Raw genomic sequence first — 113355 nt, 5'->3', positions numbered from 1 at the left:
CAGGGCAGACGACATGGACGGTATGACCCACGGCGTGCATGGCCTGTTCAAAGACGAAAATCTCGTACTCCTCGCTGAACTCGCCAACGAGCATCAATATCTTCTTGCCTGCCATGCCGTTTCCTCCCTTAGCCGGCTATTTATTTCGGGGCGCAAAATAATAACCCTATCCTAAGGTGAAGACGGCAAAAGGGGAAGCGCAAATCGCCGAATTGGTCTGACCAGATGGATTCGCTCCTGCCGGCAGGCGGGCAAAGGCGACATCCTCGCGACAGAACCGAAAGGGGCTGGTCCGACCAAGATCAGCGGTCAGGCCGCGGCTCGGATCATATCCGCGGCCTTTTCGGCGATCATGATCGTCGGCGCATTGGTGTTGCCGCCGATCAGGGTCGGCATCACCGAGGCATCGACGACGCGCAAACCTTCCAGCCCGCGCACCTTGAGCTGCGGGTCGACCACGGCCATGTCGTCGACGCCCATCTTGCAGGTGCCGGCCGGGTGGTAGATCGTGTCGGCGCGCGCCCTGATATGCGCCATCAGTTCGGCATCGCTCGAAGCGCCGGCGGTGTAGATTTCCCTGGCGCGGTATTTCGCCAGAGCGGGCGCCTCCAATATGGCGCGCATCATCCGCACGCCCTTGAGCAGAAGCTCGCCGTCGCGCTCGTCCTCGAGGAAGCGCGGATCGATGCGCGGCGGCGCCAGCGGATCGGCGCTGTTCAAACCCACCTCGCCGCGCGAATAGGGCCGAAGCACACAGACATGGCAGGAAAAGCCATAGCCCAGATGCAGCTTGCGGCCGTGGTCGTCGACGATGGCGATGCAGAAATGCAGTTGCAGGTCGGGACGCTCGATCGTCGGATTGGATTTGAGGAAGGCGCCGCCCTCGGCATAGGGCGTTGCGATCATGCCGGTGCCGTCCTTGCGCCAGCGCAGCATGTGCCTGATCAGGCCCGGCATGCCACGGAGGCCGATGCCCACCAGGTCCGTGTGCCGCGACTTCCAGGCGAGGATGAAATCGAGATGGTCCTGCAGGTTCCTGCCGACGCCCGGCAATTCGTGGACGAGCGGGATGCCATGCGCCGCGAGCTCGACCGCCGGCCCGACGCCCGAGAGCAGGAGCAGCTGTGGCGAGCCGAACGCCCCGCCGCAAAGGATGACTTCGCGCCTGGCCTCCGCCACGTCTTCCCTTTTGCCGATACGATAGCGCACGCCCTTGGCGCGCTTGCCGTTGAGAACGACGCCCGTCGCATGCGCGTCGGTGATCACTGTGAGGTTCGACCGGTTCATCGCCGGATGCAGATAGGCGGCGGCGGCCGAGCAGCGCTCGCCATTGCGGCGCTCGCCCCAGAACTGCGTCACCTGATAGAGACCGGCACCTTCCTGCTCCGGCCCATTGAAATCGTCGTTCAGCCTGATCTGGTTTTCACCGCAGGCCTCGACGAAGGCCCTGGAGATCGCGCGTGGCTCCTGCTGCTCGCAGACCCTGAGCGGTCCGTCGCCCCCATGCAGCGCGTCGGCCCCGCGTTGGTTGCCTTCGGCGCGCCGGAAGTAGGGCAGCACCTCGTCCCACGACCAGCCGTCGCAGCCGAGCTCGGCCCATTCGTCATAGTCGCGACGGTTGCCTCGCGTGTAGAGCATGGCGTTGATGGCGCTTGAGCCGCCCAACGCCTTGCCGCGCGGCTGATAGCCCCTGCGGCCGTTGAGACCCTCCTGCGGTATTGTCTGGAAGCCCCAATTGTTGATCTTCGGCCGACCGGGCAGCAGCGCGATGATGCCGGCTGGCGCGCGGATCAAGAGATCCTTGCCGGCGCCGCCCGCCTCGAGCAGGCACACCGTCTTCGACGGGTCCTCGGAAAGTCTCGCGGCAAGCGTCGAGCCGGCGGAGCCGCCGCCGGCAATCACATAGTCGTAGCGCATGGTTCCCTCCCGGCGGATCTTTCCGTCCTTTGCCTGGAGAGAATGCTTGCTTGCGCTGCTTGTAAAGATGCCGCCGCGTCAGCCAAAGGCACGATCCCGAACCGAGGGTTCGGAAAAGATCATGCTCCAACAAGGACTGGATCAGGGTGACGGTCAACCAGACGTCATTCTGATCCAGCGCGCTTGCGCCGCCAGGAATATTTCGGACCTTTGGGCTCAGGCTCCACGGCCGGCTGGTAGTAGACCGGCAAGCCGCCGGTCCGCCCTTCCTCCAGCCGCTTCAGCAGCACTGGATTGGAAACCTCGAACTCGTCGAAGCCGAGCCGCAGCATATGCGGCAGCTGGTCAACGAGAACCTGGCCGGTGGCGCGCACCGCGCCCTTGAAATGATGCCGGGCGCGCAGCAATTCGCCCTTGGAGAAGGAGCGGCCGTCATTGAAGGCCGGGAAGGCGAGCGCCACCAGCGACAGCTGGTCCAGCAGGCCGGTTATCTTGTCAAGCTCGTCGCCCGGCTGCAGCAACACCCCGAGGCGTTCCTTGGCTGACTTGCGGACTTCTCCATCCAGCCCGAGAAAAGCCTGCAGCGGCAGGATGAAACGGCCGTTGCCGGCAAGCGCCTCGGCGCTTTCGGCGTGCGTCCACTCGTCCTCGCGAAAACCGTCCGGGGTCCAGAGGCGGGTCCCCGCTGTCGTCGATCCAGTCATCAAAAATCCCAAAAAGCTCAAACGCAGCAAGCCGCCCTTTCGCGGACCGGCGCCACGTGAATAGCGATATACCCTAAAGCGAGGCGTCGGTCAGCGACTTCTCCAGTCCGGAGAGATGGATGCCGCACTCGGTCTTGGCGTGGCCGGCCCAGCGGCCGCTGCGCGCATCCTCGCCGGGCTGCACCGGCTGGGTGCAGGGGAAGCAGCCGATCGAGAGGTAGCCATAGGCGACCAGCGGATTTTCGCGCAGCGCATGCGCGCGCATATAGTCGGCCTGATCCGACGTCGTCCAATGCGCCAGCGGGTTGATGCGGATGCGCGAGCCGACCGCCTCGAAGACGGGCAGAGCCGCGCGCGTCGAAGCCTGGAAGCGCTTGCGCCCGGTGAACCAGGCACGGAACGGCTCGACGCCGCGCGCCAAGGGCTCCACCTTGCGCACATTGCAGCAGGCGTCGGTATCGGTCTCGTTGAGCTGGCCGGTCGGGTCGACGCGTTCGAGCGCCGCCTCGTCCGGCTTGATCACCCTTATATCCGTCAGGCCGAAATCGGCGACCAGAGCGTCGCGATAGCCAAGCGTCTCCTCGAAATGCTTGCCGGTGTCGAGGAAGATCACCGGCATTGAGCGGTCGATCTCCGAGATCATGTGCAGTAGCACAGCCGAATCCGCGCCGAAGGAGGACACGGCTGCGATCTCGCCGCGGAAGGATTCGCGCGCCGCGCGCTGGATGATCTCGATCGGCTTCAGATGGCCGAGCAGCGCGTCGAGCCCCGCCGCTTCGGCGGCGATGCCGGCCTCGACGTCGACAATACGGTCAAGCGGCCTTGGTTTCGCCAGCATAGAGCGCCTCCTTGAACGGCGCGGGACCGACTCTGCGGTAGGCGTCGATAAAACGTTCGTCGGGACTGAGCCGAAGGCCGAGATAGGTATCGACGATCTGCTCGATGGCATCGGTGATCTCTTCCGAGGAGAAGCCGCGGCCGATGATCTCGCCCACGGACGTGTTCTCGTCGGCCGAGCCGCCGAGCGTCACCTGGTAGAGCTCGGAGCCCTTCTTCTCGACGCCGAGAATGCCGATATGGCCGACATGGTGGTGGCCGCAAGCGTTGATGCAGCCGGAGATCTTCAGCTTCAATTCGCCGATCTCACGCTGCCGCTCCAGCGAGGCGAAGCGCTGCGAGATTTCCTGCGCGATCGGAATGGATCGGGCCGTGGCCAGCGCGCAATAGTCGAGGCCAGGGCAGGAGATGATGTCGCTGATCAGGTTGGAATTGGCGGTCGCGAGACCGATCTCCACCAGCGCGTCATAGACCGCCTTGAGGTCGGCGCGCGCCACATGCGGCAGGATCAGGTTCTGCTCATGGCTGACCCGCAACTCGTCGAAGGCGTATTTCTCGGCGATGTCGGCCACCGCCTCCATCTGGCTGTCGGTGGCATCGCCCGGCACCTCGCCGATGCCCTTGAGCGAGATCGTCACCGCCGCATAGTCGGGGTGGCGATGCGTCACGACATTCTGGTCGAGCCATTCCGAGAAGCTCTTGGAATCGAGCCGCGCCTGCTTCACCAGCGCATCGCCTTCCGGCCGGGCGGTCAGCGCAGGCGGCGCGAAATAGGCGTTGATGGCCTGGATATCCGCTTCCGGCAGCTTCAGCTCGGCATCCTTCAGCTCCTGCCATTCGGCTTCGATCTGGCGGGTGATCTCCTCGACGCCCGTCTCGTGCACCAGGATCTTGATGCGCGCCTTGTACTTGTTGTCGCGGCGGCCATAGAGGTTGTAAACGCGCAGGATCGCCGTGCAGTAGGACAGAAGATCGGCCTCCGGCAGGAAGTCGCGGATCTTCTTGGCCACCATCGGCGTGCGGCCCTGGCCGCCGCCGACATAAACGGCAAAGCCCAGTTCGCCGGCCGCGTTCTTCTTCAGGTGCAGGCCGATGTCATGCGTCTGGATGGCGGCGCGATCGCGCTCCGCACCCGTCACCGCAATCTTGAACTTGCGCGGCAGGAACGAGAACTCCGGATGGACCGAAGACCATTGACGCAGGATTTCCGCATAGGGGCGCGGATCGGCGACCTCGTCGGCGGCGGCACCCGCGAAATGATCGGCGGTGACGTTGCGGATGCAATTGCCGCTGGTCTGGATGGCGTGCATCTCCACGCTGGCGAGATCGGCAAGGATCGCCGGAATGTCCGACAGCGCCGGCCAGTTGAACTGGATGTTCTGGCGCGTGGTGAAGTGACCGTAGCCCTTGTCGTATTTGCGCGCGATGTGGCCGAGCATGCGCAATTGCCTGCTGTTCAGCGTGCCGTAGGGCACGGCGATGCGCAGCATATAGGCATGCAGCTGCAGATAGACGCCGTTCATCAGCCGGAGCGGCCGGAACTGGTCCTCTGTGATCTCGCCGGCAAGCCGGCGCTGCACCTGGTCGCTGAACTCGGCGACACGGGCGTGCACGAAATCCTGGTCGAACTCATCGTAACGGTACATGCTTCGTCTTTCCGGACGCGTCCGCCCGCTCTTTACTTCAAATCTTAAGCCGCCTGGGTCGCTTCCAGGCTTGCCTGCTTGCCGAGATCGGTGCGGATGGTCGGACCCGCGGCGCGGATCTTTTCGCGCAGCCGCACCGGCTCGACCAGACCATCGACCACTTCCACATCGATCAGATTGACGTCGACCACCTCATTGTTGGCGTAGGCTGCGGCGCCGATCGCTTCCAACCGGTCCTCCGCCGCCTTGTCATGCGCGATCTCCGCATGGCCGACCGTCTCCGCCCAGCCGCCATCGGCGTACCAGACGGCGATGCCGTCGGAGAGCCTGTTCGCGGTCAGAACCTTCATGGTTGAACTCCTTCGGCGACGGCCGAAGCCGCGCCCTCATGCTTATGTGCCGCGAGCGGCTCGGATCGTTCAAAATTGGCGCCCGCGACCGCATCGCCGATGATCGTCATCACCGGACCGGTGAGGTCGGCGCGCTGCTCCAGCGACGGCAGGTCGGCGAGCGTGCCGTGGAAACGGCGGCGATTGCCAAGGCTGGCATTCTCAACGACGGCGACGGCCGTGTCCGGCGACAACCCTGCTTCAATCAGCCTGCCGGCGACCTCCGCCGCGACCGAGCGGCCCATATAGACAGCGACCGTGGCGCCGGAAATGGCGAGCTTGGCCCAGTCGGGCAGCGAGTTGCCCTTGAGATCGTGGCCGGTGGTGAACACCATCGAGGACGAAACGCCGCGCAGCGTCAGCGGCAGCTCGAAATCGGCGGCGGCGGCGAAGGCGGCGGTAACGCCCGGAACCACCTCATAGGCGATCCCTGCGTCACGCAGCGCAGCCATCTCTTCGCCGGCGCGGCCGAACACAAGCGGATCGCCGGACTTCAGCCGCACCACGCGCTTGCCGGCACGGCCGAGTTCGATGAGTAGCGCATTGATCTCTTCCTGGCTCTTGGAATGGCAGCCCTTGCGCTTGCCGACCGGCAGGCGTTCGGCATCCCGGCGGCCCATGGCGACGATCGCCTCCGGCACCAGCGCGTCGTAGACAACGGCGTCGGCTTCCATCAGCAGGCGGTGCGCGCGCAAAGTCAAAAGGTCTTCCGCGCCCGGACCAGCGCCAACCAGCGCGATGTGTCCGCCGACCGGAGCGTCCTGAGCCAAAAGCTCGACCGCCGCGCCATGCGCTTGGGCAAACTCGCCGGCTTCGATGGCCTTGGCCGGCGCGCCGGCGAAGAAATCGCTCCAGAAGCGGCGGCGGCAATTGCCCTTCGGCAGCTTCTCGGCCGCGACCCGGAACGAGGCGGCAAGTGCCGCCAGCCGGCCGAGCGACGGCGACAGCATGCGGTCGATGCGCCCACGCAGCATCTGCGCCAAAACCGGTCCGGCGCCTTCGGTGCCGATGGCGATCGCCACCGGCGCGCGGTTGACCAGCGCCGGAGTGAAGAAATCGCACATTTCCGGCTGGTCTACCGCATTGACCGGAATGCCCAACCGGCGCGCGTCGTCAACGACGCGGCGATCGAGGGCCTCGTCACCGCTCGCAGCGAACACCAGGGCAGCACCCTGCAGATGCGCGGCCTCATAGGCTGCGTTGATGTGAACGGCGCCGGTCGATGCGATGAAATCCAGCAACCCGCCACTGGCATTGTCGGCGACGATGCGCAGCACGGCGCTCGACTGCGAAACCAGCCTGGCCTTGGCAAGCGCTTCCTCGCCATTGCCGACGATGGCTACGGCTTGGCCGTCGACCCGCACGAACACGGGAAAGGCATTGAGTTTGACGTTGGCTGGCGACATGGCGACGAGCAATATTGAAACAGTTTGGCAGTTTTACGCGGGCTGCCCAAAAACCAGAAGGCAAGCACTCGCGCATCGCCGAACGGCAGGCAATCGCTTTTTCGCAGCCGCGAAGAGCAAGAGAAAAAAATTCTACTTTGAGAATGAGACGGCCAGAACGGCGTGAGAAACCACCTTGATCCGCCGCGATTTTTAGCACCGGCTCGGGAAAGCGGCAAAACAGTTTTTTCTAAATTCTACTAACTTAGTAGATTAAAGCCGACCTCACCGGATCGGCGCTCGGCCCTGATCTGCGGCGAGCGATCTAGGCATCGCCATCAAGCGGAACAATCCTGCTTCGCGGCTCGTTTGGCTAGCATCCATTCTGTCGATCTGGGCTCGACCGGTCGGCAACCCGCAAGCAAAGGAGGAACGCCATGAACATCAAGCTGAAGCACGGATTGTGGGTCGTCGTGGCCGATGGTGAAAAGGCGCTCTTCCTGCGCAACCAGGGCGACAGCAAGTTCCCGAATCTGGAGGTGGTGCAGGAGATGGAACAGGAGAATCCCGCGACGCGCGAGCAAGGCACGGACAAGCCGGGCCGGTATGGCAACGAGGGACCTCGCAGCGCCGTCGAGGAGACCGATTGGCACCGCCTGAACAAGGAACGCTTCGCCATCGACATTGCCGACCGGCTCTACAAGCTCGCGCATCGTGGCGCGTTCGACGCGGTCGTGCTGATCGCGCCGCCGCAGGTGCTTGGCGAGATGCGCCAGAAACTGCACAAGGAAGTCAGCGAGAAGGTGCAGGCCGAAATCCCGAAGACGCTGACCAACCATACGATTTCGGATATCGAGAGCCTGCTGCAGGCCGCATAAAGCGGCCGAAGACAACGGGTTCAAGGCCGAAAAGGGCCTAGAAGCCGCCTCTTTGACGGCGCGGCGCTGATTTTGCGCGGCGCGCCCTGCCTCGGCGTCGATTTCCGCCCGGCGGCGGTTGCGTCATCGCCGCTCCGTCCACCATATTGCCGAAGGCGGCAGCCTCGGCGGGCGCCCATCCGACATCGTGATTTTCGAAAGGCGCGCGAAAGACAATGCCGCATGACACGCCCCTTATCGCCACCATCGTCGCCGGTCTGGGGCTGGCTTTCGTCTTCGGGGCCTTAGCCAACCGTTTCCGTATTCCGCCGCTTGTCGGCTATCTCGTCGCCGGCGTCCTGGTCGGGCCGAACACGCCAGGCTTCGTCGCCGACGCCAGCCTGGCCAACGAGCTCGCTGAGATCGGCGTCATCCTTTTGATGTTCGGCGTCGGCCTGCATTTTTCGCTGAAGGACCTTCTGTCCGTCCGCGCCATCGCCGTGCCGGGCGCCATCGTGCAGATCGGCTTTGCCACCTTGCTTGGCGTCGGGCTTGCCTGGCTGCTCGGCTGGTCGCTCGGTGCCGGTCTCGTCTTCGGCCTGGCGCTTTCCGTTGCCTCGACCGTGGTGCTTTTGCGCGCGCTGCAGGAGCGGCGGCTGATCGAGACCGAGCGTGGCCGCATCGCCGTCGGCTGGCTGATCGTCGAGGACCTCGCCATGGTGCTGGCGCTGGTGCTTTTGCCGGCGCTGGCCGGCGTGCTTGGCGGCCAGCCGCAGGTCGATGATCATACGAGCCTGCTCTCGCTGCCCGCCAGCTACGGCATATGGGGCGTGGTCGGCATCACGCTGGCCAAGGTCGCCGCCTTCGTCGTCGTCATGCTGGTGGTCGGCCGCAGGGTCATCCCGTGGATCCTGCACTACGTCGCCCATACCGGCTCGCGCGAACTGTTCCGGCTCTCGGTGCTGGCGATTGCGCTCGGCGTCGCCTTCGGCGCGGCGAAGCTGTTCGGCGTCTCGCTGGCGCTCGGCGCCTTCTTCGCCGGCATGATCATGAGCGAGTCCGAGCTCAGCCACCGAGCGGCGGAAGAATCGCTGCCGCTGCGCGACGCCTTCTCGGTGCTGTTCTTCGTCTCGGTCGGCATGCTGTTCGACCCGCTCAGCCTGATCAGCAACGGCCTGCCGATCCTCGCCACCTTGGCCATCATCGTCGTCGGCAAGTCGCTCGCCGCTTTCGTCATCGTCATCGCCTTCCGCTATCCGATCGCGACCGCGCTGATGATTTCGGCGAGCCTTGCCCAGATCGGCGAATTTTCCTTCATCCTGGCCGAGCTCGGAGTCGGTCTGAAACTGCTGCCCGAACAGGGCCGCGACCTGATCCTGGCGGGCGCCATCCTATCGATCCTGCTCAATCCGCTGATGTTCCTCCTTGTCGACTGGATGAAGCCGTGGCTGGAAAAGCGGGCCGGCAAGACGGCCACTCCCGAGGAAGCAAAGCCGATCGGCCCGGCGACCGAGCCCGGCCAGGTCGCTTCGGTCCAGGCAACGTCAGGAAAAGAAGACGGCCCGCCGCCCATGACCGCGCTTGCCGGCCATTCCATCCTGATCGGTTATGGCCGCGTCGGCAGCCTTGTGGGCGCGGCGCTGAAGGAAGCCGCCCTGCCCTTCCTGGTGATCGAGGACGCCGACAAGACGCTGGCCAAGCTGCGCGATGACGGCATCGAGACGGTGGCCGGCAATGCCGCCAATGCGGATGTCTTCGCGGCCGCCAATCCGGAAGGCGCGAAGCGGCTGATCCTCGCCATCCCCAATGCCTTCGAGTCCGGCCAGATCGTGCTTCGAGCCCGCGCCGCCAATCCTGCGATCAACATCATCGCCCGCGCGCACTCCGATGCGGAGGTCGAGCATCTGAAAGGCCTCGGCGCCGACACCGTGATCATGGGCGAGCGCGAGATCGCGCGGGGGATTGTCGAGGTGGTGACCGGCAAACCGACCGATCCGGCCGAGCCCGCCATGGAGATCAACCCGCGGCTTGCTTGATGCCTGTCAGGCCATGAACGCGGAACCACCATTCTGCGCGATGTCGCTGAGATATTTCGCCGGCGGCTTGCCCAGCGCCTTCTTGAACATGGTGATGAAGGCGGTGACGGATTGATAGCCGAGATCGCCCGACACGTGCTGCACGCTGGCGCCGGCGGACAGTTCCCGCAGTGCTACGATCAGATGCAGCTGCTGGCGCCAGCGGCCGAAACTCAGGCCCGTCTCCTTCACGACGAGTCGCGCCAGACTGCTTTCGCTGAGCGCCACACGATCCGCCCACTCGGCCAGCGTGCTGCGGTCTGCAGGGTCGTCGGCCAGCGCCTCCGCGATCCGTCTTATCCGCGGCTCGGCCGAGATCGGCAAATGCAGTTGCTGCACAGGCATAAGCGGCAGTTCGGCAAGCAGGACCTTTCCGAGGAAATCGCACCGCGCATCATCCGGCGCGCATTCCGACAGCTCGATGATCAGCTCGCGCAGCAGCGGCGAGATCGAAAGCGTGCAGCAGCGGTCCGGCAGGTCGGCGGCGCCCGGTTCGATATAGACGAAGAAAATCAGTGCATTGGCCGTCGCGATGTTGCTGTGCTCCATGCGGCTCGGGACCCAGACCCCGCAATGCGGTGGCACCATCCAAAGCCCGCCGGGAACCCGGCAGGTGACACCGCCGCCGAGCGCGAAGACGAGCTGACCTTTGCGGTGCCAATGCTCGCGCACCTCGGCCCTCGTCTCGGTGACATCGACCCCAACAGCGATCGCCGGCGCGGCCACGTCATCGACGTCGAAATCCTGCCAGGGCCAGCGGAGTGGCTGTCTCATGCTTGACGTCTTTTAGCGATCATTTGGCTTTATCTCTAAATTTTTCGACCGCAAAAGTCGATAGGGTCAGCCGATATCTCGCAGTCGATCTCGTCTTCCAGACGTCATTTCAAAGGTGGCCAATGCTCGCACTCTGTATTTCTGCCGACAGTTCCAACCGGCTGAAGCTCGCCAAGGTCGACGAGCCAAACTGCAACGCGAATGAAGCATTGGTGGCTGTTCATGCAACATCGTTGAACCGTGGTGAGCTGCGCCTGCTCGGCATTCGTCCCGACGGCTGGATACCGGGCCAGGACATCGTCGGCATTGTCGAAGGCGCGGCGGTCGACGGGTCAGGCCCGGCCGCGGGCACGCGTGTTGCGGCCTTGGTCGACCAGGCCGGTTGGGCTGAACGTGTCGCCGTTCCAACCGACCGTCTCGCCGTCATACCTGACAGTGTCAGCTTCGCTTCCGCCGCCACGCTTCCGGTCGCGGGCACGACGGCGCTCCGGACCTTGCGCCATGGCGGCGATCTCGCCGGCCAGCGGGTCCTGATCACCGGCGCCAGCGGCGCGGTCGGCCGCTTCCAGATCCAGATCGCCTGCGGGCAAGGCGCTTCGGTGACGGCGGTCGCCGCCGCCAGGCATGCCGAGGATCTTCGCGAGCTTGGAGCCGAGCAGGTCGTCGGGTCGATCGAGCAGGCCGAGGGGCTGTTTTCGCTGATCACTGAATCCGTGGGCGGCGAAAGCCTGACGCATGCCATTGAACGCGTCGCTCCAGGCGGCACGATCGTCATGTTCGGCTCGAGCAGCGGCGAGCTCTCGCCGGTTGGATTCCGCCAGTTCGTTCCAGGCCACGAAGGCGCGCGGCTTCAGACCTTCGCCTATTACACATCCGGCTCAGCCATCGGCGCCGACATAGCCGCCCTGCTCGATCTCGTCGCCGCCGGCAGGCTGGAAACCCGCGTGGCCATGACCGTGCCGTGGACGGAGATCGGCCAAGCCCTGGATGCGCTGCGGCAGCGCAGCTTCAGCGGCAAGGCTGTTCTCACGGTGGCCAGGTGAACCGGCTTAAACGTGCTGGCCGCCATTGATGTGGATTTCCGAGCCGGTCACGTAGGACGACTGGCCGGAGCACAGGAAGTAGATGATATCGGCCACTTCCGAGGTGGCGCCCAGCCTTCTCAGCGGGATCGTCTCGACTATTCTGTCGGTGCCTGGCGAGAGGATCGCGGTGTCGATCTCGCCCGGCGCGATGGCGTTGACGCGGATGCCGTGCGGGCCGAAATCATGCGCCATCTCGCGCGTCAGCGAGCCGAGCGCCGCCTTCGATGTGGCATAGGCGGTGCCGGCGAACGGGTGCACCCTCGTGCCGGCAATCGAGGTGACGTTGACGATCGAGCCCTTGGCGGCGGCCAGCTCCTTGAACAGGCCTCTCGCCAGCATGATCGGCGCGAAGAAATTGACCTGGAAGACGTCGCGCCAGACATGCATCGGCGTCTCGATCGAGTTCATCCGGCTGCCGTCCTTCAGCTTCGGCGAGATGCCGGCATTGTTGACCAGCGCGTGCAGCTGCCCGCCATGCGCCTCGAGACGATGGCGTATTTCCGAGATGGCGATGCCGACGTCCTCCTGGTCGGCGAGATCGACCTTGATGTGATCCTCGGGACCGGCCGGCCAAGGGCAATCCTCGGCAAAGGCCTGGCGCGAACAGGTGATGACCCGCCAGCCTTCGCGCGAAAAGCGCTTCACCGTCGCATGGCCGATCCCCCGGCTGGCGCCGGTGAGCACGATGGTTTTTCTGCTGTCGGTGTCGGCCATGGTCTTGTCTCCGGCCGGACATGTAGCCGAAGGCGGCGGTCATTGCGAGAGGCGAAGTTGCCGCCTCAACCCCCGCCGAGGATATCGAGGATCGAGGTCTGCCGCCTTTTCTTCGGTCCGCCGACATCGCCGGGCGGCACCGGATGCTTGATCGAGGCGGTCGATCCGCTGTCGCTGGGCATGTCGAAGCCCTCGGCATCGACCGTCTGGGCTGGACGCGGCTGGCGCGCGGGCGCCTGGGCAACGGGCTGCGATTGAGCCGCAGGCTGCGACTGGCCGACAGCCGCGGGCGGCGCGGGCGGCTGCGAAGCGTCAGCCGACGGGATCTCGTCCGGCACGATCGTATCGGACGGCGTCGACTTCCAGGTGCCGGGCAGCGGCCGCACGGGCACGCCCTCATGCGCCGCCACCATGAATTCGTGCCAGGCCTGCGCCGGGAGCGCGCCGCCGGTGACCTTCTTCATCGGGCTGCCGTCGTCATTGCCGAACCACACGCCCGTGGTGAGATTGGCGGTGTAGCCGACGAACCAGGCATCGCGCGAGTTCTGGCTGGTGCCGGTCTTGCCGGCCGAGGGCCAGTTGAAAGCCGCCTTCTTGGCGGTGCCGACCTCGACCGTGCCGGTCATCATCGAGTTCATCATGCCGACAATATCGGCCTTGATGACGCGCGGCGCGCTGCCGGTGGTTCCCTCGTAGAGCACTTTGCCGTTTGCCGTCGTGATGCGCTGGATGAAGTGGATGTCCGGCTTGTAGCCGCCATTGGCGAAAGGCACATAGGCCGAGGTCAACTCCAGCGGCGTCACTTCCGAGGTGCCGAGCGCGATCGAGGTGTTGGCCTGCAGGTCCGACTGGATGCCCATGCGATGCGCGGCCTCGACCACGGCGTCGGGGCCGACTTCCATGGTGAGCTGCGCCGCCACCGAGTTGAGCGACTTGGCAAGCGCGGTCGCCAGCGTGACCTTGCCGTAATATTTGCCGCCGTAATTGTCGGGTGTCCATTTGCCGATTTTGATCGGCGCGTCGTTGCGGATGCTGTCCGGCGTGCGGCCGGCCTCCAGCGCCGCCATATAGACGAAGGGCTTGAAGGCCGAGCCTGGCTGCCGGCGCGCCTCCGAGGCGCGGTCGAACTGGCTGGTCGAATAATCATAGCCGCCGACCATGGCGCGCACCGCGCCGGAATCGTCAATCGACACCAGCGCGCCCTGGGTGACGTTGAGCTTCTTGCCGCTCTCGTCGATCAGCCGGCGGATCGACTGTTCGGCAAGCTTCTGCAGGTTGAGGTCGACGGTGGTGTCGATGACTATGTCGCCGCGCACGTCGCCGATGAGGTCCGGAAGCTCGTCCATCACCGTATCGGCGACATAGTTTTCCGAGCCGGTCCAGTAGGACGGCGCGCGCGTCGCCGGGGCGCTGAGCGCGGTCTTGTATTCCTTGTCGCTGATCTTGCCTTCCTGGCGCATGGCTGCGAGCACCAGTTGCGCCCGCTCCTCGGCCGCCTTCGGGTCGCGCGCCGGCGAAAGTTTCGACGGCGCCTTGAGCAGGCCTGCCAGCAGGGCTGCCTCCGAAAGCGACACGTCGCGCGCGCTCTTGCCGAAATAGCGCCGTGAGGCTGCCTCGACGCCATAGGCGCCCGAGCCGAAATAGACCCGGTTGAGATACATTTCGAGGATCTGGTCTTTCGTGTGCTTGTGCTCGAGCCAGAGCGCCAGCAGCACTTCCTGGACCTTGCGCTCCAACGTGCGGTCCGGTGTCAGGAACAGATTCTTCGCCAGCTGCTGCGTCAGCGTCGAGCCGCCCTGTGAGAAATGCCGGCCAAGCAGGTTGGTGACCATGGCGCGCGACAGGCCGATCGGGTCGATGCCGAAATGCGAATAGAAGCGGCGGTCTTCGATGGCGACGACGGCCTCCGGGATATAGGGCGACATCTCGTGCAGGCCGACGGCCTCGCCGCCCGACGCGCCGCGATTGGCGATAAGCTGCCCATCGACCGAGACGATCTTGATGTTCGGCGCGCGGTCCGGGACCGACCATGTCGTCGCCGCCGGCATCTTGGCGCCGTAATAGACGACGATGCCGGCCGCCGCGATACCGCCCCAGATGCAGAGCACGAAGCACCAGTAGAACAGGCGGGTAGCAATGCCGAGCAGCCCGCGCCGATTGCGGTCGCGGCCACGCCCGCGTGATTTCGCCTTGGCGGATTTGCCCTTTGCAGCGGATTTGCGGGTGCGCGGCACGACGCGATCCTCCTCGCTCACCGAAAAGCCCTCGGAGGATTTCGCGCGCGGCGATTCCTCGAAGCTCGGTTCGATGCGGCTGTCTCTGCGGTTCGCCATGCGCTCTAGCTGTCTGTCCCCGGTACCGATGGCGTTCGGGTTGAAGAGTAGATGCGGCGGTTTAAAGGCGCGTTAAGTGGGGAAAAATCGAAGCGATTGAAAATCAAATGCCCCGCGATGGCGTGATCGGGACCCGATTTCGCGTACGCATCACCACATCGTGGAATGGCAGGCGCCAAGGCTGATTGACTGATTGTCGCCGCCGGCAAATCTTGACCGGAAGGCGCTATTGCCGGCGTGTCTTGGTCAGCGAATCGTTCGAGGCACCGGAAATGAGCCAATTGCAGGTTCCAGCAGCGCCGCCAGGATGGCTGCCGGACGCGTGGCTGCGCAACGCACGACTGCTGTCGGGCCTTGTGCTTATGGCGTTCGTGACGCTGCATTTCCTGAACCATGTGTTGCTCCTGATCTCGCTTGAAGCAGCGGATAGGGGACGCGAGACGTTCCTGCTGCTCTGGCGCAACCCGGCCGGCACTCTGCTCCTTTACGGCGCAGTCGCCACGCATCTTGCTCTTTCGCTGCTAGCGCTCTACCAGCGCCGCACGCTGGCCATGCCGGTGCGGGAGTGGGCGCAGATACTGCTCGGGCTCGCCATTCCGGTGCTGATTGTGGAACACGTGGTCGGCACGCGTGCCATGCACGCCCTTTACGATGCCAACGACACTTACGAGTTCGTGGTGCGCTCGCTATGGATCCTGAGCCCACAGGTCGGGGTGCGGCAGGCGATCGCGGTGGTCGTGATCTGGGCACATGGCTGCCTCGGCCTCCACTTCTGGCTGCGCTATCGTCAGTGGTATCCTCGCACCGCTTCGGCCCTGCTGGTCCTGGCGGTGCTGGTTCCGGTCCTGGCCCTGCTCGGCTTCGCCAGCGCCGGAAAGGAGGTCTCGGCGATGGGACCGCCGCAGTCGCAGGCCATCGAGCCAACCCTTCTCGACCGGGCATTGGCAACCAAGGACCGCATCGACAACGGCATCTATGCCGGCTTTGCAGGACTGATCGTCCTGGTGCTGGCGGCGCGCATTGTTCGCGACCGCATCGAGCGGCGCAACCTGGTTGAGGTGCGCTATGCCGGCGGGCGCAAGGTGCGCGTTCCCCGCGGCTACAGCGTGCTCGATGCCAGCCGGCTGGCCGGCATCGCGCATTATGCCGTGTGCGGCGGGCGCGGGCGCTGCTCGACCTGCCGCATTCGCGTGCTTGACGGCCTTTCCGAGCAGCCGGAGCCCGGTCCGATCGAAGCGGCGACCCTGCGCCGCATCGCGGCTGACGGCGACGTGCGGCTCGCCTGCCAGCTCAGGCCGCGCGGCAATCTTCGCGTCGCGCCGCTGCTGTCGCCGCCGGTCACGGCGGAGAGTCCGCACGCCACAACCGCCAACGATCCCGGCCACGAGAAGGTCCTGGCGGTGATGTTCTGCGACATGCGCGGCTTCACCGCGATGGCCGACCAGCGTCTGCCGTTCGACGTGGTCTTCCTGCTCAACCGCTATTTCAGCGTGATCGGCCGCGCCGTCGAAAGCTCAGGCGGCCGCCTCGACAAGTTCGTCGGCGACGGCGCCATGGCGCTGTTCGGGCTGGAGACCACGCCCGGCGAGGCGTGCCGCAACGCGCTTTCCGCCGCCAGCGCCATCGTCGAGGGAGTTCGCACCCTCAGCGACGACCTCGCCGAGGAACTGCGCGCCACCATCAATGTCGCGATCGGAATCCATGTCGGCCAGGCGATCGTCGGCTCGATGGGCTACGGCGCGGCCATGAACGTGACCGCGATCGGCGACACCGTCAACATCGGCAGCCGGCTGGAGGCCGCGGCGAAGGAATTCGAGGCGGAGATCGTCGTCTCAGAAGCGGCGGTGCGGCTTTCGGGCCTGGAGCTCCCCGGCGCCGAGGCGCGCGAGATCGACATCCGCGGCCGCGCACGCCCACTCGGCGTGCTCGTCGTTCCGCGCGGCGCGGCGATGCCGATCGCCTTGCCGGCAAAATGAAAGAGGCCCGCCTCGGGGCGAAGCCTCGCCTTGCCGCTGCCTCAGTCGCACTTTCAGCCCGGCTGGGAAACCGCCGCGGCGGGCCTGGCTCTGACCGGGGTCGGATCAGCGCTCGCCAGCACGGCATAGCGAAGACGCATGCGCAGGAACGGCGCTTCGATGCAGGAATAGCTGAGATGACCGATCGGGATGGTTGCCAGGAAGCATGCCAGCGACCAGAGGCATGCGACATAGAAATTGCTGATGTCCATGATGTTGTCGTTGATGAACGCGGCCAGCTGGTGCACGAAGAACAGGTGCAGCAGGTAGATCGAATAACTGTATGATCCGGCCTTCTCCATGATCCTGAAGGGCAGGCTCGTTCGCTCCCTGGCGAAGGTCGTGTCATAGTAGGCGATCCCGAAGGCGTAGGCAGCAGCCTCCAGGGTGGGCAGGATCACCCATCTCCAGGGCGGCGCCGAGCGGGGCCCCAGATGGTAGAACCCGCCCGCCGCGTCGAACCACCAGAAGAACCCCGAAAATGACGCAAGAACGGCCAGCGCCAGCCAGTGCCTGCCCTTCGCACAGGCGCGAAAGTGGAAGGCAAGAATGCCGGCAAGGAACTGGTCCGCATGCCCTATGATTGTCCAGTACGCTGCCCACTGCACCTCGCCGAACCGCACATACAAAGCGAGCCTCAGCAAAATGGCTGCAGCAATGAACAGCAACGGGGCAAACTGGAATCGCCTGGACGCCATCAGCAGGAATGGCAGCAACAGGTAGAAATGAGCTTCGACCGTGACCGACCAGCCGCCATTGGGAAGCGTGGGGAAAATCACCCCCTTGCCGACATCGGTGAAATACGTGCCGAGGTCCTCGCCTGCCAGATATCTGCGGCAAGCCTCGATGCAAATCACGGCGAACAAAAGGGGCAGCAGCCTGAGCGCCCTGTTGGCGAAGAACGGCAGATATCTGACCTGCTTGCCGTCAAGAAGCTTGGCAAAAAGGTAGCCGGAAAGCGCCATGAACAACGAGACGCCGGTGTGCCCTTCGTCCAGGATGCTGAACAAGGGTAGAGCCGGCACGAAGCCATAGGCGACCGGCCCGTCCGGAGATGCATGGAGGAAGTGAAAGGTGAAGACCAGAAAGGCCGCCAGGCCACGGATATGATCCAGCGCTGGATAGTATTCTCCGGTCGAGGACTTCATTTCGAGATCACGCGCTCCCGCGCCTTGCCGGCCACCGATTCCGAGCGATCCCCGACCTTAAGTCGCTGCCGCATGCGCGCTCGGTGCGCCCCCGAAGCTCGGTTCGATGCGACTGTCCCTGCGGTTCGCCATGGGCTCTTGCGTGCCTGTCCGGCGCCGATGGCGTTCGGGTTGCAGAGTAGATGTGATGGCTTAAAGGCGGGTTAAGTGCGGAAAATCGATGTGATTGCCCGACTTTCCGGGCCAGGCTGCAAGCCGTTCAATTCTGCTGGATCGAAATGCCCTTGTCGTCGATCTTGAGCTCGACGCCTTTCGGCCTGGTCTGCTCGCGATAGACATAGATGCCGAGCGCGATGATCACCGCGACCAGTGCTCCGATGATGAGATAGAGCGTGTTCTGCCTCATTCGCGTCCCCTCATTGCGACAGTCACGCCTGCTTTGACATGGCAGGCCGCGGTCGCCTACTGGTCGTCGTCGTCACCCGATGCCGGACGCCAGCTGGTCGGATCGACCTTCTTTTGCGTGTTGCGGTCGGTGTAGACCCACCAGCCACCGTCGCGATACTGGCCGACGGATTCATTGACGACGCCGTCGCCGTCCCTCCACAGGATGGTGACCTTCGAGCCGTCCTTCGGGGCGCTTTCCATCGGTTTGCGCTCTGCCATCTCACTCCCTCCACGAACCGGCCCGCTCCGTGAACCGGCCGAACCGGCAAGAACGCCCGCCGACGCGCCCGGTTCCTTCAGCTATGCGCGAAGATGTCTTCCTCGGCCCAGCCCATCAGGTCGAGCTTGGCGCGCGTCGGCAGGAAACGGAAGCAGGCGTCCGCCTCCTTGGTGCGGTTTTCGCGCGCCAGGCGCGCCGCCAGCATCTCGCGCAGGCGGTGCAGGTAAAGCACGTCGGAGGCGGCATAGTCGAGTTGCTCGGGCGACAGCGTTTCCGCTGCCCAATCGGAGGATTGCTGCGCCTTGGACAGGCCGATGCCGAGCAGTTCGTTGCAGAGATCCTTCAGCCCGTGGCGGTCGGTGTAGGTGCGGACGAGCCGCGAGGCGATCTTGGTGCAGAACACCGGCTCCGCCATCACGCCGAAGGCATTGTAGAGCACGGCGATATCGAAGCGGCCGTAATGGAACAGCTTGGTGATCGCGCGGTTGCGGAGCAGACTGACGAGGTTCGGCGCCTTCTTCTGGCCGGGTGCGATCTGGATGACGTCGGCGCTGCCGTCGCCGGGCGAGATCTGCACCACGCAGAGCCGGTCGCGATGCGGGTTCAAGCCCAGCGTCTCCGTGTCGATGGCCACCGCCCCGACATTGTAGCGGGCGAGGTCGGGCAGGTCGTTCTTGTGGAAACGGATATCGGTCATTCTCTTCTCCGGATCGCACCTGCGGCGCCGCGCGTCCTTGGGATGCGCGCAGCACGCCGCGGCGCTTCGCGCCAGCTAATTCGTCCTCGCCGCGATCCGGCGAAAAATCAACAGAAAGTTGAATCTCACGTCTTTCGTGACTTTCGCCTCAGCGGGTCAGCGCATCGAGGATACGCGCCCAGGACCGCTGCCCCTTGTGGAAGGAGGTCAGCTCGTATTTCTCGTTCGGCGAGTGGATGCGGTCGTCGTCGAGGCCGAAACCGACCAGCAGCGATTCCATGCCGAGATAGGTCTGGAAGTCGCCAACCACGGGAATGGAGCCGCCGCCACCGATGGTCAGCGCCTGCTTTTCCCATTCGTCGGACAGCGCGTCCTTGGCCTTGGCCAGGAACGGCGAGTCGTAGGAAAGCTGGATCGCCGGCGAGCCGCCATGCGGATGGAATTCGACCGAGCAGTCGCCGGGGATGCGTTCGCGAACGAAAGCCTGGAAGGCGGCGCGGATTGTCTTCGGGTCCTGCTTGTGGACGAGCCGGAACGACACTTTTGCCGAGGCTTCGGCCGCGATCACCGTCTTGAATCCCTTGCCGGTGTAGCCGCCGATGATGCCGTTGAACTCGGCCGTCGGCCGCGCCCAGGTCATTTCGAGCACCGAGCGACCCTTTTCGCCGGCCGGAATGGAAAGGCCGACCGGACCGAGGAAGGTCTCGGCGGTCTCGCCGAGGCCTTCCCAGGATTTCAGCACTTGGCTGGGTGTCTCCTCGACGCCGTCATAGAAGCCCGGAATGGTGACGCGGCCATTCTCGTCATGCACGTCGGCAAGGATCTTGGCCAGGATACGGATCGGATTGGCGGCCGCGCCGCCATAGAGGCCCGAATGCAGGTCGCGGCTGGCCGCCTTGACGGTGATCTCCTCGCCGACCATGCCGCGCAGCGACACGCAGATCGACGGCGTCTCATGGTTCCACATGCTGGTGTCGCAGACCAGCGCGAAATCCGCCTTCAGCTCGGCGGCGTTGGCTTCCAGGAACGGCTTCAGCGACGGCGAGCCGGATTCCTCCTCGCCCTCGAACAGGATGGTGACGCGGCAGGGCAGATTGCCATGCACCTGCTTCCAGGCACGGCAGGCCTCGACGAAGGTCATCAACTGCCCCTTGTCATCGGCCGAGCCGCGGCCGGTGATCACCTTGCGGCCGGGTTCGATCTCCTTGATCGAAGGCGCGAACGGATCGGTTTCCCACAATTCGATCGGATCGACCGGCTGCACGTCGTAATGGCCATAGAACAAAACATGCGGCGCGCCTGCCGGTCCCTCGTGATGCGCCACCACCATCGGATGTCCGGGCGTGTCGCGCACACTCGCGTCGAAGCCGATCAGCTTGAGCTCGGCGACCAGCCATTCGGCCCCCTTGCGGCAGTCGGCGGCAAAGGCCGGATCGGTGGAGATCGACTTGATGCCGAGCAGGCCGAACAGCCGCTCCAGGCTCTGGTCGAGATTCTGGTCGAGACGTTCGAGGACGGGGGAGATTCTGGACATGCTTTTTGCCTTTCGATTTTTGGGCAGACCCTAAAGGGCCACGCCCAAAACGAAAAGGCGCGATCGTTAGACCAAGACGCAATCGTCGCCGAGGACAAAAAGAAGACCGCCGTGGTGGAGGGGGAACCACGGCGGCCTCTACTCGAAACGTTGCGGCAGCCCGGAGAGGGGGGATAGGCTGCCGCAGTTTGCCCGGAATAGGCGGGGGACGGGCCTTGCTCCGGACTTCGGCGAAAACTGCCGATGACGTGTATTTGGGTCTCTGAACATGGCGATTCAAGGGCATGAAAATTACACTTTTGTAACATGCCCGTGAGCGCCCAATTTCCGGCCGGACAGGATCTGTCAGGGGTGTTGCCCGAACCGGTGGGTTCCTCCGCCTTTGGCATGGACCGCGAAGGCTGGCCGCGCTATCCCTGCCGGCATGAAAAAAGGCGATCACCTCTTCCTCGTCGACGGCTCCGGCTACATTTTCCGCGCCTACCACGCGCTGCCGCCGCTCAACCGCAAATCCGACGGCCTGCCGACCAGTGCGGTGCTCGGCTTCTGCAACATGGTTTGGAAGCTGATGCAAGACGCCCGCAACACCAATGTAGGCATCGTGCCGACGCATTTCGCCGTCATTTTCGATTATTCCTCGAAGACGTTCCGCAGCGATCTCTACCCCGAATACAAGGCGAACCGCTCGGCGCCGCCGGAGGATCTGATCCCGCAATTCGGGCTGATCCGCCAGGCGACCGTGGCCTTCAACCTGCCCTGCATCGAGATGGAGGGTTTCGAGGCGGACGACATCATCGCCACCTATTGCCGGCTCGCTTGCGAGGTCGGCGCCGACACCACCATCATCTCCTCCGACAAGGACTTGATGCAGCTGGTCGGACCGACCGTCGGCATGTACGACCCGATGAAGGACCGCCAGATCGGCATTCCCGAGGTGATCGAGAAATGGGGGGTGCCGCCGGAAAAGATGATCGACCTGCAGGCGCTGACCGGCGACTCGGTCGACAACGTGCCGGGCGTGCCGGGCATCGGCCCGAAGACCGCGGCGCAGCTGCTGGAACAGTTCGGCGACCTTGACGGTCTGCTGGCGCGTGCTTCCGAGATCAAGCAGGACAAGCGGCGCGAGACAATCATCGCCAATGCCGACAAGGCTCGGATCTCGCGCGAGCTGGTGACGCTGAAGAACGATGTGCCGCTGAAAGAGGGGCTGGACGACCTGGTTCTGCACGCGCCGGACGGACCGAAGCTGATCGGCTTTCTGAAGACCATGGAATTCACCACGCTGACGCGACGCGTTGCCGAGGCGACCGCCACCGAGATCGGCGACGTCCAGGCTTCCGCCGTCATCGTCGAGCGGGCCGATGCCGCGCATGGCCCCGATGTCGGCGCCGGAGCGCCGCCGCGGCAGCGGGCACCTCAATCAAAGGGCGACGCAAAACCCGCCGCGCCGGTCAGGGGCGAGGATGCGCCGCCGCAGGGCGACACCCCATCGCTGCTTTCGGCGCTGCGGCTGGAACAGGCGGCGGCACGCAAGATCGACCCTTCGGCCTATGGCGCCATCCGCGACGCGGCCGCGCTGAAAGCCTGGATCGCCGAAGCCCGCGACGCAGGCATCCTCGCCTTCGACGCCGAGACCAGCTCGTCCGATCCGATGCAGGCCGATCTCATCGGCCTGTCCATGGCGATCGCGCCCGGTCGCGCCGTCTATGTGCCGCTTGCCCACGGAAACGGCAACGGCGATCTGCTTGGCGGCGGCCAGTTGGAGAACCAGATTCCGGTCCGCGAGGCGCTGGCGCTGCTCAAGCCGCTGCTCGAGGACCGGTCGGTCCTGAAAATCGTGCAGGACATGAAATACGACATCGTTGTGATGAGCCGGCACGGCATCGAGGTCGGCCCGTTCGACGACACGATGCTGATCTCCTACGTGCTCGACGCCGGCACCTCAGGCGGCCACGATCTCGCCTCGCTGTCGGAAAAGTGGCTGGGCCACGCGCCGGCGTCGAAAAAGGAACTGGCCGGCTCGGGCAAGAGCGCCATCGGCTTCGACCAGGTCGATATCGAGCGCGCGACGAAATACGCCGCCGAACAAGCCGATATCGCGCTGCAGCTTTGGCAGGTGCTGAAGCCGAGGCTAGCCGCCAAGGGCCTGGTTTCCGTCTATGAGCGGCTGGAACGGCCGCTGGTGCCGGTGCTCGCCCGCATGGAGCAGCGCGGCATCTCGGTCGACCGGCAGATCCTGTCGCGGCTCTCCGGCGAGCTGGCGCAAGGCGCTGCCCGAGCCGAGGAAGAGATTTACGGCATCGTCGGCGAGCGCATCAACATCGGCTCGCCGAAGCAGCTCGGTGACATCTTGTTCGGCAAGATGGGCCTGCCGGGCGGCTCGAAGACCAAGACCGGCCAGTGGTCGACCTCGGCGCAGCTGCTGGAAGATCTTGCCGCCGAAGGCCACGAGCTGCCGCGCAAGATCGTCGACTGGCGCCAGCTCACCAAGCTGAAATCGACCTACACCGACGCCCTGCCCGGCTTCATCAACCCCGGCACCAACCGCGTGCATACGTCCTATGCGCTTGCCGCGACCACAACCGGGCGGCTGTCGTCCTCCGATCCCAACCTGCAGAACATCCCGGTGCGCACCGCCGAGGGCCGCAAGATCAGGACCGCCTTCATCGCGGAGAAGGGCCACAAGCTGGTTTCGGCTGACTACAGCCAGATCGAGCTGCGCGTGCTTGCCCATGTCGCCGAGATCCCGCAGCTCAAGCAGGCCTTCGCCGACGGCGCCGACATCCACGCGATCACCGCGTCGGAGATGTTCAACGTGCCGGTCGAGGGCATGCCGTCGGAGGTGCGCCGGCGGGCCAAGGCGATCAATTTCGGCATCATCTACGGCATCTCGGCCTTCGGCCTCGCCAACCAGTTGTCGATCCCGCGCGACGAGGCCGGCGCCTATATCAAGCGCTATTTCGAGCGCTTCCCCGGCATCCGCGACTATATCGAGGAAACCAAGGCTTACGCGCGGGAAAACGGCTTCGTCGAGACCATCTTCGGCCGCCGCATCCACTATCCGGAGATACGATCCTCCAACCCGTCGATCCGCGCCTTCAACGAGCGCGCCTCGATCAACGCCAGGCTCCAAGGCACCGCGGCCGATATCATCCGACGCGCGATGGTGCATATGGAGGAAGCGCTGGACAAGGCGAAGCTCTCCGCCCGCATGCTGCTGCAGGTGCATGACGAGCTGATCTTCGAGACGGTGGAAGCGGAAGTCGAAGCGACGATTCCCGTCGTGCGCCGCGTGATGGAGAACGCGCCGATGCCGGCCGTCTCGATGTCGGTGCCGCTGCATGTCGACGCGCGGGCGGCCAACAATTGGGACGAGGCGCATTAGGCGGCATGCCGAGAGGCGTCGCGATCCGTCGCCGGCATCAATAGGCTAAATGGTATAGAGCTAAGCCGCCTCAGCCCTGCATTTTGCGCAAACGCCGCGAAACTCGATCACCGCCTTCTTGGCCGCGAATCCCGTCGAGCGCACCCATTCGTCCAGCCGGTGGTCAACATCATGGTCGGACATCTCGGTCACCTGGCCGCAATTGTCGCAGATGGCGAAGGCGGTCATCGAATGGCTGTGGTCGTGCGGCTCGGCGCAGGCGACGAAGGAATTGAGGCTTTCCAGCCGGTGCACGAAACCGGACTTCACCAGCGTGTCGAGCGCCCGGTAAACCTGCAGCGGGGCGCGAAAACCGCGCTCCCGCAGCTGGTCGAGCAGCGTATAGGCGCTGAGCGGCCCGCTGGATGCCTCGAGCTTCTCGAGCACGCAGAGCTGGTTCTTGGTCAGCGCATCTCTTGCCGTCATTTTGTTCGCCCAATCGACGCTTGCACGCGCGACCGCATGCCAAGGACTTCAATTTCCCCTGAGATAGCGACGAACGAGTGATTTTGCCACTGTTTCCGCAGCGCGTACCGCCTGGCGCACGCTGCGCGGCGAAGGTTGGGCGCGACCGATCGCTACTTGCGCGGCGGCCCTTTGCGTTCGGCCGAAGCAGCCCACAGGTTGATGTCGGACTCGCGCGCATAAGTATCGATCTCGGCAAGTTCGGCATCGCTGAATTCCAGCGCCTTGAGCGCACCGACGCAATCCTCGACCTGTTCCGGCCGGCTGGCGCCGATCAGCGCCGTGGTCACGCGGCCCTTGCGCAGCACCCAGGCCAGCGCCATCTGCGCCAGCGTCTGGCCGCGCTTCTTTGCGATTTCGTTGAGCGCCTTGATGTTGGCGATCGACTTGTCGTTGATGAAGGCCGGCCTGAGCGACTTGCCTTGGCTGGCGCGGCTGCCTTCGGGAATGCCGCCGAGATACTTGTCAGTCAGCATGCCTTGCGCCAGCGGCGAGAACACGATCGAGCCGATGCCCAGCCCCTCCAGCGTGTCGAGCAGCCCGTCCTCCTCGACCCAGCGGTTGAGCATCGAATAGCTCGGCTGGTGGATAAGGCAGGGCGTGCCGAGCCGCCTCAGAATATCGGCCGCCTCGCGCGTACGCTGCGAGTTGTAAGAGGAGATGCCGGCATAGAGCGCCTTGCCCGAGCGTACCGCATGGTCGAGCGCGCCCATCGTCTCTTCCAGCGGCGTCTCCGGATCGAAGCGGTGCGAATAGAAGATGTCGACATAGTCGAGCCCCATGCGCTTGAGGCTCTGGTCGAGGCTGGCCAGCACATATTTGCGGCTGCCCCATTCGCCGTAAGGACCGGCCCACATCTCGTAGCCCGCCTTGGTCGAGATGATCATCTCGTCGCGATAAGCGGCGAAATCCGTGCGCAGTATCTCGCCGAACGCGGTTTCCGCCGAGCCGGGCGGCGGGCCGTAATTGTTGGCGAGGTCGAAATGCGTGATGCCGAGGTCGAAGGCCTTGCGCACGATCGCCTGCTTGGTCCGGTGCGGCGTGTCGTTGCCGAAATTGTGCCACAGCCCGAGCGAGATCGCCGGCAGCTTCAAGCCGGACCGGCCGCAGCGGTTATAGATCATCTTCTCGTAGCGGTTTTCGGCGGCGACATAGGGCATGGGGGGAATCCTCGGGATCGAAGCGGCGCGGCGGTCGCGGCGATGAATTGAATCGATGCTTGCCCCTAACCCTTACCCTCTCCCCGCCGAAACGGGGAGAGGGGTTGCCACCTAGTTTTTCTTCGCCAGCAACGCCTTCGCGTCCTTGACGCCGAGCGCGGCCGGCCGCTCGCAGCTCGTCTGCATGGCGACATATTTGCCGCTTTCGCCGGAACGCAAGATGCCGGTCATGACATCGACGGCGTGCAGCGCCAGCTCCATCGAGCAGCGATGCGGCCGCCCTTCCGCTATCGCGATCGCCATGTCGGCGAGGCCGGCGGTGCGGTAATTGGCCATCATGCCCTGGCCGTGCATCTCGTTCGGCACGCCGAACGGATGGTTCCATTTCGGCAGTTTCTTCACCGGCTTGGCCGCGTCGGTGAAGCGCACTTCGCCGCCGAAGAAATTCGGATCCGGGACGAAGACGGTGCCCAACTCGCCATAGAGCTCCATTGGCGCGTGGCCATGGCTCCAGACGTCCCAGCTGGTGTTGAGCGTGATCACCGCGCCATTGGCGAATTCGAGCAGCGCATGGATGGTGGTCGGCGTGTTCACCGGGATCTTCTCGCCCGCCCGCGGTTTCGACGAGATCGTCCGCTCCTTGGCCGGCGTCGTCGCGAAGGCCGCCACCTGTTTCACCGGTCCGATCAGCTGGATCAGGTTGGTGACGTAGTATGGCCCGATGTCCAGCACCGGACCGGCGCCCGGCTGGAAGAAGAAGTCCGGATTGGGGTGCCAGTGCTCCATGCCGTGGCCCATCACATGGCAGGTGCCGCTGGTGATCTTGCCGAGCTTGCCGCTGTCGATCAGCTCGCGCGCCAGCTGGTGCGCGCCGCCGAGGAACGTGTCCGGCGCCGAACCGATGCGCAGGCCCTTCTTCTCGGCCCGTTTCTTGAGGTCGAGCCCTTCCTCGATCGACAGCACGAACGGCTTTTCCGAATAGACGTGCTTGCCGGCGTCGAGCACTGCTTTCGAGACTTCATAGTGCACCGCCGGGATCGTCAGATTGACGATGATGTCGATCTCGTCGTCCTTGAGAAGGTCGTCGACGGTCTCGGCGCGCAGCTTGAACTCCTTCGCCCGCGCCTTGGCGACCTCCATGTTGATATCCGCGCAGGCCCGCATCTTGATGCCGCGGAACAGCGGCGCCAGTGAGAAATACGCCTTCGATATGTTGCCGCAGCCGATGACGCCGACGCCAAGTTTGTCTGCCATTTCGATTACTCCTGCCAGCTCTTGGCTGCCGCGATCGAGCGCCGGGCATAACGCTCGATGTCGTTGGGGTTGTCTTGTTCCATGATGAAATACTGCGCCGCGCTCTTGGCGCGCAATGTCTTGAAAAGGCTCGCCCAATCGATCGTGCCGTGACCGACGTCGGACCAGCCGTCTTCGTCCAGCCCCTCGCCCGGCTTGGCGATGTCCTTGACATGGACGGCGACGATGCGCTTGCCGTATCTTTCGATCCAGGGCAGCGGATCGGCGCCGCCGCGCACCACCCAGGCGACGTCCATTTCCCAGCCGATATCGGGTGCGGCGGACAGGATGTGGTCCTGCGGCAGCGTGCCGTCGGCGAGCGCCTTGAACTCGAAATCATGGTTGTGCCAGGCAAAGCCGTAGCCGGCCTTCTTCGCCACTTCGCCGACCTTGGCGAGACGTTCGCCGAAGCCGCGCCAGCCGGTGGCGTCCGACGGGCGCTGGTCGGGCATCAGATAGGGGCAGACCAACAGCGTGATGCCGAGCGCGTCGGCGATTTTGCGCACGCCGTCGAAATCATTCTCCAGCGCATCGATCGAGAAATGCCCGGTCGGCATCGCAAGGCCGTTCTTGTCGAGCTCGGCGCGGAACGCCTTCGGGTCGTCATAGACGCCGCCGAAGCCCTCGACCTGGGCGTAGCCGAGTTCGCCGAGCATCTTCACCACGCCGTCCCATGGCTGGAAATTGCGGGCGCTGTAGAGTTGGAATGACCAGTTCATCTGTCCTGTCCGTTCTGCTTGGGGGATTTTTTCGGAGTTAGAGGCGATTGTCGGTTTGAGCGTCGAACAGCGAGGCGCGCGCCGGATCGAAACCGATGCGGATCGCATCGCCGTTGCGCAGCGTCTTATCCGCTTCGACACGGAAGGAGATGATCTGGCCGCCGAGCTTGGTCCACACCAGCGTGTCGGAGCCCATCGGATCGACGATCTCGACTGTCGACTCGGCGGTGAACGGCATTGCCTGGGCGGCGTCGCCGAAGGCGATATGCTCAGGCCGGATGCCGAAGATGCAAGGCTTGGCGGCCCGGCCACCCTCGCCGTCAAATTGATAGCGGCCGAGCGGCACCGACATGCCGTCCGCTTTGAAGACGGGGACGGCGCCCGCCTCCAACTCGCCCTTGAGGAAATTCATCGCCGGCGAACCGAGGAAGCCGGCGACGAAGCGGTTGACCGGCCGGTTGTAGATGGTCTGCGGCGCATCGAGCTGCTGGATGACACCGCCCCTCATGACGGCGATGCGATCAGCCAGCGTCATCGCCTCGATCTGGTCGTGGGTGACGTAGATCATCGTGTTCTGCAAGCGCCGGTGCAGCAGCTTGATCTCGACGCGCAATTCCGAACGCAGCTTGGCGTCGAGATTGGAGAGCGGCTCGTCGAACAGGAAGACATCGACGTCGCGTACCAGCGCTCGCCCGATCGCCACACGCTGGCGCTGGCCGCCCGAAAGCGCCGAGGGCTTCCTCTGCAAAAGCGGCTCGATCTGCAGGATCTCGGCGGCGCGCGCGATGCGCTTGGCGATCTCGTCCTTCGGCACGCCGGCGACGCGCAGGCCGAAAGAAAGGTTCTTCTCCACCGTCATCTGCGGATAGAGCGCGTAGGACTGGAACACCATGCCGATGCCGCGGTCCTTCGGCTCTTCCCAGGTGACGTTCTTGCCCTTGATGAAGATGCGGCCGTCCGAAATGTCGAGCAGGCCGGCGATGCAGTTGAGCAAGGTCGACTTGCCGCAGCCGGACGGTCCCAGCAGCACGATGAACTCGCCCTCGGCGACATCCAGGTTGAGCGTCTGCAGCACCGACACGGCGCCGAAATTGAGCGACAGATCCTGGATCGAAACGCTGGGATTGGTGATTGCTGATGCCATCATCATCCTTTCACCGCGCCGGCCGCGATGCCGCGCACGAAGAGCTTGCCGGAAACGAAGTAGACGATCAGCGGAACAAGGCCCGTCAGGATGGTCGCGGCCATGTTGACGTTGTATTCCTTCACGCCCTGGACCGAGTTGACAATGTTGTTGAGCTGCACCGTCATCGGATAGGTGTCGGGGCGGGTATAGACGACGCCGAACAGGAAGTCGTTCCAGATGCCTGTCACCTGCAGGATGATGGCGACGACGAAGATCGGCAGCGACATTGGCAGCATGATGCGCAGATAGATGCCCCAGAAGCCGGCGCCGTCGACGCGCGCGGCGCGGAACAGTTCCTCCGGCATCGAGGTGAAATAGTTGCGGAAGAGCAGCGTCAGGATCGGCATGCCGAAGATCGAGTGCACGATCACAAGGCCGGTCAGCGAGCCGTAGATGCCGATTTCGCGCAGGATGATGACGATCGGGTAGATCATCACCTGGTAGGGGATGAAGGCGCCGACGATCAGGATGATGAAGAAGGTGTCGGCACCCTTGAAGCGCCAGTTGGCCAGCGCGTAGCCGTTCACCGAGGCGATCGCGATCGAGAGCAACACCGACGGCACGGTGATGCGCACCGAATTCCAGAAGCCGCGCGAGAGCCCGTCGCAATTGAGCCCGGTGCAGGCGGTGGCCCAAGCCTTCACCCAGGGCTCGAAGGTGATCTCCATCGGCGGCGAGAAGATGTTGCCGAGGCGGATCTCGGGCATGCCCTTCAGCGAGGTGACGATCATCACGTAGAGCGGCAAAAGATAATAGAGCGCCACGACGATCAGCGTGCCGTAGAGAAAGATGTTGCGGCGCGACAGCATGTGCCGCGGCTTCGGGCCGCTGGGGCCGGTGGCACCGCGCCTGAGCGCTTCGGCGCCGGGGGATCGGGAGGCGGTGTCAGCCACGCTTCTTGCCTCCGAATTCGAGATAGGCCCACGGCACGATGACGATCACCACCGAAAGCAGCATCATGGTCGAGGCGGCGAAGCCCTGGCCGAGATTCTGGGCGAAGAACATGTAGTCATAGACATATTTCGCCGGCACTTCGGAAGCGATGCCGGGGCCGCCGCTGGTCTGCGCCACGACGAGGTCGTAGACCTTGACGATGCCGGCGGCGATGATCACCAGCGTGGTGATGAAGACCGGCCGCATCATCGGGATGATGATGAAGAGATAGGTCTTCCAGGCGGGAATGCCGTCCACCCTCGCCGCCTTCCAGATGTCTTCATCGATGCCGCGCAGGCCGGCGAGCATCAGGCACATGATCAGCCCCGTGCCCTGCCAGAGCGCCGCGATCGAAATGCCGTAGATGACGATGCTGGAATTATACAGAGGGTCGAAGCTAAAGCTCGTCCAGCCGAGGTCGCGCACGACCCGCTGCACACCGAAATCCGGATTGAGCAGCCATTGCCAGACCAGCCCGGTGACGATGAAGGACAGCGCGAAGGGATAGAGGAAGATGGTGCGGAACGTGTCCTCGAAGCGGATCTTCTGGTCAAGAAGCGCCGCCAGCAGGAAGCCGATGACCAGCGAGAACACCAGCGAGATCACGCCATAGATCAACAGGTTCTCGATCGAGACCAGCCAGCGCGATGTCGACCAGAGTCGGTGATACTGGTCGAGCCCGACGAAGTTGAGCCGCGGCAACAGCTTCGAATTGGTGAAGGAATAGAGCACCGTCCAGGCCGTGCCGCCGACGAACACCACCAGAGCCGTCAGGATCATCGGGATCGACGCGATCTTGGCGTTCAGGTTGCGGAAAAGCTGGTTGGGGCGTTCGCTGTTGCTCATCTAATCAGCCGGACAATGAGACGTCAGGCTCCCGGCCCCGGATAGGCTGGGGACGGGAGTTGGCGGGGGCGCCGTCGATCAGTCGGCCGAAGCGATGATCTCGGCGAAGCGCTTCTGCGCCTCCTCGAGCGTCATGTCGGGCTTGGCGAAGAATTCGGAAAACAGGTCTTCCTTCTGCTTCTGGCTGTCCTGCGAGAGCAACTGGTCCGTCCACGGGATGACCGCGCCCTTGGCGAGGATGGCAAGACCCTTCTTCATGCAGTCGTTCGCCGCGTTGAGGTCGACGTCGCCGCGCACCGGCAGCGAGCCCTTCTTGAGGTTGAAGGCGACCTGGGTCTTGGGATCGAGCAGCGTCTCGGCCAGCACCTCCTGCGCCTTGGACTTGTCGGCGTCCTTGAGCAGCGGGAAGTAGAAGGCGTCGCCGCCGGTGGCGATGACCTCGTTCAGGCCAAGGCCAGGCAGGCAGGCATAGTCCTTGCCGGCGGTCTTGCCGGCGACCTGGAACTCGCCCTGCGCCCAGTCGCCCATGATCTGGCCGCCGGCCTTGCCGGTGATGACCAGATTGGTGGCCTGGTTCCAGTCCTGCACGTTGGTGTTCTTGGCCATCTTGCGGGCGTCGTCCGCCGCTTTGAATACCTTGGCGATCTCGGGGCCGCCGGCGAATTTGGCGTCCTTGTCCTTGTAGACCTTGAGGAAGGCGTCGGTGCCGCCGACCGCGGCCAGCAGCACGTCGAAGGCGCCTGACGCCTGCCAGGGCTGCCCGCCGACCGCGAGCGGGATGATGCCGGCCTTCTCCAGCGCCGGAGCGGCGGCCACGAATTCATTCCAGTCCTTCGGCATCGGCACGCCGGCCTTCTGGAAGGCCTCGTTCGACAGCCATAGCCATTGCCAGGAATGGATGTTGACCGGCACGCAATAGATCTTTCCGTCGATCGTGCAGCTGTCGAGCAGGCTCTTCGGCCTCACAACCTCAGTCCATTTGTCCTTGGTGGCGATATCGGTGAGGTCGCGCATCAGCCCGGCCTGCACGAGTTCCTCTGCCTGGCGACCGTGGTTGAACTGCGTGGCGCCCATCGGGTCGCCGCCGGTGATGCGGCTGATCATGATCGGCCGCGCCGTGCCGCCGGAGCCGGCGATGGCGCCGTCGACCCAGTGATTGCCCGTAGCGTCGAATGCCTTGGCAAGCTCGGCCACCGCCGCCGCTTCGCCGCCCGAAGTCCACCAATGGGTGACCTCCAGGTCGGTCGCGGCCGCCGGACCGGCGAAGTTGAGGGCTACCGTCGCGGCAAAGGCGGCGGTCAGGAATTTATATCGCATTTCGGCTTCCTCCCAGAATCTGAAACGTTACAGATTTTCGATACGGCAAATGATCCGACTAGGCAACCCCTCGTCTCAAGCGCGTTGAGATTTTTTCGAGGCGCGAACAAAATCTTCCCGCCTGGGCTGCTGAGTTGAAACCCGAACGGTTGATCCGTGCCAAAAATGGGTCCGGGCCGACATTTCTTTGTGATTCCAGCGACTTTCACCCCAACTCCATATCGGCAAGGCAGGGTCGGCTGCCTCCGCGGTCAATCACGAATATTGGCAATCTGTAACGTTTCAGTATATTGGACCCGATCGCAGCCTGAAGTCGCGCAATCGTCAACGCTGCACGATTGCCGGTCGGCCCCTCGGCTGCTATGCGCCTGACGGGCGGGACGAATGGATAGACGGGTAACGAAGAAGGGCGACGACGCGTCGGGCAAGGAGCGGCCGACGCTGAAGACGCTTGCCTTCATGACCGGGCTTGGTGTCACGACGGTGTCGCGTGCGCTGAAGGATGCACCCGAGATCGGCGCCGAGACCAGGCGCCGCGTCCAGCTCGTCGCCAAGCAGATCGGCTATCGCCCGAACCGTGCCGGCGTGCGCCTGAGGACCGGCAAGACCAACGTCATCTCGCTTGTGCTGAACACCGAGCACGAGCTGATGAGCTTCGTGTCGGACATCATCTACGGCGTCACCGAAGTGATCGCCGACACGCCCTACCATCTGATCGTCACGCCGTATTCGCGCTCGCAGGATCCGCTCGATCCGGTGCGCTATCTGGTCGAGACGGGCTCGGCCGACGGCGTCATCATCTCGCGCACCCAGCCCAACGATCCGCGGGCGCGCTACATGCTGGAGCACGGCGTTCCCTTCGCCACGCATGGCCGCACCGACATGGGGTTGGTGCATCCCTATCACGACTTCGACAATTACGCCTTTGCCGGCGAAGCCGTCCGCGCGCTCGCCGCCAAAGGCCGCAACCGGCTTGCCCTCGTGACGCCCCCGGTCGGCCTCACCTATTTCCGCTACACGGTGAACGGCTTTGCCGATGCGCTGAGCGAGGTCGGCGCCTCAGAGGTGCCGTTCAATACCGTCTCGATCGACCATACGATCGAGCAGATCAGGATGCGCACCGCCCAGCTCATGCGCCGAGACGACCGCCCGGACGGCATCATCAGCAGCGCCGCCGCGGCAACGCTCGCGATCGTCGCCGGCATCGAGGATGCCGGCCTGAAGCTCGGCCGCGATGTCGACGTGGTGTCGAAACAGTCCTCGGAGGTGCTGCACCTGTTTCGGCGGGAGCTGCTCGTCGTCAACGAGGATTTCCGGCTGGCCGGCTCCGAGCTGGCCCGCGCCGTGCTTGGCTGGATTGCAGGCAAGGAACCCGGCTCGCTGCAGTCGCTGAGCAAGCCGAGCGAGGTTCTGCCCTATCGGGGTTAGTGCCCTGCCCCGCTGCCCCACGGTCCGTGGAAGGCGCCCTCTTCGCCGATCCGTTCAAAACCATGCGCGCCGAAGAAATCGCGCTGCGCCTGGATCAGGTTCGACGTGCCGCGTCCCTGACGGTAGCTGTCGAAATAGGCGAGCGCCGACGACAGCGCCGGCACCGGCGAGCCGGCCTCGGACGCCCGCGCCACGATGCGCCGGAGCGAGGGATGTGCCTCCTTCATCATGGCGATGAAGGCCGGCGCCATCAGAAGATTGGTCGAAGCGCTGCCCGAACCGAAGGCCTCGGCCATCGTGTCCAGCATCTGCGAGCGGATGATGCAGCCGGCGCGCCAGATCTTGGCGATGGTCGGCATCGGAAGGTTCCAGTTGAACTCCTTCGACGCGCCGCTCATCACCGCAAAGCCCTGCGCGTAAGCCGCGATCTTGCCGGCGAACAGGGCCAGCTCCAGATCCTTGAGCAGCGCGGCCTTATCGCCGGAGATCTTTTCGACGCCGATACTGCCATAGGCCTTTTCGGCCGCCTGCCGCTCGTCCTTGATCGAGGACAGTACGCGCGCCGCGACCGCCGCCTCGATGGCGGTGGCCGGGATACCGAGCTGCTGCGCCTCGATCACCGACCATTTGCCGGTGCCCTTCTGTCCGGCGCGGTCGAGAATGATGTCGACCACCGGCTTGCCGGTCTTGGGATCGTCGGCAGCCAGCACCTTGGCGGTGATCTCGATCAGGTAGGAGTTGAGGCGGCCCTTGTTCCATTCCTCGAAGACCTTGCCGATCTCCTTGGGCGCCATGCCGAGCCCGTCGCGCAGGATGCCGTAGATCTCGGCGATCATCTGCATGTCGGCATATTCGATGCCGTTGTGGATCGTTTTGACGAAATGGCCGGCGCCGTCAGTGCCGAGCCAGGCGGCGCAAGGCTCGTCCTTGAATTTGGCCGAGATCGCGGTCAGCACCTTCTCGACCCGCTTCCAGGACTCCTCGGTGCCGCCGACCATGATCGACGGCCCGTGGCGCGCGCCCTCCTCGCCGCCCGACACGCCCATGCCGATGAAGGTCAGGCCCGAGCCGGAAAGCTCGGAAAAACGGCGCATCGTGTCGCGGAAATTGGCGTTGCCGGCATCGATGACGATGTCGTTATTGGAGAGCACGCCACGCAGCGCCGCGATCTGCTCGTCGACCGGCTTGCCGGCCAGCACCATGATGATGATCGGCCGCGGCGGCCGGATCGCCGCAGCAAGCTCCTCCAGGCTGTAGCAGGGAACGACCCTGTCCTTCAGCGGACCGGCGCTCTCGACAAACGCGTCGGTGCGCGACGGCGTGCGGTTGAAGACGGCGATGCGGTGCCCGTGCTCGGCGATGTTGAGCGCCAGGTTGGAACCCATCGTGCCAAGGCCGATCAGGCCGATTTCGGCTTTTTCCATCGTTTCTTCCCTGCTTTCGCATGCTTGTTGTGGTCGCGTTTCGGGGCGGTGCCCGCCGTTTCGCAAGATGAATGACGGGCCTTGGCGGCGCCGTCAACCGCCTCGCCGCATTCTACATGGACCCGTATCTCAATCGGACCTGATCTCAATCGGCGCTTCGATCTTCACCATCTCAAAGTCGGAAACGAGAATATCAAGCCTCGCGTTCCAACGACCAGGAATTGGGATGACGAGATTGTCGACGCGCCAGGTGCCGTCGCCGGGTTTCGTCGCCGGCCGCTTGATCGGCTCGATGCCGGAATCCGGCTTCGACAGCACCAGCGTCACCTGCTTGGCATCCAACGGTCCGAAATCGCCGGTCATGATCACCATTGAAGCGGCGACCTCGCCGGCATGTCCAGGCGTGATGCTGAGATCGGCCATCGCTTCCAGCGTGTGGATGTGGATCGACACCGGCTGTGCGGCGGCGATCGCCAGCGCGCGTGGCGGCGGGGTGAAGCGCCAGCCGGCGGCGACGCCGAAGATGGCAAGCACGATCACCACCTCGATGCCGATCGAGCGCACCAGCCGTCGCTGCACCTCCGTGTCGCCCGCCTGGGCTGGCGCCGTCAGCGTCCAGCGATTGACCGCGGCAAGCGTGAACACGAAAAGCAGCAGCGCCAGCTTCAACAGCAGCAGCCGGCCATAGGACGTGTTGATCAGCGCCGCCGGCTCCTGCATCTGGATGATCGCCAGCACGATGCCGCTCGCGGCAAGCACGATGACGACCGGCAGGATCGCGCGGGAGAAGCGCCGCAGGAAGACTTTTGCTTCCGCCGGCTCTCGCCGCAAAGCCAGGCCGAGCGGCGCCAGCGAACCGGCCCAGAAGGCGATTGCCGTGCCATGCAGGAACACCAGCGGCCGCGTCAGCCATTGCGGTTCGGCGGCGCTGGCGTGGCCGCTGGCGGCAAGGGCTGCGCCGACACCAAGCAGCGCCGCACTTGCCGACAGCTTGCGAAGACCTGCCGGCCCGGCGAGCGACAGCAGAGCGATACCAAGCGCGATCAGGCCGATCAGCACTGTCCAGACGAAGCTCGTGTCAACCGCCGTCCTCCAGACGGTCGGCGATGTAAACCAGGCAAGGGGCGCGCCAAGCCCATCCAGCCCCTGCAGGCCGAGCGACACCGGCGCCGCGACGAGACCCAAAAGCAGCGCCGCCGCGACAAAGCGCTGGCCGAAGCGCCCGTCCCCGGCCAGCCAGGCGAGCGCGAACGCGCCGCCGCCGCCAAGGAAGAGGCCGGCATAGAAAAACAGCCTGGCGGCCCAGATCGCCGCGCGCAGCGTCCAGTCCACGGCTTCGCCCGCGATCGGTGCCGCACTTGGCGCACCGATCGAAAACAGCGCCGAACCACCGACCGGATGGCCGTCGACCGACACCACCCGCCAGCTCAGCACATGTGTGCCCGATTTGAGCACCTCGGGATTGTCGATCTCGACCGTCCGGTCGTTGAGGCGAAAGGATGTCAGCGCAAGCCGCGAGCCGTCCGGCCGCACAAGGGTCAGGACCAGCGGCGAGACGGGTTCGCTGAAGGTCAGCGAAAACTGCGCCGGACTTTGCGCCAGCACGGCACCGTCGGCCGGGTCGGTCGCGACCAGAGCCGCATGCGCCAAGGCGCGGCCGGGCAGGATCAGCACGGCGATCAGCACGAAAATTCCGACCAGGCCGCCCGCGAGCAGTTTGGTACGAGAGCCGTCCTGGGAAGCAGTCGACAGCAGGAGAATTGGGCTCATCCTATCACTTCGAGGGAGCGATGACGCAGTGAGCGCGCCAACGCCCGGTTCATGTCTTCAACGATGCCCGGATCACTCTGCGTGATCCATGTCCATATCGCCACTGCCCGTCTCGCCCATGCCTTCGACGGCAAACTCGACTTTGACGCTGCCGGCCTTCTCGAAGGTCAGCGTCGCCGGGAATTTCTCGCCCTGCTTCGGCTGCCGCTTCAGGCCGGTGAACATCAGGTGGTAGGCGCCAGGCTTCAGCGCGACCTTGCCGCCGGCCGGGATCTCCAACCCGCCCTCGACCGGCCGCATGGTCATGACGCCATCCTTGACGCCCATCTCATGCAGCTCGGCCTTGTCGGAGATGTCGGAGGAAATCGACAGCAGCCGGTCGGGCGCGCTGCCCTTATTGACCACGGTGAAATAGCCGCCGGCCACCTTGGCGCCTGGCGGCGTCGCCCGCGACCAGGGATGCTCGATCTCGAGATCGCCGATCTTGAATTCATGCGCGATGGCGAAGGGAACGCAGGCCAGGAGAAGAAGAAGGCTGAGCACGGCAAGGCCGACGCGCTGCTGGAAATGGAACGGCGCGCCGCGAAGGACGGAGGTTTGCGCCTTGGGAAGAAGATTGGACATGGTTGCTCCATGAATATGAGGATCACGCCGCCTTTGCGGCCGCGAACGGTCTGATCTTTGGATGAATTGGTCCGCGGAAGGTTCCGCGGATCAGACCATTGCCGGCGGCGCGCGCGGATTGGCCGGAGAACGGTCGCGGGCGAAATCCCGGTGCCGGAAGGCCGGAAGCTGGAAGGCGACCGCCTCGAAAAGTCGGGTTCCGGCCAGCGCGGCTGCGTCCGGCGGCGGCAGATGCGCCGGCGAAATCATGCTGCAGCCGAGCGAGCAGCAGGCCGGCATATGCTGCTGGTCCGGATCGCCGCCGGGTAGCTTTACGGCCCCTTCATACGTGCAGATGACGTTGCCGAAGGCATCGAGCTGCGACGGCGCGCCAAAGGCGAAGGCGCCGAGCGACGACTGAAGCAACAGGAGCAGCGCCGCGACGAACGCGGCCGGCATGCTCCATCGTCTCAGCCGGATATGCAACGGAAAGCCTCTCCCGGAAATTCGATCGACCGTAACACGGACGATAAGGCGGGAAAATCGGCAAAACCGCGCTGCGGCAACGCGGCGCCATACCCGTTCATGCCCGGACAAATGTGGCCGATAACGTGCCGGCGGGCTGCGCCTGGCGTCCTTCGGGAATCGAGCTCAGCAGCGTCTGGCGCGCCGACTTCAGGTGCTTGCGGCAGGCGGTGTCCACCTTGGCGGGATCGCGCGACTTCAACGCCGCGATATAGGCGAGATGCTCCTGGATTGCGACTTCGTTGCGCTGGCGCTCCTCGGCCTTATTCCACTGATAATGGTAGTGGAAGATCATCGCGATCACGTCATAGAAGTCGACGATGAAACGGTTGTGCGATGCGCGGTGGATCAGCCGGTGAAAACGCTCGTCTAGCTCGGAGAACTCGTTGAAGCGTGTGGCGATGTCGCTGGCGAGCTGGCGGTGTTCGACCTCCAGCCGGTCGAGATCGGCCCATACCGCGCTGTCGTGCGGCAGCGCGGCGAAGGCCGCCGCCGAGCGTAGCTCGAACATCTCGCGGATCTCGGTCAGCTCCAGCGCGAAGGCGCGCGTGAAACCCTTCAGCACCCAGTGGCTGTTGCGCCGCTTCTCGATCAGCCCGAAGCGCGAGAAGCGGATCAGGAATTCGCGCACGCTGGTGGTGCCCACCCCGATCTCGCGCGCCAGCTCCAGCTCGTTGATCTGCATGCCGGCCTCGGCGCCGCCGGCAAGCAGCCTGCGCATGAAGGAGCGCTCGATGATCTCGGCCAGCGAGTCCGTCTCTTCCTCGGGGAAGAAATCCTCCGGCCGCGGCGCCCTGAGCACCGTCTTGTTGCGCTTGTTCCAGGCGATCAGCCCGGTCTCTTCCATGCGCGAAAGGATGCTGCGCACGGTGGTGCGGCTGACACCGAGCAGCGTGCCGAGTTCCGGCTCCGACGGCAGGCTTTGGGTCTCGTCGAGCAGCCGCAGGCAGCGGTTGAACGCGTCCTTGTAGACGTTGTTGCTCTTCGACATGCCTGTATCCCCCAACGCTTGCGGCGGACGCCCGGAAGCGCGATATGATCGGTGTCTCCTAGCGCACGGCCCCGAAAAGCGGAATCGTTTTTCGCCGGCTTGCCAAACGGGCGGTCGCGCGTCGGACAAGGGGCGCCGGCCGCCGCTGATGAAAAAACAATTGACGCAAAAATGTTTTTTCACGATAAAAGACATTACCCCCAAACGGGCGCATGTCAATCCGCCCGCATTCCCAGGATGACCCAGGACAGCCGCTCGTGAACCCCGCAAACACCATTCTTCTTTCCCCCGCCGACAATGTCGCGGTCGCCAATGGCCGCATCGAGATCGGCACTGCGCTGCCGGGCGGCGCCACCGCGATCGCGATGATCGAGCCTGGGCACAAGGTTGCGATCATGCCGATCGCGGCGGGTGAAGCGGTGGTTAAATACGCGCAGGCGATCGGCCGCGCCACGCAGGATATCGCGCCAGGCGAGCACGTTCATTCGCATAATCTGGTATTCGAGAGCGGCCGCCTGCCGGTGGTGCCGCCGAGTGAGGCAGAGCATGCCACCGAGGCGGACCGCAAGCGCACCTTCATGGGCTACCGCCGCGCCGACGGGCGCGCCGGCACGCGCAACTTCATCGGCATCATCGCCAGCGTCAATTGTTCGGCCACTGTCTGCCACGCCATTGCCGACGAGGCCAACCGCACGATTCTGCCGAAATATCCCGGCATCGACGGCTTCGTTCCGATCGTCCATGGCCAGGGCTGCGGCATGAGCGGCACCGGTGACGGCATGATGGTCCTGCATCGCACGCTTGCGGGCTATGCTCGCCATCCGAATTTCGGCGGCGTGATGATGGTCGGGCTCGGCTGCGAGGTCAACCAGCTCACCCTTTACGGCCAGAAGGGCGTGGCGGCGGGAAAACGCCATTTCAACATCCAGGAGGCCGGCGGCTCGCGCAAATCGGTCGAGAAGGCGATGGGCGTGCTCACCGAGATCGCCGAGGAGGTCGGCCACCTCAAGCGCGAGCCCATCCCGGTCAGCGAGATCGTCGTCGGCCTGCAATGCGGCGGCTCGGACGGCATGTCGGGCATCACCGCCAACCCGGCATTGGGCGCCGCTGTCGACATCCTGGCCGGCGTCGGCGGCATCGGCATCCTGTCGGAAACAACCGAGATCTACGGCGCCGAGCATCTGCTCGCCTACCGCGCCGCTTCGCCCGAGATCGCCGCCAAGCTCGACGGCTTTGTGAAGTGGTGGGAGGACCATACCGCAAAGCACGGCGCCTCGATCGACAACAACCCCTCGCCCGGCAACAAGCGCGGCGGCCTGACCACGATCCTGGAAAAATCTCTGGGCGCCGTCGCCAAGGGCGGCCAGACGCCGTTGAATGGCGTCTTCGGCTATGCCGAGAAGGTTTCGGGCCACGGCCTGGTGTTCATGGACACGCCCGGCTACGACCCGGTCTCGGCCACCGGCCAGGTGGCGGGCGGCGCCAATGTCATCGTCTTCACCACCGGCCGCGGCTCCTGCTTCGGCTGCCGGCCGACGCCGTCGATCAAGGTCGCGACCAACTCGACCATGTACCACCAGATGGAGGAGGACATGGACGTCAATTGCGGCGTCATCGCCTCGGGCGAGAAGACCATCGCTGGCATGGGCCGCGAGATCTTCGAGCTGATCATCGAGACGGCGTCCGGCCGCAAGACCAAGAGCGAGGCGTTCGGCTACGGCGACAACGAATTCGTGCCCTGGCATCTCGGCGCGACGCTTTAGTCCGAAGGCCTTTGGCGGAAGCGCGACTAGACGCAGGTCTTCATTGCCGCATGACTTTATGATGGAATGAATATTCCACATTGACAGCGCAATGAAATTATCGTTCCATGCCATAGGGAGGAACGGAAGCGCCGGCATGCTTGCCAATGAGGAGCCGCAGAGCGGGGCAAATCCATCGCGCATCACACAAACGGCAACAGACACCGCTTGCATCGGCCATGGCAATGCTCTATCAAAAAAAGGCATCTGTTTTTTATTGATAAAGTTCCGTTTGGGCCCGCGCCTATCCAGATGGAGCTTCCGCAACCTTCACCAGGCGACTTAGGGAGGAACCTAATGAAATTCATGACCAGCCTTCTCAACCGCCGTGCTTTCGTGGCCTTGGCCGCTGCGTCGATGCTTGGCGGCGCGATGCATTCCGCGCCAGCCTCGGCGGCCGACGTGACCATCCCGATCATCGTCAAGGATACCACCTCCTTCTACTGGCAGATCGTGCTGGCCGGTGCCCGCAAGGCCGGCAAGGACCTCGGCATCAACGTGCCGGAGCTCGGCGCCCAGGCCGAGACCGACGTCAACGGCCAGATCTCGATCCTCGAGAACGCCGTCGCCAGCAACCCCGCCGCCGTCGTCATCTCGCCGACCGAGTTCAAGGCGCTCGGCAAGCCGATCGATGAGGCAGCTTCCAAGGTCAAGGTCATCGGTATCGACTCCGGCGCAGACTCCAAAGCCTTCACCTCCTTCCTCACCACCGACAACGTCCAGGGCGGCCGCGTCGCCGCTGACGGTCTCGCCGCCGCCATCGGCGCCGCCAATGGCGGCAAGGTGGAAGGCAAGGTCGCGCTGATCACCGCCCTTCCCGGCGCCGGCTCGCTCGAGCAGCGCAAGCAAGGCTTCATCGAACAGATCAAGGCCAAGTATCCCGGCCTCGAGCTGGTGGCTGACAAATACGCCGACGGTCAGGCCACCACCGGCCTCAACATCGCGACCGACCTGATCACCGCCAATCCGGACCTCAAGGGCATCTTCGCCTCGAACCTGATCATGGCGCAGGGCGTCGGCCAGGCGATCGCCGAGAACAACCTTGCCGGCAAGGTGGGGCTGATCGGCTTCGACAGCGACGAGAAGCTGATCAAGTTCCTCAACGACGGCGTCATCTCCGGCCTCGTCGTCCAGGATCCGTACCGGATGGGCTATGACGGCATCAAGACCGCTCTGGCCGCCTCGAAGGGCGAGAAGGTCGAAGCCAATGTCGATACCGGCGCGAACCTCGTCACCAAGGCGAACATGAAGGACCCGAAGATCGACGCGCTGCTCAATCCGAAGCTCAACTGAGCATCGTGACCCTATCCGTTTCCGGGGCGGTCTCGCCCCGGAAACATCCCCTGGGTGGGACGGCTTGGAAATTCGACGGCCCAAGCAATTCCAGGAAAAGTGCCTAGCGATTTTCCGTTCGGAATTGCCTGAACCTGCCTTACCTTGCCAATCAAGATGCGCACCTGAAGACGCATCGCCGCATACCCAATGGTTGAGACCAAACCGGGAGGATTGTCATGACGTCGACGGCGCAGGAATTGCACCCGGCCCCAACGCTGCAGCCGGGAAGGACGATCCTCGAACTCAACGGGCTGGAGAAGCGTTATCCCGGCACGCATGCGCTGAAGCCCGTGCACCTTGCCTTCAAGGCGGGTGAGATCCATGCCATCGTCGGCGAGAACGGCGCCGGCAAATCCACCCTCATCAAGCTTCTGACCGGCGTCATGCCGCGCACCTCGGGCGAGGTCATCTGGGAAGGCCAGCCCGTGGCTTTGGCTACCCCGCACGAGGCGATGGCGCTCGGCATCAACGCCGTGCACCAGGAGGTGGTGCTGTGCCGCCATCTCACCGTCGCCGCCAATATGTTCCTCGGCGAGGAGGAGTCCCGCTTCGGCCTTCTGCAGCAGCGCGCCATGGTCAAGGACGCGCAGAAGATCATCAACGGCCTCGGCTTCGACCTGCCCGCGCATGTCGTGCTCGGCGACCTCACCATCGGCCAGCAGCAGCTGATCGCCGCCGCCCGCGCCACGGTGCGCGGCACCAAATTCCTGATCTTCGACGAGCCGACCGCCTACCTCACCCGCAAGGAGGCAGACCAGCTGTTCAAGCTGATCCGCCGGCTGAAGGGCGAAGGGGTCACCATCATCTATATCAGCCACCGCATGGAGGAAGTGTTCGAGCTCGCCGACCGCGTCTCCGTGCTGCGCGACGGCACTTTGGTGGGCACCCGCAACATCGCCGAGACCAACGAGCCCGAGCTGGTCAAGCTGATGATCAACCGCTCGATCGAGCAGATCTACCACAAGGAGCATTTCACGCCTGGCGCCACCATCGTCGAGACGAAGAACCTCTCCGGCAAGGGTTTCGAGAATGTCTCGGTGACTGTCCGCGCCGGCGAGATCGTCGGCCTCTACGGCCTGATCGGCGCCGGCCGCAGCGAGTTCGTCACCACGCTCTATGGCCGCCACAAAAAATCGGCCGGCCAGATCCTGTGGCAGGGCAAGGAGGTCCAGGTCAATTCCGAGCACGACGCCATCCGCCTCGGCATGGCGCTGGCCCCGGAAAGCCGCCGCGACCAGGGCCTGTGCCTCAATCTGCCGGTCGGCATGAACCTCAATCTGCCGATCTACAAGCGCATTTCCAGCAACATGCTGATCTCCGGGGCGAAGGAAAAGGCCGAGGCCGACCGCCAGATCGCCGACCTCAGGATCAAGACGCCGACGCGCAACGCGCTCGCCTCCAGCCTGTCCGGCGGCAACCAGCAGAAGATCGTCATCGGCAAATGGCTGGCGCATGGCGCCAAGCTGTTCATCTTCGACGAGCCGACGGTCGGCGTCGACGTCGGCACCAAGGCCGAGATCTACCGCCTGTTCAGTGCGCTTCTGTCGAAGGGTGCCGGCATCATTCTGATCTCGTCCTATCTGCCGGAAGTCTACGAGCTTGCCGACACGCTGCATGTGTTCCGGCGCGGCAAGCTGGTCGCCACGCATGGCTTCCGCACCGCCGACCACGAGGAAATCCTCACGCAGGCGCTCGCCGAGAAACAAGAAAAACAGGGAGGTCAGACATGAGCACCGAGGCTATCGCCGCCGAACGGCCGAAGCGAAATTACAATGCCCTGTTCGGGCTGACGCTGCTGGCGCTGCTGGTCCTGCTGTGGGTGATCCTGTCGCTGGCGACGACGAGCTTCGCCTCGGCCAACAACATCTCGAACCTTTTGCGTCAGGGTTCGATGATCGCCATCTTGGCCGTCGGCCAGACCTTCGTCATCATCACCGGCGGCATCGATCTTTCCGTCGGCGCGGTCGTCGGCTTCTCGACGGTCATCGCAGCCATGCTGATCAATGCCGGCGTGCCGGTCTTCGCCGCCATCCTGATCACACTGCTGGTCGGTGTCGCCATCGGCCTGTTCCACGGTTTCGGCATCGTCAAGATGGGCCTGCCGCCCTTCATCATCACGCTGGCGACGCTGACATCGCTGCGCGGCATCGGCCTGCTGATGACCAACGGCAATTCGATCTCGATCAACAACGACGCCTTCCAGGAATTCTCACGCAACTCCTTCGTCGGCATCCCCAACCTGTTCTGGATGGTGATCCTGGTCGGCATCCCGGCCTACATCTTCCTGCATCACAGCCGCTGGGGCCGCTATCTGTTCTCGGTCGGCTCCAATGCCGAGGCCTCGCGCCTGTCCGGCGTCAACGTGCAGCGCACCATCTATATGGCCTATACGCTGTCCGGCCTGTGCGCGGCCTTCGTCGGCGTGCTGCTCGCCTCGCGCATAGGCATCGGCAATCCGACGCAGGCCGAGGGCTGGGAGCTCCAGGCGATCGCCTCGTCGGTGATCGGCGGCACCTCGCTGTTCGGCGCGGTGGGTTCGGTGCACGGGCCGCTGCTCGGCGCCTTCATCCTCGCCACCATCAACAACGGCGCCAACCTGCTCAACGTCAATGCCTTCTGGCAGCGCATCATCACCGGCCTGCTGATCATCGTCATCGTCTACTTCGACGGCCTGCGCCGTCGCGGCAAGTGAATCCTCCCTGACCTGACGCCGGTCCGCTCAACCGAGGGACCGGCGCCTTTTTTGAATACTGGAATTGCCCATGAAAGCCGTCGTCTGCCGCTCGCCCGGCGACCTTGTCCTCGAAGACCGCGTCGATCCAGGCGCGCCACCATCAGGTTGGGCGCGCGTCGCGGTCAGCCATGTCGGCATATGCGGCACCGACTATCACATCTTCGAAGGCAAGCATCCCTTCCTCGCCTATCCGCGCATCATGGGCCATGAGGTTTCCGGCACCATCGTCGAAAAGGGGGAAGGCGTCGATCTTGCCATCGGGGAACCGGTCATCATCAACCCGTATCTTTCATGCGGCAAATGCATCGCCTGCCGGCACGGCAAGCCGAATTGCTGCGTGAAGATCGAGGTGCTGGGCGTCCATCGCGACGGCGCCATGTGCGACGAGATCCTGGTGCCCGCGCAGAACCTTTATCCGACAGACGGCCTGTCGCCGGCCGATGCCGCGGCGGTGGAATTTTTGGCGATCGGCGCGCACGCCGTGCGCAGATCGGTTGCAACGCCCGGCCAGCGCACGCTGGTCATCGGCGCCGGCCCGATCGGGCTGGGCACGGCGATCTTCGCGCGCATCGCCGGGCTCGACGTCAGCCTGCTCGACATGAGCAGCGAGCGCCTCGGCTTCGCCGAAAAGGAACTCGGCTTTGCCCCGCTCGACACCTCGAAGGCATCGGCTGCCGAACTGGTGCGGCAGGCAACCGGCGGCGAAGGATTCGACCTCGTCTTCGACGCGACCGGCAACACGGCATCGGTGCAGTCGGCCTTCGTCCATGTCGCGCATGGCGGCACGCTGGTGCTGGTCAGCGTCGTCAAGGACGACATCACCTTCTCCGACCCCGAATTTCACAAGCGCGAGATGACGCTGGTCGGCAGCCGCAACGCGCTCAAGGCCGATTTCGAGCATGTCGCGGCCTCGATCCGCAACGGCGCCGTGCCGTTGGATAAGCTCGTCACCCACCGCACGACGCTCGCCGCAACGCCACGTGACCTCGCCAGATGGACGCATGAGAAATCGGGGCTGATCAAGGCGGTTATCGAGGTGGGATGAGCGCCGCTAATCGCCGGCCGACAGCCTCAGTTCCACCCGTTCCGCCGGGAACCTAGACTCGGCAAACTGGATCGGCTGGCCGTCGAGCGTGACGTTGACGGCGACGGTGACCAGCACGATGGCGCCGGGCTGTAGATCGAGCGCGGCCAAATCGTCGGCATCGGCGTGCCGAGCCGACAGCACAGTCGACTGCCTGAGATAATCGTTGATGCCGAAACGCTTCAGCGAAGCGGTGATCGACCCCGTTTCCGCCATTGCCATCTCTATGCCGGCGAAGCGCTTGGCGTCGAACCAGGTCGTGGCGCGTGACACCGCATGACCATCGGCCTCGCCTCGCGTCTCCAGGCGGATGACGGCCGCGCCCCTGGCAATGCCCAGCGCCTCGGCGATGCGCCGGCTGGCCGGCTCCGTCGACGACGACAGGAGCGCAATATGCCGCTCGCTCGTCTGCCCCTGCAGCCCGGTCGAGAAGCGCGTGCGTGCACCGATCGGATAGGACAGCCGCTTGCGCGACAGGACGAAGGTGCCGCGCCCCTGCTCGGGCCTGAGCACGCCTTCCTGCACAAGCGCGGCTATGGCGCTGCGCACGGTATGGCGGTTGACGCCGTAGCGCTCGGCCAGTGCTATTTCCGGCGGCAGCGCCGCATTCTCGGCAAAATCGCCGCTCGCGATCCCCTGCAGGATCCGGTCGGCGATCTGCCGCCACAGCGACACGCCGTTACGCCTTTCGATGCTGCTCGCCAGTCCGGTCACCCTTCGCCCCCAAGCATTTTTCCCGGGTTGTCATCCACCCGTCATGGACTCCCGTTACGAGATAAGTATAATTTGTATAGTTGTCTATATCAATAGACAAATTTTCTGCATGCAAGGAGCGACGCCATGCGAGGACAGGAAGCGCGCGAGCAGGCCGGGCGGAAAGCCTTGATGGCGACGCTGGCGCATGCCGCGGCCGACGAGATCTCCCGTCTGTGGAACGAAGCGGGCCTGCCTTCCGAGGCCGAGCTTTTGCGCGGACCTGAAACCGGATTGGTGACGGTGCGCGGGCGGATCGGCGGCGACGGCGCGCCCTTCAATGTCGGCGAGGCGACCGTGACCCGCGCCACGGTGCGGCTGCCCTCCGGCCAGGTCGGCCATTCCTATGCGCTCGGCCGTGACAAGGCCAAGGCAAGGCTCACGGCGATCGCCGACGCGCTCTGGCAGGACCCGGCGCACCGCGAAACGGTCGAGACGAAGCTGGTCGCGCCCTTGCGCGCGGCGCTCGATGCGGCGCGCGAAAAAAGCCGCGTCGAGACGGCGGCCACGAAAGTGGATTTCTTCACCATGGTGCGCGGAGAGGACTGATGGATATCGCCACGCAATCGATCGACGGCGGCTTCGCCGAGCCGGTCTTCAACGCCCAGGCCGTCTTTCGCGCCATGATGGACGCGATGGCGCGCCCCGGCACCGCCCAGGCCCTGCCGCAGCTCGCCCGTCCGCCGGCGCCATTGTCGGCGACGGCCGGCGCCGTGGCGCTGTCGCTCTGCGACAACGACACGCCGCTCTGGCTCGATCCGCCGCTGCAGGCGGAAGCGTCGGTCAAGGCCTGGCTGGGCTTTCACACCGGCGCGCCTTTGGCCAACACGCCGGCCGACGCGCATTTCGCCTTGATCGCCAATCCGAAGGACATGGCGGCGCTCGACGGTTTTGCGCAGGGCACGCAGGAATATCCCGACCGCTCGACGACGCTGATCCTCCTGGTCGACGACCTCGCTTCGGGCCCCTCGCTGCTGCTCGAAGGTCCGGGGATCGAAAAGACGTCAATGATCGCGCCTCCGGGCATGCCGCGCCATTTCGTCGAGCAGTGGAAGCAGAATAACCAGCGTTTCCCGCGCGGCGTCGACATCATCCTGGCAGCGCCGGGCAGCCTCGCCTGCCTGCCGCGCACCACCCGCATCAAGACGATGGAGGCGTGACATGTATGTCGCGGTGAAAGGCGGCGAAGCGGCAATCGCCAACGCCCATCGTCTGCTTGCCGACCGCCGCCGCGGCGACCGCGCGGTGCCGGCGCTGCGCCTCGACCAGATCGTCGAGCAACTGGCGCTCGGCGTCGACCGGGTGATGAGCGAAGGCTCGCTCTACGATCGCGAGCTTGCGGCTCTCGCCGTTGTCCAGGCGCGCGGCGACATGATCGAGGCGATCTTCCTGGTGCGCGCCTATCGCACCACGCTGCCGCGCTTCGGCTACACCAATCCGGTCGATACCGGCGCCATGCAGGTCGAGCGTCGTATCTCGGCCACCTACAAGGATCTGCCAGGCGGCCAGGTGCTCGGCCCGACCTTCGACTACACCCACCGCCTGCTTGATCCGGAGCTCGCCGCTGGCGCCGAGGTCGAGACGCCGGCGCAGCGTCCGGTCGATGCCGAGGCCATGCCGCGCGTCTCCGCGATCCTCGCCCATGAGGGCCTCATCGAGGCCGACGGCGAGATGCCGCTCGACCATGTGCCCGGCGACATCACGCGCGAGCCGCTGCAATTCCCGATGGCGCGCGACATCCGCCTGCAGGCGCTGTCGCGCGGCGACGAAGGTTTTCTCCTGGCCCTCGGCTATTCGACGCAGCGCGGCTATGCCCGCAACCATCCCTTCGTCGGCGAGATCCGCATCGGCGAGGTCGAGCTCGAGCTCGACGTGCCGGAACTGCCCTTCGCCGTGCCGCTCGGCTCGATCCGCGTCACCGAATGCCAGATGGTCAACCAGTTCAAGGGCTCGGCCAAGGCGCCGCCGCAGTTCACGCGCGGCTACGGCCTGGTCTTCGGCCAGAGCGAGCGCAAGGCGATGGCGATGGCGCTGTGCGACCGTGCCCTGCGCGCGAGCGAACTCGGCGAGGATGTCGTCGCCGCCGCGCAGGACGAGGAATTCGTTATCTCACATTCCGACAATGTCCAGGCGACCGGCTTCGTCGAGCATCTCAAGCTGCCGCACTATGTCGACTTCCAGGCCGAGCTCGGCCTCGTGCGCCGCATGCGCGCAGAATACGAGGCGCGGGAAAACGAGGACAGGGCCGCCGAGGAAAAGCGGGAGGCGGCGGAATGAGTTCAGTGCCCGCTACCGGAATGTCCGCCGCCGCTATCGAACGAGCCGCCGCCCGAGCCGTAACCACTGGCACCGGCAACGGTCTCGCCGTGCGGGGGCTCCTTTGGCGCAGGGAGAAACATCTTCCGCATCGCAAAGGCCGCAACGCCGGCGAACACCAGCAACAGCACGCCAAGATGCAACCAACCGGTAGAGTCCATGTGGGCCTGCTCCCGAGTCTTGGGTGCCAAACTCCTACCACAGAGTCAGCGTGATCGCCATGACCGACATAGCCACCTACAACTTCGCCTATCTCGATGAGCAGACAAAGCGGATGATCCGCCGGGCCATCCTGAAGGGCATCGCCATTCCCGGTTACCAGGTGCCGTTCGCGTCGCGCGAGATGCCGATGCCCTATGGCTGGGGCACCGGCGGCGTGCAGGTCACAGCCTCGATCATCGGTCCCGACGACGTGCTGAAAGTCATCGACCAGGGCGCCGACGACACAACCAACGCCGTCTCGATCCGCGCCTTCTTCAGGAAGGTCGCCAAGGTCGTCGTCACCACCGAGACCGCGAAGGCGACGATCATCCAGACCCGCCACCGCATCCCGGAACATCCGCTCAACGCGGGACAGGTCCTGGTCTTCCAGGTGCCGATACCCGAGCCGCTGCGCTTCCTGGAGCCGCGCGAGACCGAAACGCGCAAGATGCATGCGCTGGAGGAATACGGCCTCATGCATGTGAAGCTCTACGAGGACATCGCAAAGCACGGCCGCATCGCCACCACTTACGCCTATCCGGTCAAGGTCGAGGGCCGTTACGTGATGGACCCGTCGCCGACGCCGAAATTCGACAATCCGAAGATGCATCGTTCGCCGGCTTTGCAATTGTTCGGCGCCGGCCGCGAGAAGCGCATCTACGCGGTGCCGCCCTTCACCGACGTCGTCAGCCTCGACTTCGAGGACCATCCCTTCGAGGTGCAGACCTTCGACCAGCCATGCGCGCTCTGCGGCGCTGAGAATGTCTATCTCGACGAGGTCATCCTCGACGACCATGGCGGCCACATGTTCGTCTGCTCGGACACCGACCACTGCGAGAAGCGGCGCGCCGACCCTACCTCCCCCTCGTGGGGAGGTCGCGCCGAAGGCGCGGGTGGGGGTCTTGACCAATCCACACCTCACTCAACCCCCGCCCCGGCGCTGCGCGCCGACCCTCCCCGCAAGGGGGAGGGTAAGGAGGCAAAATGACCGACGAACCGCTGCTGCGCGTTTCAGCGCTGTCCAAATTCTACGGCTCGCGCGTCGGCTGCGAGAATGTCACCTTCGACCTCTGGCCCGGCGAGGTGCTGGCTGTGGTCGGGGAGTCCGGCTCCGGCAAGACGACGCTGCTCAACTGCCTGTCGACCCGGCTGCTGCCCTCCTCCGGCACCGCCAGCTACCGAATGCGCGACGGCCAGTGGCGCGAGCTCTACCGCATGAGCGAGGCCGAGCGCCGCTTCCTGATGCGCACCGACTGGGGTTTTGTCCATCAGAACCCGGCCGACGGCCTGCGCATGACGGTGTCGGCCGGCGCCAATGTCGGCGAAAGGCTGATGGCGGTCGGCGACCGCCATTATGGCAGGATCCGCGCCACCGCCGTCGACTGGCTGTCACGCGTCGAGATCGACGAGGACCGCATCGACGACGAGCCGCGCGCCTTTTCCGGCGGCATGCGCCAGCGCCTGCAGATCGCCCGCAACCTGGTGACCGGGCCGCGGCTCGTCTTCATGGACGAGCCTACCGGCGGTCTCGACGTCTCGGTGCAGGCGCGTCTGCTCGATCTGTTGCGCGGGCTGGTCACCGATCTCGGGCTGGCGGCGGTTGTCGTCACCCACGACCTCGCCGTGGCGCGGCTCTTGTCGCAGCGCATGATGGTGATGAAGGACGGCCGCGTCGTCGAAAGCGGTCTCACCGACCGCGTGCTCGACGACCCGCGCGCGCCCTATACGCAGTTGCTTGTTTCCTCGATTCTGCAGGTGTGATCATGGCTACGCCTCTCGTTGTCTCGGACGTCGCCAAGAGCTTTACCATGCATCTGCGCGACGGCGTCACGCTGCCGGTGGTGACTGGCGTTTCCTTCTCGATCCGCGCCGGCGAATGCGCGGTACTCGGCGGCCCATCCGGTGCGGGAAAAAGCTCGATCCTGAAGATGCTCTACGGCAACTATGCCGTCGATGAAGGCCAGATCATCGTCCAGCATGGCGGCGGGTTGATCGACCTCGCCTCCGCCAGCCCGCGCACCGTGCTTTCCGTGCGCCGCCACACCATCGGCTATGTCAGCCAGTTCCTGCGTACCGTGCCGCGCGTCTCGGCGCTCGACGTCGTCGCCGAACCGCTGGTCGAGCGCGGCGAGGATCGCGAGACCGCGCGGGCGAAGGCTCGCTCCCTGCTTGCTCAGCTCAACCTGCCCGAAAAACTCTGGGCGCTGCCGCCGGCGACCTTCTCCGGCGGCGAGCAGCAGCGCGTCAACATCGCGCGCGGCTTCATCACCGAGCATCCGATCCTTTTGCTCGACGAGCCGACCGCTTCGCTTGACGCCAGGAACCGCGATGTCGTGGTCGAGCTCATCGCAGCGAAAAAGGCGGCGGGCGTCGCCTTGCTTGGCATCTTCCATGACCTCGACGTGCGCGACGCAGTCGCCGATCGCGTCATCGACGTCACCGCCTTCGCCGCCGGAAAGATCGCCGCATGAAGAAGCTTTCGGATACGCCGCTGATCCATCCGACGGCGCAGGTCGAAAACTCGACCCTCGGCCGCTGGACCGAAATCGCCGAGCGCAGCCGTGTCGCCGAATGCGAGCTCGGCGACTACTCCTACATGATGCAGGACTGCGCCGTCTGGTGCGCCACCATCGGCAAGTTCTCCAACATCGCGGCGAGCGTGCGCATCAACGCCACGAACCACCCGGTTTCGCGTCCGACACTGCACCACTTCACCTACCGCGCCTCGGATTATTGGAACGACGCCGAGCATGAGAGCGAGTTCTTCGCTCAGCGCCGTGCCAAACGCGTCACCATCGGCCACGACACCTGGCTCGGCCACGGCTCGACCATCCTGCCAGGCGTCACCGTCGGCGACGGCGCGGCGGTCGGCGCCGGCGCGGTGGTGTCGAAGGACGTCGCGCCCTACACGATCGTCGGCGGCGTGCCGGCAAAACCGATCCGCGAGCGCTTCGACCGCCGCACCGCCGAGCGCTACCAGGCTTTAGCCTGGTGGGACTGGGACCATGCAAGGCTGCGCGCCGCCCTCGACGATTTTCGTGAGCTGTCGGCCGAGGCGTTCCTGGAGAAACACGGCGGCTGATTTCAGGGAATGGTGAATGGTCAATAGTGAATGGCAACGAAGCCCTTCTTTCTCACCATTCACCATTCACCATTCACCATTCACCATTCACCATTCACATCCTTGACACATGACTCGGACAAGAGCCGATCTCCCCCAGGAGATCGCCATGCTCGCCACAGTTAGACCCTCGCTCGCCGGATTCTTCGAAGGCTCTAATCCGAAGCCGCCGATCCATCTCGGCACTCGTTACGACGCGTCGGGCAACTTCCTCCCCGAGCCGGGCAACACCGTCGTCTGCCATCTGGTCGAAGGCTCGCCTTCGCAAGCAGCAATTGTCGAGGTGCGCGAGCGCATGCTCGCCATGCCGGATGCCGATCGCCTCGCCCTCACCCCGATCTCAAGCCTCCACATGACGCTCTTCCAGGGCATCATCGAATACCGGCGTCGCCTCCCCTATTGGCCCGCCGACGTACCGCTCGACACCGGCATCGACGACATGACCCGGCTCTATCTCGACCGCCTGCGGGGTTTCGAGGGTCGCGGCCCCTTCAAGGCCAAAATTGTCGAAGTCGTGCCGACCGGCCTGACCGTCGCCGGCGCCACCCAAGAAGATCGACAGGTCCTGAAAGCCTGGCGCGATGCGCTATCCGTGCCATTCGGCTACCGCCATCCGGATCACGACACCTATGTCTTCCACATCACCTTCGCCTACCAGCTCCGCCGCCTCGCCGACGAGCGGGCCGCGGCCTGGCAGGACCTGTTTGATGACTGCCTGTCGTTCCTCGACCGCGATGCTCCGGTGATCGAGCTGAAGGCTCCGGCCTTCTGCAGCTTCAAGGACATGAAGCATTTCGAGGAATTGCTGGTGCTTGGCTAGTGGTCTGCGCAGGGATTTTGGAGGTTGCCGCTTCGGCGGGATTTCACCGTTCGTTTCCGTGAAATCAGCGCAAACGCCGGGGATTGGCTGAAGCCCTCCAACCTCGTCATCCCTGGGCGGAGCAGCCGCGAAGCGGCGTCGCGGAGACCCTGGGATCCATTCCGTGACCCTGATCGAAGAGTGCGGCGGAGCAGAATTCTGCACCGCGGCAGCGCTCATGCGTCACGGAATGGATCCTCGGGTCTTCGCGCGTCGCTGCGCTCCTTGCTCCGCCCGTGGATGACGACGGGATGGGCCTTTTAGCCAATCTCCAAGGCATGCCACCTGCCCAACAAAAACATAGCCGGCCCGATCAAAATCCCTGTGCTGGGAATTAACCCCACAAGCCTGTGACTCGTAACAAAACTGACATCAATCCGACACCCCAGCTTCATCGGGCTGCGCTAGCGAAGGCTAACAGACCTGCAAAACCGCGACGGACTGGAGTTTTGGTATGTCAGCATCATCGGCCACGCTCGAAATCCGCGGCGTAACCCGACGATTTGGCAAGAACACCGCTGTCAGCGACATCAACATCTCGATCACGCGCGGGCAGATGGTCGGCATCATCGGCCGCTCCGGCGCCGGCAAGTCGACGTTGCTGCGCATGATCAATCGTCTCATCGATCCCAGCCAGGGGTCGATTTTTTTTGACGGCGCCGAGGTCTCCAGCCTGCAGGGATCGCCGCTGCGCCGCTGGCAGCGCGACTGCGCCATGATCTTCCAACAGTTCAACCTCGTGCCGCGCCTCGACGTCTTGACCAACGTGCTGCTCGGCCGCCTCAACCATCGCTCGACGGTTTCCAACCTGCTCGGCATGTTCACGCGCACCGAATGCGCCGAGGCGGTGGCCGCGCTCGAGCGCCTCGACATCGCCCGTACCGCGCTGCAGCCGGCCGGCACTCTGTCCGGAGGCCAGCAACAGCGTGTCGCGATCGCCCGCGCCATGATGCAGCAGCCGAAAGTGCTTCTGGCCGACGAGCCGATCGCCTCGCTCGACCCGCTCAACGCCAAGGTGGTGATGGATTCGCTGCGCGACATCAATCTGCGCGAAGGCATCACCGTCGTCACCAATCTGCACACGCTGGACACCGCGCGCGCCTATTGCAACCGCATCATCGGCATGGCCGCCGGCAAGGTCGTCTTCGACGGCGCCCCGGAAGACCTCGACCGCGACGCCGTGCGCACCGTCTATGGCGCCGATGCCAGCGGCGCCGAGATTTCCGAGGCAATCACGTCGACCAGCGTGACCGTCAGGCCGAAGATCACCGCATCCGCCGGACCGCTCGAGCCCGCCTTCCCTGGCTACTGAGTCCATCGCCCCGACCCCAGTCGGTCCCGGCAAATCGTGGATTTCGGCAGAGCAACCCGGATCGCCCGCCAGCGTCAAAGGCAAGACTTGAAAAATCAGAACGCCGCCGGCGCGCAGCCGGAACAACAGGAGAGAGAGAGAGAGAGCAAATGTTCAGGAAGATGGTTTTTGGAGCGGTTTCGCTGCTCGCCATGGCGGCCAGTGCCGCGCACGCCGCTGATATCAAGGAATTCCGCGTCGGCATCCTCGGCGGCGAGAATGAGACCGACCGTCTGCGCAACTATCAGTGCCTCGCCGATCACCTGAAGTCGGAATTCGGCTTCGAGAAGGTGTCGCTGTTCCCGGCCGCCGACTATGACGGCGTCATCCAGGGCCTGCTCGGCGGCACGCTCGACTTCGCCGAGCTCGGCGCGTCCGGCTACGCCAGCGTCTATCTGAAGGACCCGAAGGCCGTCACTCCGATCCTGACCACCCAGCAGACCGATGGCTCGACGGGCTATTATTCGGTTGGCCTGGCGCTGAAGACCTCCGGCATCACCGACATCAAGTCGGCCAAGGGCAAGAAGCTCGGCTATGCCGATCCGGACTCGACCTCGGGCTATCTGATCCCGCTGACCCAGATTCCGAAGGACACCGGCGCTTCCAACGAGACTTATTTCGCCTCGACCCAGTTCAACGGCGGCCATGAGAACAACGTGCTGGCCGTGCGCGACGGCAAAGTCGACGTTGCCGTGGACGATTCCTCGGGCATCGGCGACTTCAAGAACGGCTACACTTCCGGCACCTTCCACAAGGAAGTCGCCAAGGGCGCCGTCGACCCGAACGACTTCGTCGAAGTGTGGCGCTCGGGCCTGATCCCGAACGGTCCGCTGGTTGTCCGCACCGCGCTGGGCGACGACATGACCGCCAAGCTCACCGCCTTCTTCACCGCCCTGCCGGCCAAGGACAAGGCCTGCTTCGAAGGCGTCGAAGGCGGCGACTTCACCGGCTACGTGCCCGTGAAGCCGGACTTCTACAACGTCATCGTCGAAGCCCGCAAAGCCGCTATCGGCGGCTAAAGGCATCAGGAAAAGGGCGGCGCTCACCAAAGCGACGTGCGTCCACTTGGACGCACAAAGTACGCTTTGGCACTTTGGATTGCCGCATCGGACTCTCCGAAAATCGGACTTCGATTTTCGGGCCGATGCGTCGGCGCCGCCCTTTTTGCATGTCCCGATCATGACATCAGCGACACTTCATTCCGACGCCACCCGCCAGCAGGCCGACGCCTGGCGGCGCCAGACATCGCTGCGCCGCTTCTACACCGCGCTTGGCGTCGGCCTGCTGCTTGTCGCCATGTTCGCGACCATGTGGTTCGCCGACGAGGCCAATGCCGGCCACTTCTTCGACCGCCTGCCGCATATCCTCGATTTCCTGAGCTGGCTGATCCCGAAGGATTGGAACGATGTCTGGCGGGCGCTGTTCGACATCGCTTCGCCCAGCGACAAGGGCACGCAGGAATTCAACTTCCCGCTCGGCCGCGTCTATGTCTGGGGCGGCTTCTACATCCCCGAATATTTCGAGCTGATGCTGACCACGGTGAACGTGGCGCTGGTCTCGACCTTCATCGGCTTCGTCTTCGCCGTTCCATTCTCCTTCATCGCCGCGCGCAACCTGACGCCGAGCCCGGCCCTGCGGCTCGTCGTCAAGCGCTTCATGGAATTGCTGCGCGCCTTCCCAGAGATCGTTATTGCCGGCGTGTTCGCGGCCATCGTCTCGATCGGCCCCGTCGCCGCCATCATCGCCATCGGCCTGCATTCGATCGGCGCGCTGGGCAAGCTGTTCTATGAGATCAACGAGAACATCGACATGCGCCCGGAGGAAGGCCTGCGCGCCGTCGGCGCCAACTGGTTCGAGCGCGTGCGCTTTGCCGACCTGCCGCAGGTGCTGCCCAATTTCATGTCCTACACGCTGCTGAGAATCGAGATCAATGTGCGCATCTCGACCATCATGGGCGCGGTCGGCGGCGGCGGCATCGGCGAGGAATTGAAACTTGCCATCTCGCGCGGCTTCGGCGCCAAGACGCTGGCGCTGGTGCTCCTGCTCTTCATCACCATCATCCTCGTCGACCAGTTCTCCGCCTGGCTACGCCGCAAGCTTGTCGGCGAGCAGGCATTTCTGATGAGCGCCTGATATGGCTATGACTGTCGACGAAGTCAGCGCGATCGAAAACCGTCATCCACAGATCTTCCAGCGGCCGGCCTACAAGCGCTTCTGGCCGCTGCTGCTCATCGCCGGCACAGTGCTCTATCTTGGCTATGCCTTGTGGTTCTTCAGCCTGCCGCAGGTGCTGCGCGAGTCGCATTGGGAGCGCCTGCCGCTCTTCCTGTCGCAATGGATCAGCTACGACCTGCAGCCGGAGTTCCGTCTCGACCAGCCCGAGATCACGCCGAAATACCCGCGCTTCTCCGCGCTCGGGGAAAACCCCAACCCGGACTGGGTGATCAAGAATCCCGACGGCACTTACACCGTGCAGATCGACGGCAGCGCCAAATCCGTCACCTTCGACAAGACCAGGGCGACGATCACGGCCAACGGCGTGACCGTGCCGATATCGCTGACCGGCGGCAAGCCGGTGATCACGGGTCCGGTACCCGACTGGGTGACGGTCCATGACGACGAGGTCGTCGCCAAGCTTGGCTTTGTCGGCGAGGTGCGCGTCACAGTCGACCGCGTCAAGATCCGCAAGCGCTTTCTCGGCTGGGCCAACTTCGTCTTCGACACGCGCTCGCCTTTCTTCGGCAAATCATATGGCGAGGTCATCTCGCTGATCGTCTCCGGGCCGGAACTCAAGCCCGGCACATCGAACCTTGCTCTGGCCGCCGACAATTTCTGGAACAACGCGCAGTGGCAGCACGGCGATGTCTGGACGAAGCTGCTGCAGACCATCGTCATGGCCTTCCTCGGCACATTGCTCGGCGGCATCGTCGCCTTCCCGCTCGCCTTCTTCGCCGCCCGCAACATCACGCCGACCGGCGTTCTGAGCCAGGTGCTGAAGCGCTTCTTCGATTTCATGCGCTCGGTCGACATGCTGATCTGGGCGCTGTTCTTCACCCGCGCCTTCGGCCCCGGACCGCTGGCCGGCAGCGCTGCGATCTTCTTCACCGAGATCGGCACGCTTGGCAAAACCTATTCGGAGGCGCTTGAGAACATCGACGACAAGCCGCGCGAAGGCGTGCTCTCGACCGGCGCCAACGAGATTTTGGTGCAACGCTACGGCGTGCTGCCGGAAGTGGTGCCGGTCTTCATCAGCCAGACGCTCTACCAGTGGGAATCCAACACCCGCGGCGCCACCATCATCGGCGCCGTCGGCGCCGGCGGCATCGGCCTGAAGCTGTGGGAAGCGATGCGCACCAATTCGAACTGGGCCAACGTCTTCTACATGGTGCTCTTGACGCTGCTCGTCGTTTTCATCTTCGACAACATCTCGAACTTCCTGCGCCGAAGACTGAGCCGCACGCTGCATGATTATAATCGGCTGCAGGCCGAGCGGGGGTAGCCCTACCTTCGTCATCCTCGGGCTTGACCCGAGGATCCATTCCGTTCCCTGACCCGGAGAATGCAGCGGTGCAGAATTCTGCATCGTCGCGGAGCGTCGACGTCACGGAATGGATCCTCGGGTCTCCGCGTCCGCTTCGCTCCCGCTCCGCCCGTGGATGACGAACGGAGAGGCGCCTACGCGGCAGCCTTCCACCCGTCCCTGATATGCCTGTACCCCTCGCGGTAAACCGCCTCCGGGCTCTCCGCGAAATCGCGCCACACCTTGGTCGCCGCGGCCAGGTCCTTCAGCGAGCGGCCAAACGACTCGATCGTCAGCCAATCGTCATAGCCACTCTTGCGGATGGCGGAGAAAGTCTCCTTCCACGGAATGTTGCCGCGCCCCGGCACGCCGCGGTCGTTCTCCGAAATGTGTATATGAACGATATTCCGGCGATGCTTCGTATAGGCGCCGATCGGATCGGCCTCCTCGATATTGGCATGGAAAGTGTCGTACATCGCCTTGATGTGCGGCCGGTCGATCGCGTCGATGTGCTCCGACAGGTCGGCCATGGTGTTGACCAGATAGCATTCGAAGCGGTTGAGCGCTTCGAGCCCGATGGTCACGCCCTTCTTGCCGGCATGGTCGCCGATGGCGCGCTGCGAGGCGATCGAGCGCTTCTTCTCGGCAGCCGTCGGCCCGCTGCCGGAAAAGGCGCCGAGCGTCGAATGCAGCGGCCCGCTCAGCGTGTTGGCGCCAAGGGCAGTGCTGCAGTCGATTGCCCATTTCATGTAGTCGATGCCGGCCTTGCGCGTCGCGGCATCCGGCGAGATCAGGTTCATCGCCGGATCGCCCATCGCCGAGACCGCGGTGCGCTCCAGGCCGATGCGGTCGAGCATTTCGCCGAGTTTCTTGTAGTCGTCCGGCGAGCCCGCAAAGACCGGTATCTCGACGCCGTCGAAACCGGTCGCCTTGATGTCCTTCAACAGCGGCTCGTGCTTCTTCGAGACGCTGGTGGTCCACAAGAACATGCACATGCCGATTTTCATCGACACCCCCTCCCCACCTTGCGGCCAGCCGCTTGCGTTGGCGGGCCACCTCATCCGGCCGCTTCGCGGCCACCTTCTCCCCGAGAGGGAGAAGAGGTCGGCGCCGGCGCTTACCTGCTCCTCTCCCCTCGGGGAGAGGTCGGATTGCCCCGAATTGCCCTTCGCAATTCGGTTGGCAATCCGGGTGAGGGGGCGCCGCCGCTGACTACAGTTTCGTCCACGCCCCATTCTTCTTCGACGACTTCACGCAGGCCTCGATGAAGGCCATGCCTTCGACGCCGTCCGCGATCGTCGGGAAGACCACATCCTTCCCCGGCTTGCCACCCTTCCTGCGCGCCGCGCGGATGGCGCGGGCGGCCTCCTGATAGATGTTGGCAAAGCCTTCGAGATAGCCTTCCGGATGGCCGGACGGCACGCGGGTCACACGCGCGGCCACCGGCATCGCGCCGGCGCCAGCCCGAGTGAGCAGCTGCTTCGGCTGGCCGAACGGCGTGTACCAGAGATAGTTCGGGTCGGCCTGCACCCATTCCAACCCGCCCTTCGAGCCATAGATGCGCAGCTTCAGCCCGTTCTCATGGCCGGGCGCCACCTGGCTTGCCCAGATCATGCCCTTGGCCGGATGCTTGTTGCCGACCGGCTTGAAGCGCAGCATGACATTGACATTGTCGTCGAGCTGGCGGCCCGGCACGAAGGCGTCGAGATCGGCCGACAGCGAATCCAGCTCGAGCCCCGAGACGAAGCGGGCAAGGTTATAGGCATGCGTGCCGATGTCGCCCAGCGCGCCGCCGGCGCCGGCCTGCTTCGGATCGGAGCGCCACGAGGCCTGCTTCTGGCCGGTGGCGGCGAGGTCCTCGGTCAGCCAGTCCTGCGGATATTCCGACTGCACGATGCGGATGTCGCCGAGCTGGCCCTTGGCCACCATCTCGCGCGCCTGGCGGATCATCGGATAGGCGGTGTAATTGTGGGTAAGCACGAACACCTTGCCGGCCTTCTCGACCAGGGCGGCAAGCTTCTTCGCCTCGGCCAGCGAAGTCGCCAGCGGCTTGTCGCAGATAACGTGGATACCGGCCTCGAGGAAGGCCTTGGCCGCCGGCACATGCACGTTGTTGGGCGTGACGATGGCCACCGCCTCGATGCCGTCGGGACGCTTGGCTTCGGCCTTTGCCATCTCGGCATAGGAGCCGTAGCTGCGTGCCGGATCGAGCCCGAGTTCCTCGGCCGAGGCCTTTGCCCGTTCCGGGTTCGACGACAGCGCGCCGGCCACCAGCACGAAGTCGTTGTCCATGCGCGCCGCGATGCGATGCACCGCGCCGATGAAGGCGCCCTGCCCGCCGCCAACCATGCCGTAGCGGATCGGGCCGCCTCCCGTTTCCGACTTCGATGCGCCGACCATTTTCGTCCTCTCCTCTAGGCTCCTCACCCTCCCCCTTGCGAAGAGGGACCGACGCGCAGCGTCGGGCGGGTATCAGGGTCCGCCGCGGCCTGGAATTCAATCCCACCCGGACCCGCAGTCGAATCTTCTCAAAGAATTCGCGGTCAAATCCCCATCATCGCGCGCAGCAGCTTCTTGTCGGTCGTGCCGGCGGCGAAATCATCGAAGGCTTTCTCGGTCACCCGGATGATGTGATGCTGGATGAAGGGCGCGCCTTCGGCCGCCCCGTCCTCGGGATGCTTGAGGCAGCATTCCCACTCCAGCACCGCCCAGGAATCGTAATTGTATTGGGTGAGTTTTGAGAAGATGCCGCCGAAATCCACTTGCCCGTCGCCAAGCGAACGGAAGCGGCCCGCTCGGTTCACCCAGCCCTGATAGCCGGAATAGACGCCCTGCCGTCCGGTCGGGTTGAACTCGGCATCCTTGACGTGGAACGCCTTGATCCGCTCGTGGTAGATGTCGATGAATTCGAGATAGTCGAGCTGCTGCAGCAGGAAATGCGACGGGTCGTAATTGATGTTGCAGCGCTTGTGGCCGCCGACCGCGTCTAGGAACATCTCGAAGGTCGCGCCGTCGAACACGTCCTCTGAAGGGTGGATCTCGTAGCCGACATCGACGCCATTGTCCTCATAGACATCGAGGATCGGCTTCCAGCGCTTGCCGAGCTCGCCGAAGGCTTCCTCGATCAGTCCGGCCGGCCGCTGCGGGAAGGGATAGAGGTAGGGGAAGGCCAGCGAGCCGGTGAACGACACCGAGGCGTTCAGCCCGAGATTGCGCGACGCTTTGGCGCCGAACTTCATCTGTTCGACGGCCCATTGCTGGCGCGCCTTGGGGTTGTTATGCACCGATGGCGGCGCGAAGCCGTCCATCTGCGCGTCATAGGCGGGATGCACCGCCACCAATTGGCCCTGCAGGTGCGTCGACAATTCGGTGATCTCGACGCCGGCATCGGCGCAGATGCCTTTCACCTCGTCGCAATAGGCCTTCGACGACGCCGCCTTCTCGAGGTCGAACAGGCGGGCGTCCCAGGTCGGGATCTGCACGCCCTTGTAGCCGAGGCCGGCCGCCCATTTGGTGATCGAGGCCAGTGAATTGAACGGTGCGGCGTCGCCCGCGAACTGCGCCAGAAACAGGCCGGGACCCTTCATCGTCGTCGGCATCGGCATCCTCCCTCTCTTGTTTTCGCGACCAAAGCATAGCGCCGATTTGAGCGAGGGCCAGCCTGTTTGGTCAGTCCTGACGGCATCTAAACGCCATGCCATTCTGGTATTACCAAATCTCGTAATTCGGTCAAGCGCCCGAAAGCCTCAAATGGGCGCCAACCTTGCTGCCAACTTGGCAAAATTTTCTCGTAAAATCATAGCATTGATCAGGACGATCAGTGCCACCTGCCCGCTCCTTGCCGTATATTAAAATTTGCTGTAGAGGTCATGGAAGGCCCAATTGGTCGAACCAGTTTCGAAGAAAATGCTGGCAACGCCTTGGGGAGGAAACGTGCGGCCGCCTCTTGAGGCGTCGCGGGGTAAAAAGTGACAGGCGAATTCTGGGAAGGATAGACCATGCATCTTTCGACGCACAATTGGATGCGGGCGGAGCCGCTGGAGGTGACGCTGAAGCGCATCAAGAAGTTCGGCTACGAATCCATCGAGATTTCCGGCGAGCCCGAGCAGTACAAGACCAAGGAGACGCGCGCGCTGCTGAAGGAGCACGGCATCCGCTGCTGGGGTTCGGTGACGCTGATGCTGGGCGAACGCAACCTCGCCGCCAAGAACCAGGGCCAGCGCGAGCGGTCGGTCCAATACGTCAAGGACGTGCTCACCATGGTGAGCGAGCTCGACGGCGAGATCATCACGCTGGTCCCCGCGACCGTCGGCAAGGTGGTGCCGGACGGCACCGAGGCGGAGGAATGGGGCTGGGTGGTCGATGCCACGCGCGAATGCTTCACCCATGCCAAGAAGGTCGGCGTCCGGATCGCCATCGAGCCGCTGAACCGCTTCGAGACCTACCTCTTCAACCGCGGCGCTCAGGCGCTCGCGCTCGCCGACGCGGTGAGCCCCGAATGCGGCGTCTGCCTCGACGCCTACCACATCCACATGGAGGAATTTAACGTCTATGACGCGATCCGCCAGGTCGGAAAGCGGCTGTTCGACTTTCATGTCGCCGACAACAACCGCTTCGCCGCCGGCCTTGGCCAGATCGACTGGCCGAAGATCGTGCGCACGCTGAAGGACGTCGGCTACGACGGCGCGCTGACCAATGAATTCGTCGCGCCCGTCGACCGCACGCCGGCCGCGCCCTATCCGGAGATGGTCGAGCGCAATCCGGTCGACATCTCGCCCGAGCAGCTCAAATTCATCCAGGACCACGGCTCCAGCGTGCTTACGGAGAAATTCTACACTGACCAGATGCGCATCACAGCCGAAACGCTGCTGCCACTGATCAAGTAGACCTCCGATCAAAGCTTGTCCTTCCGCCTGGCGGGCGGAGGGGCCGAAGGGAAAACATGCGCATCAAAAGCGTCCAGGCCTGGTGGGTCCGTGTCCCGATCGAAGCCGCGAAGCAGCATCGCAGCGACTTCGGCCAGGTGACGACGTTCGACGCCGCCATTTTGCGCATCGAGACCGATGACGGCCTGGTCGGCTGGGGCGAGGGCAAGAACGCCGCCGGCAGCGCCGGCAGCTACGGCGCGCTCGTCCACATGCTCAACCACGAGATCGCCCCGCAGCTCATTGGCCGTGATCCGGCCGATATCGGCGTCATCTGGGAGATGCTCTACAACGGCGTGCGGCACGAAACGGCGGCGCATGCCGGCCATGCCATGCCGCAGCTGGCGCGGCGCGGCATGAGCGTGGCGGCGATCAGCGCCGTCGACATCGCGCTCTGGGACATCCTCGGCAAGTCGCTCGGGCAGCCGGTATGGCGGCTGCTCGGCGGTCGCAAGGTCGAGCGCATGCAGGCCTACGCCTCGGGCGGCTGGGCCTCCCCCGACGCCATCGGCGAGCAATTGAAATCCTACATCGCCAAGGGCGGCTTCAAGGCGCTGAAGATGCGCGTCGGCGCCATGGACGGCGCGCCTCATCTGTCGGCCGCGCGCGTGCGCGCCGCAAGGCAGGCGATCGGTCCCGACGTTGACCTGATGGTCGACGCGCACGGCACCTACACCGTGGCCGAGGCCAAGCGCTTCATCAGCCTCACCGCCGATCTAGACCTCGCCTGGTTCGAGGAACCGGTGATCGCCGACGACAAGCCGGGCATGGCCGAGGTGCGCGCCTCGGGCTCGACGCCGATTGCGACAGGCGAGAGCGAGGCGACGCGCTACGCCTTCCGCGACCTGGCGGTGCTGAAATCGGCCGACATCTTCCAGCCGGATCCGGCGTTTTGCGGCGGCATCAGCGAGGCCATGAGGATCGGCACCATCGCCAGCGCCTTCAACCTGCGCTTCGCGCCGCATCTATGGGCCGGCGCGCCCTGCTTCTTCGCCGGGCTGCATATCTGCGCCGCCTCGCCCGCCTCCTTCATCATCGAATATTCGCTCGGCGCCAATCCGATGATCCACGACCTGGTCGAGCAGACTGTCGAAGCGAAGGACGGTATGATAGCGATCCCTGAAATGCCTGGATTGGGATTCACCATCTCCGAGCGGTTCCTGGAGGCGCACGCGCAACGTATTTGACGATGAAAGAAAAGAACCTTCTCGCGGAACTCGCCGCCTATCTCTTCTCCAACTCGGACAAGGAGTCCGGCCGTACGCCGTCGGAACGCGAGCTGGCGGAACATTTCGGCGTCAGCCGCGGCCAGATCCGCGAGGCGCTCGCCATACTCGAAGCCATGCGCATCGTCGAGCGGCGCGCCAAGTCCGGAATCTATATCGACACCAAGCAGGCAAGCGTCGAAGCGCTGGCGCTGTTCGCCCGCGCCGGCCTGCCGCTCGATCCGGTGCAGATTTACGAGACGGTCGAGCTGCGCAAGATCCATGAGATCAAAGCGGCCGAATTGGCCTGCTCGCGCGCCACCGAGGAGAACTTCGAACGCCTGCGCGAGATCCTGAAAGCCTCCGAAGAGCGCATTGCCGCCGGCGAAGGCCTCGCCAAGGAGGACCGCGAGTTCCACCTCGAGATCGTGCGCGCGACCAAGAACAGCGTCTTCCACAACATCTGCAGTGTCTATTACCTGATGGGCGAGCAGCGCCTGCCGATCTATTTCAACGATCCCGAACGCTCAGTGCGCTCGCATGCCGAGCACATCCAGATCTACGAAGCGCTGCTGCGCCGCGACGGCAATCTCGCCCAGGCCCTGATGAACGCCCATTTGCAGGGCGCCGAGAGCTACTGGAAGGGGATCATCGAAGGCCACGGAACGGAGCCGAAAAGCGCGGCGCTCGAAAAGGCTTGAGCAATTCCAGGAAAAGTGTGAAGCGGTTTTCCGTCCGGAATTGCGTGAAACAAATGGACCCCCCATGCGCAAGATCCTGTCGACGCATCCGCTGCATCCACGCGCCACGGCCATGCTGGCCGGCGCCGGGCGGCTTGTGATCGCTTCCGCGCTCGATCCCAAGACGCTGACCAGCGAAGCCCGCGACGCCGACATCGTCATCGTGCGCGCGCAGTTGCCGCCGGAACTGTTTGCGGGTGCTTCGAACCTGCGCGCGGCGATCCGCCACGGCGCCGGGCTGGACATGATCCCGCTCGAGGCGGCGACCGCCGCCGGCGTGCTGGTCGCGAACGTGCCTGCGGTCAACGCCCGCTCGGTCGCCGAGCATGTGATGTTCGTAGCGCTTGCCCTATTGCGCCGCTTCCGCGCGATGGACCGCGACCTGCGCGCCAAGGGCTGGCTCGCCGGGCGCGAGCACGCCAATTCGACCAGCGAGCTTGCCGGCAAGACCATCGGCATCGTCGGCCTCGGCGCGGTCGGCCAGGCCGTCGGCCATATCGCCGCCCATGGCTTCGACCTCAATGTCGTGGCGACGACCCGCAGCCTGCGCCCGGCGCCCGAACGCGTCGGCTTCCTGTCGATCGACGCGCTGGTCGAGCAAAGCGACATCATCGTGCTCTGCTGCCCGCTGACGGAGGAGACGCGAGGGCTAATCAGCCGCGAGCGCATCGCCCGCATGAAGCCCAACGCGCTGCTGATCAACGTATCGCGCGGCCCGGTGGTCGATGACGAGGCGCTGATCGAAGCCTTGCGGGAAGACCGCATCGGCGGTGCGGCGCTCGATGTTTTTTCCACGCAGCCGCTGCCGCCCAACCATCCCTATTTCGACTTCGACAACGTCATCATCACCCCGCACATGGCCGGCATCACCGAGGAATCGATGATGCGCATGGGCGTCGGCGCGGCGGGCGAGGCGCTGCTGGTGCTGGCCGGCAAGCTGCCGGTCAACCTGCGCAATCCGGAAGTGATCGAGCACTACCGGCGACGCTTTCCGATGGACGTGTAGAGCATCGCCGTTTTGCCCCAATTCTCCGCGACGTTGAAAACATGTCCCGCCGTCGCTTCCCGTTACTTGCCGTCGCCGCCTCCTTGGTCGCGGCATTGCCCTCGCTTGCCACGGCCGAGAGCAACAGTTACGTCTACTGCAGCAATGGGATAGCTTGCGTGATGGCTCCCTGCCCTTCCGGCGACGCACTCGACCTCACCACCGGCGCGGTCATCAAGGGCGTGGTGATCGACACGACCCGATTGCCGCCGTTGGATAGGGCCGCGGTCGATTTCCCAGACAAGCTTTACGCCGGAAAGATCGTCGTAAGAGGGTCGATCCAGCATCGCGTCGAGGACCACAACTTGCCTTGGCTGGTCGCGACGCGCGTCGTGCGCGCCGCCAAGGACGGCGAGCGCAAGCACTGCTCGGCGCGCTGATTACCCGCGCAGCAGCGCCTCGACAGCGGCCGCAATGCGCAACAGGCGCCTGTCATCCCCATGCTTGCCCACCAGCATCAACCCGGCCGGCAGCTTGGTGCCCGGCATCGGCAGCGAGATCGCGCAGAGGTCGAACTGGTTGGCGACCTGCGTGTTGCGCAAGAGCAGGCCTTCGGTCCTGTCGCGCAACGCCTCGTCCCCGGCCATGGCGGCAATGGAAGGCGCGACCATCGGCACGGTCGGCAAGGCTAGCACGTCGACTGCGTCCAGCCGTCCCGCCATCGCCGCCACAAGCTCGCCGCGGCGGCGGATCGTGCGGATATAGGCCGAGGCGGGAACCGCCAGCGCGCGCGACAACGGCCCGGTAACATGCGGATCGACGGGCACCGAGGCTCCGCTCGCCAGCCAATCGGCATGCACTTCGGCGCCTTCCATCGACGCGATCGTGCTGCGTCTGGTGGCAGCGCGCATCTCGGCGACGAGATCGTCGATGGACACATCGGCGACGCCTGCGCCGGCCTGCCCGATCCTGTCGAGGCAGGCCTCGAAAGCTCCGGCGACCTCGGCTTGCGTCTCGCCGAACAGCACGCCGCGCGGGATGCCGATGCGCAAGGTCTCGAGCGAGCCCGGCTGAAGCGCCGCCGGCTCTTCTCCCGCCATGATCGCATCGGTGAGCGCGCAATCGGCGACGCTGCGGGCAAGCGGGCCGATCGAATCCAGCGTCATCGACAGCGGAAAGGCGCCGGTCAAAGGCACACGCCGCGCTGTCGGCTTGAAGCCGACGACGCCGTTGAGCGAGGCCGGAATGCGCACCGAGCCGCCAGTATCCGAACCGATGGAGATGTCGCTTGTACCCTCGCCGACCGCAACGCCCGCACCCGATGACGAGCCGCCCGGAATCAGCCTGGCGTCGGCAGCATTGCCGGGCGTGCCGTAACGCAGATTGTCGCCGATCGCGGTGAAGGCGAACTCGGTCATGTTGGTCTTGCCGAGGATGACGGCGCCCGCCTGTCGCAGCCTCCGCACGATCACCGCATCTCGCGCGGCAGGTGCGGCTTCGGCGCGGATCAGCGACCCGGCCGCTGTCGGCTCGCCGGCGACGTCGAACAGGTCCTTGATCGAAACGATACGCCCGTCGAGCGGGCCAAGGCTGACGCCGGCTTTGCGGCGAGCGTCGGACGCATCGGCGGCTGCCCGAGCGGCCTCGGCATAGAACTTCGTGTAGACGCGCTCATCGGCCGCGCGATTGGCAAGACGTGACAGGATGGTTTCGAGACGGTCGCGGGTGGATTGCATTTTCGATGTCGGGCCTTGCAAAATTGCAACGTCTTTTAAGCGGGCGGCCGATGTTGGGCCGGCAAAGAGATAACCCGGCAAGTGTGCCTTTGCACCCTGCCAGCGACGGGAAGATGCTGATGCTGTACAAAGGCAGCTGCCACTGCGGCAAGGTGGCGTTCGAGGTCAAAGGTGAGATCGGCGGCGCGGTGCGCTGCAACTGCTCGATCTGCGCGCGCAAGGGCGCGCTGCTGTGGGCGGTGCCGCATGGCAGCCTGCGCCTGGTCGCCTGGGGCGATGACCTCGGCAAATACACTTTTGGCAAGGGCTCGATCGCGCATCGTTTCTGCCGGACCTGCGGCATCCACCCTTTCGCCGAGGATGTCGGCGAAAGCGGCGAGCGCACGGCCTATATCAACATCAACTGTCTCGAGGACATCGATCTTGCCGTGGTGGAGGTCTTCGGCTTCGACGGCCGCGCCGCTTAGGCGTGCCCCGGTCGATCAAAAGGCCTTGATTGAAATCAAGGGCTATTCCCGATCCGCCGCTATCTTGCCTGCGAATTTGTTCGAGAGGGCACGATGAACAGGCGAACGATGCTCGTGGGCGCAGGCGCCGCGCTTGTCGCGGCCGGCTCAGGCGCCGCCGCTTGGCGATCGGCCGTCGGATCCATGGCCCAGTATGAGGCCTTCGCCGCCGGATTGCGTGACCGCCTGACGCCCGATCTTGAGGCCGTCGTCCGTTACGCAACCTTGGCGGCCAATAGCCATAATACCCAGCCCTGGCGGTTCCAGCTTGAAGAGCATGCAATCGAGATCCGGCCCGACCTTCAGAGGCGGACCCCGGTCGTCGATCCTGACGATCATCATCTCTATGTCAGCCTGGGATGCGCCGCGGCCAATCTCATGCTCGCTGCGGCGGCGACTGGCCGCACCGGCGAGGCTTCGCTTACGGCGGACGGCAACGGGATCCGTTACGATTACCTCATGGGCGAGGCGAAAGCGGATCCGCTGACCGACGCCATTCCGAAACGCCAATCGACGCGTGCCGAATATGATGGCCGTGCCACCCCTGCCGCGGATCTCGCCGAACTTGAGCGCGCAGCCGCGATACCGGGTGTGAGCCTGGCGCTTGTCACGGATCGGGCGCGGATGAAGCAGGTGCGGAATCTTGTCCTTGCGGGCAAATGAAGACCAGATGAACGACCCCGCATTCATGCATGAACTGAAGCAGTGGATACGCTTCAACCCGCGCAGCGCGATGGCTCGAGGCGATGGACTCTTCTCAGCCGCGAGCGGCAGCCCGGTGCTGCCGACCAGCCTGGGCCGGATCGCCCTGGACCGGCTGTTCAGCGTCGCCCAGGAAAATCAGAAATACGCCCGTCAGATCGACTCATCGGCAGGGGTGGCGATCTTCTTTGGCGAGCGGCCGGACCACGATCACTGGATCAGGGTCGGCCAGGCATGCCAGCGCTTCGCTTTGGCGGCGACGAGCCTGGGACTTAAGCTCGCCTTCATCAATCAGCCTGTCGAGGTCGCCCGCCTGCGCGCCGACCTGGCGGCGATTGTCGGCGAGACACGCAGGCCGGATGTCGTGATGCGCTTCGGATATGGGCCGGCCCTACCTTTTTCGCCAAGGAGGCCGGTGGCTTCGGTCATGACATGATGCTGGATGGCTGACATGGTCGGTTGACCTGTCAGCCAGGCTGCCCGCCGGCGCTCTCGGCCTGGTCGGGCGCGGCGAAATAAGGCGGCAGGCGAAGCCGCTATCCCGCGTGCCGCAGGCTCACCCCGCTGCCCTTGTCGAACATCACCACCTTGTCGGGGTTCCAGGCAAAGCGCACCGGCTGCTCGATCGCGACAGCAGTCCTGGCCGGCACAGTCGCCCGCAGCATCGTATCGCCGACCCTGAGCGTCACGATCTTCTCGACGCCGTGGTTCTCGACGTCGTGGACCTGGGCCTCCACCGGAGCGCCGCTTTCCAGATACACGTCCTCCGGACGGATACCGAAGACGAGTGGCCGACCATCGGTCGCGCCACTCGTCCTGCCCCCGCCAAAAGTCTTGCCCCCAGTTGCAAGCGGCAGTTCGAAATTCATCGGCGCCATCACCGCGCGGTCGTTGACCAGTTTGCCGTCGATCAGGTTCATCGGCGGCGAGCCGACGAAGCTCGCGACATAGGTGTCGCGCGGATTGTTGTAGATCTCCTGCGGCGTGCCGGTCTGGACAATGCGGCCATGGTTGAGCACGCCGACCTTGTCGCCCATCGACATCGCCTCGATCTGATCATGCGTGACGAACAGGAACGTGGCGCCAAGCTGCATCTGCAGGTTCTTCAGCTCCGTGCGCAGCGCCTCGCGCAGCTTGGCGTCGAGCGCCGACAGCGGCTCGTCCATCAGGAAGACGCGCGGCTTGCGCACGATGGCGCGGCCGATCGAGACGCGCTGCATCTCGCCGCCGGAAAGCCGGTCGGTCTTGCGGTCGAGAAGATGCTCGATCCTGAGCGTGCGAGCGGCGCGGGCGACACGGTCCTTGATCTCGGCATCCGGCAGCCGGCGGATCTTCGGCTTCAGTGGGAATTCGAGGTTCTCGCGCACCGTGTAGCGCGGATAGAGCGAATATTGCTGCAGCACCAGAGCCACGTCTCGCTCCGCCGCACCCCATCCGGCAACGTCGACGCCGTCGATCAGAACCTGACCCTCGGTCGGCTTGTCGAGTCCGGCGATCAGGCGCAGCGTCGTCGTTTTGCCGGCGCCGGTTTCGCCGAGCAGCACGAAGAACTCGCCGTCGGCAATGTCGAGGTTGAGGCCGGTCAGCGCGGTGTGGCCGCCGAATTTTTTGGTGATGTTCCTGAGTTCGATATGGGCCATTACAGCCTTACTCCGAGTGACTTGCCGCTTGCCGTGTCGAAGAAATGCGCCTGTTCCGGATCGATGCGGACATGAACCCTCTCGCCGGGACCCGAAACGTAACCGGCTTTGGTGCGTGCGCGCAGCATCGCGGAGCCGACCTTGAGGTCGACGATGTCGAAGGATCCCAACGGCTCGATGATGCTCGCCTCGACCGGCATGTAGCCGGGCGCCGCATCGTGCCGGACGAGCACGCCCTCCGGCCGGATGCCAAGCGTCAGGCCGCCGTTGGAATGCCCGTTGAGCTTGGACAGGAGCTGGCGCGGGAACTCGAAGCCCGCCGGCGCTTCGCCGACCGTCACGGAAGCGGCGCCGGCCTGATCCGCGACGCGGGCCTCGGCGATGTTCATCACCGGGCTGCCGACGAACTGCGCCACGAACAGATTGGCCGGGTGGGAATAAACCTCGTCCGGCGTGCCGACCTGCTGGATGAAGCCTTCGTGCATGATGACGATGCGGTCGGCGAGGCTCATCGCCTCGATCTGGTCATGGGTGACGTAGATCGTGGTCGACCCCTGCTTGACGTGCAGGCGCTTGATCTCGGCCCGCATCTCTTCGCGCAGCTTGGCGTCCAGCGCGCCGATCGGCTCGTCCATCAGCATGGCCTTCGGCCGCCGCACCAGCGCCCGGCCGATCGCCACCCGCTGCATGTCGCCGCCCGAAAGCGCCGACGGCCGCTTGTCGAGCAGGTCGGTGATACGCAGGACCCGGGCGACCTCGCGCACGGACTTGTCGACCTCGCCGCTGCTCATGCGCGTGGCGCGCAGCGGAAAGGCGACGTTCTCGAACACCGTCATATGCGGGTAGAGCGAGAAGGACTGGAACACCATGGCGATATCGCGGTCGGCGGCCTTGAGGTGCTGCACCGGCTTGCCGTCGATCAGGATGTCGCCCTTGTCGATCGTCTCCAGCCCCGCGACCGCGCGCAGCGTCGTGGTCTTACCGCAGCCGGACTGGCCAAGCAGCACGATGAACTCGTTGTCGGCGATGGCGAGGTTCAAATTGTGGATGACCTGGACGGCACCGAAGAATTTCTCGATGCCGCGAAGTTCGATCTGCGTCACTGCCGGGCTCCCTCATGCGTCACGGCGCCGGTTTCCTCGCTCTGCTCCGGCGCGATCTTGGACGTGATGTTGAAGCCGATCAGCCCGATCAGGATGATCGTCACGCCGTAGGAATGCAGGTTGAGGCTCCATGGCTGGCAGAGCGCGACGATGCCGAGCACCATCAGGATCTGCGAGGCCGGCAAAAGGTATTTCTCGTTGGCGGCTCGAAAATTCATTTGCGGATCGCTCCGAACGTCACGCCGCGAAGCAGATGGTTGCGCAGCAGGAAGGTGAAGATCGCTACCGGCAGCAGGAACAGGAAGGTGCCTGCCGCGATCGTGGTCCAGTCCGGCAGGCCGGAGCCGATCTGCGACGGGATGAAGGGCGGCGCCGTCTGGGCGCGGCGGTTGGTCATGATCAGCGCGAAGGCATATTCGTTCCAGGCGGTGATGAAGCAGAACACGGCTGTCGCCGCGATGCCCGTCGCCGCTTCCGGCAGCACGATCTTGAAGAAGGCTTGCATGCGCGTGTAGCCGTCGACGAGCGCAGCTTCCTCATATTCCTTAGGAATCTCGTCCATGAAGCCCTTCATCAGCCAGACCGAGAAGGACAGGTTGAAGGCGACGTAGAGGATGATCAGCCCGATATGCGAGTCGTTGAGGCCGACCATCCGGTACATGAGGAACATCGGGATGGCGACCACGACCGGCGGCAGCATGCGCGTCGACAGGATGAAGAACAAAAGATCCGCCTCGCCGGCGATCTTGAAGCGGGAGAAGCCATAGGCGGTGAAGGTTCCCATGCCGACCGCCAGCACCGTGCTGATGACCGCCACGATCAGGCTGTTCATGAACCGGTCGGGATATTGCGAGAGCTGCACATCCTTGCCGACCTTCAGCACCCGCTCGCCGCCGTCATAGATGCGTTTTTCCCACCACGGCGCGGCCTCGTAGACTTGCGGGTCGACGGGCTTCTGCATCTGCACGCGCTTGGTGAACAGGCGGATGAACGGCGTCACTTCCGGCTGGAACAGCACGGTTGGCGGCACGCTAACGGCGAGCTCCTTCGGCTTGAAGGCCGTCGAGGCGATCCAGTAGATCGGCGCCAGGAAGATCAGCGTCGCGATCAGCACCGCGGCAATGGCAATGCGGTTGAAAGCGACCTCGGAAGAAGTGCGGACGGCGGCCATGTCAGCGCTCCTTCACCTTGTTGAGATACTTCACGTAGAGGTTGGTGATGGCCAGCACCATGATCAGCACGATGTAGGCCAGCGCGCAGGACTTGCCCGTGTCCCACTGCTGGAAGGCCTGCTTGTAGAGCCGGATCGCGATCAGCTCGGCGGTCGGCTGGGTCGTCATCGTGTAGGCGATGTCGAAGGTCTTGAAGGCTTCCATGGTGCGGAAGATCAGCGCGATCAGAAGGATCGGCGAGACTAGCGGCAAGGTGATGCGGGTGAAGGTGTACCACCATCCGGCGCGGTCGATTGCGGCGGCCTCGTAGAGATGCTGTGGCACCGCCGACAGGCCGGCGAGCGACAACAGCATCACGAAGGGCGACCACATCCAGATGTCGGTGATCGCGACCGCGTAGAGCGCGCTGTCGGGATTGGAGAGCCAGGCGAAGTCGCCAAGGCCGAAGACGTAGTTGATCGGGCCCCAGGACGGGCTGTAGAGCAGCTGCCAGAACAGGCCGACGACCGCCGCCGACATCATCATCGGCAGCAAAAGCAGCGTGGTGATCAGGCCCTTCATCGGAAAGGAGCGGTTGAGCAGCAGCGCCAGGCCGAAGCCGACGATCATCTGCCCGGCCACCGAGACGATGACGTATTTCGCCGTGATGACGAAGTTCGACCAGATGTGGTCGTCGCTCAGCAGCTCGCGATAATTCTGCAAGCCGACGAATTGCCATGGCTCGCTGCGGTTCGCGGCGAAATTCGTGAAGGAATAGCCGAGCGAATAGATCAGCGGAAAAATGTTGAAGACGATCAGGAAAACCAGCGTCGGGATGATGAAAAGGTTGCGGATGGTCAGATCCGACCAGCCGCGCGCGGCGGCCCTGGAGGCCGGATCAAGATTGGTGAGGGCTACCGAAGCCAACGAATGTCTCCCTGAAAACAGGAATGCCGGAGGGGAAACCCTCCTCCGGCATTCTGACTGTGGTGCTTACTTGTAGCGGTTGTACTTGGTGAAGGTCGCCTTCCAGTCGGCGGCGGTCTTGTCGAGCGCCTCCTGGGCGGTGCCCTTGCCGCCGACCACGAACGGATAGATGTTCTGGTTCAGCTGATCGAGCACTTCGGCGTATTCAGGCGTTGCCCAGAAGTCCTTGACCATGAACATCGTGTCGTAGAACGCCTTGTTGTAGGGCGTCGCGTTCTGGAAGGCATCCGACTTCAGCACGGCCTGGCTGCAGGTATAGCCGCCGAGCTCGGCCCATTTCTTCTGGGTCTCGTCCTTGATGAACCACTCCAGGAACTTCATCGCCTCGTCCTTGTTCTTCGAGTACGAGACGACCGAGATTCCCTGGCCGCCGAGAGCGGCGAAGCGCTTGCCGTCCGGACCGGCCGGATTGGCGAAGAAGCCGGTGGCGTCGGCATAGGGATTGGTGGCCTTGTTCACCAGCGGCGGGAAGAAGGCGAAGAAGTTCATGCTCATCGCGGCGAGGCCGCCAGTGATCGCCTGATTGTCTTCCACGAAGAAGGTCTTGCCCCAGCCGGGAGGCGTGAACTTGTAGAGTTCCTTGTACATGTCGAGGCCGGCGGCGGCCTCTTTCGAATTGGTGATGCCGTCGACCTTGTAGGTTGCGTAGTCGCCGAGATCGCCGCCATAGCTGAAGATGGCGCTTTCGACGCCCATCGCCATCGCGTCATAGGAATTGTCGGTGTAGATGGCGACGCCGTAACGCTTCTGGTCCGGACGGTGGAAGAACTCGGCGATGTCGCGCAGCTGCGCATAGGTCGTCGGCACCGCGAGATCGTAGCCATACTTCGCCTTGAAGGCTTCCTTCTCCTTCGGGTCCTCGAACCAGTCCTTCCGGTAGGACCAGCCGATCGCGTCGCCTTCCAGCGGGATCGCCCAGTATTTGCCGGACCCGCCGGGATATTCGGCATAGTATTTGATGGTCGCCGGCGCCATCACGTCATTGAGCTTGTGCTGATTGAAGAAGTCGGTGAGGTCGACATAGTGGCCTTGCGTCGAACCGGCGCCCAGCCATTGCGAGTCGCCGACGACCATGTCGTAGGCGTCGCCATGCGCGTTGAATTCGGTGAAAGCCTTTGTCTGGAAGTCGGGCCACGGCGTGGTCTGAACCGTGACCTTCACGCCGGTCTCGGCCGTGTAGTCGTTGACGAGTTCCTGCAGGTAGTTCGCCGGATCCCATTCCGCCCAGAAGATGGTGAGTTCCTTGTCCTGCGCGCGGACGGATGTCCCGCAGGCAAGTGCCAGCCCGATACCAGCGATCACGCTGGTCACAATCTTGCGCATAGTTTTCCTCCCTTGTGCGCATTCCACCGTGTCATGCGAGCCGGCGGTGAGGCCGACCCTGGTAGTTCCTCCTGTGATGCGCCTCCCCGGTTCCGGACCCTCCTCGCCCTGCCGGAAATGGATCGCAGCCTTCACTTTTGATCCGCGCTGTCGGTCCTAATCTGGTATTACCAATTTCAGCTTGGCGTCAAGCGCTTTCTTAAGCGTCCGATAGCAGTCGAACAAGCGGAGCGTCGCGATATCTGCCTGTTTTCCCTTGTTTTTCCTACTCTGCGATATGTGGCGCCCTTGTCACGGGCCGCCCACCACAACTAACATTCGAAACTGGCTTCGCAATCTGGTCGAACCAGATTTAAGCGGCTGTCACCCTTGACGCTGCCGACATTCCTGCTCATTTCGCTCCTGATTCCGCCATCGCGGCGCGCACCAGCGCCCCCGCCGCCCATTGCGCCACCGACATCATCTCGGCGCTGTCCAGCCCCCAGATGTCCTTCAGCACCGTGACGACTTCGACGCCGAACACCAGCGACAGCGCCTGCGCCAGGCGCCTGAACTGGCGCGGCTTCAGGCGGCCCTTGAGCGGCGCGATCGCGTCCTTCAGCAGGTCGACGCGATGGCCGCGCGTGAAGGCGGGTTCCGATCCGAGCGTGCCTGCCTGGCGCCGCGCCCATTGGTCGAGGGACAACTTCAGCGCCGCCTTGAACGTTGCCTCGAAGGTTTCGATGCGAGGCATTGCGGTGGCGAACAGATCCGCCACGCGCCGCTCGGCATCATTCGACGTGGACTTCCAGGTGAGGATCGGGCCGAGCCCTTCATCGACCACGGCCTGCACCAGCGCCGCCTGGCTCGGGAAATACCGGTAGGCGGTTGCGCGCGACACCTCCGCCGCCTCCGCGACCTCGCTGACCGAGGGCGTCATGCCGGACTGCATCAGCCGCGTCGCCGTTTCCAGCATCAGCCGCCTGGTGCGGGCGCGCGCCCCCTTCTCGACGACCGGCGCCTGGGCGGCCTCATCCTTGGCGACGGCTTGTTGACGTGAGACATCCATATCAATACGATACGCGCGTCTCAAAAATTTGCAATGGCGCAACGCTGGGCAATAATGGGGTCCCCATCAGCGACGAGGCTTTTGCTGAGGAGCTTAAGGGTGGGGCAAGAAAGAATAGTCTCCACCAGCGACGAGGCTTTTTTGCCGAGAAGCTTAAGGGTGGGGCAAGAAAGAAACGGTCCCCACCAGCGACGAGGCTTTTGCCGAGGAGCTTGAGCGTGGTGCAAAAAAGGCAGGCGCGGCAAAGCCGACCCTGCCGGACGACGGGGAAACGCGCATGAAGCGCATCTATGTGGTCGGCACCGCCGACACCAAAGGTGAGGAACTTGCCTTCCTCGCCGATGCAATCACTGCTGCGGGCGGCGCGGTCGTGCGTGTCGATATCGGCACGCGCCGTGCTACCGTCCCGGTGGATATCCCGGCCAGCGAGGTCGCCGCGCATCATCCCAAGGGAGTCCACGCCGTTCTCGGCCTCGATGACCGCGGCGCCGCCGTTGCGGGCATGGGGGCCGCTTTCGCCAATTTCATCGTCTCGCGCGATGACATCGCCGGCGTGATCGGCATTGGCGGCGGCGGCGGCACCTCGATCGTCACCGCCGGCATGCGCGCGCTGCCGCTCGGCCTGCCGAAGCTCATGGTCTCGACGCTCGCTTCCGGCGACACCGCGCCTTACGTCGACGTCTCCGACATCATCATGATGCCGTCGGTGACCGACATGGCGGGACTGAACAGGCTCTCGCGTGTCGTGCTGCACAATGCCGGCCAGGCGATCGCCGGCATGGCCGCGAAACCGGCGCCGATCGCCGCCGGCAAGCCGGCGCTGGGGCTGACCATGTTCGGCGTCACGACGCCTTGCGTGACGGCGATCGTCGAGCGCTTGCGCGCCGACTACGACTGCATGGTTTTTCACGCCACCGGCACCGGCGGCCGCTCGATGGAAAAGCTCGCCGATTCCGGCCTGCTGGCTGGCGTCCTCGACATCACCACGACCGAGGTCTGCGATTTCCTGTTCGGCGGCGTGCTGCCGGCAACGGAGGACCGCTTCGGCGCCATCGCCCGCACGAAACTGCCCTATGTCGGCTCGGTCGGCGCGCTCGACATGGTGAACTTTTGGGCGCCGCCGACCATTCCGGAGCGCTACCGCGGACGGCTGTTCTACGAGCACAATCCCAATGTCACGCTGATGCGCACCACCGCCGACGAATGCCGCCGGATCGGTGAATGGATCGGCGGCCGCCTCGCCCGCTGCGACGGCCCGGTCCGTTTCCTGATCCCGGAAAAGGGCGTCTCGGCGCTCGACATAGAGGGCGGCGCTTTCTTCGACGCTGAGGCCGATCAAGCGCTGTTCGAGGCCATCGAGCGCACGATCGAGCCGACGAAGGACCGCACCGTGACGCGCCTGCCGCTGCACATCAACGATCCCGCCTTCGCCACGGCCGCGGCCGAGGCTTTTCTCGACATCGCCAGCAAGTGAGACAAAAGGCATGGCCGCCATTCCGCGCAAAAAGATCCTCGAAAAATTCCGCAAGATGATCGCCGACGGCGTGCCGATCGTCGGCGGCGGCGCCGGCACCGGCCTGTCGGCCAAGGCCGAGGAAGCCGGCGGCATCGACCTGATCATCATCTACAATTCCGGCCGCTACCGCATGGCCGGGCGCGGCTCGGCTGCCGGCCTGCTTGCCTACGGCAACGCCAACGAGATCGTCAAGGAAATGGCCTATGAGGTGCTGCCGGTGGTGAAGAAGACGCCGGTGCTGGCCGGCGTCAACGGCACCGACCCCTTCGTCATCATGCCGCTGCTGCTTTCCGAACTGAAGACGATGGGCTTTTCCGGCGTGCAGAACTTTCCGACGGTCGGCCTGTTCGACGGCACCATGCGCCAAAGCTTCGAGGAGACCGGCATGGGTTTTGGGCTCGAGGTCGACATGATCGCCGAGGCGCACAAGCTTGATCTGCTCACCACGCCCTACGTCTTCAATCCGGACGAGGCGCGCGCCATGACCAGGGCCGGCGCCGATATCGTCGTCGCCCATATGGGCGTCACCACCGGCGGCTCGATCGGCGCCACCTCGGCGAAGACGCTCGACGCCTGCGTGAAGGAGATCGAAGCCATCGCCGATGCGGCGCGTTCGGTGCGCGAGGACGTCATCCTGCTGTGCCATGGCGGGCCGATCTCGATGCCCGACGACGCGCGCTACATCCTTGAGCGCTGCGAGGGTCTGCACGGTTTCTATGGCGCAAGCTCGATGGAACGGCTGCCAGCCGAAGCCGCGATCGCCAGGCAGACGGCGGATTTCAAGGCGGTCGCGCCAGGGCATCGGACCTAAAAGTGGAAGCCGGTTCTGGGAAAATCCGATGCCCCCGATGAAAGTGAAAACGAAGGGATGAGGCAATGGCCGACAAGAGCAAAGTGTTCGTCTACCCGAAGGATGTCAGCGCCTTCGGCTTCGATTGGGGCAGACTGTCGCTGACCGTCGCGCCGGAAGTGAACGGCGCTGACCGCTTTTCCGGCGGCGTCGTCGATCTGCCGCCCGGCCAGGGCCACACCCGCCACAACCACCCCGGCGCCGAGGAGATCATCTTCGTCATCTCCGGCCATGGCGAGCAGATGGTGGAGGACGAGAAGGGCAATCCGGTTGTGGCGAAGGTCGGCCCCGGCTGCACCATCTACGTGCCGGAAAGCCGCTTCCACTCGACGCTCAACACCGGCGACCAGCCGATGCAGCTCTTCGTCGTCTATTCGCCGGCCGGCCCGGAACTGGCGCTGCGCGACCTGCCGGATTTCAGGCTGCTGCCGGTAGGCAAATAGTCTTCAGCGTCGCAGCCCCCTCATCCGGCAGCTTCGCGGCCACCTTCTCCCCGAGGAGAGAAGAGGTGGGCGCCGGCGATCTCCTCTCCCCTCGGGGAGAGGTCGGATTGCCCCGAATTGCCTTTCGCAATTCGGCTGGCAATCCGGGTGAGGGGGAGCGCCATCGAGGCTAAGCTGCCACCCCACCCCTGTTCCACCCGCGCCCGCGATCACCGAACATCACACAACCGCTGTCCGTCACCGCGACTGTATCCTCCAGCTTGATAAAACCGCGCGTCGGGTGGAGCATGGTCGTCTCGACCGACAGCACCATGTTCTTTTCCAGCGGCTTCGCCGCATAGGTGCCTTCATAAGCGACCGGATGGTTGGTCATCAGGAACGGCGCCTCATGCGTGATCAGCCCCATGCCATGGGCGAAGAAATCCGTGTAGGCCGAAACCTTGGAGGCCTTCAGCACGCTTTCCGCATGCGCGATCATGTCGCCACCCAGCGTGCCCGCCTTGACCTTGGAAAAAGCCGCCTGCTGCACAGCTTCGACTTCCGCTAACAAATCCTCCAGCTCGGCATCCGGCTCGCCGAGCACGCCCATGCGGCAGAGGTCGCCGATATAGCCGTGATAATTGCCGCCGGAATCGATCGACAGCACCTCGCCCTTCTTCCACGCCTGGCTGGACGAAGCGCGGTTGTGGCTGGAGCCCAGCGTCAGCAGGCAATATTCGAAATGCGCGCCGCGATTGGTCTCCTCGCGCCTGAGCTGCTCGATGATGTCCGTCTTAGTTGTCCCTTCGCGCGCCCAAGCGATCGTCGCCAGCATCGAGTCGGTGATCAGTTCGGAGGCGATGCGCAGTTGTTCCAGCTCCGCCTCGGTCTTGATGGCGCGCATGCTCTCAAGCATGCCGGTCGCGTCGATCAGCTTGGCATCCGGCAACGCCTTGCGGACCAGCGCATAGGCATCCGACGGCAGGAAGCCCGGCTCGATGCCGATGCGCGCCGCTGACTTGCCGATCTGCTTGAGATGCTCCACCGCCAGATTGGCGGCATCGAGCGTACCCCAGCAGGCCGCATGAAGGGTCGGCGTCCAGAACGGATGGTTCTGGTGCTCGCCGCCTTCCATCTTGTTGCCGATATAGGCCGCATGCTCCGGTCCGCCCTTCTCGTAAAGGACGATCGGCAGATAGCGGCTGTGGCCGATCGCATCCATCGCCGCGAAGAAGATAAATTTGTAGCCGCCGAGAAGATATTGCGTGTTGTGCTTGGAGGTAGCGAACAGCACGTCGATGCCGGCCTCCTCCATCAGCCGGTCCACCCGCGCCTGGTCGAAGGGAATGCTGTCGACCTCGGTCTTGCCCGGAGCGATGTTCATCTGCCTCTCCCTGTCTTCATCGGCCGCAGAAGCGCCGAACATTATGATTTATGGCTTTCAGTCAAATCTGTATCATTTTGATCACTCTGGTCCAGCCAGAATCGATCACTTTCGCGCTATAGGTGTTTATGTCCCAAATCCCGATCCCACTTCACTACAATCTGGTCCTACCAGATTAGGGGATCGGAACGCCTTCTGCCCGGATGGTCCAGCGGACGGAAATTTCAAAGCCAAGCCATGATGCGCCAAATCCGTCTCTGGCGAAACCTTTGCCAAGGGCCATAATCACCGCATTGGCGCGCCTGCCACGGTGCGAAGAGGGGAGTTTGAACGATGCCCGAATTGACGATTTCACGCCGCGGCCTGCTGGCCGGCTCGGCGCTGCTGCTGGCTTCGACGGCGTTGCCGACCATCGGTTTCGCGCAGACGCCGAAGAAGGGTGGCCGCCTGGTGCTGGCCGCCGATTCCGAACCGCGCAACCTCAACCCGGCGATCGTCGCCTCCAACGGCGTCTTCTTCATCTCCAGCAAGATCGTCGAGACGCTGGCCGAAGCCTCTTTCGACGGCAAAGACGGGCTTCAGCCGCGGCTCGCGCTTTCCTGGGAGGGTGCTGCCGACGGCCTGTCGGTGACCTTCAAATTGCGCGACGGCATCAAATGGCATGACGGCATGCCCTTCACCTCCGCCGACGTCGCCTTCTCGGCGCTGCAGATCTGGAAGCCGCTGCAGAATCTCGGCCGCACCGTGTTCAAGGACCTTGCTGCCGTCGACACGCCGGACGAGCTGACTGCGATCTTCAAATTCGCCAAGCCGACGCCGTTCCAGCTCATCCGCAACGCGCTGCCGGCGCTGTCGAGCGTCGTGCCGAAGCACCTTTATGAGGTGGGCAAGATCGAGGAGAATCCTGCCAACAACGCGCCGGTCGGCACCGGTCCGTTCAAATTCGCCGAATACAAGGCCGGGCAATATTACCGGCTGACGAGGAACGACGCCTACTGGGGCAAGGACGAGCCTTATCTGGACGAGATCGTCTACCAGGTGCTGCCGGACCGCACGTCCGCCGCGGCTGCGTTGGAGGCGGAAGAGATCCAGCTCGCCGCCTTCTCCGCCGTGCCGCTCGCCGATCTCGACCGGATCTCCAAGGTGCCGGGACTGAAGGTCATCACCAAGGGTTATGAGGGGCTGACCTATCAGCTCGTCGTCGAGATCAACCACCGCCGCAAGGAACTTGCCGATCTGAAAGTGCGGCAGGCGATCGCCCATGCCATCGATAAGGATTTCGTCGTCAAGACTGTTTTCCTTGGCTACGCCGCGACCGCGACCGGCCCGGTGCCGAAGAACGACCCGCAATTCTACACCGCCGAGGTGCCGACCTATCCTTTCGACGTCGCCAAGGCCAATGCGCTGCTGGACGAAGCCGGCTACAAGCGCGCCGACGACGGCAAGCGCTTTGCGCTGAAGCTTTTGCCGGCACCTTATTTCAACGAAACGAAGCAGTTCGGCGATTATTTGCGCCAGGCGCTGGCGGCGATCGGCATTGACGCCCAGATCGTCAACAACGACTCGGCAGCCCACATCAAGGCCGTCTACACCGACCATGCCTTCGACCTCGCCGTCGGCCCGCCGGTGTTCCGCGGCGACCCGGCGATCTCGACCACCATCCTGGTGCAGAGCGGCATCCCCGACGGCGTGCCCTTCTCCAACCAGGGCGGCTACAAGAACGCCGATCTCGATGCGCTGATCGTCAAGGCGTCGGAGACGCTCGACACATCGGCCCGCACCGGGCTCTACAAGGAGTTCCAGAAGAAGGTGGCCACCGATTTGCCGCTGATCAACGTCGCGGAGTGGAGTTTCATCAGCGTCGCGCGCGACACGGTGGGCAACATCGCCAACAACCCGCGCTGGGCGGTGTCGAACTGGGCGGACACTTATTTGGAATCGTGACACATTCGCGCGGATGAGAATTCGCGAAGAAATCGGAATTTGGCCGAAGGTCGCGTTCCGTCCTGGGCTCGGCATTTCCTATAGCCAACCTACCGCCAACCCGCCGAGGCGCGCATGACCCGCGCCCTCGTCCTCCTCCGCCGCCGTCTCGTCGGCAGCGTCTTCGTCCTCCTCATCGTCGTCATCGGCAGCTTCCTCCTTCTCGAGGCCGCGCCCGGCGATGCGGTCGACGCCTATATCGTCTCGACTGGCGGCGATGCCGGCATGATCGAATTGCTGCGCCATCGCTGGGGCCTCGACCAGTCGGAGCTCACCCGCCTCGCCAATTACCTCTGGGCATTGCTGCATCTCGATCTCGGCCAGTCGGTCACCTTCTCGCGGCCGATCCGCGAAATCATCCTTGAACGCCTGCCGACCACGCTGATCCTGATGGGCAGCGCCACCGCGCTTTCCTTCGGCCTCGGCTCGGCGCTCGGCATCTATGCCGGCGCAAGGCCCGGCAGCTTCCGCGACCGCTTCCTGTCGATCGGCTCGCTAGCGCTCTATGCCGTGCCGGGCTTCTGGCTCGGCCTCGTGCTCATCGTCGTCTTTGCCGTCGATTTGCGTTGGCTGCCGATCGGCGGCATCGAGACCATCGCCTCCGGCAAAACCGGGTTTTCCCGCGCCGCCGACATCGCCGTCCATCTCGCATTGCCGGTCTCGGCGCTCGGCTTCATCTATCTCGCGCTCTATCTGCGCATGATGCGCGCCGGCATGGCCGAGGCCTGGCGGCAGGATTTCGTGCTCGCCGCCCGAGCGCGGGGCCTACCCCGCCAGCGCATCGTGTTGGCCCATGTCGCCCGCAACGCGCTTTTGCCTCTGGTCACCATGCTTGGCCTGCAGTCGGCGCAGATGCTGGGCGGCAGCGTCGTCATCGAAAGCGTCTTTGCCGTGCCCGGCCTCGGCCGGCTGGCGCAGGAAGCCGTCGCCGGACGCGACACGCCGCTGCTGCTTGGCATCATCCTGGTCAGTTCCGTCCTCGTCATCGTCATCAATCTTGCGGTCGACCTCGCCTACGCCTTCCTCGATCCGCGCGTGGGCGCCGGCGAGGCGAGCGCATGAAGCGGCTCCCTCATTTATTCCGCTCGCCGGAAGCGATCGCCGGCGCGCTTATCCTCGCCCTGCTGGCCGCGATGGCGCTGGCGGCGCCACTGCTCTTCCCGGGCGACCCGCAGGCGATCGCCGGACCGGCGCTGCTGCCGCCATTCCAGGACTGGTCGTTGCCGCTCGGCACCGACCGGCTCGGCCGCGACGTGCTGGCCGAACTCTTTCATGGCGCTCGCACCTCGCTGGCTGTCGGCTTGGCGGCGGCTGCCGCGGCACTCCTCATCGGCGCGCTGGTCGGCACTTTAGCCGGCTTCGCCGGCGGCTTGGTCGATGAAGTGCTGATGCGCATCACCGACGCCTTCCAGACCGTGCCGAGTTTTCTGCTCGCGCTCGCCTTCGTCAGCATCGTCGGTCCGTCTCTCGGCGTGGTCGTTGCGGCCATCGCGCTCAGCGCCTGGACCGGCCCGGCGCGCGTCGCCCGCGCGGAAGTGCTATCGATCCGCGAGCGCGACTACGTTGCCGGCGCCCGCGTCATCGGCATGCATCCGCTGGAGATCGCTTTTCGCGAGGTGCTGCCCAATGCACTGCCGCCAGTGCTGGCGCTATCCTCGGTGATCGTCGCCGCCGCGATCCTCACCGAGGCGGCGCTCTCCTTCCTCGGCCTCGGCGACCCCAACCGCGTCACCTGGGGCGGCATGATCGCCGAAGGACGAACGGTGCTACGCACAGCCCCGTTCCTGTCGATCGTTCCAGGCGTGGCGCTCGTGCTGACGGTGCTCGGCGTCTACCTCGCCGGCGAGGGTGTGGTTGAGAGCACTGCCATGCGCAGGAGCCTGTCGTGACCGCGCTGCTTTCGATCCGGGATCTGAAGGTTGCCTACCGACGGGACGGCGTCGCGGTGCAGGCACTCAAGGGCGTCGGCCTGGATGTGGAGGCTGGAGAGCGCTTGGCGTTCATCGGCGAAAGCGGTTCGGGCAAGAGCACGTTGGCATTGGCGGTTGCGGGGTTGTTGGCGAAGACTGTCGAGATTGGCGGGACCATCGATTGGTCGATAGCGAAATCGCAACCGTCTCATTCCTTCGCGCCCCCCTCTGTCCTGCCGGACATCTCCCCCACAAGGGGGGAGATTGAGCCCTCATCGCCGCCTTCGCCGATCTCCAACGTTGCAGGGGGAGATCCGACAGCGGAACTGCTTATCTCCCCCCAACTGGGGGAGATGTCCGGCAGGACAGAGGGGGGCGCCGTAGAACGCCAACCTTCTCGTCCTCGCGATACCATCCCCCGCCTCGGCCGGGACATCGGCTTCGTCTTCCAGGACCCCTCCTCCAGTCTCGACCCGGTGATGCAGGTCGGCAAGCAGATCGCCGAAGTCATTCGGACCCATCTCGACGTCAGCTGGAAGGACGCCTACACGCGAGCCAAAACCCTCCTCGAACGCGTCCGCCTACCCGACCCGGACTCGGCCCTCCATGCCTACCCGCACCAACTCTCCGGTGGACAGAAGCAGCGCGTCGCCATCGCGGCAGCCATCGCGGCCGCACCAAAACTTCTGATCGCCGACGAAGCGACCAGCGCGCTCGACACCATCGTTCAGGCCGAGATCGTCGCCCTGATCCGCCGGCTGGTGGCCGAGGACGGCATGACGCTCATCGTCATCAGCCATGACATCGCGCTTGCCGCCACGCTTGCAGATCGCATTGCGGTGCTCCGCCACGGCGAATTGCTCGAGCTCGGCGAGAACCAGCAGATCATCGAGGCGCCGCGCCATGCCTATACGCGCTCCCTGCTCGACGCTCATCTCGGCCTCGACGCGAAGCCTATGCTAGACCGCCAAGGCGCTTCAGAATGAGCCTGCTTACCGTCTCCAATCTCGCCAAGCGCTACGATAGCGGCGGCAAGCCGTTCGCGGCGGTCGATGACCTATCCTTCGAAATCAACCCCGCCGAAACGCTGGCGCTCGCCGGCCCGTCCGGCAGCGGCAAATCCACCATCGCGCGGCTGGTACTGCGGCTGATCCAGCCCGATGCCGGCCGCATCGACTTCGAGGGAAGCGATTTCCTTGCCCTGACGGGCGCCGCCTTACGGGCGCGCCGCGCTCGGCTGCAAATGGTGTTCCAGGATCCACTCGCCGCCTTCAATCCGCGCGCCACGGTCGCGCGCGTGTTGGACGATCCCTTGCGCATCCATGGCATCGCCTCGCGCGCCGAGCGTCCGCGGCGTGTCGCGGCGCTGCTGGAGCGCGTCGGCCTCAACGCCGGCCTTGCCGCGCGCGCCATCCACGAGATTTCCGGCGGACAGCGCCAACGCGTGGCGATCGCCCGCGCCATCGCAACAAAACCGTCGCTGATCGTGCTCGACGAAGCCGTGTCGGCGCTCGATGTTTCGGTGCGCGGTCAGATCCTCGAACTGCTGATCGACCTGCAAAGGCAGGAACGGATCGCTTACCTGTTCATTTCGCATGACCTCGGCGTCATCCGCGCCGTCGCCCACCGCGTCGTCCTCCTCGATGCCGGCCGGATCGCCGAAAGCGGCGATGCCCGCGCCGTCATCGCCAACCCGCAATCAGCGATCGGCAAGGCGCTGGTTGCGGCGGCGCCAAGATTGACCAGGAACCGGCCATGATCCCGCAAAAAGGCAACCGATTTGCGGACAAGATCATGGTCAAACAACAAAATCAGGAAGCATCATGACCGACCCCCACGCCGCCAGAGCCGAGAAACTGTCGCGCGAGCTTGATTCCGCCTTCCGCAACCGCGCCGACCTCTATCGCCTCTTCCTCGACGAGCTGACCGCCGAGCTCGGCGCCGAGAAGGCCGAGGCGGTGATGGTGCGAACCATCGAAAAGCGCGGCCAGGAAGTCGCCGCGGCTGCTTTTGCCGATTTCGGCCCCAACGACGCGCCGGCGATCGGCGAGGCGTTCCTCTCCGTCAGCCCGGACGGCGGCCGCATGTATCCGACCGACGTCGATCGCGGGCCGGACCACATCGCCTTCAAGGTGAAGCGCTGCCCGCTGAAGGATGCCTGGGTCGAGGCCGGCGTCGGCGAGAAGAAACTTGCTATGCTCTGCCGCATCGCCGGGGCCTTTGACCGTGGCCTGTTCGAGGCGACCGGCGTGCGTTTCGACAATGTCACCTGGACGCCGGGCCACGGCTCCGGCTGCTGCCACATCGCGCTGACCAACCGCGACGCCTAGCCGGACAAATATTCAGCTCTCGGCAAAGACGTGCAGCTCGCCGCCCGCCTCGTCGATTGCGGCGCGCAGCTCCGCTGCCGGCTCGCTGTCGGTGACGATGTCCGAGATCTCGCTCAGCGCGCAGACCCGCTCCAGGCCGCTGCGGCCGAACTTGTCGTTGGTGACGACCAGCATCGTCGACAGCGACCGCCTCATCATCGTCCGCTTCACCGCCGCCGCGCCCGAGATCATGTCGCTCGGCCCTTCGGCGTTCAGCGCCGAGGCGCCGATGATGGCGACGTCGGCATTGTAGCGGCGCACGAATTCGACCGTGTCCTCGCCGAGCACCGCGGCCTCGCGGCTGTCATAGGTGCCGGGACAAAGGATGACGCGGAAGCCGGGGTTGGCGCCGGCCACCGAGGCGACGCCGATGGAGTTGGTGATGATCGTCAGGTCCCGGCCGTGTTGCGAGAGGCTGCGCGCCACCTCGTAGGTGGTTGATCCGCCATCGATCATCACGATCGAGCCTTTCTCGACCAGCCCTGCCGCGCCACGCCCGACGCGGGCCCGCTCCTCGACCATTGTCAGGCCGCGTTCGGCAATCACCGGTTCCGACGTCACCAGCGAGATGGTCGCGCCGCCATAGGTGCGGTTGATGAGCCCCGCTTCGCCGAGCTCGATGAGATCGCGGCGGATGGTCTCGCCGGCGACACCGATGCGGCGCGCAAGCTTCGAGATGCGGATTGACGCCGAGCGCCGCACCTCCGACAGGATCAGCTCATGGCGCTCTTTCTTCGTCAGTCGGCCCGGCTCGATATTCATCGCCCTTCCCTAGCTGCAACACCGAAGACTCGGCCCCGGCGCCGCCAAACATTAGCCACGCCGGGGGCAGGAAGGCCAGCCCGGGTCTGTTGAGATTCAGGTCAGGCTGAGCCGAAAATGGTGGTCTCCGAGAACAGGAGCGGAGCGTACTTGAAAGTACGTGAGCACCGGAAGCGCAGGAGACCACCATTTGCAGGCCAGCCTCACCTGAATATCAGCAGGCCCTAGTGCCGCAGCCGATCGCGCATAGCGTACCACAGCATGCCGAGCACATAGAGCGGCCCGCGCAACGCCGTGCCGCCCGGAAACGGCAGCGGCGTCAGCGTCGAGAACAGGTCGAGCTGCGACGCATCGCCGGTGATCGCGTCCGCCAGCAGTTTCCCCGACAGCGTCGACAGGATGACGCCCTTGCCGGAATAGCCATGCGCGAAATAGACCTCGCCATAGTGCCCGACATGCGGCAGGCGCGACGTGGTCACCGACACCAGCCCGCCCCAGGCGTGGTCGATGCGGCAGCCCTTTAGTTGTGGAAAGGTCTTTTCCATATGCGGCCGCACGAAGCCGGCAATGTCGGCCGGCGGCGACGGCGTGTAGCGCTCGCCGCCGCCGAACAACAGGCGTCCGTCCGCCGACATCCGGTAATAGTTGACCACGAACAGCGTGTCCGAGACCGCGACATTGGCCGGGATGACGTTGCGCTCGCCCAGCGGCTCGGTGGCGACGATATAGTTGCCGACCGGCATGATGCGGCTGTTGACACGCGGCTCGAGACCCTTGAGCAGCGCGTCACCGGCCAGCACCACATGCCTGGCGCGAACCGAGCCCCTGTCGGTGAACACCCGGATGGAAGGCTCGCGCTCCAACCGGACTGCGATCGAGTTCTCATGGATGACGACACCCGAGGCGACAGCCGCGCGCGCAAGCCCCAGCGTGTAGTTGAGCGGATGCATGTGGCCGCCGAGCCTTTCGTAGACCGCACCCTGATATGGCGTGTCGACCATCTGCCGCGCCTCGGCCGCCGACAGAATCTCGACATCGGTGAACTTCATCACCTTGGCGAGGCATTCGGCCTCCTCCTCGAAGTCGCGCATGTCGGAGCCGTTGACGGCGCCGACCAGGTGACCGTTCAGGCGCAAATCGCATTCGATGCCGTGGCGCTCGATGATGTCGAGCACCAGCCCGCGCGCCTCGAAGGCGAGGTCGAACAGTGCCTTCGCTCGCTCCGGCCCGAAGGATTTGATCAGGCCCCGGGCGCCCTTGCGCAAACCGGGGATCATCTGGCCGCCATTGCGCCCGGAGGCGCCCCAGCCGATCTTGCCGCCTTCGAGCAGTACCACTTTAAGACCACGCTCGGCCGCATGCAGCGCCGCCGAAAGGCCGGTGCAGCCGCCGCCCACCACCACCAGATCGGCCTCGACATCGCCGAATAAAGCCGGATGGTCCGGCGACGGATTGGCGGTGGCGACATAGTAGGATTTGCCGATATCGAGACCGGAATTGAAACCCGTTGAACGTGAAGCCATGGTCACACCTTGAGCAGCAGGTGGTCGCGTTCCCAGGACGTCACGACGCTCTGGAACAGGTCTAGCTCAACGCTCTTCACGCGCAGATAGGTCTGGAAGAAATCCTCGCCGAGCAGCGCCCGCACGGGCTCGCAGGCGGCGAAGCGGTCCAGCGCTTCCTCCATCGTCTTCGGCAGGGTGCTCTTGCTTTTATAGGCATTGCCGAAGGCTTCCGGCGAGCGAGCCAGCTTCTCCTCGATGCCGAGATAGCCGGCGATCAGCGAGCCGGCCATGGCAAGGTAGGGATTGGCGTCAGCGCCGGGCAGCCGGTTCTCGATGCGGCGCGCGGCGCGTCCGCCCATCGGCACGCGCAGGCCGCAGGAGCGGTTGTCATGCGACCATTCGATGTTGGCCGGCGCGCTGTGGTTCGGCCGGATGCGCCGGTAGGAATTCACGTTGGGCGCGAACAGCGGCATGATCTCCGGGACGTATTTCTGCAGGCCGCCGATGAAGTGCGCGAACATCGCGCTGTCTTCGCCGTCCTCGCCAGCAAACAAGGGCTCGCCCTTCCGGTCGACGATTGACATGTGCAGGTGCATTGAGCTGCCGGCTTGCGCCGCGATCGGCTTGGCCATGAAGGTGGCGTGCATCCCATTCGCCTGCGCCGCCTGCTTGGCTAGGCGCTTGAACAAGAGCACCTTGTCGGCAAGCGCTAGCGGATCGCCATGCAGGAAGTTGATTTCGAGCTGCGCCGTGCCGGATTCATGGATCAGTGTCTCGAGCGGCAGGCCCGCGGCCGCCGCATGCGCGTAGATGCGCTGGATGACCGGTTCGAATTCCTCCAGCGCCTGCATGTCGTAAGGATGCTGCACGCTTTCCGGCCGGCCGTTGCGGCCCACCGGCGCGGTGATCGGACGATCCGGATCGGGATTCGGCGCCGTGAGATAGAATTCGAGTTCCGGCGCCACCACCGCGCGCCAGCCGCGCTGCTCATAGAGATCGAGCACCGCCCTCAGCACATGGCGCGGCGAGGCCATCCACGGCCGGTCGTCCATGTGGAACGTGTCGGCGAAAACATAGGCTCTGCCGGCGCTGCCGGGCGCAAGGCACAGGCTGGAAACATCCGGCACCATGCGCATGTCCGGATCAGAATAGGCAAAGCCCTCGTCGATGGAGCCGGAATAGCGGCCGTCGATCGCCACCAGGAAGGCGCTGCTCGGCAGATAGAGCGCGCGGTCGTCGAGCGACTTGAGGAATTTGGCTACCGGCAGGGTCTTGCCGCGCAGCACGCCGTTGACATCCGGTACGAAGCATTCGACTTCGTTGATCGCGTGCGTCTTCAGCCAGCTTTGCGTGTCCGCGCCGGGGAATGAGATGTTCAGATTGTCAGGCATTGGTCATGTCCGTACGAAGGAGAGATCGCTTCGGCGGGCATGTCCGTTCCGGTAGGGCGTTATCTAAGCTGCGTTATCCGAGGACGGACGCCCGCCTGATGGCCGGCCGATGGGCCGGGGTCAGCGCGTCCTGCACCCCTTCGGTCCAGCCGTCGCGAACGACATGCGAGCCGACCTTGGTCTCCTCCGCGCGCTGCAGGTTCTCGTGGCGGCAGCAGCGCATGATCAGCGACAGCCTGTCGAGACGCGCTTCCTCGCGGCCGGAATGGAACCCGGCCGGGTGCGGAAGAGCGTTTTTGCAACCTGCATGACAAGCCTCATCGAGGAACCTGGCCTATGGTTTGACCGATCGTCGCGTCCGGCGCAAGTGGCGCCGGCGCGTCCATCTATCGCAAGCTGAAGATCAAGTCGCAGGCGGGTCTCTTCGCGCGCTTCGTCGAGATCATCGACGCGCGGATCGGCTGAGCCTCGACTCCATCGGATCGACGGTCGCGAACACCGCGCTCGCCTCGCTGACGATCGAAACGTGGTCCCGCGCCGCCTTGCCCGCGGCCGCTGCGTCGCCACGCATGATCGCGGTGACGATCACATCATGCTCCTGCCAGGACTTGGCCAGCCGGCCCGGCAGCATGAATTGCGCGCGCCGGAACGGCGCCAGCCGGCTGCGGGTCGCCACCGTCAGATCGTGGATATGCGTGTTGTGGGCGCCGCGATAGAGCCTGCTGTGGAACTCGGTGTTGAAATACTCGTAATCCTCCTCGGCGCCGAGCTGCACCATGCGCGCCGACGCCTGATGCTCCATCTCCAGCGAGCGGCGCTCGGCGCCGGTCATGCGCTCGGCGGAGAAGCGGGCACAGATCGCCTCCAGCTCGGCCATGCTCTCGAACATCGAGGCCAGATGCTCCTGCGTGACCACGGCGACGATGGCGCCCCGGTTGGGCCGCCTCTCGACCAGTCCAATGGCGCTCAACTGGCCGAGCGCCTCCCGGACCGGCGTGCGCGAGACGTCGAAGCGGGCGGCGAGTGAGCCCTCGTCGAGCTTTTCGCCGGGACGCAGATAGCCGGTGACGATGCGGTCCGCGATCGCCCTCACCATCTGATCCACGGTCGTGCCCGACCTGACCAAGCCGCGCTTTCCCGACACGTCTCCTCCCGCCCAGTTTATTGCGGACGGCCCGCAAGGTGGACGGCCCACGGGCTGTTTCGACTCAAGGCCGCATCCCTGTATGCCTAGATTTTGACCTCAATGTCAAATTGATCGTTTTTCAGGCAAAAAGTGCATGCACTTGCCTGCGGTTTATGCAGGCTTTCTAAATTCATCCATTGATTTTATTACAGAAAATCTGAAAAAGGAACTGGCACAGCGATTGCATGCACTTTCTTGACGAGGCGTTAACCGACCCCGCCAGGGTCCAAGAAAGGGGAGCATTCGATATGACCGGGAAATTCATGCTTAGCCGCCGCGACCTGCTCAAGACCTCCGCTGCCGGAGCGGCGTTCGGTCTGGCCTCGGCGGCCTTTCCGATCCGCGCGGCGCGCGCCGCCGCCGCGACCGTCGGCTTCATCTATGTCGGCCCGAAGGACGACTACGGCTACAACCAGGCGCATGCCGAGGGAGCTGCGGCGCTGAAGGGCGTCGAGGGCATCTCCATCGTCGAGGAAGAGAACGTCCCCGAGACGGTCGACGTCCAGAAGACGATGGAATCGATGATCAATCTCGACGGCGCCTCGCTGATCTTCCCGACCTCCTTCGGCTATTTCGATCCGCATATGCTGGCCATGTGCGCCAAGTTCCCCGACGTGCAGTTCCGCCATTGCGGCGGCATGTGGAACAAGGACAAGCATCCGATGAACGCCGGCTCCTATTTCGGCTATATCGGCATGGGCCAGTACCTGAACGGCGTCGTCGCCGGCCACACCACCAAGTCGAAGAAGCTCGGCTTCGTCGCCGCCAAGCCGATCCCGCAGGTTCTGCTCAACATCAACTCCTTCCTGCTCGGCGCGCGGTCGGTCGATCCGGCGATCACTTGCCAGGTGATCTTCACCGGCGAATGGTCGCTGGCGGTGAAGGAGGCCGAGGCCACCAATGCGCTGATCGACCAGGGCGCCGATGTCGTCACCTGCCATGTCGACAGCCCCAAGGTGGTGGTCGAGACGGCCGCCGGACGCGGCGCCTTCATCTGCGGCTACCACGCCAACCAGAGCCCGCTGGCGCCGGAAAAATACCTGACCGGCGCGGAATGGAACTGGGCCAAGGTCTACAAGATGTTCGTCGACGACCTCATCGCCGGCAAGCCACTGCCCAATTTCACGCGCGGCGGACTGGCCGACGGCTTCGTCAAGATGAGCCCGCTCGGCCCCGCCGTCGGCGAAGCGGCACGCAAGCAGTTCGACGCCACGCTGGCCGAAATGATGAAGGGCGGCTTCTCCGTCATCAAGGGACCGTTGAAGAGCAACAAGGGCGCCGTCGTCGCAACCGAGGGCCAAGCCTTCGTCGAGACCGCCATCGAGCTCGAAAGCATGGACTATCTCGTCGAGGGCGTCGTCGGCTCGACGGCTTGAGGCATTGCGTGTCGCCCAAAACTGCGCAGCGGTTTTGGGATGACGACACGCATCCGAACAAGAGCTTGAAGCACGCTTCAAGCGCGAGCCGAGGAGAGACGGGGATATGGCGGACACTGTGAGCAGCCCGGACGTGCGGACCATCCTCGATGCCAGGGGATACCGGGCGGCGCTCGAATGGATCGCCAGGCGGGCGGAGGCCTTCGTCATTCCGCTCGCGGCGCTCGTCGTCGGCATGGTGCTGTTCAGCGTGTTCATCCTGGCCGTCGGCAAGTCGCCGGTGCAGCTCTACGAGACGATGTGGCGGGGCGGCTTCGGCTCCTGGTTCTCGATCCAGAACTCGCTGTCGCGCGGCGCGCCGCTCCTGCTTGCGGCGCTCTGCGTGGCGCTGCCGGCGCGCCTTGGCCTGGTCGTCATCGGCGGCGAAGGCGCGATCGTGCTGGGCGGCGTCGCAGCGGCGGCCATCGGCGTGGCGCTGAACGGCGCTCCGTCTTTTCTCGTTATCCTTCTCATGGGCGTGGGGGGCGCAGCCGCCGGCGGCATCTGGATAGGTGTCGTCGGCGCGCTGCGCCATTATCGGGCCGTCAACGAGACCATCTCCAGCCTGCTGATGGCCTATATCGCCATCGCCCTGATGAACCATCTGGTGGAATGGCCGCTGCGTGACCCGGCCTCGCTGAACAAACCCTCGACGCAGCCGCTGGCCGACATCTACCGCATCGGCAACATCCCAGGCATGGAGGTACATTGGGGCCTGGTCGTCGGCATTCTCGCCTGCGTGCTCTCCTGGCTGCTGATCGAGAAGACCCGCTGGGGCTTTGCCGCCCGCATCGCCGGCGGCAATGTCAGGGCCGCGCAAGTCCAGGGATTGGCCGTCGGTCCGCTGATCGTCGGCTTCACGGCGCTGGCGGGCGGCTTCGCCGGGCTTGCCGGCATGATCGAGGTTGCGGCCGTGCAAGGCAGCGCCAACGGCTCGCTCGCCGCAGGCTATGGCTATACCGGCATCCTCGTCGCTTTCCTCGCCCGCCACAACCCGCTCGCCATCATTCCCGTCGCCATCCTGCTTGGCGGCATCGATGCATCCGGCGGCCTGATCCAGCGTCGCATGGACCTGCCCGACGCAACCGTGCTGGTGCTGCAGGGCATGCTCTTCATCGTCATCCTGTTCAGCGAGACCTTCTACGGCCGCTTCAAGCTCTTCAACCCGGACCTCTGGCAGAGGAGCACCTGATGGAAACGACCGACATCGGCCTGTGGGGCGTGCCGCTCGCCATGCTGGGCGGCGCCATCCGCGTCTCCACACCCTTCATCTTCGTCTCACTCGGCGAAGCCATCACCGAGCGTTCCGGCCGCATCAATCTCGGCCTCGAAGGCACGCTGGTGTTCGGCGCCATGAGCGCCTACGCGGTGGCTGTGATGACCGGCTCGCCATGGCTCGGCCTTCTGGCCGCGGCGCTCGCCGGCCTCTGCTTCGGCCTCTTCCACGGCTGGATCTGCAAGTTCCCGAAGGTCAACGACATCGCCATCGGCATCGCCCTGATGCTGTTCGGCACCGGCCTCGCCTTCTTCTTCGGCAAGCCCTTCATCCAGCCATCCGCGCCCGACCTGCCGGCGATCCCCTTCGGTGCCTGGTCCGACATCCCGCAGGTACAGGCGGCGCTCAACGTCAACGTGCTGTTCCTGATCGGTGCCGCACTTGCCGTCTTCCTCTGGTGGGCCTTCCGCAACACGCGCGTCGGCCTGATCGTGCGCGTGGTCGGCGACAGCGCCGACGCGGCGCGCGCGATGGGTCTAAACCCCAACACGGTGCGGCTGCTCGCCACCGGCGTCGGCGGCGCGCTTGCGGGCATTGGCGGCGCCTACCTGTCGCTCTACTATCCAGGCAGCTGGACCGAACGCATCTCGTCAGGCCAGGGGCTGATGGCGGTGGCGCTGGTCATCTTCGCGCGCTGGAATCCGCTCGGCTGTTTTGCGGCGGCACTCCTGTTCGGCGGCGCCGGCGCGCTCGGCCCGGCACTGCAATCGGTCGGCGTCACGCAAGGCTACTACCTCTTCTACGCCGCGCCTTACATCCTCACCCTCATCATCATGATCGCAACCTCGTCGCCAAGCCGCACGCTCGCCGGCGCGCCCGGCGAACTGTCGATCACCAAATGACCGCGCACCACGCACCGCTCGCAAGACCGGAGTTTTTGCCATGAACGCCAGAGCCGAGATCACCCAGCGCTACATCGACGCCGATCCCTATCCCTGGCCCTACAATGGCGATCTGCGGCCGGACAACACGGCGCTGATCATTATCGACATGCAGACCGACTTCTGCGGGCCTGGCGGCTATGTCGACCATATGGGGTACGACCTGTCGCTGGTCCGCGCACCGATCGAGCCGATCAAGACGGTGCTTTCCGCCATGCGGGCCAAGGGCTACACCATCATCCACACGCGCGAGGGCCATCGTCCCGACCTCGCCGACCTGCCCGCCAACAAGCGCTGGCGCTCACGCCGCATCAATGCCGGCATCGGCGATCCGGGGCCATGCGGGCGCATCCTGGTGCGCGGCGAGCCGGGCTGGGACATCATCCCCGACCTCTATCCGGCCGAGGGCGAGCCGATCATCGACAAGCCGGGCAAGGGCTCGTTCTGCGCCACCGACCTCGAGCTGATTCTCAACCAGCGCGGCATCGAAAACATCGTGCTCACGGGCATCACAACCGATGTCTGTGTGCACACCACCATGCGCGAGGCCAACGACCGCGGCTTCGAATGCGTGATGCTGGAGGATTGCTGCGGGGCGACCGACTACGGCAACCACCTGGCGGCGATCAAGATGATCAAGATGCAGGGCGGCGTGTTCGGCGCGGTGTCGAATTCGGCAGCGCTCGTCGCGCAGCTGCCATGAGGAGCCGGCGATGAGCGGAACGCATAGAAAGGCGATCGGCGTCGAGACCATCGGCATGACCATGCGCTTCGGCGCCTTCACGGCACTGGACGATGTCTCCATCAAGGTGCCAGCAGGCTCCTTCCATGCCCTGCTCGGTGAGAACGGCGCCGGCAAGTCGACGCTGGTCAAATGCATGATGGGTTTCTACCACCCGACATCGGGCGACATACTTGTCGATGGACGCCAGGTCGCGATCGCCAGCCCCAGGGATGCCTCGGCGCTCGGCCTCGGCATGGTCTACCAGCATTTCACGCTCGTGCCTTCGCTGACGGGCGCCGAGAACCTGGTCATCTCGCGCGAAAAAGTGCCGGGCGTTATCGACTGGCGCAAGGAACGCGGCGAGCTTGCCGCCTTCATGAGCGGCATGCCGTTCAAAGTGCCGCTCGACGTCAAGGTGGCTGAGCTCGCCGCTGGCGAGAAGCAGAAGCTGGAGATCATCAAGCAGCTTTATCTCGGCCGCAATTTCCTGGTGCTGGACGAGCCGACATCCGTGCTCACCCCGGGCGAGGCGCAGGAAGTGCTTGGCCTGGTGCGCGGCATGACCAAGGCCGGCGACCTCACGGTGCTGATGATCTCGCACAAATTCCACGAGGTCACCGCATTCGCCGACGACATCACGGTGCTGCGCAAGGGCAGGCTCACCGGAACCGGCAAGGTCTCCGATCTCACCCACAAGGCCATGGCCGCGATGATGATCGGCGACCAGCCGATCGCAGCGCTCGACAGCCGCGCGGCGCCGAAGCCGGACGCCGAGATCGTGCTCAAGGTGAAGGCGCTGAAGGCGCCGGACCGCACCGGCCTCAAATCGATCGACATCGCCGATCTCGGCGTCCGCTCAGGCGAGATCGTCGGCATCGCCGGCATCTCCGGCAACGGCCAGAAGGAGTTCCTGGAGGTGCTGGCCGGCCAGCGCGCCCGTGATCAGGGGGAAGTCGTGGTGCGCGGCGCCGCCTATGCGGCGACGCGTGCCGAGGCGCGCGCGTTGAATGTCCGCCTGATCCCGGAGGAGCCGCTGAAGAATGCCTGCGCGCCGAAGATGACGGTCGCCGAGAACATCGCTTTCCGCACCTTCGACGTGGACGGCAACGGCAAGCCGGTGAGTTGGATAAGCGCCGGCGCCATCAAATCCTTCAGCGCCCGCCTGGTCGAGCAATTCAAGGTCAAGACGGCATCGCTCTCCTCGCCGATCGCATCGCTGTCGGGCGGCAACGTGCAGCGCGCCGTGCTCGCCCGCGAACTGACGGGCGAGGTCGACCTTTTGATCGTCTCCAACCCCTGCTTCGGCCTCGATTTTTCCGCCGTCGCCGAAATCCGCGCCCGCATCATGAAGACGCGCAATGCGGGGGCCGCGGTGCTCCTAATGTCCGAAGACCTCGACGAACTGCTGGAGCTCTCCGACCGCATCCTCGTCATGTCCGACGGCGCGCTGGTCTATGAAACTCCGATCGCGCAGGCGAGCGTGCAGACGATCGGCGAGCATATGGCGGGGCATCACTGATGGCGGAAATCGCAGCGCAGCCCTTCGCCTTTGCGTTCAAGCCCGAGACGACGACGCTCATCGTCATCGACATGCAGCGGGACTTCGCCGAGCCGGGCGGCTTCGGCGCCAGCCTCGGCAACGACGTCAGCCGGGTCACGGCGATCGTGCCGACGGTGAAGCGGCTGATCGAGGGCTTTCGCTCCGCCGGCCTGCCGGTGATCCACACCATGGAGTGCCACAGGCCCGACCTTTCGGACCTGCCCCCCGCCAAACGCGATCGCGGCAATCCCTCGATCCGCATCGGCGATGCCGGACCGATGGGGCGGGTGCTGATCGCCGGCGAACCCGGCACCGCGATCCTCGACGAGCTCGCGCCCTTGCCAGGCGAGATCGTCATCGAGAAGCCCGGCAAGGGCGCCTTCTACGCGACCGGCCTCGGCGACGACCTCAAGCGGCTCGGCGCCCGGCAACTGGTCTTTGCCGGCGTGACGACCGAGGTCTGTGTGCAGACGACGATGCGCGAGGCCAACGACCGCGGCTACGAATGCCTGGTCGCCGAGGATGCGACGGAAAGCTACTTTCCCGAATTCAAGGCGGCCGCGCTCGCCATGATCAGGGCGCAGGGCGCGATCGTCGGCTGGACGGCGACGACCGATCAGGTGCTCGAGGGAATTGCGAATGCCTAATCTTGCCTTTGCCGGCCTCGTCGACGGCGGCTGGCGCGATCTGGCGTTCGAGCCTTTCCGCGACGGGGTCACCGCGCACTGGCTGCTCAAGGGCGGCCCGGTCGAACCGTCGGTCGCTGTCCTCAAATATCAGCCGGGCGCCGGCGTGCCGCGCCACCGCCATGCCGGCCTGGAGACCATCGTCGTGCTGGACGGCACCCAGAGCGACGAGAACGGCGACTATCCTGCGGGCAGCGTCATCCTCAATCCGGTCGGCACCGAGCATTCGGTGTGGACGAAGGACGGCTGCGTGGTGCTGATCCAGTGGGACCTGCCGGTGATGATTCTGGGGGAGACGAAATGAACGACGTCCGCTTCGACATCGCCAGCCTGCACGCGGCCTACCAAAGCGGGCTTGGCATCGCCGAGGTGATCGACGCGGTGCTGGCGCGCATCACGGCGGCGGCCGACCCCGGCATCTTCATCCACCTTGCGACGAGGGCGGAGTTGCTGTCCCAGGCCGAAGCGCTCGGTCAGTTCGATCCCGTGGCGAAGCCGCTCTGGGGCATCCCCTTCGCCGTCAAGGACAATATCGACGTCGCTGACATGCCGACCACGGCGGCCTGCGCCGAATATGCCTACACGCCGGACAAAGACGCTACCGTCGTGGCGAAGCTCAAGGCCGCGGGCGCTTTTGTCGTCGGCAAGACCAATCTCGACCAGTTCGCCACCGGCCTTGTCGGCGTGCGCACACCCTGGCCGATCCCAAGAAATGCGATCGATCCCAAGCTGGTGCCGGGCGGCTCTTCGTCGGGCTCGGCCGTTGCGACGGCGCGCGGCATTGTCTCCTTTGCGCTCGGCACCGACACCGCCGGTTCGGGGCGCATCCCGGCGGGCCTCAACAACATCGTCGGGCTGAAGCCGACGGTCGGCGCGCTGTCCACGACCGGCGTCGTGCCGGCCTGCCGGACACTCGACTGCGTCTCGGTATTCGCGCTGACGATCGACGACGCCTATGCTGTGTTCTCGGTCGCCGCGGCGCACGATGCCGCCGATCCCTATTCACGCGCCATCGCCGTCCAGCCGCTTGCCACGCGCCCGCCGGTGCTGACTATCGGCATCCCGGCAAAGGCCGACCTGAAGTTCTTCGGCGACGCGTCGATGCAGGCCGGCTTCGAGGCCTCGCTCGCCGCCCTGGAAACGCTCGGCGCCAGGCTTGTCGAAATCCCGTTCGGCGACTTTTACGCCACCGCCGACCTTCTCTATGAAGGCGCCTGGGTGGCGGAGCGCTATGCGGCGATCCGAGATTTCTTCGAGGCGCATGAAGCGGCTCTCCATCCGGTGACGCGCAAGATCATCGGCGGCGCCAGGAACCTGTCGGCCGCCGACGCTTTCCGCGGGTTCTATGCCTTGCAGGCCTACAAGGCGCGGCTTGCCCCGGTCATCGCCTCCGTCGACCTCTTCTGCCTGCCGACGGCGCCGACGCACTACAGCGTCGATGCCGTGCTTGCCGATCCGATCGTCACCAACAGCCGGCTGGGCACCTACACCAATTTCGTCAATCTGCTCGACATGTGCGGCATCGCCGTGCCGACAGGGACGCGCGACGACGGCCTGCCGATGAGCGTTACCCTGCTTGCCGCCGCAGGACGCGACGGCCTCGTCGCGGCGGTGGCGCGCGATCTCCATGCCGCGAGCGGCCTCACTCTCGGTGCGACCGGATGGCGGCAATCGGGCGCGCAGGCCGTCGACGCATCGGCCGAGGATGGCATGATCGAGCTGGTGGTGGTCGGCGCGCATCTTTCGGGAATGCCGCTCAACGGCCAATTGAAGGAGGCCGGCGCCCGTTTCTGCAGATCGGCGCGAACGACGCCGTCCTACAAGCTCTATGAGCTTGCGGGCCAGACCCCGCCCAAGCCCGGACTCGTGCGGGTCGGCCCCGGCGGCGCGGCCATCGAGATCGAGGTCTGGCGCCTTGGCGCCGACGCCTTCGGCCGTTTCGTGGCCGCCATCCCGCCGCCGCTCGGCATCGGCACCATCGAACTCGACGACGGCACCTCGGCGAAGGGTTTCCTGGCCGAGACCGCCGGCCTGGCGGCGGCGACGGACATCTCGGCCTATGGCGGCTGGCGCAGCTACATCGCCAGGACGAACGAGATTCAACGCCGATTGGAGAGCGTTCCCTCCAACTGAGCGGCGGCCCGGTTCAGCGGCGACCTCGTCGGGTCAGGCTGCCACGCCAAACGCTTCGGCGTCCGCCTCTCAGGCCAACTCGAACCGCTCCACGGCGCGCATGATGCCGCGCAGCTCGGCAAGGCCCTTGAGCCGGCCGATCAGCGAATAGCCGGGATTGATCCTGGTCTTGCCGATATCGTCGGCGAGCAGATGGCCGTGGTCCGGCCGCATCGGGATGCGCCAGTCGGAGCGCCCTTCCTTTCGCCGCCGCGCCTCTTCCTTCATGAGCGCCACGATAACCGCGGCCATGTCGGTCGAGCCTTCCAGATGCTCGGCCTCGTAGAACGAGCCATCCGCCTCGCGGGTAACGTTGCGCAGATGCGCGAAATGGATCTTCGGTCCGAACGCCTCGATCATCGCGACGAGGTCGTTGTCGGCGCGAACGCCGTAGGAGCCGGTGCAGAAGGTCAGTCCGTTCGACGGGCTGTCGACCGTTCCTACGATGAAGCGCGCGTCATCGGCGGTGGAGACGACGCGCGGCAGGCCGTAGAGCGAGAAGGGCGGATCGTCGGGATGGATGCACATGCGCGCCCCGACTTCCTCGGCGACCGGGATGATCTCCTTCAGGAACCAAGCGAGGTTGGCGCGCAGTTCGGCCGGGCCGATCGCGGCGTAATCGGCGAGCGCATCGCGCATCGTTTCGCGATTGTAGGTGCGTTCAGTGGCCGGCAGGCCAGCGATCAGGTTGCGTTCTATTCTGTCGATGTCTTCGGAGCTTAGCGTCTTCAGCCGCGCTTGCGCTTCCTGCAGCCGCGCCGGGCTGTAGCTCGCCTCGGCATTCGGCCGCTTCAGCACGAAGACGTCGTAGGCGGCGAAGTCGAGCGCATCGAAACGCAAGGCGTAGCCCGTGGTCGGCAGCCGGTACATGAGATCGGTACGCGTCCAGTCAACCACCGGCATGAAATTGTAGCAGATCGTCGAGATGCCGGCCTTGGCCAGCGCCCGGATCGTGTCCCTGTACCAGCCGGCGTAGCGCTCCCGCTCAGGCGTGCCGGTCTTGATCGAGTTGTGGACGGGAATGCTCTCCACCACCGACCATGCCAGGCCCGCCGCCTCGATAATGCGCTTGCGCTCGAGGATGGCGTCGAGCGGCCAAGCGCTGCCGTCATAGATGTTGTGCAGCGCCGTCACGATACCGGTCGCCCCGGCCTGCTTGATATGATCGAGCGTGACCGGATCGTTCGGGCCGTACCAGCGCCAGCATTGTTCCATGACTTCCTCTCAAAGCATGCGTTTTGATACATGTCGGTTCTGATGGCGGCCATGCATCAAAACAAAGACGTAAAGCCGCGCCGGCCGAATCTGTTTCAGCGCGAACGCTTCAGCGTGGTTGCGATCGACCATATTGTCGGATGACAATGGCCGTCAAATCAGGGGATCGCGCCGCCTTCCGGTGAACCGCTGACAGGCGCTTTCGTCCATCATTGCAGGAGTTTTGTCCATGAACGATTTCGACGGCAAGGTCGCCCTGGTGACGGGAACGACCGGCATCGCCGAGGCAACTGCGCGCCGTCTTGCCGAGGGCGGCGCGGCGATCATCGCGCTGGGCATCGACCAGGCCGCCAATGCGATGCTGCAGGCCGAGCTCAGCCGCGCCGGCGCCGCCGCTCTCGTGCTCGCCACGGACGTTGCCGTGCCCGACCAGGTCGAGAAGGCAATCGCCGACGGCGTCGAGAAATTCGGCGGGCTTGACGTCATCGTCAATTCGGCCGCCGTGCATCCTTACGGCACGGCCACGACGACGGATTTCGAGACCTGGAACCGGGCGATGTCGGTCAATGTCGGGTCGATCTACCTCACCGCCCGTTTCGGCATTCCCGAGATGATCAAGCGCGGCGGCGGCGCCATCGTCAACGTTGCCTCGGTGCAAGGCACCGCCTGCCAGGAGAATGTCGCGGCCTACGCCACCACCAAGGGCGCCATCCACACGCTGACGCGCTCGCTGGCGCTCGACTATGCCCGAAAAGGCATCCGCGTGAACTCCGTCAGCCCGGGATCCGTCCGCACCCCGATCCTCGAACGCGCCGCCCGCGCCAGCGATCCCAACGCGGATGTCGAAGCAGCCTTCAAACGCTTCGGCGAAGCGCATCCGCTCGGCCGCATCGGCGAGCCGGAAGAAGTGGCGGAACTGATCGCGTTCCTGTGCTCGTCCAAGGCAAGCTTCTGCACCGGGGCGGACTACAGGATAGACGGCGGCCTTTTGGCGGGCATCGGGGTTCGATAACGCCGCAGTCGCAATGAACGCGGTTGAGAGGCGGACGGCGCTCCCTTGCGGCGGCGCGCGTTAACCGTCTATCGTGCCCCCAATGCCATCGGAACCTGTCCCCGCGGCGGATAGAGCGACGAAGCAGCTTTCACGACGAACGAAGTAACGCAGAGCCAATGGCCGACAAATCGCGAATCGGACTGACTGCTGTCGATACCGTTCCACTGCATGAGAAAGTCTATCTGGAACTAGTTCGGGCCCTTATGTCCGGGCAGTTGCAGCCTGGCCAGAAGCTGACCTCGCGCAAGCTCGCCAAGGAGCTCGGCACCAGCGACATGCCGGTGCGCAGCGCCTTCACCCGGCTGCAGGCGCTGCGGGCGCTGAGCCCGATGCCGAACGGCAGCGTCGAGGTGCCTCTGATCTCCGCCGATCGGTTTGCGCAATTGACCGCGGTGCGCACCGTCCTGGAGGGCACGGCGACCGAGCTCGCGACAAAACGCATCAACGGCAACAATCTGCGCGCGATCCGGCGCCACTGCGCCGAGCTCACTGAGGCCGCCCGTAATGGCGGGATCGAGACCTATCTGCGCAAGAACCACGACTTCAAATTCTCTATCTACCGCCATTGCGGCAACGAACAGATGATCTTCTTGATCGAGACCGTATGGATGCAGGTCGGGCCTTTCCTGCGGAATCTGCATATCGGCTTCGAGGACGATCTCGCCGGCATTCTCGGCATCGATTACCACGAGGAGGTCGTGGCGGCGATCGAGACCGGCGACGGCGAGCGGGCGCGTCGGGCGATCGTTCGCGACATCGACGAGGGCGCCAAGCACATCCTCGGCCAGGTGAAGTTTCCGGAATTGCGCCACTGACGGGCTGGAGCGAAGCGTGCCGATTCCAGCTTGGCTTTCGTCGGTCGGGCCGCTATGTTGCGATCGCAGATCGCAGAAAACGGACCAGAAATGCCGCCCGATATCCCAGCTAGTGACTTGAAAAAATGAAGGAAAGCCATTCGGCGCGAGCCGGAGCAGCCTCCATTAACTCATAAGCTGAAAATTGGATATCGTAGCCGACAAAGGCTACAGCACCTCAAAAACAGGGGCTGGAAATTGAGCGATGCGATCACGGACGTTTTGAACTGGCTTGAAAGCAGGAAGGATATCCAGAGCCTGCGGGCGGCGGTGTGCGACCTGAACGGCATCATGCGCGGCAAGCGCATTCCGGTCGAGCAGGCGCGCAAGGCGCTCGAAGGCAAGCTGCGCATGCCCTATTCGGCCATCGGCCTAGACATCTGGGGGGAGGACATCGAGGGCAACGCCCAGGTGTTTTCCACCGGCGACGCCGACGGGCTTTGCCACTGGACCGGACGCGGCATATTGCCGGTCAACTGGACGGCCCATCCGACCGCGCTTCTGCCGCTCTGGCTGGCGGATGACAGCGGCGCGCCCTATCTCGGCGATCCGCGCCGCGCGCTCGCCCGCATCCTCGACCGCTACGCAGCGCTTGGCCTGACGCCGGTCACCGCGACCGAGCTCGAATTCTACCTCGTCGATCCGACCTCGCAGCGGCCTGTCGGCCCCGTCTCGCCGGTCACCGGCAGGCGCCTCGATTCCGACGCGGCGCTCTCAATCGACGAGGTCGACGATTTTGAAGCCTTCATCCACGATATCTACGAAGCCTGCCGCATGCAGGATATTCCGGTCGACACCGCGATCGCCGAGAACGGCGTCGGCCAGTTTGAGATCAATTTGAACCATGTGCCCGATGCCTTGCGCGCCGCCGACGACGCGGTGCTGTTCAAGCGCACCGTGAAGGGGATCGCCCGCAAGCATGGCTTCGCCGCCTGCTTCATGGCCAAGCCTTACGGCGAACGCGCCGGCAACGGTTTTCATGTCCATTTCAGCGTGCTCGACAAGGACGGCCGCAACATTTTCGACGACGGCTCCGACCAGGGCTCCGACACCATGCGCCACGCCGTCGGCGGCCTGCTTGCCGCGATGGCGCAAAGCACGCTGGTGTTCGCGCCGCATTTCAACTCCTACCGCAGGCTGCGGCCGAGATCCTATGCGCCGACCGCCGTCGCCTGGGGCTACGAGAACCGCATGGTGGCGATCCGCATTCCGGGCGGCCCGTCGGCCGCGCGCCGCATCGAGCATCGCGTTTCCGGCGCCGACGCCAATCCCTATCTGGTGCTGGCGGCGATCCTCGGCGCGGCGTTGATCGGCATCGAGCGCCAGCTCTCGCCCGGCGAGCCGACCGGCGGCGAAGGCCAAGGGCTGACGCTCGCCAAGCTGCCGCCGGACTGGGCCTCGGCCATCGCCGCCTTCGAGGCCGGTCCCCGCGTGGCCGAGATCTTCCCGGACATGCTGCGCGACGCCTTCGTCGCCTGCAAGCGCCAGGAATTGAACACCTTCGCGCTGAATGTCAGCGACTTCGAGATCGAGACCTATCTCGAGAGCGTTTGAGGCCGGCGAACCCGGCGCGTCAGGCGGATATGCAAACGCCCGCGCGAGGCGGGCGTTTTAATTTGGTTGCGGGGACCCGCGACCCCTTTTGTCATAACATCGTCAGGTTTTTGATTTTCGTCAGGTTTGGCGAGTTCGAGGATTCCGAACAACTCGCCGCGTAGTTCGGCATGAACCTCGCCGCGCTTGTCCCCGGGCGTGAGAACGATCTCTCCGATCAACGAACGCAATGCCTCGGCGGCCGGACGTCCATCCTCGTGATCGGCGAGCGCTTGCGTGAGTTGCTCGACCCGCTTGCCGTAGAGAGTGGCGATGTTGGGATCCAGGTCGGGCACGTCAGCGGGCGCTACCGCCAGACGCGCGGTGATGTCTGCCTTCTGCCTCTCCAGGTCTTCCATTCTTGCTTTCATCGAAGGCTGGTAAAGGCCATCCTCGATCGCGGCCATGATGCCGGCGATGGCGCGTTCGATCTTGTCGAGTGCCTTGCGGTCCTGTTCGCCTTGCGCGCGGCGCTCCTGGTTGAGGCGATTGGTCTCTTGGGCATAGGCTCTGATGGCCTCGGCCACGGCATCGGCCGAGACCAGTCTTTCCTTCAGGCCTGCGAGGACTCGCTGCTCGATCTTCTCGCGCGTAATGGTGCGGCCATTGTCGCATATGCCACGGCGCTGGTGGTTGAGGCACGCATAGCGGTCTCGTGTGAACAGGCCATAGCGCCCGCCGCAGCTGCCGCAGATGAGCAAGCCGGAAAGGAGGGAGACCGGACGCTTCATGGTGTGCAGCTTCCTGGCCCGGGCCTTGCGCGTGGCGATCGCCACCGCCTCGAACTGGCTGGTGATGGATTTCTGTCTCTCCTTCACGGCCTGCCACAGATCGTCCTCGACGATCCTGAGGTGCGGCACCTCGGTGCGGATCCATTTGGCGGACGGATTGGGGCGCGAGACGCGCTTGCCGGTGGCGGGGTCCTTGACGAAATGCAGCCGGTTCCAAACCAGCACACCGGTATAGAGTTCGTTGTTGATGACGCCGGTTCCCCGGATGACATGCCCGCGCACGCTGGTATCGCCCCAGTGTCGGCCGAGCGGACCAGGAACGGCCTCCTTGTTGAGGTCGACGGCGATCGCCTTCGGGCTCTTGCCGGCGGCGAATTCGCTGAAGATGCGGCGCACGATGGCCGCTTCCTCCGGCACGATCGCGCGGTCGCCCCGGATGGGGTCGCCTTCGGCATCGAGTTTCTTCACCACCCGGTAGCCGTAGCACAGCCCGCCTCCGGCCTTGCCCTTCTCCACTCTCCCGCGCAGGCCACGATGGGTTTTGAGGGCAAGGTCCTTGAGGAACAGCGCATTCATCGTGCCCTTGAGGCCGACATGCAGTTCGCTGATCTCGCCCTCGGCCAAGGTGACGATTGTCACACCGGCGAATTTGAGATGCTTGAAGAGGGTGGCCACGTCTGCCTGGTCACGGCTGATGCGATCGAGCGCCTCGGCCAGCACCACCTCGAAGCGGCCGCGCTGGGCATCGCGCACCAGTTGCTGGATGCCAGGCCGCAGCACCGTGCCGGCGCCGGAGATGGCAGCATCCTCGTAGGTTCCCGTAACGCTCCAGCCCTCACGCGCTGCCTGCTCGCGGCACAGCCTCAACTGGTCTTCGATGGAGGCATCACGCTGGCTGTCGGAAGAATAGCGGGCATAGAGTGCGACACGGGTCATGGGGGCTGATCCTCTCTCTTGTTTCGAAGGGGTTCGCCATCCGGCCCCCTGCCCTCTCCCTCTTGGCGGCCTGGCCGATTGTCGTTGGCCGCCTGGCCCGCTTCGAAGGTCTCTCGCGCCATCTGCCGGCCGATCAGCCGGGCGATATCCAGCACCACCCGATCCAGCTTGGTCGCCACAGTGAGTTCGGGGCGTCCTTCGGCGCCGACCAGGTCGCCGTTGTCATTCGCCGGAACCAATGCCTGTGGCCCAGTCCTCGTTTCTTCTGCCATCGCGGTCGTTCCCAATGGTGGATCGACCTGCCATCAGAGGCCTCCAGACAGCGAAGGAAAGCACGAAGTTGATGTCGTAGGGCCGCAGCGTGCAATGACTTGCGCCGTGCGGTTTCGTCTCAACGACAAGGGAGGCTTGCAGGCGACGAGTAGTGAGTGATCGCGTCACAAAACTGCTACATCGCCACGGCATTCCGCCGCGTCTTCCTCTTCCAGAGCCGCGACCAGCTTGACTGCGGACTCCCAATGCCTGGCAACATCGCTCCGCGTCCTTTCCCGGCTCGGGCGACCAACCGGCAAGTCTCCCGCGATCGCCTTTAAGTCACGCAGCACCGAAGCTATGTGCGGCCAGGGGTAGTCGGTAGGATCACCAATATCTCGATCAGCGCCGACGATCATTTCCAACTTGGCGATGGCGCCGAGAAGGGACGTAGCCGCGATTTCAGGGATAGAATCCTGGAACTTGAGGGCTTCGGTCATCGCAAAGACCTCAGCCTCGCGCGCAACCGCGTACTCCCGAGGACCGCCCTGGGTGCGCGCCGTTCGCTCTTGAACTCGCGTCGGTGAATCTGCGGCCAATACCTGAATTCCGGGATTGACCAGCATTCGGCTCTCCAGCCGCTGCTGCACGCGACATAGAAGCATGGAGACGTACCGAGCCATTTGCCAATCGCTCAGAAGCAGAAGCGCGGGATCGCGTGGGGCTGCCGGTTGCAGTTCCGGGTCGTTGCGGCTTGCGGCGAGAACATTCAGCTTTTTCGCTGCCACAGCATGGTCTCCTTCCGTGCGGCAAGCTTCGCTCAGTGGTCCCAAAACCCATGAAGGAGCCGGCCCTCCGAATGTGATTTGTAGAGAATACTCCGTGGTGAAATACTCTGCAAGGCGCTGGTGTCGGATTCATGGAGATCCGAGAAGCGTTCGCGCAAAACCTAAGAGCCCTGCGGCGGGCTAGAGGCCTGTCACAGGAAGAGCTTGCGCACCGGGCTGGGATCGATCGCACCTATATCAGCGCTTTGGAACGCAACGTGTACAACGCGAGCATCGACGTCGTTGACCGACTGGCTGAAGTGCTGGGTGCGGATGTCGCAGAACTGCTGAAACGACCCTCAGCCGACCCGCAGAGATCGAAGTCTGAGCCTGACGAATAGAGAAGTTGATAAGATTATCGGACCCATGGCCATGCGTCAGCATTCCGCGCGTATTCTGCGGGAGAACGGCCTAACGCAGGAAGACGTTGGAAGCGCGCCCTGGATTCAGTTCATAGGAATGAGCTTGGCGGAAGCCGCTCGCGCGCGCGCCATTAACTGGCGCTGTAGCGTGCGAACGGCGAGCGGCTGCTTCGCGCCTATGTCGGTCGTTTGAGCAGACTCTTCCCGCATCCCAAAAGCAGTCATTCGAGTGGCAACAGGTGCCCGAGAGGGAGCGTTCTGAGATGGCGTGCGAGGGATTAGGTGCTAGACGAACACGAAATCATCGCTCGGATATACGTGGCCGCCGCGGTCCCTGAGCTATGGGGCGGTCGGGGCGTGCTCGACGTCATTGCCGAGGTGGCTACTTGCACGGACGGTGTGGTTATAGCCATCGACGATGAAGGCGTCATGCGCTGGATAACGAATGACTCTGCCGCGCCGAAGCTCGAAGTCTATTTCCGAGAGAACTGGGTGGTGCAGAATCCATACCTCGGGACCGTGCTCGCTTCAGCGAGTCTCGATTCCTTCTTGACACTGAAGTGATGTCTGCCGACGAGATGCAGGCCAGCAACTACTATCAGAATTTCATGCGGCCACAGGGCATGTATTGGCATGCGGGCACCTCAATCAAAGGTACCACGAATGACATCATCAAAGTGTCTGTTCATCGCGGCAACGATGCTGGCCCTCTGGATCCGAATATCACCGACCGCTTGAACACATTGCGCCCGCATCTGGCCAGAGCAACACTGCTGACCGCGCGGCTGCGGTTCCAATAGGTGCAGGCGGCGGTCGACGCGTTCGATCTAATCAAACTACCAACCGCGGCGATCAAGGAGGGACGGCTCGTGCTCTTCAACAAACGATTCGAGAACCCGATCCCGAAGGTGGTGCAAGACCGAACCTCACACTTGACCTTTACCCAAGTCGGCGCTGACGCTTGCTGGAGCAAACTGGTAGGGGACGTTTTCCGATCGGAGCCTCGACAGAGTTCCCTACCATGATCGCACATGTGATCCCCGCGACGGGGCCGCCCGCGACATTTTTAGTGCCGCGGACCAGTTGCTGATGATCACGTCAACCCAAGGCACGATCGATCTGGACTCTCGGGTTCTCGGGCTTTTTGACTGCGGCGGAAGCAGCGATCGCTCGGGCGTTAGTGAACGGCAAGACCAAAAATGACATTGCCGATGCGCGCAGAGTGTCAAAGGATACGGTCCGCATCCAGTTAAGGTCGATCTTCGAAAAGACTGGAGTCCGTCGACAGTCCGACCTCATTCGTGTGCTCTAAGCGTCAGCAGCTCTTTTCCGGTCGGCAAATCGGATTGATCACTGGAAGGCGGCCCTTGATGGAAAAGGGCAGCGTCGCCGTATGCCATGTTAATTCGGCCGTCACATTCATCGCCGCATCATGTCAGATCGCTCGCCTTGAACATGGACTGGTTGCGTGGGACTTCAGGCGCGAGTTGCTCTTTCGAAAGCACTTCGAGGCTGGGAGTCTTAGGGAATTTCCCAAATGAGTGATGCGCGCCGACGCGCGGTGACGGAAAGTACTATCAGAACGCCGGTACGCGGTCGGTCTACCCTCCTCCGCCCCCGCTACTTGTGAATTAAGTATTGGACTATTAACCATAACTAAGATATCGCTAATATGAGGGAAATGGGGAAGCTACCTTAACAAGGCGCGGCTCCGGAGAGATTGAGCTTTGGGTGGTTTTAAGCCGCCCGAACTGGTTACTTTTTGCCCTAGGGACGCCTCGTCCGTGGCAGCAAACTCCGAGCTACTCTCATCGCCGGGTAAACCCCATGGTTTAATCAGGCGTGTGCCATGGCGAACGGGTTGCCAAGAACCATCAAGACCGCGACGAACCGTTTCGCGCATCTGCTCCTAACAATCGTCTTGAAGGGATCCGACCAGGATGAGTTGGCCACGGGCTCGATCTTGAACTCGCGTCCTTTCAGAAACACGCCCTCGCTTTTTCGCGCTTACATCAGCCCTGAAACGATAGAAATTCTCTGTACGACCTAGCAGCTCGCTTCTTGCTAAGGCAGGAAACGACAAGCTTTGGCGGCAGTTCTGTTCAAGTAAATCCGGGAGGCAAGAATGGGTAATATCATCAATTTTGCCGAAGCATCTGGAACGATAGTGCCGTTCTCTTTTTCGGAGGACCAGCTCAGCTTCGATGGAGCGTTCTCGGCTGGCGAACTAACGCTCACGCAGCTCGGTGCGGATTTGGCTGTGACTTGCAACGGAACTACGGTCACGCTCGCCTCGGTCACCATAGACCAACTGCTGGATACAAATTTCGCCTTCGCCGACGGCAGCGTCGTGCATTTTGACACTTCCAACTCGCTGACGGGATCAGACCAAGCCGACCTTTTCTATATGCGAACCAACGGTTCTGAATCAATTTCGGCCGGCATCGGCGACGATACGATTGTTGTAGGCGATCACCTGGATCCAACCGATGCCATAGATGGCGGCGGCGGCAACGACATTATGATCGTTTCTGGCAGTCTCTCAGTCCCGCTTTCACCAACGACAATTACAGGGATCGAAACTGTCGTCTACCAGGGTGGGGGAACATTCGAAATAGTGTTGAGAGACGAGGCGGTCTCAAGCGCACTGGGCGCAACTCTTGCAGTTGATGGCTCGGCAGAAGGTCAGAATGATCACCTGATCGTTAATGGCAGTGCGGTTTCCTCGGGCAATCTTCACCTGATTGGAGGTGATGGCGCGGACACATTTACCGGAGGTGCGGGTGCCGACACATTGGTGGGTGGTGATGGCAGCGACACCATCTCCGGTGGGGGAGGCGCCGACATTATCGAAGGCGGTCTTGGCGCTGACACATTGACTGGCGGCGGTGGTAGCGACGTCTACCGGTTCGGATTCGGGATTCCGCGGAGCGAGTCCGCACCCTCCACGATAGACACGATCACTGATTTCGAAGGGTTGGGCGTAGCCGGTGGCGATCAAATCGATCTACCGAGTTTCTACGGTAACCTACCGCTAGCCTTCAATTCGGCACCGCTCCAGTTCAACTACACGCCTGGCGTTCCTTCGGGGTCATTTATGGCGCCAGATGGCTTCGCCGACATTTCCTGGCATTGGGCGACAATCGGAAGCTGGTCAGGCATCGAAATCTGGGTTGACGCCGACGATGACGGCCAGTTCGGCGAGCAGGATATGCTCATTCATTTGACGACCGCCGACCCTAACGCGAAGCTCGTCGCTGCCGACTTTTCTGACTCTCTCATCGTCTATCGCGGAACGGATCAATCCGATCCGCCCTACGACGGCACCCCAGCTGCGAACATCGCCTATGGCCAAGGCGGGGACGATGTTCTGAATGGGAACGAAGGCAATGACCAGCTTCATGGCGGTGACGGTGTAGATACGCTGAACGGTGGGAGCGGGGATGATCAACTCTTCGGAGATGCGGACGGTGACACGCTCAATGGCGGGCTGAACAACGATCTACTGGATGGTGGATCAGGCGACGACACACTGAACGGTGATGAAGGTAACGACATCCTTATGGGTGGCCTGGGAGCCGATACGCTGCATGGTGGAGGAGATGCCGACACCCTGATCGGCGGTGTAGACGTGTTTGGCAATGGAGATGACGCCACAAACAAGCTGTTTGGCGATGCTGGAAACGACACACTCTACGGGGACAGTGGCCAGGACGAACTCCACGGCGGCGACAACGATGACGTACTTGTAGGCAATGATGGTGCCGACCAGCTCTATGGGGATAACAACAACGACACTCTGCTAGGCGGAGTAGGCGACGACATCCTGCAGGGGGGTGAGGGTACAGATAAACTTGAAGGCGGGGCAGGCGCAGACACTCAGAGCGGCGACGCAGGCGCGGACGTTTTCAGGTTTTTCAACGCAGGCGACTCGAACCTTGCCGGTATCGATGTCGTGACCGACTACAACCAGGCAGAAGGCGACAAGCTCGATCTCTCCGTGGACCGCGGCGCCCCCGGGAATTTCGATGGCGGCCAACTGGTTTTCATGGGTCAACTGGAAACGGCGTTCACTGGAACACTCGGAGACCAGTTCATTCGCACCGACGGCCTGAAGGCAAGCGATATCGGCGGCGGATTCTCCCAAGTATGGTGGACGGCAATCGGCGGCCATACGTACCTTTATGCTGACATAAATAGTAATTTCGAACTCGACGGGACCGACCTTGTAGTGCAGTTGGATGGCACCTCTCCCATTCAACTCACGAAAGACGATTTCGTGCTGGGCAATTTCAAGGTGATTGTCGGCACCCCTGGTGCTGACACGCCTTTGACGCTGCCCGCCACGGACGGCGACGACATCATCTATACCGTCGGCGGCAGCGACACGGTGGACGGCCTTGCCGGTAGCGACACCGTCTACGGGGGCGACGGCAAAGACACGCTCAATGGCGGGCTTGATGGTGACCAATTGTATGGCGAGGGCGACGACGACACCCTGAACGGCGACGAAGGCATGGACACGCTCGTTGGCGGGTTGGGTGGCGATACGCTGCATGGCGGCGATGACGCCGACACCCTCATTGGCGGGGTCGATGGGCTTGGGAATGGTGGCGACACCGCGGTCAACATGCTGTTTGGCGACCTTGGCGATGATTCTCTATACGGCGATGCCGGACACGATGAACTCCATGGCGGCGGCGACAACGACACGCTGGTTGGCAACGACGGCGACGATGATCTTGAAGGCGATGATGGCGCGGACACGCTTTCCGGTGGCGCTGGTGTGGATCACCTGAGTGGCGGCGCAGGAACCGATACGCTCGATGGCGGAGCTGGTGCCGACACCCTGAGCGGCGGCACGGAAGCCGATATATTTCGCATCATGTTTGCCTCGCAATCGACGTTTGCCGCGCATGACACCCTCACAGACTTCAATCAGGGCGAGGGTGACAAGCTCGACCTCTCGGTGGCACGAGGTTCACCGGGGTACTACGATGGCGGGCCACTGGTTTTCATGGGTCAACTGGGAACCGGCTTTACCGGGGCGCTTGGCGACCAGTTCATCGGACCAGTCACTCCTGATGGTGTCTTGCAGGCAAGTGATATTGGTTCCGGGTTTTCGCAGATTTGGTGGAAGGAACTCAACGGCCACACATATCTTTACGGGGACACCAACGGCAACTTCGAACTCGACGGGACCGACCTTGTAGTGCAGTTGGATGGCACCTCTCCCATTCAACTCACGAAAGACGATTTCGTGCTGGGCAATTTCAAGGTGATTGTCGGCACCCCTGGTGCTGACACGCCTTTGACGCTGCCCGCCACGGACGGCGACGACATCATCTATACCGTCGGCGGCAGCGACACGGTGGACGGCCTTGCCGGTAGCGACACCGTCTACGGGGGCGACGGCAAAGACACGCTCAATGGCGGGCTTGATGGTGACCAATTGTATGGCGAGGGCGACGACGACACCCTGAACGGCGACGAAGGCATGGACACGCTCGTTGGCGGGTTGGGTGGCGATACGCTGCATGGCGGCGATGACGCCGACACCCTCATTGGCGG

105 protein-coding genes and 1 pseudogene (1 of these 106 only partly in view) are annotated in these 113355 nt (G+C 64.2%); 55 read left to right on the top strand and 51 right to left on the bottom strand.

Annotated features, from left to right (window positions below; genetic code table 11):
• The 7 genes from EN862_RS00645 to cysG all read right to left on the bottom strand — a co-directional run.
• Positions 1-115: the 5' portion of a DJ-1/PfpI family protein gene (locus EN862_RS00645; protein WP_127868369.1), read on the bottom strand. Its footprint begins 506 nt before the window's first position; 115 of the gene's 621 nt are visible here — the first part of the coding sequence; the start codon lies at positions 113-115; the stop codon falls past the left edge of the window.
• Between the two features lie 194 nt (positions 116-309).
• On the bottom strand, positions 310-1917 hold the full coding sequence (locus tag EN862_RS00640; protein ID WP_127868368.1) for a GMC family oxidoreductase N-terminal domain-containing protein: 1608 nt from the start codon (positions 1915-1917) through the stop codon (positions 310-312).
• Positions 1918-2081: 164 nt separating this feature from the next.
• Complete coding sequence (locus tag EN862_RS00635) at positions 2082-2621, bottom strand: DUF934 domain-containing protein (protein ID WP_127868367.1); 540 nt, start codon at positions 2619-2621, stop codon at positions 2082-2084.
• 73 nt (positions 2622-2694) lie between these two features.
• Complete coding sequence (locus tag EN862_RS00630; RefSeq protein WP_127868366.1) at positions 2695-3459, bottom strand: phosphoadenylyl-sulfate reductase; 765 nt, start codon at positions 3457-3459, stop codon at positions 2695-2697.
• Positions 3434-5104, bottom strand: coding sequence for a nitrite/sulfite reductase (locus EN862_RS00625; protein ID WP_127868365.1), 1671 nt, complete (start codon positions 5102-5104; stop codon positions 3434-3436). Before EN862_RS00625 ends, EN862_RS00630 begins: the two co-directional genes overlap by 26 nt.
• A 44-nt stretch (positions 5105-5148) precedes the next feature.
• Entirely contained in the window at positions 5149-5454 is a 306-nt protein-coding gene (locus EN862_RS00620; protein WP_127868364.1) for a DUF2849 domain-containing protein, read from the bottom strand.
• Entirely contained in the window at positions 5451-6899 is a 1449-nt protein-coding gene (gene cysG, locus EN862_RS00615; RefSeq protein ID WP_127868363.1) for a siroheme synthase CysG, read from the bottom strand. Before cysG ends, EN862_RS00620 begins: the two co-directional genes overlap by 4 nt.
• A 416-nt stretch (positions 6900-7315) precedes the next feature.
• On the opposite strand from cysG, the gene EN862_RS00610 reads away from it, so the two are divergent.
• Together EN862_RS00610 and ybaL are read left to right on the top strand one after the other, a co-directional pair.
• Positions 7316-7756, top strand: coding sequence for a host attachment family protein (locus EN862_RS00610; protein ID WP_127868362.1), 441 nt, complete (start codon positions 7316-7318; stop codon positions 7754-7756).
• Between the two features lie 215 nt (positions 7757-7971).
• Positions 7972-9771: a YbaL family putative K(+) efflux transporter gene (gene ybaL, locus EN862_RS00605; RefSeq protein ID WP_127868361.1), complete on the top strand. Its 1800-nt coding sequence runs from the start codon at positions 7972-7974 to the stop codon at positions 9769-9771.
• A 6-nt stretch (positions 9772-9777) separates the two neighbouring features.
• Here ybaL and EN862_RS00600 read toward each other — a convergent pair whose 3' ends face one another.
• Complete coding sequence (locus EN862_RS00600; RefSeq protein ID WP_127868360.1) at positions 9778-10584, bottom strand: helix-turn-helix transcriptional regulator; 807 nt, start codon at positions 10582-10584, stop codon at positions 9778-9780.
• 122 nt (positions 10585-10706) lie between these two features.
• On the opposite strand from EN862_RS00600, the gene EN862_RS00595 reads away from it, so the two are divergent.
• On the top strand, positions 10707-11627 hold the full coding sequence (locus EN862_RS00595; protein WP_127868359.1) for a zinc-binding dehydrogenase: 921 nt from the start codon (positions 10707-10709) through the stop codon (positions 11625-11627).
• A gap of 6 nt (positions 11628-11633) precedes the next feature.
• Here the strand turns inward: EN862_RS00595 and EN862_RS00590 are convergent, their stop codons facing one another.
• Together EN862_RS00590 and EN862_RS00585 are read right to left on the bottom strand one after the other, a co-directional pair.
• Positions 11634-12383, bottom strand: coding sequence for an SDR family oxidoreductase (locus EN862_RS00590; protein WP_127868358.1), 750 nt, complete (start codon positions 12381-12383; stop codon positions 11634-11636).
• A gap of 65 nt (positions 12384-12448) precedes the next feature.
• Positions 12449-14716 (bottom strand): transglycosylase domain-containing protein, encoded by a 2268-nt coding sequence (locus tag EN862_RS00585; protein WP_127868357.1) that lies wholly within the window; start codon positions 14714-14716, stop codon positions 12449-12451.
• A 272-nt stretch (positions 14717-14988) separates the two neighbouring features.
• Here EN862_RS00585 and EN862_RS00580 point away from each other — a divergent pair, with 272 nt between their 5' ends.
• Positions 14989-16692 (top strand): adenylate/guanylate cyclase domain-containing protein, encoded by a 1704-nt coding sequence (locus EN862_RS00580; RefSeq protein ID WP_127868356.1) that lies wholly within the window; start codon positions 14989-14991, stop codon positions 16690-16692.
• A gap of 53 nt (positions 16693-16745) precedes the next feature.
• Here EN862_RS00580 and EN862_RS00575 read toward each other — a convergent pair whose 3' ends face one another.
• The 5 genes from EN862_RS00575 to EN862_RS00555 all read right to left on the bottom strand — a co-directional run bounded on the left by EN862_RS00575 (position 16746) and on the right by EN862_RS00555 (position 20777).
• Positions 16746-17879: an acyltransferase gene (locus EN862_RS00575; RefSeq protein ID WP_127868355.1), complete on the bottom strand. Its 1134-nt coding sequence runs from the start codon at positions 17877-17879 to the stop codon at positions 16746-16748.
• A 259-nt stretch (positions 17880-18138) separates the two neighbouring features.
• Positions 18139-18285, bottom strand: coding sequence for a hypothetical protein (locus tag EN862_RS00570; RefSeq protein WP_127868354.1), 147 nt, complete (start codon positions 18283-18285; stop codon positions 18139-18141).
• A gap of 56 nt (positions 18286-18341) precedes the next feature.
• The gene (locus EN862_RS00565; protein WP_127868353.1) at positions 18342-18545 is read right to left on the bottom strand and encodes a hypothetical protein; all 204 of its coding nucleotides are present in this window, start codon (positions 18543-18545) and stop codon (positions 18342-18344) included.
• 77 nt (positions 18546-18622) lie between these two features.
• Positions 18623-19243, bottom strand: a complete 621-nt coding sequence (locus EN862_RS00560; protein ID WP_127868352.1) for a ribonuclease D — start codon at positions 19241-19243, stop codon at positions 18623-18625.
• Positions 19244-19391: 148 nt separating this feature from the next.
• Positions 19392-20777, bottom strand: a complete 1386-nt coding sequence (locus tag EN862_RS00555; protein WP_127868351.1) for a M20/M25/M40 family metallo-hydrolase — start codon at positions 20775-20777, stop codon at positions 19392-19394.
• Between the two features lie 424 nt (positions 20778-21201).
• Between EN862_RS00555 and polA the strand changes: the two genes are divergently transcribed.
• Positions 21202-24162: a DNA polymerase I gene (gene polA / locus EN862_RS00550; RefSeq protein WP_189401022.1), complete on the top strand. Its 2961-nt coding sequence runs from the start codon at positions 21202-21204 to the stop codon at positions 24160-24162.
• Positions 24163-24222: 60 nt separating this feature from the next.
• On the opposite strand, the gene EN862_RS00545 is transcribed toward polA, so the two are convergent.
• The 8 genes from EN862_RS00545 to EN862_RS00510 form a co-directional block, all read right to left on the bottom strand.
• On the bottom strand, positions 24223-24627 hold the full coding sequence (locus tag EN862_RS00545; RefSeq protein WP_041003614.1) for a Fur family transcriptional regulator: 405 nt from the start codon (positions 24625-24627) through the stop codon (positions 24223-24225).
• A gap of 152 nt (positions 24628-24779) precedes the next feature.
• Entirely contained in the window at positions 24780-25826 is a 1047-nt protein-coding gene (gene mgrA / locus EN862_RS00540) for an L-glyceraldehyde 3-phosphate reductase (protein WP_127868349.1), read from the bottom strand.
• A 111-nt stretch (positions 25827-25937) separates the two neighbouring features.
• Positions 25938-27080, bottom strand: a complete 1143-nt coding sequence (locus EN862_RS00535) for a Gfo/Idh/MocA family oxidoreductase (protein WP_127868348.1) — start codon at positions 27078-27080, stop codon at positions 25938-25940.
• A 5-nt stretch (positions 27081-27085) separates the two neighbouring features.
• Positions 27086-27838, bottom strand: a complete 753-nt coding sequence (locus tag EN862_RS00530) for a sugar phosphate isomerase/epimerase (protein ID WP_127868347.1) — start codon at positions 27836-27838, stop codon at positions 27086-27088.
• 37 nt (positions 27839-27875) lie between these two features.
• Positions 27876-28985, bottom strand: a complete 1110-nt coding sequence (locus EN862_RS00525; RefSeq protein WP_189401025.1) for an ABC transporter ATP-binding protein — start codon at positions 28983-28985, stop codon at positions 27876-27878.
• A complete protein-coding gene (locus EN862_RS00520) occupies positions 28985-29917 on the bottom strand; it encodes a carbohydrate ABC transporter permease (protein ID WP_127868346.1) in 933 nt (310 codons plus the stop codon). The genes EN862_RS00525 and EN862_RS00520 overlap by 1 nt, the downstream gene beginning before the upstream one ends.
• Complete coding sequence (locus tag EN862_RS00515; protein WP_127868345.1) at positions 29910-30803, bottom strand: sugar ABC transporter permease; 894 nt, start codon at positions 30801-30803, stop codon at positions 29910-29912. Before EN862_RS00515 ends, EN862_RS00520 begins: the two co-directional genes overlap by 8 nt.
• A 78-nt stretch (positions 30804-30881) precedes the next feature.
• Entirely contained in the window at positions 30882-32120 is a 1239-nt protein-coding gene (locus tag EN862_RS00510) for an ABC transporter substrate-binding protein (RefSeq protein WP_127868344.1), read from the bottom strand.
• 384 nt (positions 32121-32504) lie between these two features.
• Between EN862_RS00510 and EN862_RS00505 the strand changes: the two genes are divergently transcribed.
• Positions 32505-33548: a LacI family transcriptional regulator gene (locus EN862_RS00505; protein WP_127868343.1), complete on the top strand. Its 1044-nt coding sequence runs from the start codon at positions 32505-32507 to the stop codon at positions 33546-33548.
• Here EN862_RS00505 and gndA read toward each other — a convergent pair.
• The 5 genes from gndA to EN862_RS00480 form a co-directional block, all read right to left on the bottom strand.
• Positions 33545-34972, bottom strand: a complete 1428-nt coding sequence (gene gndA / locus EN862_RS00500; RefSeq protein WP_127868342.1) for an NADP-dependent phosphogluconate dehydrogenase — start codon at positions 34970-34972, stop codon at positions 33545-33547. The two genes, EN862_RS00505 and gndA, sit on opposite strands and share 4 nt — an antisense overlap.
• Before the next feature lie 129 nt (positions 34973-35101).
• A complete protein-coding gene (locus tag EN862_RS00495) occupies positions 35102-36742 on the bottom strand; it encodes a copper resistance CopC/CopD family protein (protein ID WP_127868341.1) in 1641 nt (546 codons plus the stop codon).
• Positions 36743-36814: 72 nt separating this feature from the next.
• Positions 36815-37366 carry a copper chaperone PCu(A)C gene (locus tag EN862_RS00490; RefSeq protein WP_127868340.1) on the bottom strand — a complete coding sequence of 184 codons (552 nt, stop codon included), beginning with the start codon at positions 37364-37366 and terminating at the stop codon, positions 36815-36817.
• A gap of 90 nt (positions 37367-37456) precedes the next feature.
• Complete coding sequence (locus EN862_RS00485) at positions 37457-37804, bottom strand: hypothetical protein (protein WP_127868339.1); 348 nt, start codon at positions 37802-37804, stop codon at positions 37457-37459.
• Positions 37805-37928: 124 nt separating this feature from the next.
• The gene (locus tag EN862_RS00480) at positions 37929-38861 is read right to left on the bottom strand and encodes a GntR family transcriptional regulator (protein ID WP_127868338.1); all 933 of its coding nucleotides are present in this window, start codon (positions 38859-38861) and stop codon (positions 37929-37931) included.
• A 257-nt stretch (positions 38862-39118) separates the two neighbouring features.
• On the opposite strand from EN862_RS00480, the gene EN862_RS00475 reads away from it, so the two are divergent.
• The 5 genes from EN862_RS00475 (at position 39119) to EN862_RS00455 (ending at position 45777) form a co-directional block, all read left to right on the top strand.
• Entirely contained in the window at positions 39119-40624 is a 1506-nt protein-coding gene (locus EN862_RS00475; protein ID WP_127868337.1) for an altronate dehydratase family protein, read from the top strand.
• A gap of 336 nt (positions 40625-40960) precedes the next feature.
• Complete coding sequence (locus EN862_RS00470; protein ID WP_127868336.1) at positions 40961-41956, top strand: ABC transporter substrate-binding protein; 996 nt, start codon at positions 40961-40963, stop codon at positions 41954-41956.
• Between the two features lie 218 nt (positions 41957-42174).
• Entirely contained in the window at positions 42175-43728 is a 1554-nt protein-coding gene (locus EN862_RS00465) for a sugar ABC transporter ATP-binding protein (RefSeq protein WP_127868335.1), read from the top strand.
• Entirely contained in the window at positions 43725-44690 is a 966-nt protein-coding gene (locus EN862_RS00460) for an ABC transporter permease (RefSeq protein ID WP_112126321.1), read from the top strand. Before EN862_RS00465 ends, EN862_RS00460 begins: the two co-directional genes overlap by 4 nt.
• Positions 44691-44760: 70 nt before the next feature.
• Positions 44761-45777, top strand: a complete 1017-nt coding sequence (locus EN862_RS00455; protein WP_127868334.1) for a zinc-binding alcohol dehydrogenase family protein — start codon at positions 44761-44763, stop codon at positions 45775-45777.
• A 6-nt stretch (positions 45778-45783) separates the two neighbouring features.
• Here the strand turns inward: EN862_RS00455 and phnF are convergent, their stop codons facing one another.
• Positions 45784-46521, bottom strand: coding sequence for a phosphonate metabolism transcriptional regulator PhnF (gene phnF / locus EN862_RS00450; protein WP_189401106.1), 738 nt, complete (start codon positions 46519-46521; stop codon positions 45784-45786).
• 135 nt (positions 46522-46656) lie between these two features.
• Between phnF and phnG the strand changes: the two genes are divergently transcribed.
• From phnG to EN862_RS00435, 3 genes are read left to right on the top strand one after another with little or no spacing between them, the layout of a single operon-like run.
• Positions 46657-47118, top strand: coding sequence for a phosphonate C-P lyase system protein PhnG (phnG, locus tag EN862_RS00445; RefSeq protein WP_127868332.1), 462 nt, complete (start codon positions 46657-46659; stop codon positions 47116-47118).
• Positions 47118-47729, top strand: a complete 612-nt coding sequence (phnH, locus tag EN862_RS00440) for a phosphonate C-P lyase system protein PhnH (RefSeq protein ID WP_127868331.1) — start codon at positions 47118-47120, stop codon at positions 47727-47729. Before phnG ends, phnH begins: the two co-directional genes overlap by 1 nt.
• Before the next feature lies 1 nt (position 47730).
• Positions 47731-48846, top strand: a complete 1116-nt coding sequence (locus EN862_RS00435) for a carbon-phosphorus lyase complex subunit PhnI (RefSeq protein WP_127868330.1) — start codon at positions 47731-47733, stop codon at positions 48844-48846.
• Positions 48847-48848: 2 nt separating this feature from the next.
• Here EN862_RS00435 and EN862_RS00430 read toward each other — a convergent pair whose 3' ends face one another.
• Complete coding sequence (locus EN862_RS00430) at positions 48849-49046, bottom strand: hypothetical protein (protein WP_127868329.1); 198 nt, start codon at positions 49044-49046, stop codon at positions 48849-48851.
• A 59-nt stretch (positions 49047-49105) separates the two neighbouring features.
• On the opposite strand from EN862_RS00430, the pseudogene EN862_RS00425 reads away from it, so the two are divergent.
• From EN862_RS00425 to phnE (EN862_RS00385), 9 genes and pseudogenes are all read left to right on the top strand, one after another.
• A pseudogene (locus EN862_RS00425) lies at positions 49106-49933 on the top strand (alpha-D-ribose 1-methylphosphonate 5-phosphate C-P-lyase PhnJ); the annotation flags it as partial.
• Between the two features lie 137 nt (positions 49934-50070).
• Complete coding sequence (gene phnK / locus EN862_RS00420; RefSeq protein ID WP_127868328.1) at positions 50071-50847, top strand: phosphonate C-P lyase system protein PhnK; 777 nt, start codon at positions 50071-50073, stop codon at positions 50845-50847.
• A 2-nt stretch (positions 50848-50849) separates the two neighbouring features.
• Positions 50850-51557: a phosphonate C-P lyase system protein PhnL gene (gene phnL / locus EN862_RS00415; RefSeq protein ID WP_127868327.1), complete on the top strand. Its 708-nt coding sequence runs from the start codon at positions 50850-50852 to the stop codon at positions 51555-51557.
• Positions 51554-52168, top strand: a complete 615-nt coding sequence (locus EN862_RS00410) for a DapH/DapD/GlmU-related protein (protein WP_127868326.1) — start codon at positions 51554-51556, stop codon at positions 52166-52168. Before phnL ends, EN862_RS00410 begins: the two co-directional genes overlap by 4 nt.
• Positions 52169-52316: 148 nt before the next feature.
• Positions 52317-53027 carry a DUF1868 domain-containing protein gene (locus tag EN862_RS00405; RefSeq protein WP_127868325.1) on the top strand — a complete coding sequence of 237 codons (711 nt, stop codon included), beginning with the start codon at positions 52317-52319 and terminating at the stop codon, positions 53025-53027.
• A 493-nt stretch (positions 53028-53520) separates the two neighbouring features.
• Complete coding sequence (gene phnC / locus EN862_RS00400) at positions 53521-54378, top strand: phosphonate ABC transporter ATP-binding protein (protein ID WP_127868324.1); 858 nt, start codon at positions 53521-53523, stop codon at positions 54376-54378.
• A 149-nt stretch (positions 54379-54527) separates the two neighbouring features.
• Positions 54528-55436 (top strand): phosphonate ABC transporter substrate-binding protein, encoded by a 909-nt coding sequence (phnD, locus tag EN862_RS00395; protein WP_127868323.1) that lies wholly within the window; start codon positions 54528-54530, stop codon positions 55434-55436.
• A gap of 160 nt (positions 55437-55596) precedes the next feature.
• Positions 55597-56550 (top strand): phosphonate ABC transporter, permease protein PhnE, encoded by a 954-nt coding sequence (gene phnE, locus EN862_RS00390; RefSeq protein WP_127868322.1) that lies wholly within the window; start codon positions 55597-55599, stop codon positions 56548-56550.
• Between the two features lie 7 nt (positions 56551-56557).
• Positions 56558-57916, top strand: a complete 1359-nt coding sequence (gene phnE / locus EN862_RS00385) for a phosphonate ABC transporter, permease protein PhnE (protein ID WP_189401109.1) — start codon at positions 56558-56560, stop codon at positions 57914-57916.
• A gap of 176 nt (positions 57917-58092) precedes the next feature.
• Here the strand turns inward: phnE (EN862_RS00385) and EN862_RS00380 are convergent, their stop codons facing one another.
• The 3 genes from EN862_RS00380 to EN862_RS00370 all read right to left on the bottom strand — a co-directional run bounded on the left by EN862_RS00380 (position 58093) and on the right by EN862_RS00370 (position 61536).
• A complete protein-coding gene (locus EN862_RS00380) occupies positions 58093-58944 on the bottom strand; it encodes a sugar phosphate isomerase/epimerase (RefSeq protein WP_127868320.1) in 852 nt (283 codons plus the stop codon).
• A gap of 205 nt (positions 58945-59149) precedes the next feature.
• A complete protein-coding gene (locus EN862_RS00375; RefSeq protein WP_127868319.1) occupies positions 59150-60337 on the bottom strand; it encodes a Gfo/Idh/MocA family oxidoreductase in 1188 nt (395 codons plus the stop codon).
• Positions 60338-60480: 143 nt separating this feature from the next.
• A complete protein-coding gene (locus EN862_RS00370) occupies positions 60481-61536 on the bottom strand; it encodes a sugar phosphate isomerase/epimerase (protein WP_127868318.1) in 1056 nt (351 codons plus the stop codon).
• Between the two features lie 399 nt (positions 61537-61935).
• On the opposite strand from EN862_RS00370, the gene EN862_RS00365 reads away from it, so the two are divergent.
• The 5 genes from EN862_RS00365 to EN862_RS00345 all read left to right on the top strand — a co-directional run bounded on the left by EN862_RS00365 (position 61936) and on the right by EN862_RS00345 (position 66232).
• Positions 61936-62823, top strand: a complete 888-nt coding sequence (locus EN862_RS00365; protein ID WP_127868317.1) for a sugar phosphate isomerase/epimerase — start codon at positions 61936-61938, stop codon at positions 62821-62823.
• 56 nt (positions 62824-62879) lie between these two features.
• On the top strand, positions 62880-64049 hold the full coding sequence (locus EN862_RS00360; protein ID WP_127868316.1) for a mandelate racemase/muconate lactonizing enzyme family protein: 1170 nt from the start codon (positions 62880-62882) through the stop codon (positions 64047-64049).
• Between the two features lie 2 nt (positions 64050-64051).
• On the top strand, positions 64052-64768 hold the full coding sequence (locus EN862_RS00355) for a FadR/GntR family transcriptional regulator (protein ID WP_127868315.1): 717 nt from the start codon (positions 64052-64054) through the stop codon (positions 64766-64768).
• Positions 64769-64832: 64 nt separating this feature from the next.
• Positions 64833-65813, top strand: a complete 981-nt coding sequence (locus EN862_RS00350) for a hydroxyacid dehydrogenase (protein WP_127868314.1) — start codon at positions 64833-64835, stop codon at positions 65811-65813.
• A 158-nt stretch (positions 65814-65971) separates the two neighbouring features.
• Positions 65972-66232 (top strand): hypothetical protein, encoded by a 261-nt coding sequence (locus EN862_RS00345; protein WP_245519454.1) that lies wholly within the window; start codon positions 65972-65974, stop codon positions 66230-66232.
• Here the strand turns inward: EN862_RS00345 and EN862_RS00340 are convergent, their stop codons facing one another.
• Positions 66233-67528 (bottom strand): amidase, encoded by a 1296-nt coding sequence (locus EN862_RS00340; RefSeq protein WP_127868312.1) that lies wholly within the window; start codon positions 67526-67528, stop codon positions 66233-66235. It abuts the gene before it with no gap.
• Positions 67529-67647: 119 nt separating this feature from the next.
• On the opposite strand from EN862_RS00340, the gene EN862_RS00335 reads away from it, so the two are divergent.
• The 3 genes from EN862_RS00335 (at position 67648) to EN862_RS37485 (ending at position 69172) form a co-directional block, all read left to right on the top strand.
• The gene (locus EN862_RS00335) at positions 67648-67995 is read left to right on the top strand and encodes a GFA family protein (protein ID WP_127868311.1); all 348 of its coding nucleotides are present in this window, start codon (positions 67648-67650) and stop codon (positions 67993-67995) included.
• Between the two features lie 183 nt (positions 67996-68178).
• Positions 68179-68697 carry a hypothetical protein gene (locus EN862_RS37490; protein WP_348632054.1) on the top strand — a complete coding sequence of 173 codons (519 nt, stop codon included), beginning with the start codon at positions 68179-68181 and terminating at the stop codon, positions 68695-68697.
• Between the two features lie 7 nt (positions 68698-68704).
• Entirely contained in the window at positions 68705-69172 is a 468-nt protein-coding gene (locus EN862_RS37485) for a hypothetical protein (RefSeq protein WP_348632053.1), read from the top strand.
• 100 nt (positions 69173-69272) lie between these two features.
• Here the strand turns inward: EN862_RS37485 and EN862_RS00325 are convergent, their stop codons facing one another.
• The 7 genes from EN862_RS00325 to EN862_RS00295 form a co-directional block, all read right to left on the bottom strand.
• On the bottom strand, positions 69273-70376 hold the full coding sequence (locus EN862_RS00325; RefSeq protein WP_127868310.1) for an ABC transporter ATP-binding protein: 1104 nt from the start codon (positions 70374-70376) through the stop codon (positions 69273-69275).
• Positions 70376-71479 carry an ABC transporter ATP-binding protein gene (locus EN862_RS00320; protein ID WP_127868309.1) on the bottom strand — a complete coding sequence of 368 codons (1104 nt, stop codon included), beginning with the start codon at positions 71477-71479 and terminating at the stop codon, positions 70376-70378. Before EN862_RS00320 ends, EN862_RS00325 begins: the two co-directional genes overlap by 1 nt.
• Positions 71476-71697 (bottom strand): hypothetical protein, encoded by a 222-nt coding sequence (locus tag EN862_RS00315; protein WP_127868308.1) that lies wholly within the window; start codon positions 71695-71697, stop codon positions 71476-71478. Before EN862_RS00315 ends, EN862_RS00320 begins: the two co-directional genes overlap by 4 nt.
• Positions 71694-72650 carry a carbohydrate ABC transporter permease gene (locus tag EN862_RS00310; protein WP_127868307.1) on the bottom strand — a complete coding sequence of 319 codons (957 nt, stop codon included), beginning with the start codon at positions 72648-72650 and terminating at the stop codon, positions 71694-71696. Before EN862_RS00310 ends, EN862_RS00315 begins: the two co-directional genes overlap by 4 nt.
• 1 nt (position 72651) lies before the next feature.
• Entirely contained in the window at positions 72652-73557 is a 906-nt protein-coding gene (locus EN862_RS00305) for a sugar ABC transporter permease (protein WP_095769195.1), read from the bottom strand.
• 66 nt (positions 73558-73623) lie between these two features.
• Entirely contained in the window at positions 73624-74940 is a 1317-nt protein-coding gene (locus tag EN862_RS00300; RefSeq protein ID WP_127868306.1) for an extracellular solute-binding protein, read from the bottom strand.
• A 391-nt stretch (positions 74941-75331) separates the two neighbouring features.
• The gene (locus EN862_RS00295; RefSeq protein ID WP_127868305.1) at positions 75332-75988 is read right to left on the bottom strand and encodes a TetR/AcrR family transcriptional regulator; all 657 of its coding nucleotides are present in this window, start codon (positions 75986-75988) and stop codon (positions 75332-75334) included.
• A gap of 277 nt (positions 75989-76265) precedes the next feature.
• Between EN862_RS00295 and EN862_RS00290 the strand changes: the two genes are divergently transcribed.
• The 3 genes from EN862_RS00290 to EN862_RS00280 all read left to right on the top strand — a co-directional run bounded on the left by EN862_RS00290 (position 76266) and on the right by EN862_RS00280 (position 78797).
• Entirely contained in the window at positions 76266-77462 is a 1197-nt protein-coding gene (locus EN862_RS00290) for a Tm-1-like ATP-binding domain-containing protein (RefSeq protein WP_127868304.1), read from the top strand.
• A gap of 10 nt (positions 77463-77472) precedes the next feature.
• Positions 77473-78315 carry a phosphoenolpyruvate hydrolase family protein gene (locus tag EN862_RS00285; protein WP_127868303.1) on the top strand — a complete coding sequence of 281 codons (843 nt, stop codon included), beginning with the start codon at positions 77473-77475 and terminating at the stop codon, positions 78313-78315.
• 65 nt (positions 78316-78380) lie between these two features.
• Positions 78381-78797 (top strand): cupin domain-containing protein, encoded by a 417-nt coding sequence (locus tag EN862_RS00280; RefSeq protein WP_127868302.1) that lies wholly within the window; start codon positions 78381-78383, stop codon positions 78795-78797.
• A gap of 169 nt (positions 78798-78966) precedes the next feature.
• Here EN862_RS00280 and EN862_RS00275 read toward each other — a convergent pair whose 3' ends face one another.
• Positions 78967-80160 carry a Xaa-Pro peptidase family protein gene (locus EN862_RS00275; protein WP_127868301.1) on the bottom strand — a complete coding sequence of 398 codons (1194 nt, stop codon included), beginning with the start codon at positions 80158-80160 and terminating at the stop codon, positions 78967-78969.
• A gap of 333 nt (positions 80161-80493) precedes the next feature.
• Here EN862_RS00275 and EN862_RS00270 point away from each other — a divergent pair, with 333 nt between their 5' ends.
• The 6 genes from EN862_RS00270 (at position 80494) to EN862_RS00245 (ending at position 86383) form a co-directional block, all read left to right on the top strand.
• Positions 80494-82104, top strand: coding sequence for an ABC transporter substrate-binding protein (locus EN862_RS00270; RefSeq protein ID WP_127868300.1), 1611 nt, complete (start codon positions 80494-80496; stop codon positions 82102-82104).
• A 114-nt stretch (positions 82105-82218) separates the two neighbouring features.
• Positions 82219-83205: an ABC transporter permease gene (locus tag EN862_RS00265; protein ID WP_127868299.1), complete on the top strand. Its 987-nt coding sequence runs from the start codon at positions 82219-82221 to the stop codon at positions 83203-83205.
• On the top strand, positions 83202-84032 hold the full coding sequence (locus EN862_RS00260) for an ABC transporter permease (RefSeq protein ID WP_127868298.1): 831 nt from the start codon (positions 83202-83204) through the stop codon (positions 84030-84032). The genes EN862_RS00265 and EN862_RS00260 overlap by 4 nt, the downstream gene beginning before the upstream one ends.
• Positions 84029-85039, top strand: a complete 1011-nt coding sequence (locus tag EN862_RS00255) for an ABC transporter ATP-binding protein (protein WP_193771558.1) — start codon at positions 84029-84031, stop codon at positions 85037-85039. Before EN862_RS00260 ends, EN862_RS00255 begins: the two co-directional genes overlap by 4 nt.
• The gene (locus EN862_RS00250) at positions 85036-85812 is read left to right on the top strand and encodes an ATP-binding cassette domain-containing protein (RefSeq protein ID WP_127868297.1); all 777 of its coding nucleotides are present in this window, start codon (positions 85036-85038) and stop codon (positions 85810-85812) included. The genes EN862_RS00255 and EN862_RS00250 overlap by 4 nt, the downstream gene beginning before the upstream one ends.
• 64 nt (positions 85813-85876) lie before the next feature.
• Positions 85877-86383, top strand: coding sequence for an L-2-amino-thiazoline-4-carboxylic acid hydrolase (locus EN862_RS00245; RefSeq protein ID WP_127868296.1), 507 nt, complete (start codon positions 85877-85879; stop codon positions 86381-86383).
• 12 nt (positions 86384-86395) lie between these two features.
• On the opposite strand, the gene EN862_RS00240 is transcribed toward EN862_RS00245, so the two are convergent.
• From EN862_RS00240 to EN862_RS00220, 5 genes are all read right to left on the bottom strand, one after another.
• Entirely contained in the window at positions 86396-87184 is a 789-nt protein-coding gene (locus EN862_RS00240; protein WP_245519453.1) for a DeoR/GlpR family DNA-binding transcription regulator, read from the bottom strand.
• Positions 87185-87408: 224 nt separating this feature from the next.
• Positions 87409-88707, bottom strand: coding sequence for an FAD-binding oxidoreductase (locus EN862_RS00235; RefSeq protein WP_127868295.1), 1299 nt, complete (start codon positions 88705-88707; stop codon positions 87409-87411).
• Between the two features lie 2 nt (positions 88708-88709).
• On the bottom strand, positions 88710-90080 hold the full coding sequence (locus EN862_RS00230; protein WP_127868294.1) for a glutamine synthetase family protein: 1371 nt from the start codon (positions 90078-90080) through the stop codon (positions 88710-88712).
• A 73-nt stretch (positions 90081-90153) separates the two neighbouring features.
• Positions 90154-90303 (bottom strand): hypothetical protein, encoded by a 150-nt coding sequence (locus EN862_RS35995; protein ID WP_189401030.1) that lies wholly within the window; start codon positions 90301-90303, stop codon positions 90154-90156.
• Between the two features lie 219 nt (positions 90304-90522).
• Positions 90523-91176 (bottom strand): GntR family transcriptional regulator, encoded by a 654-nt coding sequence (locus EN862_RS00220; protein ID WP_245519540.1) that lies wholly within the window; start codon positions 91174-91176, stop codon positions 90523-90525.
• A 338-nt stretch (positions 91177-91514) separates the two neighbouring features.
• Between EN862_RS00220 and EN862_RS00215 the strand changes: the two genes are divergently transcribed.
• The 8 genes from EN862_RS00215 to atzF all read left to right on the top strand — a co-directional run bounded on the left by EN862_RS00215 (position 91515) and on the right by atzF (position 99921).
• Positions 91515-92642, top strand: a complete 1128-nt coding sequence (locus EN862_RS00215) for a BMP family ABC transporter substrate-binding protein (protein ID WP_127868293.1) — start codon at positions 91515-91517, stop codon at positions 92640-92642.
• A 106-nt stretch (positions 92643-92748) separates the two neighbouring features.
• On the top strand, positions 92749-93873 hold the full coding sequence (locus EN862_RS00210) for an ABC transporter permease (RefSeq protein ID WP_127868292.1): 1125 nt from the start codon (positions 92749-92751) through the stop codon (positions 93871-93873).
• Positions 93873-94799 (top strand): ABC transporter permease, encoded by a 927-nt coding sequence (locus EN862_RS00205; protein ID WP_127868291.1) that lies wholly within the window; start codon positions 93873-93875, stop codon positions 94797-94799. The genes EN862_RS00210 and EN862_RS00205 overlap by 1 nt, the downstream gene beginning before the upstream one ends.
• 40 nt (positions 94800-94839) lie before the next feature.
• On the top strand, positions 94840-95541 hold the full coding sequence (locus EN862_RS00200) for an isochorismatase family cysteine hydrolase (protein WP_127868290.1): 702 nt from the start codon (positions 94840-94842) through the stop codon (positions 95539-95541).
• A 10-nt stretch (positions 95542-95551) separates the two neighbouring features.
• The gene (locus EN862_RS00195; RefSeq protein ID WP_127868289.1) at positions 95552-97081 is read left to right on the top strand and encodes an ABC transporter ATP-binding protein; all 1530 of its coding nucleotides are present in this window, start codon (positions 95552-95554) and stop codon (positions 97079-97081) included.
• A complete protein-coding gene (locus EN862_RS00190) occupies positions 97081-97749 on the top strand; it encodes an isochorismatase family cysteine hydrolase (RefSeq protein ID WP_127868288.1) in 669 nt (222 codons plus the stop codon). Before EN862_RS00195 ends, EN862_RS00190 begins: the two co-directional genes overlap by 1 nt.
• Positions 97742-98092, top strand: a complete 351-nt coding sequence (locus EN862_RS00185; RefSeq protein ID WP_127868287.1) for a cupin domain-containing protein — start codon at positions 97742-97744, stop codon at positions 98090-98092. Before EN862_RS00190 ends, EN862_RS00185 begins: the two co-directional genes overlap by 8 nt.
• Complete coding sequence (gene atzF, locus EN862_RS00180) at positions 98089-99921, top strand: allophanate hydrolase (protein ID WP_127868286.1); 1833 nt, start codon at positions 98089-98091, stop codon at positions 99919-99921. The genes EN862_RS00185 and atzF overlap by 4 nt, the downstream gene beginning before the upstream one ends.
• Positions 99922-99990: 69 nt before the next feature.
• On the opposite strand, the gene uxuA is transcribed toward atzF, so the two are convergent.
• Positions 99991-101175, bottom strand: coding sequence for a mannonate dehydratase (gene uxuA / locus EN862_RS00175; protein WP_127868285.1), 1185 nt, complete (start codon positions 101173-101175; stop codon positions 99991-99993).
• Between the two features lie 229 nt (positions 101176-101404).
• Here uxuA and EN862_RS00170 point away from each other — a divergent pair, with 229 nt between their 5' ends.
• The 3 genes from EN862_RS00170 (at position 101405) to EN862_RS00160 (ending at position 104637) form a co-directional block, all read left to right on the top strand.
• Positions 101405-102187: an SDR family oxidoreductase gene (locus tag EN862_RS00170; protein ID WP_127868284.1), complete on the top strand. Its 783-nt coding sequence runs from the start codon at positions 101405-101407 to the stop codon at positions 102185-102187.
• A gap of 158 nt (positions 102188-102345) precedes the next feature.
• Positions 102346-103044: a GntR family transcriptional regulator gene (locus EN862_RS00165; protein ID WP_127868283.1), complete on the top strand. Its 699-nt coding sequence runs from the start codon at positions 102346-102348 to the stop codon at positions 103042-103044.
• Between the two features lie 237 nt (positions 103045-103281).
• Positions 103282-104637, top strand: a complete 1356-nt coding sequence (locus EN862_RS00160; RefSeq protein ID WP_127868282.1) for a glutamine synthetase family protein — start codon at positions 103282-103284, stop codon at positions 104635-104637.
• Here EN862_RS00160 and EN862_RS00155 read toward each other — a convergent pair.
• The 3 genes from EN862_RS00155 to EN862_RS00145 form a co-directional block, all read right to left on the bottom strand.
• Entirely contained in the window at positions 104619-106343 is a 1725-nt protein-coding gene (locus EN862_RS00155; protein ID WP_127868281.1) for a recombinase family protein, read from the bottom strand. The genes EN862_RS00160 and EN862_RS00155 overlap by 19 nt on opposite strands.
• Entirely contained in the window at positions 106340-106615 is a 276-nt protein-coding gene (locus tag EN862_RS00150) for a hypothetical protein (protein WP_127868280.1), read from the bottom strand. Before EN862_RS00150 ends, EN862_RS00155 begins: the two co-directional genes overlap by 4 nt.
• A 165-nt stretch (positions 106616-106780) precedes the next feature.
• The gene (locus EN862_RS00145) at positions 106781-107383 is read right to left on the bottom strand and encodes a hypothetical protein (RefSeq protein WP_245519452.1); all 603 of its coding nucleotides are present in this window, start codon (positions 107381-107383) and stop codon (positions 106781-106783) included.
• Between the two features lie 131 nt (positions 107384-107514).
• Between EN862_RS00145 and EN862_RS00140 the strand changes: the two genes are divergently transcribed.
• From EN862_RS00140 to EN862_RS00120, 4 genes are all read left to right on the top strand, one after another.
• Positions 107515-107763, top strand: a complete 249-nt coding sequence (locus EN862_RS00140; protein WP_127868279.1) for a helix-turn-helix transcriptional regulator — start codon at positions 107515-107517, stop codon at positions 107761-107763.
• A 378-nt stretch (positions 107764-108141) separates the two neighbouring features.
• Positions 108142-108348 carry a hypothetical protein gene (locus EN862_RS00135; RefSeq protein WP_127868278.1) on the top strand — a complete coding sequence of 69 codons (207 nt, stop codon included), beginning with the start codon at positions 108142-108144 and terminating at the stop codon, positions 108346-108348.
• Positions 108348-108584: a hypothetical protein gene (locus EN862_RS00130; protein ID WP_127868277.1), complete on the top strand. Its 237-nt coding sequence runs from the start codon at positions 108348-108350 to the stop codon at positions 108582-108584. The genes EN862_RS00135 and EN862_RS00130 overlap by 1 nt, the downstream gene beginning before the upstream one ends.
• 1325 nt (positions 108585-109909) lie before the next feature.
• Positions 109910-113355, top strand: a 3446-nt coding sequence (locus EN862_RS00120) for a calcium-binding protein (protein ID WP_135890490.1), incomplete at its 3' end; no start/stop codon positions are given.

The organism is Mesorhizobium sp. M2E.F.Ca.ET.219.01.1.1, assembly GCF_004016445.2.
Taxonomy (GTDB): Bacteria; Pseudomonadota; Alphaproteobacteria; order Rhizobiales; family Rhizobiaceae; genus Mesorhizobium.
This window is presented reverse-complemented; position numbering and strand designations above follow the sequence as displayed.

Coding starts and splice junctions, on each gene's coding strand:
- cysG (WP_127868363.1), bottom strand. CDS start 6,899: ATGTCGCCAGCCAACGTCAAACTCAATGCCTTTCCCGTGTTCGTGCGG.
- phnH (WP_127868331.1), top strand. CDS start 47,118: ATGGATATCGCCACGCAATCGATCGACGGCGGCTTCGCCGAGCCGGTC.
- EN862_RS00585 (WP_127868357.1), bottom strand. CDS start 14,716: ATGGCGAACCGCAGAGACAGCCGCATCGAACCGAGCTTCGAGGAATCG.
- EN862_RS00490 (WP_127868340.1), bottom strand. CDS start 37,366: ATGTCCAATCTTCTTCCCAAGGCGCAAACCTCCGTCCTTCGCGGCGCG.
- EN862_RS00210 (WP_127868292.1), top strand. CDS start 92,749: ATGGCGGACACTGTGAGCAGCCCGGACGTGCGGACCATCCTCGATGCC.
- EN862_RS00140 (WP_127868279.1), top strand. CDS start 107,515: ATGGAGATCCGAGAAGCGTTCGCGCAAAACCTAAGAGCCCTGCGGCGG.
- EN862_RS00280 (WP_127868302.1), top strand. CDS start 78,381: ATGGCCGACAAGAGCAAAGTGTTCGTCTACCCGAAGGATGTCAGCGCC.
- EN862_RS00240 (WP_245519453.1), bottom strand. CDS start 87,184: ATGAATATCGAGCCGGGCCGACTGACGAAGAAAGAGCGCCATGAGCTG.
- EN862_RS00575 (WP_127868355.1), bottom strand. CDS start 17,879: ATGAAGTCCTCGACCGGAGAATACTATCCAGCGCTGGATCATATCCGT.
- EN862_RS00360 (WP_127868316.1), top strand. CDS start 62,880: ATGCGCATCAAAAGCGTCCAGGCCTGGTGGGTCCGTGTCCCGATCGAA.
- EN862_RS00300 (WP_127868306.1), bottom strand. CDS start 74,940: ATGCGCAAGATTGTGACCAGCGTGATCGCTGGTATCGGGCTGGCACTT.
- EN862_RS00170 (WP_127868284.1), top strand. CDS start 101,405: ATGAACGATTTCGACGGCAAGGTCGCCCTGGTGACGGGAACGACCGGC.
- phnG (WP_127868332.1), top strand. CDS start 46,657: ATGCGAGGACAGGAAGCGCGCGAGCAGGCCGGGCGGAAAGCCTTGATG.
- EN862_RS00350 (WP_127868314.1), top strand. CDS start 64,833: ATGCGCAAGATCCTGTCGACGCATCCGCTGCATCCACGCGCCACGGCC.
- EN862_RS00595 (WP_127868359.1), top strand. CDS start 10,707: ATGCTCGCACTCTGTATTTCTGCCGACAGTTCCAACCGGCTGAAGCTC.
- EN862_RS00150 (WP_127868280.1), bottom strand. CDS start 106,615: ATGGCAGAAGAAACGAGGACTGGGCCACAGGCATTGGTTCCGGCGAAT.
- EN862_RS00435 (WP_127868330.1), top strand. CDS start 47,731: ATGTATGTCGCGGTGAAAGGCGGCGAAGCGGCAATCGCCAACGCCCAT.
- EN862_RS00405 (WP_127868325.1), top strand. CDS start 52,317: ATGCTCGCCACAGTTAGACCCTCGCTCGCCGGATTCTTCGAAGGCTCT.
- EN862_RS00270 (WP_127868300.1), top strand. CDS start 80,494: ATGCCCGAATTGACGATTTCACGCCGCGGCCTGCTGGCCGGCTCGGCG.
- uxuA (WP_127868285.1), bottom strand. CDS start 101,175: ATGGAACAATGCTGGCGCTGGTACGGCCCGAACGATCCGGTCACGCTC.
- EN862_RS00560 (WP_127868352.1), bottom strand. CDS start 19,243: ATGACCGATATCCGTTTCCACAAGAACGACCTGCCCGACCTCGCCCGC.
- EN862_RS00610 (WP_127868362.1), top strand. CDS start 7,316: ATGAACATCAAGCTGAAGCACGGATTGTGGGTCGTCGTGGCCGATGGT.
- EN862_RS00570 (WP_127868354.1), bottom strand. CDS start 18,285: ATGAGGCAGAACACGCTCTATCTCATCATCGGAGCACTGGTCGCGGTG.
- EN862_RS00230 (WP_127868294.1), bottom strand. CDS start 90,080: ATGCCTGACAATCTGAACATCTCATTCCCCGGCGCGGACACGCAAAGC.
- EN862_RS00155 (WP_127868281.1), bottom strand. CDS start 106,343: ATGACCCGTGTCGCACTCTATGCCCGCTATTCTTCCGACAGCCAGCGT.
- EN862_RS00535 (WP_127868348.1), bottom strand. CDS start 27,080: ATGGCAGACAAACTTGGCGTCGGCGTCATCGGCTGCGGCAACATATCG.
- EN862_RS00515 (WP_127868345.1), bottom strand. CDS start 30,803: ATGAGCAACAGCGAACGCCCCAACCAGCTTTTCCGCAACCTGAACGCC.
- EN862_RS00600 (WP_127868360.1), bottom strand. CDS start 10,584: ATGAGACAGCCACTCCGCTGGCCCTGGCAGGATTTCGACGTCGATGAC.
- EN862_RS00410 (WP_127868326.1), top strand. CDS start 51,554: ATGAAGAAGCTTTCGGATACGCCGCTGATCCATCCGACGGCGCAGGTC.
- EN862_RS00555 (WP_127868351.1), bottom strand. CDS start 20,777: ATGTCCAGAATCTCCCCCGTCCTCGAACGTCTCGACCAGAATCTCGAC.
- EN862_RS00335 (WP_127868311.1), top strand. CDS start 67,648: ATGCTGTACAAAGGCAGCTGCCACTGCGGCAAGGTGGCGTTCGAGGTC.
- phnL (WP_127868327.1), top strand. CDS start 50,850: ATGGCTACGCCTCTCGTTGTCTCGGACGTCGCCAAGAGCTTTACCATG.
- EN862_RS00195 (WP_127868289.1), top strand. CDS start 95,552: ATGAGCGGAACGCATAGAAAGGCGATCGGCGTCGAGACCATCGGCATG.
- polA (WP_189401022.1), top strand. CDS start 21,202: ATGAAAAAAGGCGATCACCTCTTCCTCGTCGACGGCTCCGGCTACATT.
- EN862_RS00220 (WP_245519540.1), bottom strand. CDS start 91,176: ATGGTGAGGGCGATCGCGGACCGCATCGTCACCGGCTATCTGCGTCCC.
- mgrA (WP_127868349.1), bottom strand. CDS start 25,826: ATGCCCTATGTCGCCGCCGAAAACCGCTACGAGAAGATGATCTATAAC.
- ybaL (WP_127868361.1), top strand. CDS start 7,972: ATGCCGCATGACACGCCCCTTATCGCCACCATCGTCGCCGGTCTGGGG.
- EN862_RS00470 (WP_127868336.1), top strand. CDS start 40,961: ATGAAATTCATGACCAGCCTTCTCAACCGCCGTGCTTTCGTGGCCTTG.
- EN862_RS00565 (WP_127868353.1), bottom strand. CDS start 18,545: ATGGCAGAGCGCAAACCGATGGAAAGCGCCCCGAAGGACGGCTCGAAG.
- EN862_RS00630 (WP_127868366.1), bottom strand. CDS start 3,459: ATGCTGGCGAAACCAAGGCCGCTTGACCGTATTGTCGACGTCGAGGCC.
- EN862_RS00290 (WP_127868304.1), top strand. CDS start 76,266: ATGAAGCGCATCTATGTGGTCGGCACCGCCGACACCAAAGGTGAGGAA.
- EN862_RS00580 (WP_127868356.1), top strand. CDS start 14,989: ATGAGCCAATTGCAGGTTCCAGCAGCGCCGCCAGGATGGCTGCCGGAC.
- EN862_RS00485 (WP_127868339.1), bottom strand. CDS start 37,804: ATGCCGGCCGCGTTCGTCGCGGCGCTGCTCCTGTTGCTTCAGTCGTCG.
- EN862_RS00525 (WP_189401025.1), bottom strand. CDS start 28,985: ATGATGGCATCAGCAATCACCAATCCCAGCGTTTCGATCCAGGATCTG.
- EN862_RS00205 (WP_127868291.1), top strand. CDS start 93,873: ATGGAAACGACCGACATCGGCCTGTGGGGCGTGCCGCTCGCCATGCTG.
- EN862_RS00235 (WP_127868295.1), bottom strand. CDS start 88,707: ATGGCTTCACGTTCAACGGGTTTCAATTCCGGTCTCGATATCGGCAAA.
- EN862_RS00340 (WP_127868312.1), bottom strand. CDS start 67,528: ATGCAATCCACCCGCGACCGTCTCGAAACCATCCTGTCACGTCTTGCC.
- phnE (WP_127868322.1), top strand. CDS start 55,597: ATGACATCAGCGACACTTCATTCCGACGCCACCCGCCAGCAGGCCGAC.
- EN862_RS00365 (WP_127868317.1), top strand. CDS start 61,936: ATGCATCTTTCGACGCACAATTGGATGCGGGCGGAGCCGCTGGAGGTG.
- EN862_RS00465 (WP_127868335.1), top strand. CDS start 42,175: ATGACGTCGACGGCGCAGGAATTGCACCCGGCCCCAACGCTGCAGCCG.
- EN862_RS00190 (WP_127868288.1), top strand. CDS start 97,081: ATGGCGGAAATCGCAGCGCAGCCCTTCGCCTTTGCGTTCAAGCCCGAG.
- EN862_RS00510 (WP_127868344.1), bottom strand. CDS start 32,120: ATGCGATATAAATTCCTGACCGCCGCCTTTGCCGCGACGGTAGCCCTC.
- EN862_RS00325 (WP_127868310.1), bottom strand. CDS start 70,376: ATGGCCCATATCGAACTCAGGAACATCACCAAAAAATTCGGCGGCCAC.
- EN862_RS00370 (WP_127868318.1), bottom strand. CDS start 61,536: ATGCCGACGACGATGAAGGGTCCCGGCCTGTTTCTGGCGCAGTTCGCG.
- phnC (WP_127868324.1), top strand. CDS start 53,521: ATGTCAGCATCATCGGCCACGCTCGAAATCCGCGGCGTAACCCGACGA.
- EN862_RS00455 (WP_127868334.1), top strand. CDS start 44,761: ATGAAAGCCGTCGTCTGCCGCTCGCCCGGCGACCTTGTCCTCGAAGAC.
- EN862_RS00315 (WP_127868308.1), bottom strand. CDS start 71,697: ATGAATTTTCGAGCCGCCAACGAGAAATACCTTTTGCCGGCCTCGCAG.
- EN862_RS00375 (WP_127868319.1), bottom strand. CDS start 60,337: ATGGTCGGCGCATCGAAGTCGGAAACGGGAGGCGGCCCGATCCGCTAC.
- EN862_RS00430 (WP_127868329.1), bottom strand. CDS start 49,046: ATGGACTCTACCGGTTGGTTGCATCTTGGCGTGCTGTTGCTGGTGTTC.
- EN862_RS00295 (WP_127868305.1), bottom strand. CDS start 75,988: ATGGATGTCTCACGTCAACAAGCCGTCGCCAAGGATGAGGCCGCCCAG.
- EN862_RS00620 (WP_127868364.1), bottom strand. CDS start 5,454: ATGAAGGTTCTGACCGCGAACAGGCTCTCCGACGGCATCGCCGTCTGG.
- EN862_RS00250 (WP_127868297.1), top strand. CDS start 85,036: ATGAGCCTGCTTACCGTCTCCAATCTCGCCAAGCGCTACGATAGCGGC.
- phnK (WP_127868328.1), top strand. CDS start 50,071: ATGACCGACGAACCGCTGCTGCGCGTTTCAGCGCTGTCCAAATTCTAC.
- EN862_RS00480 (WP_127868338.1), bottom strand. CDS start 38,861: ATGTCGAAGAGCAACAACGTCTACAAGGACGCGTTCAACCGCTGCCTG.
- EN862_RS00185 (WP_127868287.1), top strand. CDS start 97,742: ATGCCTAATCTTGCCTTTGCCGGCCTCGTCGACGGCGGCTGGCGCGAT.
- EN862_RS00215 (WP_127868293.1), top strand. CDS start 91,515: ATGACCGGGAAATTCATGCTTAGCCGCCGCGACCTGCTCAAGACCTCC.
- EN862_RS00635 (WP_127868367.1), bottom strand. CDS start 2,621: ATGACTGGATCGACGACAGCGGGGACCCGCCTCTGGACCCCGGACGGT.
- EN862_RS00130 (WP_127868277.1), top strand. CDS start 108,348: ATGTCTGCCGACGAGATGCAGGCCAGCAACTACTATCAGAATTTCATG.
- EN862_RS00495 (WP_127868341.1), bottom strand. CDS start 36,742: ATGAGCCCAATTCTCCTGCTGTCGACTGCTTCCCAGGACGGCTCTCGT.
- EN862_RS35995 (WP_189401030.1), bottom strand. CDS start 90,303: ATGCGCTGCTGCCGCCACGAGAACCTGCAGCGCGCGGAGGAGACCAAG.
- EN862_RS00545 (WP_041003614.1), bottom strand. CDS start 24,627: ATGACGGCAAGAGATGCGCTGACCAAGAACCAGCTCTGCGTGCTCGAG.
- gndA (WP_127868342.1), bottom strand. CDS start 34,972: ATGGAAAAAGCCGAAATCGGCCTGATCGGCCTTGGCACGATGGGTTCC.
- EN862_RS00505 (WP_127868343.1), top strand. CDS start 32,505: ATGGATAGACGGGTAACGAAGAAGGGCGACGACGCGTCGGGCAAGGAG.
- EN862_RS00165 (WP_127868283.1), top strand. CDS start 102,346: ATGGCCGACAAATCGCGAATCGGACTGACTGCTGTCGATACCGTTCCA.
- EN862_RS00460 (WP_112126321.1), top strand. CDS start 43,725: ATGAGCACCGAGGCTATCGCCGCCGAACGGCCGAAGCGAAATTACAAT.
- EN862_RS00355 (WP_127868315.1), top strand. CDS start 64,052: ATGAAAGAAAAGAACCTTCTCGCGGAACTCGCCGCCTATCTCTTCTCC.
- EN862_RS00260 (WP_127868298.1), top strand. CDS start 83,202: ATGAAGCGGCTCCCTCATTTATTCCGCTCGCCGGAAGCGATCGCCGGC.
- phnD (WP_127868323.1), top strand. CDS start 54,528: ATGTTCAGGAAGATGGTTTTTGGAGCGGTTTCGCTGCTCGCCATGGCG.
- EN862_RS37485 (WP_348632053.1), top strand. CDS start 68,705: ATGAACGACCCCGCATTCATGCATGAACTGAAGCAGTGGATACGCTTC.
- EN862_RS00285 (WP_127868303.1), top strand. CDS start 77,473: ATGGCCGCCATTCCGCGCAAAAAGATCCTCGAAAAATTCCGCAAGATG.
- EN862_RS00265 (WP_127868299.1), top strand. CDS start 82,219: ATGACCCGCGCCCTCGTCCTCCTCCGCCGCCGTCTCGTCGGCAGCGTC.
- EN862_RS00200 (WP_127868290.1), top strand. CDS start 94,840: ATGAACGCCAGAGCCGAGATCACCCAGCGCTACATCGACGCCGATCCC.
- EN862_RS00590 (WP_127868358.1), bottom strand. CDS start 12,383: ATGGCCGACACCGACAGCAGAAAAACCATCGTGCTCACCGGCGCCAGC.
- EN862_RS00380 (WP_127868320.1), bottom strand. CDS start 58,944: ATGAAAATCGGCATGTGCATGTTCTTGTGGACCACCAGCGTCTCGAAG.
- EN862_RS00640 (WP_127868368.1), bottom strand. CDS start 1,917: ATGCGCTACGACTATGTGATTGCCGGCGGCGGCTCCGCCGGCTCGACG.
- EN862_RS00275 (WP_127868301.1), bottom strand. CDS start 80,160: ATGAACATCGCTCCGGGCAAGACCGAGGTCGACAGCATTCCCTTCGAC.
- EN862_RS00245 (WP_127868296.1), top strand. CDS start 85,877: ATGACCGACCCCCACGCCGCCAGAGCCGAGAAACTGTCGCGCGAGCTT.
- atzF (WP_127868286.1), top strand. CDS start 98,089: ATGAACGACGTCCGCTTCGACATCGCCAGCCTGCACGCGGCCTACCAA.
- EN862_RS37490 (WP_348632054.1), top strand. CDS start 68,179: ATGGCCCAGTATGAGGCCTTCGCCGCCGGATTGCGTGACCGCCTGACG.
- EN862_RS00625 (WP_127868365.1), bottom strand. CDS start 5,104: ATGTACCGTTACGATGAGTTCGACCAGGATTTCGTGCACGCCCGTGTC.
- EN862_RS00530 (WP_127868347.1), bottom strand. CDS start 27,838: ATGAACTGGTCATTCCAACTCTACAGCGCCCGCAATTTCCAGCCATGG.
- EN862_RS00310 (WP_127868307.1), bottom strand. CDS start 72,650: ATGGCCGCCGTCCGCACTTCTTCCGAGGTCGCTTTCAACCGCATTGCC.
- phnE (WP_189401109.1), top strand. CDS start 56,558: ATGACTGTCGACGAAGTCAGCGCGATCGAAAACCGTCATCCACAGATC.